102 protein-coding genes, 2 rRNA genes and 2 pseudogenes (2 of these 106 cut by a window edge) are annotated in these 115343 nt (G+C 68.5%); 39 read left to right on the top strand and 67 right to left on the bottom strand.

The features are described from left to right. The 8 genes from OG709_RS21060 to OG709_RS21025 form a co-directional block, all read right to left on the bottom strand. A protein-coding gene (locus OG709_RS21060) for a TadE/TadG family type IV pilus assembly protein (protein WP_250299057.1) crosses the window boundary here: on the bottom strand, window positions 1-251 show its 5' portion. It extends 214 nt beyond the left edge of the window; only the first 251 of its 465 coding nucleotides appear in the window; its start codon is at window positions 249-251; its stop codon lies beyond the left edge, outside the window. Between the two features lie 126 nt (window positions 252-377). Further along, window positions 378-749, bottom strand: coding sequence for a TadE family protein (locus tag OG709_RS21055; RefSeq protein WP_374211236.1), 372 nt, complete (start codon window positions 747-749; stop codon window positions 378-380). A gap of 125 nt (window positions 750-874) precedes the next feature. Continuing rightward, window positions 875-1120 carry a hypothetical protein gene (locus OG709_RS21050; protein WP_250299054.1) on the bottom strand — a complete coding sequence of 82 codons (246 nt, stop codon included), beginning with the start codon at window positions 1118-1120 and terminating at the stop codon, window positions 875-877. Between the two features lie 35 nt (window positions 1121-1155). Then, entirely contained in the window at window positions 1156-2088 is a 933-nt protein-coding gene (locus OG709_RS21045) for a type II secretion system F family protein (protein WP_374211223.1), read from the bottom strand. Next, the gene (locus tag OG709_RS21040) at window positions 2085-3107 is read right to left on the bottom strand and encodes a type II secretion system F family protein (RefSeq protein WP_266641442.1); all 1023 of its coding nucleotides are present in this window, start codon (window positions 3105-3107) and stop codon (window positions 2085-2087) included. The genes OG709_RS21045 and OG709_RS21040 overlap by 4 nt, the downstream gene beginning before the upstream one ends. Window positions 3108-3117: 10 nt before the next feature. Continuing rightward, complete coding sequence (locus tag OG709_RS21035) at window positions 3118-4428, bottom strand: CpaF family protein (protein WP_250299050.1); 1311 nt, start codon at window positions 4426-4428, stop codon at window positions 3118-3120. Beyond that, window positions 4425-5252, bottom strand: coding sequence for a hypothetical protein (locus OG709_RS21030; protein ID WP_250299049.1), 828 nt, complete (start codon window positions 5250-5252; stop codon window positions 4425-4427). The genes OG709_RS21035 and OG709_RS21030 overlap by 4 nt, the downstream gene beginning before the upstream one ends. 50 nt (window positions 5253-5302) lie before the next feature. Further along, window positions 5303-6037 carry a hypothetical protein gene (locus OG709_RS21025; RefSeq protein ID WP_250299048.1) on the bottom strand — a complete coding sequence of 245 codons (735 nt, stop codon included), beginning with the start codon at window positions 6035-6037 and terminating at the stop codon, window positions 5303-5305. Window positions 6038-6680: 643 nt separating this feature from the next. On the opposite strand from OG709_RS21025, the gene OG709_RS21020 reads away from it, so the two are divergent. From OG709_RS21020 to OG709_RS21005, 4 genes are all read left to right on the top strand, one after another. Further along, the gene (locus OG709_RS21020) at window positions 6681-7337 is read left to right on the top strand and encodes a hypothetical protein (protein WP_250299047.1); all 657 of its coding nucleotides are present in this window, start codon (window positions 6681-6683) and stop codon (window positions 7335-7337) included. Window positions 7338-7369: 32 nt separating this feature from the next. Then, entirely contained in the window at window positions 7370-8389 is a 1020-nt protein-coding gene (locus OG709_RS21015) for a hypothetical protein (protein WP_329167420.1), read from the top strand. Between the two features lie 155 nt (window positions 8390-8544). Beyond that, window positions 8545-9102, top strand: a complete 558-nt coding sequence (locus tag OG709_RS21010; RefSeq protein WP_329167418.1) for a hypothetical protein — start codon at window positions 8545-8547, stop codon at window positions 9100-9102. Between the two features lie 361 nt (window positions 9103-9463). Further along, window positions 9464-9823: a hypothetical protein gene (locus OG709_RS21005; protein WP_405688516.1), complete on the top strand. Its 360-nt coding sequence runs from the start codon at window positions 9464-9466 to the stop codon at window positions 9821-9823. Window positions 9824-10175: 352 nt separating this feature from the next. Here the strand turns inward: OG709_RS21005 and OG709_RS21000 are convergent. Next, window positions 10176-10978, bottom strand: a pseudogene (locus OG709_RS21000) (MOSC domain-containing protein); the annotation flags it as partial. A gap of 163 nt (window positions 10979-11141) precedes the next feature. Then, a complete protein-coding gene (locus OG709_RS20995) occupies window positions 11142-11585 on the bottom strand; it encodes a cupin domain-containing protein (protein WP_266641447.1) in 444 nt (147 codons plus the stop codon). Between the two features lie 530 nt (window positions 11586-12115). Between OG709_RS20995 and OG709_RS20990 the strand changes: the two genes are divergently transcribed. Further along, on the top strand, window positions 12116-13228 hold the full coding sequence (locus tag OG709_RS20990) for a MarR family transcriptional regulator (RefSeq protein WP_329167414.1): 1113 nt from the start codon (window positions 12116-12118) through the stop codon (window positions 13226-13228). A gap of 21 nt (window positions 13229-13249) precedes the next feature. Here OG709_RS20990 and OG709_RS20985 read toward each other — a convergent pair whose 3' ends face one another. The 6 genes from OG709_RS20985 to OG709_RS20960 all read right to left on the bottom strand — a co-directional run bounded on the left by OG709_RS20985 (window position 13250) and on the right by OG709_RS20960 (window position 20587). Then, window positions 13250-13534, bottom strand: a complete 285-nt coding sequence (locus OG709_RS20985) for a hypothetical protein (protein ID WP_266641449.1) — start codon at window positions 13532-13534, stop codon at window positions 13250-13252. Window positions 13535-13593: 59 nt separating this feature from the next. After that, window positions 13594-14607: a hypothetical protein gene (locus OG709_RS20980; protein ID WP_329167411.1), complete on the bottom strand. Its 1014-nt coding sequence runs from the start codon at window positions 14605-14607 to the stop codon at window positions 13594-13596. Window positions 14608-14940: 333 nt separating this feature from the next. Continuing rightward, window positions 14941-15954, bottom strand: a complete 1014-nt coding sequence (locus OG709_RS20975) for a hypothetical protein (protein WP_329167409.1) — start codon at window positions 15952-15954, stop codon at window positions 14941-14943. 92 nt (window positions 15955-16046) lie between these two features. Then, entirely contained in the window at window positions 16047-18083 is a 2037-nt protein-coding gene (locus OG709_RS20970) for a hypothetical protein (protein WP_329167407.1), read from the bottom strand. A 110-nt stretch (window positions 18084-18193) separates the two neighbouring features. Next, window positions 18194-19125 (bottom strand): IS5 family transposase gene (locus OG709_RS20965; protein ID WP_405683680.1). Its coding sequence is split into 2 segments (ribosomal slippage): window positions 18194-18775 and window positions 18778-19125, totalling 930 coding nucleotides; the frame shifts between segments, so codons are not numbered across the junction. A 235-nt stretch (window positions 19126-19360) separates the two neighbouring features. After that, a complete protein-coding gene (locus OG709_RS20960; protein ID WP_443068526.1) occupies window positions 19361-20587 on the bottom strand; it encodes an IS701 family transposase in 1227 nt (408 codons plus the stop codon). A gap of 263 nt (window positions 20588-20850) precedes the next feature. On the opposite strand from OG709_RS20960, the gene OG709_RS20955 reads away from it, so the two are divergent. The 4 genes from OG709_RS20955 to OG709_RS20940 all read left to right on the top strand — a co-directional run bounded on the left by OG709_RS20955 (window position 20851) and on the right by OG709_RS20940 (window position 27627). Then, the gene (locus OG709_RS20955) at window positions 20851-23211 is read left to right on the top strand and encodes a hypothetical protein (RefSeq protein ID WP_329167405.1); all 2361 of its coding nucleotides are present in this window, start codon (window positions 20851-20853) and stop codon (window positions 23209-23211) included. After that, complete coding sequence (locus tag OG709_RS20950) at window positions 23201-24499, top strand: hypothetical protein (protein ID WP_329167404.1); 1299 nt, start codon at window positions 23201-23203, stop codon at window positions 24497-24499. The genes OG709_RS20955 and OG709_RS20950 overlap by 11 nt, the downstream gene beginning before the upstream one ends. A gap of 152 nt (window positions 24500-24651) precedes the next feature. Beyond that, window positions 24652-25179 (top strand): hypothetical protein, encoded by a 528-nt coding sequence (locus tag OG709_RS20945; protein WP_329167402.1) that lies wholly within the window; start codon window positions 24652-24654, stop codon window positions 25177-25179. Window positions 25180-26172: 993 nt separating this feature from the next. After that, window positions 26173-27627: a PE-PGRS family protein gene (locus OG709_RS20940; protein ID WP_266641459.1), complete on the top strand. Its 1455-nt coding sequence runs from the start codon at window positions 26173-26175 to the stop codon at window positions 27625-27627. 196 nt (window positions 27628-27823) lie between these two features. Here the strand turns inward: OG709_RS20940 and OG709_RS20935 are convergent, their stop codons facing one another. The 3 genes from OG709_RS20935 to OG709_RS20925 form a co-directional block, all read right to left on the bottom strand. Next, on the bottom strand, window positions 27824-28468 hold the full coding sequence (locus tag OG709_RS20935) for a hypothetical protein (RefSeq protein WP_266641460.1): 645 nt from the start codon (window positions 28466-28468) through the stop codon (window positions 27824-27826). 314 nt (window positions 28469-28782) lie between these two features. Then, window positions 28783-29616 carry a hypothetical protein gene (locus tag OG709_RS20930; protein ID WP_266641462.1) on the bottom strand — a complete coding sequence of 278 codons (834 nt, stop codon included), beginning with the start codon at window positions 29614-29616 and terminating at the stop codon, window positions 28783-28785. 37 nt (window positions 29617-29653) lie between these two features. Beyond that, window positions 29654-29914 (bottom strand): hypothetical protein, encoded by a 261-nt coding sequence (locus tag OG709_RS20925; protein WP_266641463.1) that lies wholly within the window; start codon window positions 29912-29914, stop codon window positions 29654-29656. A 295-nt stretch (window positions 29915-30209) separates the two neighbouring features. Here OG709_RS20925 and OG709_RS20920 point away from each other — a divergent pair, with 295 nt between their 5' ends. Next, a complete protein-coding gene (locus tag OG709_RS20920; protein WP_266641464.1) occupies window positions 30210-30434 on the top strand; it encodes a WXG100 family type VII secretion target in 225 nt (74 codons plus the stop codon). Between the two features lie 99 nt (window positions 30435-30533). Here the strand turns inward: OG709_RS20920 and OG709_RS20915 are convergent, their stop codons facing one another. The 3 genes from OG709_RS20915 to OG709_RS20905 form a co-directional block, all read right to left on the bottom strand. Continuing rightward, the gene (locus OG709_RS20915) at window positions 30534-35012 is read right to left on the bottom strand and encodes an FtsK/SpoIIIE domain-containing protein (protein ID WP_266641465.1); all 4479 of its coding nucleotides are present in this window, start codon (window positions 35010-35012) and stop codon (window positions 30534-30536) included. A 99-nt stretch (window positions 35013-35111) separates the two neighbouring features. After that, window positions 35112-37283, bottom strand: a complete 2172-nt coding sequence (locus tag OG709_RS20910; RefSeq protein WP_329167396.1) for a serine/threonine-protein kinase — start codon at window positions 37281-37283, stop codon at window positions 35112-35114. Window positions 37284-37640: 357 nt separating this feature from the next. Further along, on the bottom strand, window positions 37641-38453 hold the full coding sequence (locus tag OG709_RS20905) for a menaquinone biosynthetic enzyme MqnA/MqnD family protein (protein WP_250299561.1): 813 nt from the start codon (window positions 38451-38453) through the stop codon (window positions 37641-37643). Between the two features lie 365 nt (window positions 38454-38818). On the opposite strand from OG709_RS20905, the gene OG709_RS20900 reads away from it, so the two are divergent. Next, window positions 38819-39022: a cold-shock protein gene (locus tag OG709_RS20900; protein ID WP_015610594.1), complete on the top strand. Its 204-nt coding sequence runs from the start codon at window positions 38819-38821 to the stop codon at window positions 39020-39022. A 290-nt stretch (window positions 39023-39312) separates the two neighbouring features. On the opposite strand, the gene OG709_RS20895 is transcribed toward OG709_RS20900, so the two are convergent. Then, window positions 39313-41214, bottom strand: coding sequence for an AMP-dependent synthetase/ligase (locus OG709_RS20895; protein ID WP_250299028.1), 1902 nt, complete (start codon window positions 41212-41214; stop codon window positions 39313-39315). Between the two features lie 130 nt (window positions 41215-41344). Continuing rightward, a complete protein-coding gene (locus tag OG709_RS20890) occupies window positions 41345-42769 on the bottom strand; it encodes an acetyl-CoA C-acyltransferase (RefSeq protein WP_329167393.1) in 1425 nt (474 codons plus the stop codon). Window positions 42770-42840: 71 nt separating this feature from the next. On the opposite strand from OG709_RS20890, the gene OG709_RS20885 reads away from it, so the two are divergent. Next, complete coding sequence (locus OG709_RS20885; protein ID WP_329167391.1) at window positions 42841-44193, top strand: 3-oxoacyl-ACP reductase; 1353 nt, start codon at window positions 42841-42843, stop codon at window positions 44191-44193. Window positions 44194-44280: 87 nt separating this feature from the next. Here the strand turns inward: OG709_RS20885 and OG709_RS20880 are convergent, their stop codons facing one another. Genes OG709_RS20880 through OG709_RS20870 form a run of 3 tightly spaced genes read right to left on the bottom strand, consistent with a single transcriptional unit; the run spans window position 44281 to window position 46891 of the window. Then, window positions 44281-45039 (bottom strand): hypothetical protein, encoded by a 759-nt coding sequence (locus OG709_RS20880; protein WP_329167389.1) that lies wholly within the window; start codon window positions 45037-45039, stop codon window positions 44281-44283. After that, the gene (locus OG709_RS20875) at window positions 45036-46556 is read right to left on the bottom strand and encodes a C2 family cysteine protease (RefSeq protein ID WP_329167388.1); all 1521 of its coding nucleotides are present in this window, start codon (window positions 46554-46556) and stop codon (window positions 45036-45038) included. The genes OG709_RS20880 and OG709_RS20875 overlap by 4 nt, the downstream gene beginning before the upstream one ends. Further along, window positions 46553-46891 (bottom strand): hypothetical protein, encoded by a 339-nt coding sequence (locus OG709_RS20870; RefSeq protein ID WP_250299016.1) that lies wholly within the window; start codon window positions 46889-46891, stop codon window positions 46553-46555. Before OG709_RS20870 ends, OG709_RS20875 begins: the two co-directional genes overlap by 4 nt. A 237-nt stretch (window positions 46892-47128) precedes the next feature. Here OG709_RS20870 and OG709_RS20865 point away from each other — a divergent pair, with 237 nt between their 5' ends. Then, the gene (locus OG709_RS20865; protein ID WP_329167385.1) at window positions 47129-48097 is read left to right on the top strand and encodes a MaoC family dehydratase; all 969 of its coding nucleotides are present in this window, start codon (window positions 47129-47131) and stop codon (window positions 48095-48097) included. On the opposite strand, the gene OG709_RS20860 is transcribed toward OG709_RS20865, so the two are convergent. Further along, window positions 48057-48680 carry a TetR/AcrR family transcriptional regulator gene (locus tag OG709_RS20860; protein ID WP_250299560.1) on the bottom strand — a complete coding sequence of 208 codons (624 nt, stop codon included), beginning with the start codon at window positions 48678-48680 and terminating at the stop codon, window positions 48057-48059. The genes OG709_RS20865 and OG709_RS20860 overlap by 41 nt on opposite strands. Window positions 48681-48812: 132 nt before the next feature. Continuing rightward, the gene (locus tag OG709_RS20855) at window positions 48813-48989 is read right to left on the bottom strand and encodes a hypothetical protein (RefSeq protein WP_401276494.1); all 177 of its coding nucleotides are present in this window, start codon (window positions 48987-48989) and stop codon (window positions 48813-48815) included. A 34-nt stretch (window positions 48990-49023) separates the two neighbouring features. Between OG709_RS20855 and OG709_RS20850 the strand changes: the two genes are divergently transcribed. Then, entirely contained in the window at window positions 49024-50502 is a 1479-nt protein-coding gene (locus tag OG709_RS20850; protein ID WP_329167384.1) for a recombinase family protein, read from the top strand. 184 nt (window positions 50503-50686) lie between these two features. Here OG709_RS20850 and OG709_RS20845 read toward each other — a convergent pair whose 3' ends face one another. The 6 genes from OG709_RS20845 to OG709_RS20820 all read right to left on the bottom strand — a co-directional run bounded on the left by OG709_RS20845 (window position 50687) and on the right by OG709_RS20820 (window position 56178). Further along, entirely contained in the window at window positions 50687-52036 is a 1350-nt protein-coding gene (locus OG709_RS20845; protein ID WP_266641475.1) for a dicarboxylate/amino acid:cation symporter, read from the bottom strand. Window positions 52037-52522: 486 nt separating this feature from the next. Beyond that, window positions 52523-52777, bottom strand: a complete 255-nt coding sequence (locus OG709_RS20840; RefSeq protein WP_250299559.1) for a DUF4229 domain-containing protein — start codon at window positions 52775-52777, stop codon at window positions 52523-52525. A 200-nt stretch (window positions 52778-52977) separates the two neighbouring features. Further along, complete coding sequence (locus OG709_RS20835; RefSeq protein ID WP_250299011.1) at window positions 52978-53502, bottom strand: GNAT family N-acetyltransferase; 525 nt, start codon at window positions 53500-53502, stop codon at window positions 52978-52980. A 105-nt stretch (window positions 53503-53607) separates the two neighbouring features. Next, on the bottom strand, window positions 53608-54786 hold the full coding sequence (gene mqnE, locus OG709_RS20830) for an aminofutalosine synthase MqnE (protein ID WP_374211222.1): 1179 nt from the start codon (window positions 54784-54786) through the stop codon (window positions 53608-53610). A gap of 115 nt (window positions 54787-54901) precedes the next feature. Then, entirely contained in the window at window positions 54902-55357 is a 456-nt protein-coding gene (locus OG709_RS20825) for an Lrp/AsnC family transcriptional regulator (RefSeq protein ID WP_250299558.1), read from the bottom strand. Window positions 55358-55464: 107 nt separating this feature from the next. After that, a complete protein-coding gene (locus OG709_RS20820; RefSeq protein WP_250299557.1) occupies window positions 55465-56178 on the bottom strand; it encodes a UbiX family flavin prenyltransferase in 714 nt (237 codons plus the stop codon). A 165-nt stretch (window positions 56179-56343) separates the two neighbouring features. On the opposite strand from OG709_RS20820, the gene OG709_RS20815 reads away from it, so the two are divergent. Continuing rightward, entirely contained in the window at window positions 56344-56961 is a 618-nt protein-coding gene (locus OG709_RS20815; RefSeq protein WP_326694273.1) for a rhomboid family intramembrane serine protease, read from the top strand. A gap of 108 nt (window positions 56962-57069) precedes the next feature. Here the strand turns inward: OG709_RS20815 and mqnP are convergent, their stop codons facing one another. Both mqnP and OG709_RS20805 read right to left on the bottom strand, forming a co-directional pair. After that, window positions 57070-57993, bottom strand: a complete 924-nt coding sequence (mqnP, locus tag OG709_RS20810) for a menaquinone biosynthesis prenyltransferase MqnP (RefSeq protein WP_266641477.1) — start codon at window positions 57991-57993, stop codon at window positions 57070-57072. Then, entirely contained in the window at window positions 57990-59450 is a 1461-nt protein-coding gene (locus OG709_RS20805; protein ID WP_250299005.1) for a menaquinone biosynthesis decarboxylase, read from the bottom strand. Before OG709_RS20805 ends, mqnP begins: the two co-directional genes overlap by 4 nt. A 143-nt stretch (window positions 59451-59593) precedes the next feature. Here OG709_RS20805 and OG709_RS20800 point away from each other — a divergent pair, with 143 nt between their 5' ends. The 4 genes and pseudogenes from OG709_RS20800 to OG709_RS20785 all read left to right on the top strand — a co-directional run bounded on the left by OG709_RS20800 (window position 59594) and on the right by OG709_RS20785 (window position 64424). After that, the gene (locus OG709_RS20800) at window positions 59594-59983 is read left to right on the top strand and encodes a PLD nuclease N-terminal domain-containing protein (protein ID WP_250299003.1); all 390 of its coding nucleotides are present in this window, start codon (window positions 59594-59596) and stop codon (window positions 59981-59983) included. 88 nt (window positions 59984-60071) lie between these two features. Next, window positions 60072-60518 (top strand): annotated as a pseudogene (locus OG709_RS20795) (nucleoside deaminase); the annotation flags it as partial. Window positions 60519-60768: 250 nt separating this feature from the next. Beyond that, window positions 60769-62862 (top strand): hypothetical protein, encoded by a 2094-nt coding sequence (locus OG709_RS20790; RefSeq protein WP_329167379.1) that lies wholly within the window; start codon window positions 60769-60771, stop codon window positions 62860-62862. Next, window positions 62859-64424: a hypothetical protein gene (locus OG709_RS20785; protein ID WP_250299000.1), complete on the top strand. Its 1566-nt coding sequence runs from the start codon at window positions 62859-62861 to the stop codon at window positions 64422-64424. The genes OG709_RS20790 and OG709_RS20785 overlap by 4 nt, the downstream gene beginning before the upstream one ends. Here the strand turns inward: OG709_RS20785 and OG709_RS20780 are convergent. The 8 genes from OG709_RS20780 to hemL all read right to left on the bottom strand — a co-directional run bounded on the left by OG709_RS20780 (window position 64397) and on the right by hemL (window position 72677). Further along, window positions 64397-64903, bottom strand: a complete 507-nt coding sequence (locus OG709_RS20780; RefSeq protein WP_250298998.1) for an SRPBCC domain-containing protein — start codon at window positions 64901-64903, stop codon at window positions 64397-64399. The two genes, OG709_RS20785 and OG709_RS20780, sit on opposite strands and share 28 nt — an antisense overlap. A 104-nt stretch (window positions 64904-65007) precedes the next feature. Next, a complete protein-coding gene (gene ccsB, locus OG709_RS20775; protein WP_250298995.1) occupies window positions 65008-66084 on the bottom strand; it encodes a c-type cytochrome biogenesis protein CcsB in 1077 nt (358 codons plus the stop codon). Next, window positions 66081-67787 (bottom strand): cytochrome c biogenesis protein ResB, encoded by a 1707-nt coding sequence (resB, locus tag OG709_RS20770; RefSeq protein WP_250298992.1) that lies wholly within the window; start codon window positions 67785-67787, stop codon window positions 66081-66083. Before resB ends, ccsB begins: the two co-directional genes overlap by 4 nt. A gap of 5 nt (window positions 67788-67792) precedes the next feature. After that, on the bottom strand, window positions 67793-68566 hold the full coding sequence (locus OG709_RS20765) for a cytochrome c biogenesis CcdA family protein (protein WP_374211221.1): 774 nt from the start codon (window positions 68564-68566) through the stop codon (window positions 67793-67795). A 4-nt stretch (window positions 68567-68570) separates the two neighbouring features. Then, window positions 68571-69191: a TlpA family protein disulfide reductase gene (locus OG709_RS20760; protein ID WP_250298991.1), complete on the bottom strand. Its 621-nt coding sequence runs from the start codon at window positions 69189-69191 to the stop codon at window positions 68571-68573. A gap of 67 nt (window positions 69192-69258) precedes the next feature. Then, the gene (locus OG709_RS20755) at window positions 69259-70515 is read right to left on the bottom strand and encodes a hypothetical protein (protein ID WP_250298989.1); all 1257 of its coding nucleotides are present in this window, start codon (window positions 70513-70515) and stop codon (window positions 69259-69261) included. Between the two features lie 105 nt (window positions 70516-70620). Continuing rightward, window positions 70621-71358 carry a histidine phosphatase family protein gene (locus OG709_RS20750; RefSeq protein ID WP_250298988.1) on the bottom strand — a complete coding sequence of 246 codons (738 nt, stop codon included), beginning with the start codon at window positions 71356-71358 and terminating at the stop codon, window positions 70621-70623. Further along, window positions 71355-72677, bottom strand: a complete 1323-nt coding sequence (gene hemL, locus OG709_RS20745; protein WP_250298986.1) for a glutamate-1-semialdehyde 2,1-aminomutase — start codon at window positions 72675-72677, stop codon at window positions 71355-71357. Before hemL ends, OG709_RS20750 begins: the two co-directional genes overlap by 4 nt. A 116-nt stretch (window positions 72678-72793) precedes the next feature. On the opposite strand from hemL, the gene OG709_RS20740 reads away from it, so the two are divergent. Next, window positions 72794-73363, top strand: a complete 570-nt coding sequence (locus tag OG709_RS20740) for a hypothetical protein (protein WP_250298985.1) — start codon at window positions 72794-72796, stop codon at window positions 73361-73363. Between the two features lie 262 nt (window positions 73364-73625). Here the strand turns inward: OG709_RS20740 and OG709_RS20735 are convergent, their stop codons facing one another. Then, window positions 73626-73883 carry a hypothetical protein gene (locus OG709_RS20735; protein WP_250298945.1) on the bottom strand — a complete coding sequence of 86 codons (258 nt, stop codon included), beginning with the start codon at window positions 73881-73883 and terminating at the stop codon, window positions 73626-73628. A gap of 185 nt (window positions 73884-74068) precedes the next feature. Here OG709_RS20735 and OG709_RS20730 point away from each other — a divergent pair, with 185 nt between their 5' ends. The 5 genes from OG709_RS20730 to OG709_RS20705 all read left to right on the top strand — a co-directional run bounded on the left by OG709_RS20730 (window position 74069) and on the right by OG709_RS20705 (window position 77253). Next, the gene (locus tag OG709_RS20730) at window positions 74069-74809 is read left to right on the top strand and encodes a metallophosphoesterase (RefSeq protein ID WP_329167371.1); all 741 of its coding nucleotides are present in this window, start codon (window positions 74069-74071) and stop codon (window positions 74807-74809) included. 62 nt (window positions 74810-74871) lie between these two features. Further along, window positions 74872-75009 (top strand): hypothetical protein, encoded by a 138-nt coding sequence (locus tag OG709_RS20725; RefSeq protein WP_329167369.1) that lies wholly within the window; start codon window positions 74872-74874, stop codon window positions 75007-75009. 115 nt (window positions 75010-75124) lie between these two features. Next, the gene (locus tag OG709_RS20720) at window positions 75125-75871 is read left to right on the top strand and encodes a Mut7-C ubiquitin/RNAse domain-containing protein (RefSeq protein ID WP_250298942.1); all 747 of its coding nucleotides are present in this window, start codon (window positions 75125-75127) and stop codon (window positions 75869-75871) included. Between the two features lie 162 nt (window positions 75872-76033). Then, the gene (locus tag OG709_RS20710) at window positions 76034-76369 is read left to right on the top strand and encodes a YnfA family protein (protein ID WP_250298941.1); all 336 of its coding nucleotides are present in this window, start codon (window positions 76034-76036) and stop codon (window positions 76367-76369) included. A 110-nt stretch (window positions 76370-76479) separates the two neighbouring features. Further along, a complete protein-coding gene (locus OG709_RS20705; protein ID WP_250298939.1) occupies window positions 76480-77253 on the top strand; it encodes an SDR family NAD(P)-dependent oxidoreductase in 774 nt (257 codons plus the stop codon). Between the two features lie 40 nt (window positions 77254-77293). Here OG709_RS20705 and OG709_RS20700 read toward each other — a convergent pair whose 3' ends face one another. Continuing rightward, on the bottom strand, window positions 77294-78487 hold the full coding sequence (locus OG709_RS20700; RefSeq protein ID WP_250298932.1) for an RtcB family protein: 1194 nt from the start codon (window positions 78485-78487) through the stop codon (window positions 77294-77296). Window positions 78488-78657: 170 nt separating this feature from the next. Here OG709_RS20700 and OG709_RS20695 point away from each other — a divergent pair, with 170 nt between their 5' ends. The 3 genes from OG709_RS20695 to OG709_RS20685 all read left to right on the top strand — a co-directional run bounded on the left by OG709_RS20695 (window position 78658) and on the right by OG709_RS20685 (window position 81903). Further along, on the top strand, window positions 78658-79410 hold the full coding sequence (locus tag OG709_RS20695) for a DUF3558 domain-containing protein (protein WP_329167364.1): 753 nt from the start codon (window positions 78658-78660) through the stop codon (window positions 79408-79410). 75 nt (window positions 79411-79485) lie between these two features. Further along, entirely contained in the window at window positions 79486-80199 is a 714-nt protein-coding gene (locus OG709_RS20690; protein WP_250298928.1) for a DUF3558 domain-containing protein, read from the top strand. Window positions 80200-80394: 195 nt separating this feature from the next. Next, a complete protein-coding gene (locus OG709_RS20685; protein ID WP_250298927.1) occupies window positions 80395-81903 on the top strand; it encodes a DUF2637 domain-containing protein in 1509 nt (502 codons plus the stop codon). A gap of 112 nt (window positions 81904-82015) precedes the next feature. Here the strand turns inward: OG709_RS20685 and lysS are convergent, their stop codons facing one another. Further along, window positions 82016-83815 (bottom strand): lysine--tRNA ligase, encoded by a 1800-nt coding sequence (gene lysS / locus OG709_RS20680; protein WP_250298926.1) that lies wholly within the window; start codon window positions 83813-83815, stop codon window positions 82016-82018. 144 nt (window positions 83816-83959) lie between these two features. On the opposite strand from lysS, the gene argS reads away from it, so the two are divergent. Then, entirely contained in the window at window positions 83960-85738 is a 1779-nt protein-coding gene (gene argS, locus OG709_RS20675) for an arginine--tRNA ligase (protein WP_250298924.1), read from the top strand. Between the two features lie 100 nt (window positions 85739-85838). Here argS and OG709_RS20670 read toward each other — a convergent pair whose 3' ends face one another. Next, entirely contained in the window at window positions 85839-87296 is a 1458-nt protein-coding gene (locus OG709_RS20670; RefSeq protein ID WP_329167360.1) for a helix-turn-helix domain-containing protein, read from the bottom strand. Window positions 87297-87458: 162 nt separating this feature from the next. Here OG709_RS20670 and OG709_RS20665 point away from each other — a divergent pair, with 162 nt between their 5' ends. The 5 genes from OG709_RS20665 to OG709_RS20645 all read left to right on the top strand — a co-directional run bounded on the left by OG709_RS20665 (window position 87459) and on the right by OG709_RS20645 (window position 90925). Further along, window positions 87459-87590 carry a hypothetical protein gene (locus OG709_RS20665; protein WP_266641494.1) on the top strand — a complete coding sequence of 44 codons (132 nt, stop codon included), beginning with the start codon at window positions 87459-87461 and terminating at the stop codon, window positions 87588-87590. A gap of 129 nt (window positions 87591-87719) precedes the next feature. Beyond that, window positions 87720-88268, top strand: a complete 549-nt coding sequence (locus OG709_RS20660) for a DUF4232 domain-containing protein (protein WP_250298920.1) — start codon at window positions 87720-87722, stop codon at window positions 88266-88268. A 63-nt stretch (window positions 88269-88331) separates the two neighbouring features. Next, the gene (locus OG709_RS20655; protein WP_250298919.1) at window positions 88332-89078 is read left to right on the top strand and encodes a DUF4232 domain-containing protein; all 747 of its coding nucleotides are present in this window, start codon (window positions 88332-88334) and stop codon (window positions 89076-89078) included. A gap of 117 nt (window positions 89079-89195) precedes the next feature. Continuing rightward, the gene (locus tag OG709_RS20650; RefSeq protein WP_266641497.1) at window positions 89196-89972 is read left to right on the top strand and encodes a DUF4253 domain-containing protein; all 777 of its coding nucleotides are present in this window, start codon (window positions 89196-89198) and stop codon (window positions 89970-89972) included. Between the two features lie 116 nt (window positions 89973-90088). After that, window positions 90089-90925, top strand: coding sequence for a hypothetical protein (locus OG709_RS20645; RefSeq protein WP_329167354.1), 837 nt, complete (start codon window positions 90089-90091; stop codon window positions 90923-90925). Between the two features lie 178 nt (window positions 90926-91103). Here OG709_RS20645 and OG709_RS20640 read toward each other — a convergent pair whose 3' ends face one another. Then, entirely contained in the window at window positions 91104-91610 is a 507-nt protein-coding gene (locus OG709_RS20640) for a MarR family winged helix-turn-helix transcriptional regulator (RefSeq protein ID WP_266641499.1), read from the bottom strand. Window positions 91611-91700: 90 nt separating this feature from the next. On the opposite strand from OG709_RS20640, the gene OG709_RS20635 reads away from it, so the two are divergent. Next, window positions 91701-92234, top strand: a complete 534-nt coding sequence (locus OG709_RS20635; protein ID WP_250298912.1) for a carboxymuconolactone decarboxylase family protein — start codon at window positions 91701-91703, stop codon at window positions 92232-92234. Between the two features lie 354 nt (window positions 92235-92588). Further along, window positions 92589-94571 carry an Ig-like domain repeat protein gene (locus OG709_RS20630; RefSeq protein ID WP_329167351.1) on the top strand — a complete coding sequence of 661 codons (1983 nt, stop codon included), beginning with the start codon at window positions 92589-92591 and terminating at the stop codon, window positions 94569-94571. Window positions 94572-94716: 145 nt separating this feature from the next. Here the strand turns inward: OG709_RS20630 and OG709_RS20625 are convergent, their stop codons facing one another. From OG709_RS20625 to OG709_RS20595, 7 genes are all read right to left on the bottom strand, one after another. Further along, window positions 94717-95172, bottom strand: a complete 456-nt coding sequence (locus OG709_RS20625; protein WP_250298909.1) for a BP74-related protein — start codon at window positions 95170-95172, stop codon at window positions 94717-94719. A gap of 294 nt (window positions 95173-95466) precedes the next feature. Next, window positions 95467-96456, bottom strand: coding sequence for a porphobilinogen synthase (gene hemB / locus OG709_RS20620; protein ID WP_250298907.1), 990 nt, complete (start codon window positions 96454-96456; stop codon window positions 95467-95469). Window positions 96457-96545: 89 nt separating this feature from the next. Continuing rightward, window positions 96546-98204 carry a uroporphyrinogen-III synthase gene (locus OG709_RS20615; RefSeq protein ID WP_250298905.1) on the bottom strand — a complete coding sequence of 553 codons (1659 nt, stop codon included), beginning with the start codon at window positions 98202-98204 and terminating at the stop codon, window positions 96546-96548. Next, window positions 98201-99157 carry a hydroxymethylbilane synthase gene (gene hemC, locus OG709_RS20610; protein WP_250298902.1) on the bottom strand — a complete coding sequence of 319 codons (957 nt, stop codon included), beginning with the start codon at window positions 99155-99157 and terminating at the stop codon, window positions 98201-98203. Before hemC ends, OG709_RS20615 begins: the two co-directional genes overlap by 4 nt. Then, on the bottom strand, window positions 99154-100677 hold the full coding sequence (locus OG709_RS20605; RefSeq protein WP_329167348.1) for a glutamyl-tRNA reductase: 1524 nt from the start codon (window positions 100675-100677) through the stop codon (window positions 99154-99156). Before OG709_RS20605 ends, hemC begins: the two co-directional genes overlap by 4 nt. After that, the gene (locus OG709_RS20600) at window positions 100674-101453 is read right to left on the bottom strand and encodes a redox-sensing transcriptional repressor Rex (protein ID WP_250298894.1); all 780 of its coding nucleotides are present in this window, start codon (window positions 101451-101453) and stop codon (window positions 100674-100676) included. Before OG709_RS20600 ends, OG709_RS20605 begins: the two co-directional genes overlap by 4 nt. A 334-nt stretch (window positions 101454-101787) precedes the next feature. After that, entirely contained in the window at window positions 101788-102069 is a 282-nt protein-coding gene (locus OG709_RS20595; protein WP_250298892.1) for a glutaredoxin family protein, read from the bottom strand. Window positions 102070-102261: 192 nt separating this feature from the next. On the opposite strand from OG709_RS20595, the gene OG709_RS20590 reads away from it, so the two are divergent. The 3 genes from OG709_RS20590 (at window position 102262) to OG709_RS20580 (ending at window position 105785) form a co-directional block, all read left to right on the top strand. After that, window positions 102262-103203 carry an HAD family hydrolase gene (locus OG709_RS20590; protein WP_329167345.1) on the top strand — a complete coding sequence of 314 codons (942 nt, stop codon included), beginning with the start codon at window positions 102262-102264 and terminating at the stop codon, window positions 103201-103203. 385 nt (window positions 103204-103588) lie between these two features. After that, window positions 103589-104362, top strand: coding sequence for an ECF subfamily RNA polymerase sigma factor, BldN family (locus tag OG709_RS20585; protein ID WP_250298889.1), 774 nt, complete (start codon window positions 103589-103591; stop codon window positions 104360-104362). A gap of 226 nt (window positions 104363-104588) precedes the next feature. Beyond that, window positions 104589-105785, top strand: coding sequence for a DUF5667 domain-containing protein (locus tag OG709_RS20580; RefSeq protein ID WP_329167342.1), 1197 nt, complete (start codon window positions 104589-104591; stop codon window positions 105783-105785). 159 nt (window positions 105786-105944) lie between these two features. Here the strand turns inward: OG709_RS20580 and OG709_RS20575 are convergent, their stop codons facing one another. The 10 genes from OG709_RS20575 to OG709_RS20530 form a co-directional block, all read right to left on the bottom strand. After that, entirely contained in the window at window positions 105945-106976 is a 1032-nt protein-coding gene (locus OG709_RS20575; RefSeq protein WP_250298885.1) for a lysophospholipid acyltransferase family protein, read from the bottom strand. 1 nt (window position 106977) lies between these two features. Continuing rightward, window positions 106978-108024, bottom strand: coding sequence for an NAD-dependent epimerase/dehydratase family protein (locus tag OG709_RS20570; protein ID WP_250298883.1), 1047 nt, complete (start codon window positions 108022-108024; stop codon window positions 106978-106980). Window positions 108025-108222: 198 nt separating this feature from the next. Then, a complete protein-coding gene (locus OG709_RS20565) occupies window positions 108223-108321 on the bottom strand; it encodes a 30S ribosomal protein bS22 (protein WP_003948845.1) in 99 nt (32 codons plus the stop codon). A 133-nt stretch (window positions 108322-108454) separates the two neighbouring features. Continuing rightward, window positions 108455-108664: a helix-turn-helix domain-containing protein gene (locus tag OG709_RS20560; RefSeq protein ID WP_250298879.1), complete on the bottom strand. Its 210-nt coding sequence runs from the start codon at window positions 108662-108664 to the stop codon at window positions 108455-108457. Window positions 108665-108793: 129 nt separating this feature from the next. Next, window positions 108794-109609 carry a phosphatase gene (locus tag OG709_RS20555; RefSeq protein WP_250298878.1) on the bottom strand — a complete coding sequence of 272 codons (816 nt, stop codon included), beginning with the start codon at window positions 109607-109609 and terminating at the stop codon, window positions 108794-108796. Window positions 109610-109709: 100 nt separating this feature from the next. Then, window positions 109710-110885: an acetoin utilization protein AcuC gene (locus OG709_RS20550; protein WP_329167337.1), complete on the bottom strand. Its 1176-nt coding sequence runs from the start codon at window positions 110883-110885 to the stop codon at window positions 109710-109712. Beyond that, window positions 110836-112077 (bottom strand): MFS transporter, encoded by a 1242-nt coding sequence (locus OG709_RS20545; protein WP_250298876.1) that lies wholly within the window; start codon window positions 112075-112077, stop codon window positions 110836-110838. Before OG709_RS20545 ends, OG709_RS20550 begins: the two co-directional genes overlap by 50 nt. 41 nt (window positions 112078-112118) lie before the next feature. Continuing rightward, entirely contained in the window at window positions 112119-112763 is a 645-nt protein-coding gene (locus OG709_RS20540) for an HAD family hydrolase (RefSeq protein ID WP_250298875.1), read from the bottom strand. A 68-nt stretch (window positions 112764-112831) separates the two neighbouring features. Further along, window positions 112832-112948: ribosomal RNA gene (gene rrf, locus OG709_RS20535) — 5S ribosomal RNA — on the bottom strand. A 96-nt stretch (window positions 112949-113044) separates the two neighbouring features. Continuing rightward, a 23S ribosomal RNA gene (locus OG709_RS20530) occupies window positions 113045-115343 on the bottom strand (it continues 826 nt past the right edge of the window).

The following is a 115343-nucleotide window of genomic DNA, read 5'->3' as shown; positions in this document are numbered from 1 at the left end:
GCGACTCCCCCGTCCTTCTGGATGGAGCCCGCGCGGGCCGCGTCGCGGGCCGCGCTGTCGACGGCGCCCCGGCCTTCGACGAGCTGACCGAATCCGACCAGGACCAGAATGAAGAGGATCATGACGGGGGCGAGAATGACCACTTCGATGGTGGACAGCCCGCGATCGGCGAACGCCGCGCCGGGCCCCTCAGCATCCCCGGAACCATCCCCGGAACCCTCGCCGCCCCCGGCCGCCGTACCTGCCGGCATACCGGTCACCGCGTGGCCGCACCGCGTACCCACGTATCCCCCCAAGCTCCGCAGCCCCCGCACCCGTTGGTCTCCCATCAGTCCCGCCCAGTCCCGCTCAGTCCTGCCCAGCCCGCCCAGTCCCGCTCAGTCCCGTACGAACCGCTCGACCGGCCCCCGCGACTGCGCGTGCACCGTCAGGTCCAGCCCCGGGAAGACGCTCGGGACCCGGGCGGAGATCTCCACCCCGACCGTGTTCCGGTCCGGCTGGACCATGGTCACCCGGGGGCCGAGCACCAGCTTCGAGCCGAGCTGCTGGATATAGCTCTGCACGACATCGCCCGCGTCCCCGCGCCAGCCGCCGGGGTTCTCGTCGGCCTCGGCGCGGGCCTTGCGCGTGCCCGCCTGGGCGGCGGCCTGCGCCACGTGGTCGGCGAAGAAATACAGCGCGAACTGCACCGTCGCGAAGATCAGGAAGAACAGCACCGGAGTCAGGAACACGAACTCGATCGCGGTCATGCCGGAGTCACCGCGGGTGGAGGCTGCCTCCACCCTGCGGCGTACGAACGCTCTGATCCTCTGACGCACCAGCACCACCATCGGTACCTGCACCCGCCCCGTGTCCCGGACTCGGGATTCCGTACTCAGCAGGTGCCGCTCGCGGTGGCGCCCTTGATGCAGTCGCCGACCTTGTTGGCACCGGAGCTCAGTGCCGAGTTGATGATCGCGGCGACCACGCCGACGATCGCCACAACGACCGCGGAGATGATGACCCACTCCACGGCGGATGCGCCGCGGTCGGTGTCCTCGGAGCGGGCACGCTCGACGCGCGCCTGCAGGAACGTGATCAGGAAGTCGACAGTCGGGTGACTGAAGCGGCGTCCGAACATGGATGGAATCCTCTCAAGAGAAGTGGGTTGCGGGTTCAGACCTGGAAGACGCGCATCGCGGCCGGATAGATGAGGAAGACCAGGAATCCGGCGCAGAGGAGCAGCTGCGCGACAAGCATCGACTGCGACTTCTCACCCGCCGCTCCCTCGATCTCGGCCATTTCGCGGTGCCGCATCGTTTCGGCCCTGGAGGCCAGCGACTCACGCACTTTCGCCCCGTCGTCGGCGACGAGCGCCAGCGACGACGACAAGTCCTTCAGCTCTTCGATACCCAGCTCCTCGCCGAGTCTGCCCAGAGCGAGCCACTGGCTGGTGCCGGTGATCCGGGCGTCGGCGAGGGTGTTACGGATGCGGCGCAGCGCCCAGCCGTCGCTGACCTCGGCCGCGGCCATCAGCGCCTCGGGGAGCCCGCGGCCACCGGCCAGGTTCATCGACACGAGGTCCAGATACGCGCCGATGACCCGCCGCAGATCCTTGCGCTTGTCGGCCGCGTCCCTGCGTACTTCCAGATCAGGCAGGAAGAAGAAGAGCGCGGCGCAGGCGAGCGCCAGCCAGACCGGGATGATCGGGCCGCTGCCGAAGCCGATGGCCCAGGCGATGGCGAAGAGCATCGGCCCGAAGATCAGGCCGGACACACCGAGCAGGACCTTGGTCGCCAGGAACCGTTCCCAGCTGCGGTCGAGGACCGCCAGGTCGGAGCGGAGCGAGCGCTGCTCCCAGCCCTGCTGCATGTAGAGGTCGGCGATCCGCACCCCCACCTTGGCGCGCAGCGAGCCGAGCCGTCCGTCGTCCTCGGCGGACTGGCTGCCCGGCCGCTCGTACCCGGAACCGGCGGCCCGCAGCGCGTCGATGCGCCGCACCTGTGAGACGGCGGAACGCTTCGAGGGCGACAGGGCCCGTACGAGGACGTAGATACCGAGGCCGAGCACGGCACCGATCAGTACCGGTGCGGTGAGAATGTCCATCATCGCTGCGCCCCCTGGCCCTGGTTGAACGGCGATGCCTGCGGGGCGGGGTGCTGGCCGTACGGGCCGTGCTGACCCGGCTGGCCCGGCTGGCCGCCGGACGGCGCCGAGTCCGGTCGTACGAACCGGACCTCCGGCTCGTCACGGACCAGGAAGCGCTCCGGCGTCTCGATCACCGACAGCTTCCGCAGCCACCAGAAGCCGAGCGCGAACAGACCGCACACACCGGCCAGCACCAGCTGGCCCATCGGCGAACCGTACGGTGACACGAAGTCCCGGTTGAACACGGCGAGTCCGAGCACGAACGCCACCGAGACGACCACCACGATCTGCACACTGCGCCGGGTCGACGAGCGCTGCGCCATCACGCGGTGGCGCATGTCGATCTCCTCGCGCGCGCTCTTCGAGAGCGCGCCGAGCACCTGGCGCAGGCCGGGGCCGCGCAGCTTGGCGTTGAGGATGAGCGCGGCCACGATGATGTCGGCGGACGCGTCGTCGATCTCGTCGGCAAGGTACTGCAGGGCCTCGGGCAGCGGCATACGGGCGCGGAGCCGGTCGACCAGGGCGTCCAGGTGCGGGCGGAGCGCGGGGGCCGCGGCGCGTGCGGACGCCGGGATGGCCTGCTCCAGACCGACGGCGCCGGCGATGGTGTCACGCAGCGACTCGGTCCAGCCCGCGAGCGCCTCGACCCGGCGCATCGCGACCTTCTCCTGTGCGGCGCCGCCGAAGAGGCGGTCCCAGAAGAAGACCAGCAGTCCGGCGCCGATTCCGGCGACGGTCCAGCGCGTCAGCAGCAGGACGATCAGTCCGACACCGACGGCGATGGAGCCGCGCCGGCCGATGAACTGGACGAGTTCCCTGGTGCGCTCACCGCGTGCGGCCTTCACATGACCGGGCTTGGGCTCGATGCCACGGATGGCGAGGATCAGCAGCGCGAGGCCACCGCCCGCGGCGATGCCGCAGCCCAGTGCGTACAGCAGCTGCGGATCGAAGAACCCGCCCAACGAGGAGATGCCATTCATACGGTCTCCTTCACCCCCAGGCCCCGGAAGGGCGATAGCCGTGTACGGCAAGGTCGTCGAGGCACGCCACCGGGGCGTGCGGCAGGACACGCCCGTCGGGCGTCTCCGCGAAGACCTCACTGGAGAGCACGCGTCCGTCCACGCCGTTCACCTCACGGACCGAGGTGACGGCACGTTGCAGCCGGCCGCCGCTCTCGAAGTTGTTGCGGCGCTGGACGAAGACGACGAAGTTGACGGCTCCGGCGATGAGCATCTGGCTGGCCTCGATGGGCAGCCGCTCGGTGGCCTGGAGCGCGTAGGTGGAAATGCGGTTGAACACCTCGCTGGAGCTGTTCGCGTGGATCGTGGAGAGCGAGCCGTCGTTACCCTGCGACATCGCGTTCAACATGGTGACGATCTCGTCGCCGAGCACCTCACCGACGATGACGCGGGAGGGGTTCATACGGAGCGACCGGCGCACCAGCTCGCCCATCGAGATCTGCCCGAGCCCCTCGGAGTTCGGCAGCCGCTCCTCGAACGCCACCACGTTGGGGTGCAGTTCGGGAAACTGGTCGAGCCCGAGCTCCAGTGCCCGTTCGACCGTGACCAGACGTTCCACCGGTGGGATCTCGTTGGCGAGGGCCCGCAGCAGCGTGGTCTTCCCGGCGTTGGTGGCACCGGCGATCATGATGTTCTTACGGGCCCGGACCGCGCAGGCGAGGAAGTGGGCCAGCTCCGGGGTCAGGGTGCCGTTGCCGACGAGGTCTGCCATGAAGACCTTGCCCATGCGGGCGCGACGGATGGAGAGCGCGGGCCTGCGGGCCACTTCCATGACGGCGGAGAGACGCGAACCGTCCGGGAGCCGCAGGTCGAGCTGCGGGTTCGCGGAGTCGAAGGGCCGGGAGGAGAGACCCGAGTAGGCGCCGAGCACCTGGATCAGCTCGACGAGTTCCTCATCGGTCTCGGCGACCGGGTCGACCCGGGCCTCACGCCCGTCGGCGTACCCGACGAAGACCTGGTCACAGCCGTTGATGTCGATGTTCTCGACGTCCGGGTCGTCGAGCAGCGGCTGGAGCCGCCCGACTCCGAAGAGCGCGGCGTGCACGGCTGCCGCGTACTGCTCCTCGGTCTCCGCGTCGAAGGGGGTACGCCCGGCGTTGATCTCCGCGCGCGCGTACTCCTCGAGTATCTGGGCGATGACGGCGCGGGCGTACTGCCGCTCGTCCTCCCCGGACATCGGCGGTGTGTTGCTGACCTGGTCGATACGGCGCTGTTCCGCGATACGGTCCCCGGCGTCCTGCCGGAACCGCTTGACCAGCGAGTGGTCGACGACGCTGCTCATCGACCTGCCCCGGCACCCGGCTGCGACCAGGCGGCGCCGAACTGCTGGTAGACGTCGGCGGCGACCTTGCGGGCACTGCGGATCAGCAACGACTTGTCGAGCCGGCCCCGGCCGCGCCCGGACAGCAGCCCGGCACCCGAGGTGTCGTACGCGAGCGTGCCGATGACCCGGGCACCGGTCTGCGCGGCGACGAGCATGTCGTTGACCTGGTGGGCGAGCTTGGTGGACGTGTTCGAATCGGCGACGAGGAGCACCCCGATGAGAGGCGTCGCGAGCTGCGACATGCCCCGCTGTCCGCCGTGCAGTTGCGCGTGGAGGGCGGCGGCCCTGTCCCGTACGCGGGCGATGTGCTCCGGCTCCGTACGCGAGACCAGCAGCACCAGGTTGGCGTGCGGCATCAGGTCGATCGCGGGCGAACCCCCGGCGATCCGGCCGCAGTCGGCGATCACATCGGCGGGGGCGTGCGGGGACTCGCCGAGTGTGGCGAAGGCCTGCCCGAGCGTGGGCCACACCCCGGCGAGCCCGGCGGCCTGCTCGGCCGAACCGATCCCGACGAGCAGTTCGAGCCCGCCAGCCATGGGCTGGGCGTGGTCCCAGAGCTGATCGGCGGCGAGCCCGCGGCGGGCCGCGGCGGCGATGGAGAGCAGACCGGTGTTCGGGTTGAGCGGGCCGCCGTTGGCGGCGTTGGTGCGGTAGACGAGGTCCCCGCCCGCCGGGTCGGCCTCGGCGAGCAGGGCCCGCCGGGGCCAGACAGCGGCGAGGGCAAGGGCGGCCGTGGTGACTCCGGGCGAACCCTTGTCTGCGGCGAGGGCGATGAGCGCCATGTCTTCTGCGTTCCTCTACGTCTTCTGCGTTCCTCTGCGGGTTCGGAGGGTCAGCCGGTGTGGGCGGCGACGCGCACGAGTGCGACCTGGCCGTTCGCCGCCGCCTGGGCGAGCGCGGGGGCATCAGCGGTATCGACGGTCAGCGTGATGGAACGGTTCCCGCTGCCGATCGAACCGGTCGCCGGGACCACGGACTTGCTGACGATCGCCTGTTCGACGAGGGGGGTGCTGCCGGAACCGCCGGTCTGCGAACCGCCGGTGGTGGAGCTGGAGCTCGAACCGCCGCTCTTGTCGCCGACGCGGTACGCGGTGACGGTGTCACCGGCCGCGATGTCCGGCGGGTACTGGCCGTCCTTGAGGGAGAGACCCACCGAGGCCTTGCCCGCGGGCATTCCGGTCGTGGCGGTGAACATGTCACCGATCAGCAGGGTGCCGCCGACCAGGGTGTTCTTCGCCCGGAGCTTCTCCAGCGAGGCGAGCTGCTTGTACGGGACGTAGTTGATGCTGGCGTCGTCGGCGACCATCACCGAGGACACGTCGTTCGCGGTCAGCTTCTCGCCGGCCTGGATGGTGTGGCCTGCCTTCAGCCGGACGACCTCGACGCGGTTCCCGGCGCGCAGCACGAGCACCGTCGCGCCCAGCGCACCGACAAGAATCAACAGCACGGCAAGTGCGGCGAGTGCGGGCTTGCGCTCACGTGTGACCGTGGGAAGCCGCTCACCGGCCGACTGTCCGGGTGAGGGAACCCGGTGGTTACCTGCGCCCGTGCGCTCCTGGACCTTCACGCCGCTTCTCCCCGAATGTTTCTCTGCGACATAAGCGAGTCGACTTCGCCGCCATTTATCCGGTTCCGATTCCCAGGCCACCGGAGGCTGTCAAGTCATCGCACCGTAGCAGCAGCACATAAGCGCCTCAAGGCGAGATAAGGATCGTGAACACCGCACGGTTCATCAACATCGGTCCAAATCGGTCACAAACGGCGGCACTTGCCGAACACTGAAAGCTTCACGAGATTTCCCCGTTCCTGCTGGACGGGAGGGTGGACTCCCGTTGCATACGCCAAGGCTTCGGCGGCACCACCCCGTAGCCGCCCTACAGCCCCGACCTCTTCGGGGATCTGACGATGCACAAGCAAACCGCAGAGCTGTCAACTGCGCGCAGCCTCGCCACAATCGGAGCGCGGGACGGGGTGCGGATGGGCATGAACCCACGCGGATCGACGGGGTGCGGGCGGGCACCGAACTGGCGGCACGGGTGCGCGTACGGAATGGTCGGGACGGGTACCGATGCCTGACCCGAGGCGCGAGCGATTCGCCTGAAAGGTCCCGACCGTCCGGTTGACGGGATGGATTCGCTCTGGTGAAACCAAGTACGCCCCGGATAGCGTCGGTTCACCCAAGACCACCACCGCCCCACCGGGAGTCGCCCGTGAACCGCCGCACTCTGCCCGCTGCCGCCGCACTCGCGACCGCAGCGGCCCTGCTCCTGACCGCGTGCGGGGGAAGCGACGACGGCAAGTCCAAGAACTCGGGCAAGATCGCGGGCGCCGACGAGGGCGCTACGAAGGCGGCTTCGCCTCGCGCGTCGGCGTCGGCGACACCTGGACGCCCGAAGATCGAACTGCCCGCGGACCTCTCCTACACCTTCGACTGGCCGAAGACCGGCGACAAGGACAAGGACGCTGTTCTGTCCGACGGCGAGCAATTCGTCAAGGCCACCGACCTGGCCGTAGCAAACCAGGATCCGTTGGACAAGGCGTACCGCTTCTACTCGGAAGGGGAAATGTCGTCCGGGACACAGAAATACGTTCAGGGTTACGTCGACAGCAACATGCGGACGACGGGAAAGTATCGATTCTACAACCCGTCCGTCCTGATCAATAAAGACGGAACGGCCGCATTCGCCTACTGCGAGGATCAGGGCAAGGCCTTTGGTCTGCACATCAAGACGAAGAAAATCGACCACACTCCGGTAACCAGCAAGAGCTACGTCTTGTACAACACAGCCTTGCGGAAGAACGAGCTCGGCGTCTGGGTCACCACAAAGATGATCACGTTGAGGGGGAACTCGAAGTGCCAGCCGTGAACCAACAGCGGGGTCTTGTTCTAGCCTGCACCATGGCCACGACACTTCTGCTGCTGAGTGCCCCGTCAGCGCTGGCCGATGACCCCTCTGAGCAGCAGTCTTCCCCGCCACCAGCTCAAACGCACACCTCTGGCAAGACAGACGGCGACGGCACTCTCTCGTCCAGCGCCGGCATCGTGTATGACCGAACCAACAACGGCCATGGCTCGCAGGCTGGCCCGGTTGCCCCTCAGAGCAATTGGTCCCCTCCCCCCTGCTGGTACGCCCCGAAGTACACTCCGGCTCAACTCAAGACCTACCTTGAACCCATTTGGGAAGCCGAGTCGACCGGATACGAATGGGACGCCCAACAGCGCAAGCACTACGAAGATGGAGAATCGAAAGACGGGGACTACAAGGACTTCAACAAGGCCAAAACAGGAAAAGGCTACTGGTGGGACTCCTACGTTGACGACTCACGTATCGGAGAACCAGGTGCCCTGTCTTGCGACAAACCCATCTTCTGGGTGGACAAGGGTGCACCGCCTCCCGCGGACATCCCCCAGGCCATCACCCCTGAGATCCTGTCGCAGCTCGCATACGCGGAAATTCGAGTCCCGGACACCAAGGTCACCCTCGCGCCACATGGCGCGACCAAGGTGAACCTCCCCACCTGGGCCTGGCTCGACAGCACAGATTTCAAACCGGTCTCTGTCACTGCCTCCGTGCCTGTCCTGAACATCCAGGCCACGACCAAAGCCGTCCCCGTCTCCCTGAAACTCGAACCCGGCACTGCAGATGCCGAGACCTACCCGGCATCAGGCGAATGCGCGTTCAACGCCGACGGCTCCATCGGCACCCCGTACGCCAAGGGCGACGCCGACAAGACCCCGCCCTGCGGCCTCACCTACCTCCGCGCCTCCGGCGACAACGGGCCGTACCAGCTCAAGGCCACCATCACCTGGAAGATCTCCTGGACCGGCACCGGCGGTGCCGGCGGCGACCTCCCCGACGGCACCTTCGGCACCACTCAGGACGTAACCGTCCAGGAAATCCAGGCGATCAACCGCTGACCGGCGAACGACGGATTCCAGGACCGCAGCCACCTCACCCGGAGCCTCGCGTGAATCGCCGCACTCTGCCTATCGCTGCTGCACTCGCCACCGCAGCAGCCCTCCTCCTGGCTGCATGCGCGGGGAACGACAACACCATGCCTAAGAATCCGGCTATGGACGCAGGCGTGGGCACAGGAGCAACGAAGCTCGCCGCACCAAGTGCGTCCGCCCCGGACACTGATGCTGCGACCAGACCGAAGATCACGCTGCCCTCGGACGTGAGTGACACCTTCACTCCAGAGAAGGTCGGCGACCCGACACAGGACACGATTCTCAGCGACAACGCCGAATTTGTCCGGGCCTTGGATGCGGCCGTTGTCGTCGGCAAGCCGGATTATCCACCCCTGAGCTTCTACACGGACGGTGAGGGCACGGACGCATCCCAGAGCTGGGTGAAGTCGTTCGTGGACAGCAACCAGACCATCACAGGGGCGACCCAGTATTTCAACCGAAGAGTCACTGTAAAAAGCGAAATCCTCGCATTCATCACCTACTGCGGAGATGAAAGCAAGAGTTTCAGCACGGCCATCAAGACAAGAAAAGCAAACCGGACAAAGGTCACGCCCAAGAGTTACGTCTCCTACCGCGTCCAGGTTAAGAAGAGCGATGCGGGCGTTTGGCAAGTTCTGAAGATTTCATCTCTCCGCGGTGCCGCATCCTGCCAGCCGTGAGCGAACAACACGCACAGCCACCCTGGTGCACCAATACACATCCTGTTGGACATTGGATGGCACGCGTACCGGTGCGCGCCGTCATTTACTCCCGTCGGGTTCAAAGCGAATCAGCAGCACGACTTCCCCCCTGGCACGGCGGTTCACGGAACTGGCCACTCGTCGGCGCCGCCAACCGCTGACCTGACCTGACCTGACCTGACCTGACCGACGCAACCCTCAACTCCCATTCAAGGGGTTGTCTCGTAGCTGATGGTCACGGAGTTGGCCAGGGTGCGGAAACGGCATAGCTGCCGAGGTCCCGATGCCGGTATCGTCCGGTGTCCCGAACGCCGTACCGGCGGCCCCGGTTCAGAGAGCGATGCAGATGACCAGCCAGCAAGCAACGACGACCCTGTGGCGCCCCACTGGCCCCAAGGAGCTGGAACTGGTTCGGGAGTTGAACTGGCGCGCCTGGCCGCCCCGTCTTCCCGAGCAGCCGATCTTCTACCCAGTACTCAACGAGGACTACGCGGTCAGGATCGCGCGGGACTGGAACGTGAAGCACGATGGTGCCGGCTTCGTCACTCGCTTTGAGGTCGAGGCCGAGTTCTTGAGGCGGTATCCCATCCAGCAGGCCGGTGGGCAGACGATCCTCGAGCTCTGGGTTCCAGCCGAAGAGTTGGACGATTTCAACGCCCACATTGTCGGCGCGATCCAGGTGGTCCACGAGTTCCGCTGAGACGGGGCGGCTTGCTGACAGGGCAGGTCGGCCCAACACCTGAAGGAAGCGCACAACAAGTCCCACAAACAGGCCAGCGTCTGAATCGAGCATGCCTTCGCCCGCATGAAGACTTGCAAGATTGCGGTCGCCGGATGGACGAGCGGGCCACGCAAGGTCAGGCACACCGAGGTGGCCCAAAGCGCTTTTTACGGGACAGCTCTCAAAGAGCCGAACCTCTCCAAGTACTCCCCAGATTTCGACTGGCCCAAGACCGCCGACAGGGACAAGGACGCGATCTTGTCGAGCCAATACCCGCATGTGCGAACGACCTGCCAACCGGCAGCGCGACACAGACTCCCTCCGCCTCAGGGACGCTCACCTGGTCGCCCACGGACACCTTCCCGGGCCTGAGCACAGCGAACTTCGTACCGAAGGCGACTCCTCCCCCGGCCGCCCGGCGGTAGTCGGCAAGCGTGCGGAGCGGTTCGGGGCCGGCCTTGGCGCCGGTCCGCTGGTCGACCATCGTGACGACACAGCGGATGGCCAACGTGGCGTAGCTCAACTCCGCCTCGCCCAGGACGACGTGTCGAACCCGGTCCTCGGCGTGGGGCTCACCCCAGCCCTCGATGACGATGTTCGGGCGAAACCGGTCCATGGGCAGCGGCGCGGCTCCCCGTGCGGCCATCCGTTCGTTGAGCAGGTCCAGAGTGGACCGGGAGAGAATGTGTACGGCACAACTGTCGGCGTAGCCGGAGGTGCCGGGCGTCCGGCCATCGGTCACCCGGCCGTGCTCCGGCGGCACCCGTACCAGCCGGGTCGGCGCACCCAGGAACTCCGACAGCCATCCGGCCGCCTCGTCGCCCTGGTCGATGCCCTTGTACGGGGTCCCGAACAGCACCACGTCCCGGCGTGCGCCGGCGGTGTCCGCGTCGATGGCGAGCCGACCGATGCCGGGCCCGTGCAAGGTGAGGCGTCGGCCGTCAGCGCTGATCTCCGGAGAGATCGGCGCGAGTCGCGGAAGGCGCCATCGGCTGCGGAACACACCATCCGCATCGGTGACCATGAACTCCGGTCGTGGGCAATTCCCGCGAACCTCAACATCGCATCGTCCACCACGACTCCGGCGCACCCCTTGATGGGGTAGTACGACAGTGCAGCGATCCTGGCAGCCATGCTCTTCCCTCCCCTCCATCGCTGTGAGGTCGCGACCTGCCGCCTGGGCCCGGCGGCAAGTCGCGACCACGAACCATCTCGTCCCCGGCCCGCTCCACTGGAGCGAACCCGGCGCAAGGGCCCGGCTGCGAACCGAGCCCTTGCGCCTCCTTCCTCTTGCTTCCTACTGCGTCTCTGCCGGCTTGAGCTGGTACAGCTCGGGCACGGACACCTTGATCGGCTCCTGTGTGGTCCGTGCGATCACGACGACCACGGGCTCGTCCGGGTCGGGATTCTCCTCGCGGTGCGGGACGAACGGAGGCACGAGCAGGAAGTCCCCGGGTTCCGCCGCGATCCGTACCTCCTGCGTGCCGTCGTGGTAGACGAACACGGGGTGCCCGCTGACCACGTAGATCCCCGCCTCCGACTCGCCGTGGTGGTGGTCGTCGGTCGCGCTCAGCGGCGGGTTCTCCACCCGGCCCATCCAGAGCTTCTTCGAGCCGACGGTGCCGCCGCTGATCGCGGCGTAGCCGTCCAGCTCATCGGATCGCACATGGTGGACGCGGTTTCCCAGCGGCACGCTGTCGCCCCCGTTCGGTGCCGTACCGACGCCTTCGCGTGTGGTCATCGTGTGGCCCTCCTGATTCTCCTCGGTGGTCTTCGGCCTGGCACCAGACTGTGACCGCGGGGCCTCGGGCGGCAACATTCTTTGCCGGAACAGCAACCGCACGTATACGCGGATGGGCCGGTTCGCCCCAGGCCGGTCAGCCGTCCCACCGGGAGTCGCGCACACATTCCCAAAGCTCGGGGCCCGGGGTTCGAGGCCCGGGGTTCGAGGGCCAAGCACCGACAGCCGGGCGTGAGTGCCGGGCTTCGAGAGCCGGGCTGGGTGCCGGGTTTCGGGAGCCGAGATGCGGGCTTCGAGATCCGAGCTTCTTCCCTCAACCAGCAGGCAGGTATGGGGGGAAGGAGATTTGCTCCTCCCTGCCTCCCACCCCGTAACGGCGTGCAAGTATGACTAATCCGGACCAACTTGCGGCGCGCGGGCGCGGGTGCATACCGTTCCGAAGACACATCCGAAGACACAACTGAACGACCCCGACGCGGTGTTAGAGCACCAGGCCGGGGTCTCACCCCAAGATCGAAAGAAGCGATCCCGTGGCTACCGAGAATTTTAGCGCCGCCCTGTGCGCACCCGCATCTGCATCCGTACCCTCCACCGCCCACCCGATGGCGGCTCCCGGATACGGCAAGCGATCGGCCCCCGACCAGGCTCCCCGCCGTACGGACGACTTCCAACTGCTGCCCGAGCGCGAGCGGTACATCGCCGCCTTCGTGGACCGCCTGCCCGAAGGCGCGGCGATGACGGTCAAGACCCTCGCCCGGCAGCTCCCGCGCTACGGACAGCAAGCTGTCAGCACGGCCCTCACGGCGCTGTCCGTCGCCGGACACCTGCGCCGCATCCGCCGCCTGGCCGGAGACGGCGACCAAGTCCGCTGGGTCTTCCGGACGTTCTGGTCCCGCACCGCACGCGACAACGAGTGGTGGACCACCTTCCTCGCCGCCGAAGACGGTCGCGTCACCACTACCGCCCCGGTGTCCGTGTCCCCGCCGCCCTATGGGGTCCCGGCCCAGACACCGGCAGCCGTCCGACCAGTCGAGGCCGAGACCCCGGACTCGCCACCCATGCACGGGCCCGCGCCCACAGCCCCGGTCGGGGCCCCGGCCACGGTCCTCGCGGTCCCACTCGCGGTCCCGGTCGTGGCACAACAGCCCAAGTCGAGCCCTGACCACCCCTCGCCCGGCTACCTGGCGCTCGCCCAACTCGGTTGCGCTGAACCCCGACTGGCCCTCTCCGCAAACGACTGCAAGCAGTTGGAAGGTCTCGCGCTGGAGTGGCTGGCACGCGGGGTATCACCGGCGTACATCGTCCAGGCCCTGGCAGCTGGACTCCCCGCCGAACCCATCAACTCGCCCCTCGGCTTCGTACGCCGACGCCTCAAGCAGAAGACGCCGCCGCACCAGCCCAGCATTCCCGCGCCAGGAACTGTCGGCTCTCCCGCCCGGCGCCTGCTGGTGGAGTGCACCGAGTGCGGCGCCCCGGGCAGGCCCGAAGCCCTCCCCGACGGCCTCTGTCACGCGTGCCGCCCCGGCGCCCTGCCCACCAGACGGACAACGACCGCCACAGACACTCAGGCGGCGACCGCGCGGACCGCACGTGACGTCCATGCCCGGGTCGAAACCCTCCGCGCTCTGGCACGCACTTCGTGAGAATCCCGCCCAGTCGCAGTGTCAACCCGCCCCATGCGCCTTACTATCCATCTGTGCCTGTTTCTGCTGGGCCTTCTCCACCAGCCGGTTCTCCTCCGCCGGAAATGAGTTGAACAGCGTCTTCAGCCGCTTCATCCGGCCCTCGTGATCAGCACGCCAGTTGTCGGCCTTCTTGCCGATCCAGGTCTTCGGCAGCATGCTGTCGACGCTCTTCATAGCAGTCCGAATATCCGTCACGGCACGTTCGATCGCCGCCATGTCCTGGCGGCAGATGTAATCCAGGCGATCTTCCTGAGGTATCCCCATGACTGGGTTTCTCTCCTATGTGCGGTATGGCGCGAATTACGGGATCAGAGCCGGTCCTGCTATCTCGTTGGGATCTTCAGCACGAACGGGGCATTGCCTGCCATGATGAGACTTCCCGCTGAATACGTCATCGCCTCAGGCATTCTGCAAGACAATTTCATCGCATCAACCAAGTATCCTTCTTTACATCCCGCGCCATAGTCAATACTGGAAACTTGTTTGGCGACGATCTCAGCCTTTCCGGGAGTAACGTGAAGTACATACTCGGCGTCTGCAGAGGGTTCTCGAGCACGTATATACACGCCATTTCCGGCGTCCCCGGCCATCCACGTCAGTACGAGATCTGCCAGATTCCCCTTCACTCCGGTGACCCGTTCGGGAACGTCAAGTTTTTCGACGGAGCCATTCTTGCTGACGGCGACGACGTCACCAAGCCGCCCCCACACGCCGCCTGTTGAGGACCTCAGGTAGACCGTTCCGAATTGATCAATTGCGCTCCCGTGGTCAATGGCCTTGCCTGCCTCGTTCTTCGGCAATTGGTACACACGTGTCAGATGGCCCGACTTGAGCTGCCAGATCACGTCCCCGTCCGAGAACAGAATGGAACCGTCCGGTCGAGTCCCGAAAGGCTCGATCCGCTCCCCGCTCAGGTGGTAATCCTTTGCCACCGCAGTAGCCGGCACCGGCTGCCAAAGCTTCCTGTGCTTTCCAGGCGCCCCGGCCAGGGTTGTCCTCGCCCCATTGGGCTGCATCTTCAGCAGCTGGGAGTGGTTGCCGACCACGAACGAGTTCGGGGACAGAACGACCAGCCCGCCGGCGCCGTGCACTTCACTGTCCAGGATGCCCCTGGCCTCGTGGTCCTCTTCGATCACGGCGAGCGAAGTGCCCAGGCCGTAGACCTTCCCGTCAGGCCCTACCGTGAGGCCATCGGGATCACCGTCAAACGCGAGCCAACCGTCGTCCGGACGCCCGTTGTGTTTGAGGTCGGTACTGAGCAGAGCCTGAGCCTGACCTTTGCCCGGTTCCTTCCACTTCCCCCCCACTGCCCCCTGACAGCCGCCCATGGCGAACATGACGGCTACAGCTACTCCAGCCGCTACCCACCTGTCACTGCCTCGCATCACAGCCGAACCCCCTTGCCCATGCACATGTATCAGCCCATCCCTCGAGCTCCCGAATCCCGGATGTGATCGGCACATTCGCTCAAGCGGCCACTTTTCCGCCCTCTTTGTCTTTCTACCGCATGCATCCAGGGTGAAATTTCAGACCGATCCGCAGGTAGCAATCTAGGCCGTAGGTACCCTTCCAGGGCGTACGCCAACAGCTTCGCTAGGGGGCGAGAGAGACCGCCGCGACGCCGGGCAGAAGTCACCCGGGCTGGCTGCGCCCCCCTCTCCGATTTATTGCTACTTCGTTGCAATCTTCAGAACAACTGGAGAATTGCCTGCCATGAAGAGACTTCCGCGCGAATAGGTCAGGGCCCATGGCATCTGACAAGGCAGCTTCATGACATCGACCAAGTAGCCTTCCTTGCACCCTGAATCAGAGTCCCCGTAAAGGTCCCTGGCAATGAGTTCCGCGTTGCCGGAGGCCACATGGAGGACATAGTCGGCCGAGTGGCTCGAAGCTCTCACATAGACTCCGTTACCACCGTCTCCCGCCATCCATCCAACCTCAAGCGCGGCCAAGTCTCCTTTAACCCCTGCCACCCGCTTCGGAAGGTCGAGCTTCCCGACGGATCCATCCTGACTAATGGTCATGACATCACCTAGATTTGCCGGCACCACTTCTGTTGAGCTTCGCGCATAGACCGTACCCGACTGATCTACCGCGCTCCCGACGTCAATGACCGGGGTCTCAGTCTTGTCAGCTCCATCCTTCCTCGTCGGCACCTGGTACACGCGTTTCAGATTTCCCGCCTTGAGCCGCCAGATCACATCACCATCCACAAACAGGACGGACCCATCGGGCCTGACGCCAAAAGGCTCGGGGAGATAGTTACTCAAGTGGTAAGTCTTCGCCGATACAGTGCCCGAAACCGGCTCTCCGAGCTTTCTGGACTTACCAAGCGTGCCCGCGAGAACAGTCCGCGTGCCATCCGCCCGCATCCTCAGTACCTGCGCACCCTTGCCGACCACAAACGAATTCGAAGACAGAACAACCAAGCCGCCGGCACCGTGTGCCTCACCGTCCAGAATAGTCCCGACTTTGTGATCTCCTTCAATCACAGCCAGTGAAGTTCCAAGGCTGTAGACTTTCCCGTCGGGTCCAACTGTGAGTCCATTAGGGGAGCCGGAAAATCCAAGCGAAGCATCCCTGGTCTTTCCGGCATCTCCTCCAGCAGTATTGAGCAGAACCTCAGCCTCCCCTATGGCTGGTTCTTTCCACTTGGCCTCGCCACCCCCCAGGCAGCCGCCCACGGAAAGCAGTGCGGATACGGCCGCTCCGGCCGCCAGCCATCCCTTACTGCGCCGCATCACCATTGAACTCCGCTCACTCAAAGTGCCACGCATTAGCTGGATCCACGGGTGAAGGCATCCCTCATATCACCCTCAAAGTTATTCAGCTGACCGTCCTGGCCTTTCTTCACACGAAGCCACCAAATGTTGAAGTCCTGCCGATCATCGTCATTGCGGATGACGATGTCACCTTGCGCCCATTCTGGATGATTCCCCGGCGCCTTAATATCACCAGATCGGACGAGACCCTGCATCAGAGGAATCTGCATGGACGTCGCCTCGCCGAACTTCACCCCTGAGTAGTTACGCTCCGCCTGTTCGGCCTCGCCCGAAGGGAACTTGGAACCTCCGTACGGCATCCCCGCCCATATCGACGCCTGAACCCACGTAGACCCCAGGGCGAACTTCGCTGGATTTGCGGGCAAGGGAACCGCCGCCGCGGCGCTGGAGATGATGTTGAACCACAGCAGCTGCTTGGCGTGTTCGGCCTCCCTCAGGTCCGCCTCCTCCATGTGGACATCGTGACCGGCAGCGGATACTTCCCCGCGGAGCTCTGCCAAGTTCCGGAGATACGCACCGTCTTCTCCAGTAATTCCATGCTGAGATACCAAGCTGATCTGTGCATTAATTGCCTGGATAACATTGCCCGCCTCCCCCTTATTCTTCATGGCTGCACTCAGAAATGCCTTGGCAGTATCTCGACCCACAACAATCGTGCCATCACCGGCCGGAGCAGCATTCTTCTGGTTGATGTCCGTCGATGCGGCAAAATCTGGCACATAGGATTGAAATACATTGGACAGCGCCTTTGATATCTCAAGGTTGAACGGATACTGCTCCTTCTCTAGATCGCTCCTCTTCCCGTCCGACTTATACTTCTCCGCGCCCGCGTTGATGACGTTCGCAGCTGCCCCGGCGGACGCCGTAGCGTGGTGTTGACGGTCGTTGGTGGCTACTCGAATCACCGCGCCCGGCCACTTGGCGTCGTTCGTCTGAAGTCCCGGCGTCGCCCAGTGGTCATCGACGAGTTCCCTGGCGTGCCGGGGGCCGTCGGATCCGTTGAGCAAGTCCCGCGATGCTTCGGGGTTCTCGCTGACGCGCTGCATCAAGGCGATCGACGGATCATTGGCATCAATGGCCGCGGTCCGGTCCTGAGCGTCGTAAATGCCCTCGTTGTCAGAACTGTGCGCCAGTCCGATCGAGTTGTACCAGGCGTCGTCCGGGTCTACAAATCCCCCAGGAGCGTATACAGCTCCGGCGACCCGCCCCTTCTTGTAGGTGGGCCTCATCTGATGCTCCTTGCGCCAGTCGAGCATCACGCCGCCGACCGCAGAAAGCGTCTTCGGATCCCAACTGCTGCCCTTAGGGCCATATTTGAAGAGTGCACCGACCGACCACATGTCACCATCTGGCGGATTGGTGAGGGATTTGAGGTAGTCCGGGTTCGGCAGGATCTTGCCTGCCTGCTGGAGAGCGAAGACTTGACTGACGCCTGTGGCGTACTGGCCGATCATCCGCTGTGAGTCTTTGTTGACGACCTCACCGTCGTGCGTTCCGTCTTCCACATGCAAGGCGTGACCGACGCGAGCCGCGTCGGCGATGCCGCCTGCAGCTGCGAAGGCCGTCAGGTAGGCGGGATCGTCCTGGTGATCGGCAAGAGAGCGACCGATGGCCTCGATGTCCTCGCGGGAGCCATCGGCCTTGGGGTCGTCGAGCGCCTTCTTGAGGGTCGCGGCCTCTTGCTTGGCCTCTTTCGCGCTCTCCTTGGAGACGTCCTTCATGTCCCACGGGATGTCGATGATGTTCCCGTCCGGGGTGCAGACGCCGGACGCACCACCGACCTCTTCCAAGTTGTGAGCCAGATCGGCGCGCTTGGACATATCGCGAGCATCGTCGCCAACTGCGCGCGCCTGCTGGGCCAGCAGGGACAGATCGAGGCCGCTGTCCCAGTCCTTGAAGTTCTTGCGAATCAGTGCCCCGTGTTTTACCAGGGCCTGTTCCAAATCCCCGAGCCGGTCGGCGAGCTTGCGCACGCGCACCGGATCGACACCTACGTATTCCCCCATGAACTCAACGCCCCCGTGCACCATCTGTCGACGATCAACCACAGCTCAGCGGTCAGCATTCACCGTAGCAAGGCTGCGTATCCAGTAGTTAGGCCACTTCGAAGTCCTGGGCGGTCTAGGCACTGTTTCTCGGATCATGTTCGGAGCCAGATGACGAGGGCTGCGAGTGTGACGGTGCCGAGGTAGATGTAGGCGCGTTTCTCGTAGCGGGTGGCGACGGCGCGGAAGCCTTTCAGACGGTTGATTGCGCGTTCGACGGTGTTGCGTTTCTTGTATCGCTCGCTGTCGAAACCGGTGGGACGGCCGCCTCGGGAACCGCGATTCTTGCGGTGTCTCTGCTGGTCGAGGCGTTCGGGGATGGTGTGCCGGATTCCGCGTCGTCGCAGGTAACGCCGGGTTTTCCGAGAGGTGTAGGCCTTGTCCGCGAGGACATGGTCGGGCCGGGTCCGGGGCCGGCCGACTCCGGTTCGGGGCACGGAGACCTGCTCCAGTACTCGCTCGAACTGGGGGCCGTCACCGTAGTGTCCGGATGTCAGGACGAGGGCGAGTGGCCGGCATCGCCCATCGGCGGCAAGGTGGATTTTGGTGGTGAATCCGCCGCGGGAACGTCCCAGACACTCGCCGATCTGACCACTTCCTCCAGCCGGACTGCCAGTTTCCTCAACACCGGATCGACCTGGTTCGTCCCCCCAGCGATCCCCCTTTGAGGGACCGCGACCGCCGGCGCCTTCCTCGCGCCAGCGGCGTGCTGGTGGGCCCGCACAACTGTCGAGTCCACCGACACATCCCAGTCGATCCCGCCCACCGCGTCCTCGGCCGACTGGATGCGGGACAGCAGCATCGCCCATGTCCCATCCGCTGACCAGCGGCGATGTCGTTTATAGACCGTCTCCCACGGCCCGAACCGCTCCGGCAGATCCCGCCACTGCACACCGGTCCGCACCCGGTAGAGAACCCCGTTGATCACCCGACGGTGGTCGCTCCACCGACCACCACGCGCACCACCAGGAGGTAAGAACGACTCCAGCCGATCCCACTCCGCATTCGTCAGATCCCCACGGCCCATACAGCCACCCTCGCCCCAACACCCCACCCACGTCAGGAGATCCGAGAAACAGTGCCTAGTACTCCAGCCGGACTTCTTCATTAGCGCTGGTCAGCGGTTCGAGTGTGGGGAGTGTAGCGGGCTGGAACAGGGGTGGGGCGGTCTTGGCCGGGCCGGCCCACGAACGTGTGGCCGCGCCGTGTGTAGTGGCAACGGCGGGCGCGTGCTTGGTGGCGGCGACGCCAGTGGGACCACGTCATCGCGTGGTTGCGGTCCGGAGCACGGTGGCGGGGTCCAGTTGCCAGCAGACGTCGAATCTCGGCGGGTGTGAGGTCCACGAGGTCGGGTGTGTCCCGTTCGATGCCCCCTTTTCTCGTTCCTGGGCGGCCAGGACCGCGAGGAAGGCATGCGCGAGCATGGCGAGGGTGATGTGCCGGTACCAACCCACCCAGCGGCGGACTTCGTACTGGTCCAGGCCGCATTCGTTCTTCGCGCTCTGGAAGCATTCCTCGACCTTCCAGCGGCAGCCGGCGACGTGCACCAGGTCGGCGACGGTGGCGTCCAGGGGTGCACTGGCGAGGTAGTAGGCGAGTTCGTCGGGCTTGGCGATACTGCGGCGGGCCAGCATCCAGCGCTGCCGGGTCGGTTCGTCGCCGTCGAATTCCCACACTGCGGGGAGGCGAGCTGCGGCCCAGTCGTAGAAGCGCTCGCCCTTCGCGCCGCTTCCTGCGGACAGCCGCTGCCAGGCTTCGGGCGGCGCCTGGCCGATGAGGTGGTCGATGCGCGGACCGTGGACCTGCTGGGACTTGGGCACGGCCACGACGTAGGAAAGCTGATGGTCTTCGAGGAAGCGACGGAAGTGGGAGTCCTGGCCGTAGGCGGAGTCCGCGGTGACCCAACCAACGGGCAGGGGCGAGGCGAGGGCCCGCAGGATGGTGGCCCTCGCCAGCTCTCCCTTGGTGGCGAAGGCGCGGTCGTCGGGGACACGGGCGGCCCGACAGCGTTCGCGGTCCTCGGTCCAGGACTTGGGCAGGTAGAGCTCACGGTCGACCAGGGTGTGGCCGCGGGTGGTGGCGTAGGCGGCGAAGACGCCGATCTGGCAGTTCTCGGTGCGGCCTGCGGTACCGGAGTACTGGCGCTGGACGCCGGCTGAGGTGGTGCCCTTCTTCACGAAGCCGGTGTCGTCGATGATCAGCACCCCGTTGTCCGCGCCGAGGTGTTCGGCGACGTAGGCGTGCAGGTCGTTGCGGACCTCGTCGGCCTCCCAGCGGCTCCGGGAGAGCAGGTGCTGCAGCCCGTCGGGGGTGGCGTGCCCGGCGTATTCGGCGAGCTGCCAGCCATTCTTGCGGCCCACCGGGCCAAGAAGCCCACGGACGTAGTCCCGCATCCGACGCCTGGACTCCACGCGGGTAAAACGGCCCCCGATCCGCAAGAGGAGCTCGCCAAGTTCCTCTTCCCACAGGTTTGTTGGTACATCGTCCATGCGGTCGGAATGCCCGAAACACTGCCACTACAAGCAGCGCGGCCACACGTTCGTGGGACGGCCCGGCCAAGACCGCCCCACCCCTGTTCCAGCCCGCTACACTCCCCACACTCGAACCGCTGACCAGCGCTAATGAAGAAGTCCGGCTGGAGTACTAGTGGGGTTTCCATGCGGCCAACAAGCGAAGCCCGCCTCGAATGCCGGTTTCTCGCTGTATTCGACCCTCTTACCACCAGAACACACACCTCGATAGAGTTCGCCGCATGAGGGAACGGAACGCAGACGCCCACGCGGGCACCACGCCGTACACCGCTCGCGGCGGCACTCCGCACGCTGCCGCTCTGCGTACCACGTTCGCGCTGTTGGCGCTGGTGTTCGCCCTGATCGCCCCCGCCGGGCCCGCCGTCGCTCAGGGCGGCGCGCAAGGAACCGCGCCCGCCTCCCAGGCCGCTCACCTCGCCGACCTGCTCCGTGCCGACCCGGTCTACGTCACCGACCAGTTGCCCCGGGAAGTTCCCCGCTCCCTCGCTCCCTCGTTCGTGAAGTACGCGAAGCGGACCGGCGTCCCGACGTATGTCCTGGTCCTTCCCCCGCAGCGCGGCGGTGTGGACTCGCTGCTCGGCGCGGTGCACGACCGGCTCGGGCGGGACGGGCTCTACGTGCTGGTCGACGACATGGGAGTCGCCGCCGCCACGGCCTACGGCGTACGCGCCCCCGCAGACGACGCCTCCACCGTCTCGCTCTACGAACTCCCTTACGATGCAGGTCCCTTGCTCAAGTTCCAGCGCTTCACCGACGTGATCGCCGAGGGGAGCGGCAAGGCCGCGCAGCGTGCGGCGAAGGCACGGAAGATGTACAGCGGCGAGAACGGCAGTTCCCGTGATCCGGGCCCGATGTACATCGGACCCACCGACCGGGACAACCAGTCGTTCCTCACCGGCATTCTGCTGACCGGGATTCCGCTGCTGATCCTGCTGCTGTCGCCGTACGTACGACGTCGGCTCCGCCACCGCGCGCAGCCGCCCAAGGCACACGAGGCACACGAGGCACACGAGCCTCCCAGGCCGCTCAAGACGCCCAAGGCGCCCAAGGCGCCCACGCGTCCCGCCGGGTCTCAGCGGCCCGTCGACCTCGCCAAGCTTCCGAAGCAGCAAACCGGAGCCAATGCCTCCACGACTGAGGCCTCCAAAACTGAGGCCTCCAAAACTGAGGCCTCCACGACTGAAGCCTCCGCGACCGAGACCTCCGCGCGGCCTCCGCGACCACGCCGCCCGCTCGTCCCCCATCTCATCGAGGCGGCGTGCGCGCTGCTGGCTGCCGTCGCCGTCGTCCTCGTCACGCTGCACACCTTCGACCAGAAGTCGTCCAGCGCGGCGCCCCCGCCCACCGCCGCCGACCTGTCGGCCCGCATCGACCGGGTCGCGGCCGGGCTGACGCAGGACCCGCTGTACAGCGATCCGGAGAGCCCGCAGCCTCTCGACGCGGCCAAGCAGTCCGAACTGCGGCACCACATGGCCGCGTTCAAGGCGAGCGCCGGGCCCGTCTACCTCGCGGTCGTACCGCAGCTGTCCGACGACGAGTCGGGCGGCGAGGCCGATGTCTTCAGTTCAGCGCTCCACACGAAGGTGGACAAGGACGGCGTCTACATCGTCGCCGATCCGCTCCGGGGCGATATCGACGTCCAGAACTTCGGACTCCGGCTCGATGACAGCCGGTTGACCTTCGGCCTGCCCGACTCCATCCGCTACGACCACGAGGCCTCCGCGCCTGCCGACCTCCGGCTCGGCGCGCGGCTCGACCAGCTGATGGCGCTGCTCGACAAGACGCCCCGCACGGCCGGATCGGGCGATTCCAGCTCCGGCACCGGCACCGACCGCGCACCGGACCCCGTCGAGGACAACGCGCTGCATCCGCTCTTCTTCCGCAGCGACTTCTGGCCGGGTACCTTCATCGGCCTGCTCGCCGGAGCCGCTGCGTTCGGGATCGCCGTAGCACTGATCAGCATCGGCGGCGCACTGACCGCCCGCCGCAGACGAGCCACCGCCGCTTCCTCCATGCCCGGCGCCTTCCCGGCCCCGGCCGATCCGTCCATGTCGTACGTACGACGCACGGCTCGCAGCGAGATCAGCGCCCTCGGACGGGAGTTCGCGTCCCCGCCGGACGGGATGTCCGAGGCGGTCCGTACCCGGGTCTGGGACTGTCTGGACGCAGCCACCCTCCTGATCGACCGTGACTCCGACGGCCGGGTCGACAGCGGAGCGGCGCCCGCCGAACTGGCAACCGCCGTCGCCCTGGCCCGCCTCGGCCGGGCTGCACTGGCCACCGGTACGACCGCCGACTTCTGCTGCGCTCTCAATCCGCTGCACGGCCCCGCCACCCAGCAGCACGACGTGCGGTACCTGGTACGAGGGCGGCGCAGGCGGCGCCGCATCCCGGTGTGCGAGCCGTGCCGCGCCGCGGCCACCGGAGCGGACGCCGCGCCGGGCTTGCGCCGGCTCACACTTCCGGGCACCGACGGCGGTGAGCGAGTGGCGTACGAGGACGCCACCGGCCCCCTGTCCGCCGCGCAGCAAGGGACCGCCCCACTTCTCGACGCCGTAAGGGAGTACGCCGGTGTCCAGTAACCCCGGGAGCCTCAAGCGCACCCTCACCACCCCGTTCACCACTCCGCTCGCCGCTCTGCTGTCGGCACTGGCCCTGGTCCTGGTGCCGGCGCTTCCGGCCGGTGCACAGCAGCCCAGCCCCGGCACCCGGATCGCGGAGGGGCTGCGTACCTCGCCGGTGTACGTGGACCCCGGGTACGCCGGATCCGTGCCACCCGCCCGCCAGAAGCAGCTCGCCGCGCAGATCGCGAGGACCGGCCTGCCGATCAAGGTGGTGCTGGTGCCGCTGGTCAAGGGCGACAGCTTCAACGGCAAGGCCGACGAGCTCCAGGGAGTCGTACGCGACCATCTGACCCGGCCCGGCCTCATCCTGATCACCACGTCCGAGCAGGCCGGCTATCTGGACGGCCAGGAGTGGCCCGACGACAAGCACCAGACCAGGGACGCCGTGTCGGCGGTCGGCTTCCTGCCCGACATGCGGGACGCGGGCCTGGCCGAGCAGGTGTCCAAGGCGATCGAACTGGTGCAGCAGGGCAACGGCACTCAGGTGTACAAGAACGCCACGGCCCACCTGGGTTCGTCCACGCCGGACACTGCCCACAAGTCGACGGGCAGCGGCGCTCCCTGGCTGGTCGTCACCGTCGCCGCAGTAGCAGCGCTCGGCCTCGCAGGCGGCCTGCTGGTCTTCGTACGCCGCCGCCGGAACGGCCAAGGGGCAGGCGCGGCCTTCACGTTCCCCAAGGCAGTGTTCGCGGCGGCCCGCACCGCCGACGAACGTGCCCTGCGCGAGCACGCGAACGCCGAGGTCATCGCGCTCGGCGAGGCTGCGCAGTCCGCCTCCGACGCCCTTCCCGGCCTGCCGCGCGCCCTGGACGCGTACGCCGCGGCGGGCAAGGTACTGGACGAGGCCCACGGCCTGCCCGACCTGGCCGGTGTCCTGGCCCTGGTCACCGAGGGCCGCGACGCCCTGGCCGGCAATGCCGCGTCCGCGCTCCCGCTCTGCTTCTTCAACCCCCTGCACGGCCGCGCCACCCGCCGCATCGACTGGCGCCCGCTGGGCCGCCGCGACCGACTGAACGTGGCAGCGTGCGAGGCCTGCGACCGCGCGGTCCGCACCCGGCGCGCGCCGGAGGTACTCACCGCACCGGAGCCGCGCGGCGCCCACCGTGTCCCCTACTTCGAGATCCCGGCGGACCGGAGCGTGTGGGCCGCCACGGGGTACGGGTCGCTGGTGCGGTCGGCGGAGGACGGAATGGCGGCGCGGGTGGGGCGCGGGGAGTTCTCGCGGGCGGGCGGGGCGTCCTCTTGAGCGGAGGCGCGCACGTGCACCGGAAATATTCGACGTAGCACCTGAAACCGGTACAGCACTGACTTCACCTGGCGCGCCCCCTCTCCTCTTGGGTAGCGTCGGTTCACTGTCGAGGACTTCTTGCCGTCAACCACTGAGGCGAACCCGGAATCATGTACGCAGAGAAATTGCCCAAGATCTGGTCGGCCGTCTGTATCGGGCTCTATCTGATCGGGATCTCCTACCTGGGCAAGGACACCATCCCCGATGAAATCGGGCTCTGGCTGGGACTTTCCGCGCTTTTCCTGATTGTTCTGGTGCCCTGCCTGGGTGTCCCGATCTCAAAAGCGATCTATCACCGGGTGCGGATCGAGGACGGAATTCTCCGGGTCGGTCGCGAGCGCATCCCCGTCTCCGATGTGGACCCGGCATCCGTGCATGCCGCAATCCAGAGCGCCGAACCCATTCCGGCGCAGCAGTGCGCGTCGTCGATGAGTTCCATCGACGCACCGGCAGCCAGCTTCCGGGCCGTCGAGCGGAAGGCTCCTCGGCTGGTCGGCGGAGGGTGGGCAGTGCCGATGGGTATGGACAGCGTCGCGATCTCCAACCGCCGGGGTGAACCACTACTGATCGCCACCAGGGATCGGGCCGCCTTCCTCACCGCCCTGTCCAATGCCACTGCCGCACCAGGAAGGTTCTGACAACGCAGCGAGTTGGCACCCGGCACCCGACTGCGCGCAGGTCCATCGCACCCACCAGATCAGAGGAACGCCCAGATGCATAGCCGTAATCTGCGGAATGTCTCGCTCGCGCTACTCGTCGTGGTTCTGGCCGCGGGATGTTCCCGCGCAGCGGAGTCGGGCCGGAAGGCCGGATCGAAAAGCTTGGGCCCGACTTACCACCAGGCCATGGACCGGAGGTATCCGGACGCACTGAAGGCGATGAAGTCCACCCTGCCGAAGGAAGAGGCCCAGGAGATTCCGGGCGGAACCATTTAGTGCGGCGAGCTCGACGTCATTGACAACAAGGTAGGTGCAATCCCTCATCTACTGACCAGAGCGGCAGCGCCTGACGTATCTGACGCAGTGTCGAGCCTGTCGGCGATCGCCAACTGACTGCGTGACACGGCACGCGATCTACGCCGACACGCGACCGTACTCAGGACTCCGTGAGAATCCCTCTTCGAATCCCTCTCGGCTTTCGGCCTGCCCACCGTCTTGGCCAAATCGCGGAGACAAAGCATCAAAAGTCGGCTCCGGAATCGCCCACGGCGCCAAAAGCCTCGCCAAAAAAGCCAACCCGATGCACCGGTTCTGAACATGGGGGCGTCGGCAGCCACTGCCGACACCCCCGGAACTCGCCATCCACATCCAGCTCGGCGATTCGATCCTGTACGCACGGGCACAGGTGTACGGTCCCCACGACGGTGCGCTAGTTGTTCCCGCTCGATCCCCTGCCGCGCGAGTCCGCGAAGAGTCCCTCCCTACGGCGCCCATCGGCGAATCCTCGCGTCAGGAAGTGGACCTGCGCGCCCCCACCCGCTCACCCTTGTCGCTCGCTCCGGCTGATCTGGATCAGTTCGCCAACCAGCAGGGCCAGAACCGCGGTACAGGTCTGCCGCGCCAGTATTCTGAGCCACGCGCGCGGCTGAACCGCGTCTGCAAAGGGACGATTCCTGAGGGGGACAGAGAATCATGAGGATGGTCAATCCGGACGATCTGGATCAGCTCGCCAAGCTCATGGACGGCAAGGGTGGAGTTCAGGACAAGGTCGACGAAGCCTTCACCAGAGCGTCACAGCTGGGCGTCACCAGCCATCTCACCTCACTGAAGCCGTTGCGCTCCTGGGTCTCGGACACCGCCCCCGACCTGCGTAAGCGCGCCGGGATCGCCCGACTGGAGAGCGGCGACCCCGAGGCCGGGGCCCGCTGGGCGGGATTCACGCCCAAAGAACTGGACAAATACCTCAAGGACCACAAGGGTCAAGGACTCACACCCGACGAGATCCTCCTCGCCAACTCCATCGCTGCCAGCAAGGATCCCAAGGCCGACACATTCAAACGGCAGTCCAACGAGTCGCTGAACGACTGGATCAGCCGGATCAAAGCGGACGCCCTGAGCCAAATACCCGGGCTTGAGCCCCACGCCGCGACCATCGTCAGCATCATGGACCTCTACGGCGACTGGAAGTCCGTCAAAGGCACCGCGGCCACGGTCACCATGCAAGGCGGAGCACTCACCAAGGTTCTGGTCGGTAACGCGCTCAAGTCCAACGTGCTCGTGCCGTGGAAGAACCGCATCGGCACGGTTCTGGCCGGCCGCAACAACAGTCTGCTGAAGTGGGCCGGCGGCAAGGTCATCGCGTACACCCCGACGATCCGCTCGCTCGGCGCTCCCGGCAGTTGGTTCCCGAGCAAGCTCGGACAGTGGGCGCAGAAGATACCGGGCACACGAGGCCTGGTCGGCGACATGACCGGGGAGGCGTACGACGCGGTGCGTGGGCTGAGTTTCATGGACTCGCCCATCTGGCGGGGTGTCACGGTCAACAAGGCGATCAACTTCCTTGTCGGCTCTGATGAGTTGGCGGCCAAGTACGGGGGTGTCACGCACGCGGGCACTCTGGTCGCCCGGGCAGGCAACGCCGATCTTCTGCGGGTGGCTCGGAGTGCTGCCTACTTCCAGAAGGCGGCCAACGCCCGGCCTGCCGTTATCGCGGCAGGCCGAACAGCTTCGCCGCTACTCAAAGGGCTTGGCGCTGCGGGCAAGACGGCGGGCTTCCTGCGTGGTGCGGGCATCGTCGGCAGTGTCGCGGCAACCGGCTTCAGCGCGGCGAACGTATGGGCCCAGGGCAACCCGATCGACGCATTCAAGCGGAAGGGCGCGGGGTACGTCGCGGATGTCGCCGAGGTCGGCTTCAACGCCTCCATGACCGCTGCCATGATCGCCCCCAACCCCGTCACCATCGGCCTCGCCGTCGGAACCGGGATCATCTACGGCGGCGCAAAAATCGTCGAACACTGGGACGACATCAAGAAGGGCGCAGGCAAAGCCGCCGACTGGGTCGGAGACAAAGCATCAAAAGTCGGCTCCGGAATCGCCCACGGCGCCAAGAGCCTCGCCAAAAAAGCCAACCCGATGCACTGGTTCTGAACATGGGGGCGTCGGCAGCCACTGCCGACACCCCCGGATCTCGTCATCCGGTACGGCGATTCAAGCCCGTGCACGAGGGCGCAGGCCTACGATCTCCGCGGCAGCGCGTCGAAGTCCCGCTCGAACCACGGCGCCGTACGGCACCCACGACTGAAACCCCCGTGTCGGGGAATGGACCTGCTCAGCCCCAGCCCACTCAGTCGTGCCGACGCCGCAACCGCCCGTACAGAACGAACGCTTCCATCCCGGCGAACAGGCTGCCGCAGGTCCACGCGAGACCGGAAGACAACCCGTGGACCGAACTGTCCAGCCTTGGAACGAGCCAACCGGTCGGGTCCTCGACCAGGATTACCCGCTGACCGGTCTTGCTGCTTCCAGAGCAGCCGCTGGAATCGTCCACCGAGTACGTCCTGGGCTTGCCCGTAACAGGATCGATGCGGACCACCTGGCAGGTGTGGCCAGCATCGCCGTGCTTACGGTGATAGCTCGCGACACCGGCCATCAGGCCCTCGTGGTGCACCCCACGCCGGTTCATCACGAAGTCGTTCAGCGCGGGCCCAGCAAAGAGCAGCAGGACGAACCCGAGCGTGGCTGCACAGACGCCCGGCCCGGCACCGCACATGGCCCAGGCGGTACAGAGCACGATCAGCGCAAGGAACACGGCCAGCAGCATCGCCGACGTGCCCTGCCGCTGCGCGAGCCAGGCGCAGCCCAGCAACAGTGGCGCGAGGACAAGGGTGCCAATGGTGCCGGGCCACCGGCGGGGGCGCTCGACGGGAATCGGCGTCGAGGCTGTGTCCTCCACGCCGACGGCATCCGTGCTGTTCACTTCGCTGTCCATTCCCCCATCGCCCAGGGTTCGCGTCTCATTGCCGGACGGTGGGGGAATTACCGGTCATCGATACGACTGTTCCGCCCACGGTGAGGCCTGCCGCGCGGAGGCTCGCTTTCCCCAGGCCTCCCTCGGAGGAGAGAATCCGGTAGTTCGCCACCGGGCAGGCGGACCCGGCTCAGAGTCGTCCCCTCCCGCTGCCTTCCAAGTGGGGCCCGGCAGGCGACAGGGATCCCGGGAAGTCGCGATACTTCCACGTTTGCCCTTTTATTGCCTCTCACTGAAAGGGAGCAAATCAAACTGAAATGAACTCGGCTTTTGCGTCACGCCTCGTCAATCAGATCAACCTTGTCCGGCAGCAGATCCGCGACCTTCTCCCAGATCGCGCCTGCATCCGATCGCACCAGGACCAGCACGCTCTCCGGTGTCACCTGGCCCGGCAGGATCGGCTCCTCCGGCTGTTCGCGGATCCAGTAACCGCGGGGGCCGCAGTCCCAGACCGCGAGGGCGCGAAGCATTGCGGCCCGTTCGCCCTCGTGCTTGCCGTCCCAGGCCGTGGTGATGCGCCAGGTGGCGTTGACGGCCAGGACCAGGTCGGCGAACTGGGCCAGCTCCGGGTCCTTGAGTTTACTGTCGGACGCCACCAGGGCCTTGCGCACCAGTTCGCGCGTCGCGGCCTCGTCCACTCCATCGCCTTCGCCGAGCGCCACGAAGGCCGAGTCCAGAGCGCCCATCGTCGTTTCGACGCGCGGGGTCGTCGGCTCCTCGCTCTCACTGTTTCGGAGGTTGACCTTGCGGGCCAGTTCCCACACCAGGGTGCTGGGCTCCAGCGGGACGTACTCGGACTCCTCCTCGCCGGGCCAACCATCGTGGGAGACGACCGCGTCCTGGCCCACGATGACGCCGTGGTTGACCGGACCGTGTTCGCCCGTGACCTCCACCGTGATCATGACCAAGGGCTCGGAGAGCGCACCGAGCAGATCCCGCATCAGTGGGGCCAGTTCACCTTCCTCACCGACCAGGCCGATCTGCTGGAGCTCTGCCAAGGACGGCCAAAGGTCGTCGGGTGGGGTCTCGCCGTCCAGCAGGTGTGCGAACACGCCGATGTGGCGGTCGGCCAGCCGGAGACGGCCTCGGGAACTGTCGTAAGAAGGCATGTCTCTCTTTCTCCCCAGGGCCTGACGGCCGCGCGGATCACTTCTTCGGGTTCTGCAGATCCTTGGCGTCCTGAGTGGCCTTGTGTGCCTCGTCGCGCAGCGCCTTGGCGACTGTGCCGCACTTCGTGCGCCAACTCTTCAGCTTGCCTCGCACGTCATCCGCATTGGGACCCGCCCAGGTCTTCATCGCTGTCGTGCTCTGAGTGTTGGGCTGATCGACCATCGAATCGATGTAGTCCGCCAGCGAACGCAGAGACGCAGCACGCGTATTAAGTTCCTGAATGTCCGGATTACCCATAGCAGCTCCCCCGCTGTCCTGCGCAGACTGGCGTCAAGCATAGTTTGGACCCCAATCGGCATCAAAGCGTGTGTCAAACCTCGACACCTCCCGGCAGCACGATGTTGTCCCACCGCGGAAATCCTGAGAAGGCACCGATCGTCCAACTTCCGCCAGCCGGAGGGCCGAAGGGGCTTTACGGGAACTGCCTGCGGTGCGGTAGCGTCCACTGTTGCAAACGGATAGTCCGTTTACCTCAGTGACAACGGGGAGGATCGCGATGGATCGCGGTGCAGATCTTGTAAAACTCCGGCATTTGGCTTCGACCTTCAAGGGTAAGTCGGGTGACCTCCACACTCTGATCAAGACCCTGAACTCGGCGTCGTCCGGAAGCGACGGCTACTGGAAGGGCCCGAAGGCCGACCGGTTCCGCCACGACTGGGAGAGCGTCCGTCCCACCTTCGAGAAGTGGGTCGAGACGCTGATGGACGCCAGCAAGTCCGCGTCCACGAGCGCCGACAACATCGAGCGCGCGACCTGATCCAGGTCAGCTGAGCGCACGACGGCGGGGCGGTCACCTGATTCAGGTGACCGCCCCGCCGCCGTAGATCTCGTCGCAGGGCGAGCTGCCATACAGGGCCTAGCCGCGCATCACGCCCTGGATCGGCATCAGCGTGCCGCCCGACACCAGGAGCCCGCTCCCGACCGGGCCCGAGCCGCTGTTCGACGGCAGGCGGACATTGAACAGTTCGCCCTCCTGTGGGGTCTGCGGGGTCAGCAGCAGACCGTTGCGCGACTTGCGGGCCTCGGTGGCAAAGCCCCGGTACTGCGAGGACAGCGAGTCCGTCGTGCCGGCCGCGATCAGGCCGTGGTCACCGTCCGCTCCCTTGCGCACGACGGTCTCCAGCGCCTCATCCAAGCTGGTGTCGTAGAGCAGTTCGGCGTCGTCGACGACCACCACGTACTTACGTCCCTGCGCTTGCTCCAGCAACTCCTCCAGGTCGTCCTCCCGGTGCTCCGCGTTGAGCAGACCGAGTACACCCTCGCGGCCTTCCAGTTCCCGTAGAGGCGAGCGGCGCGGCGTGATGAGAACCAGCGGGGTGCCCTGGCGCAGCAGGGACTCGGCGGCGCACACCAAGGCGTTCGAGCGGCCGGACTTGGGCGGTCCCGCGATGACGAAACCGGGGCCCGATTCCATCAAGTCGATGCCGATCGGCGCCAGTTCGTCGCCACCCACACCGATCAGAGCCCACAGTGGCGACGCGGGGGTCAGCTCCGGCTCCAGAGCCATCGCCTGTTCCGCTGTGATCCGAGCGGGCAGGGCGTCTACCCGCATGGGGCCGCGCCCAGCGGGCCGCCTACCGTATTGGTCCTGTACCGCCTCAGCGATCTCTCGAAGCTTACGCACCTGGGCCTGGCCCGCCGGGTCGGTGTCGAGCAGAGCAATCTGCGTCTCGTCGATGCCGGTGTCCGTGATGCGCAGGGCGCGTCCCGGCGGCATGTTCTTGGGGACCTCGCGCACCTGGAGTCCGGCTGTGCCGTAGTCGTTCGAGTCGGCGAAACGCATGACGAGTCGGTCCGCGAAGGCCGAGGAGACGTGCCCGCTGAGCCCGGAACGGTCGGCGGTCATGACGACCTTGAGTCCGGCCGCCGAGCCCTCCCGGAAGATCCGCTGGACCTGCTCGATCAGCTGGCCGTAGTTGTAGTTCTCGAAGGTGGAGACGAAACCCTCCCAACTGTCGAACAGCAGCACCATCCACGGCAGCCGGTCCTCCGGCGCCGCCGTCGCCCGCTGCTCGGCAGCGCTGGAGGCACCTTCCATGGCAAGCATCTGCTGGCGCCGGGCGATCTCGGCCAGCAGCCGATCGATCAGCCGCCGGACCCGGTCCGGTTCGTCGCGGTTGACCACGGCGCCGACATGCGGCATCCGGACCAACGGCAGCAGCGCGTTGGAGCCGCAGTCGATGGCATACACATGTACGTCGGACGGCGAAGTCTCCCGGGCGATGGCACCGCCGAGGGTGCGCAGTGCCGTGGAGCGGCCGGACCTGGCGCCGCCGACAAGCATCGTGTGTTCACCGTTGACCAGGTCGATGGCCAGCGGCTTACGGGCCTGCTGGGCGGGCAGGTCCGTGAGCCCGTAACCGATCGGCGGCACGTCCTCATGGGCCGCCACCTGGTCCTGGAACTCGGTCAGTTCATCGATGGTGACGTGCTCACCGAGCGGCGGCAGCCAGGGGCTGCGCGGGGCCGGGAAGCCCATCTTCTCCGAGCCCTCGCGGATCGCGTCGACGAGTACGGCGAGGTCGGTGACCATCGTCCCGTCGTCATCCGCCTCGGCCGCCCTGGGCGCGGGGCGGCTGTACATTGGCCAGGTCAGCGGGGCCAGAGTGGCCTTCGGCCCGCTGCCGCCGGTCGCCGGGCGCCGGCCACCGATACGAGCCGACTGCACGCCCACGAGCGACTGCGCTCCGGAACGGACAAAGGCCCGGCCCGGGGTGGACTTGGCGATCGCGCCGGCATCCATCGCCTCGATGACGTCCTGCGACTCGGAGCCGTCCGTCACCCGCAGCGCGATCCGGAGGTTGGTGTTGGCCCGGATGTCCGCGCTCACCACACCGGCGGGACGCTGGGTCGCGAGGACCAGGTGTACCCCGAGCGAACGGCCACGTCGGGCGATGTCGACCAACCCAGCGATGAAGTCGGGCAGTTCGGCGACGAGTGAGGCGAACTCATCGATGACCAGGACGAGTCGGGGCATCGGTTCGAGCTCGGGACGGAGCTTCCGGGTGTCGTTGTAGTCCTCGATGTCCTTCGTGCCGGTGTCGAAGAGGATCTCCTCACGGCGGTGCAGCTCCGCGGCGAGCGAGGCCAGGGCCCGCTCGGTCAGATGGGCGTCGAGGTCACTGACCATGCCCACGGTGTGCGGAAGCCGGGCACAGTCCATGAAGGCACTGCCACCCTTGTAGTCGATGAGTACGTAGTTGAGGGCGTCGGGCCGGTTGGCCACCGCCAGCGAGGCGATGATTGTCTGAAGCAGTTCGGACTTACCGGCACCGGTGGTACCCGCGACGAGCGCGTGCGGTCCGTCGCGCCGGATGTCCAGGATGAAGGGCCCGTCCGCCGCCACCCCGATGGGGGCGGCGGTCGTGGATCCGCCCGCCTTCCAGATCCGTTCGATGTCATTGCCGGTCGGGTCCGGCATGCCGATGAGGTTCAGCAGCCTGGCCGCGGTGGGCAAGGCGCTGTCGGCGTCGTCGCGACTGACGTCCCTCACGGGCGCCAGCGAACGCGCCAACAGCTCGCACCAGTCCCGGGCAACCTGGTCGGCCAGTACCTCGCCGACCGTTTCGAGGCCGGAGCCGCGCAGCCGTACGTGCGCCGCGGAGTCGGGGGTCCAGCACACCACGGCCCGACACTCCTCGGGGAGCAATCGCTCGTCCTCGTCTACGCAGAGCGCGAAGATGCCGAGCTTGGGTCCCTCCTGGAGCAGTTGGGGCACTCCGGCCATCCGACGCAGCAGGCGGGCGCCGTCGAGCACGAGCAGGATGTGCGGGTCGGAGTTGACCGACCCGGCCATCTGCCCCTGGTTCTGGCGGGCGGCCTTGCGCCGGGCCAGTTCGTTGAGTAGTTCGTTGACGCGCCGGGCGACGGCCTCGGAGTCGGAGCCGACCAGGGCCAGGCAGTCCTGGCCCTGCTGGGGTGCGGTGTGCGGGATCCAGTGCGCCCAGTCCCACTCGTCGGCGGCGTCGCGCGCAGAGGACAGGACGACCAGGGCGAGTTCACGCGGGCTGTGCAGCACGGCAGCCTGTACGGCAAGCCAGCGGGCGGTCGAGAGCGTACGGGGGCGATCGCCCGCGATGCCGACCACGCCGAGCTCCGGGAAGGGCAGCGTGACTGGTACATCGGGAAGCCTGGGCGGCTCCGGCGGGTCGTCGTCGTACGATCCGCCGCGCCCCGGGACGAGTTCGATGTCGGCGGGCAGGCTGCCGACGCCGATGCGCAGCCTCAGTACGTCCGGGTCGGTGATCCGGCGCTCCCACAGCCGACGGCGGGGACCGGTGGCGAAGAGCAGGATCTCGGCCGGGTCGGGGCTTCCGGTGCGCAGCCGCGCCTGCTCGTCCTTGCCGACCCTGACCAGGTCGGCTTCGTGGGCGGCGAGATCCTTCTTGTACTGCTTGGCTGTGGTCTTGTTCTTCTTCTTGCCCTCGCGGTTGTCGCTCGCCCACTGGCCGATCATCATCAGGGGGCTCATCAAACAGAACAGCAGCATGTAGATCTGTTTGGTCACCAGGTACATGACGAGGCCGAAGAGGAGCGGAGTGAATGCCGCGATCATCTGGAAACGGGCGCGCTCACCCTTCGAGGGCGGGAGCGGCACAACGAGCCGGGGGCGCGGCCTGAGCGGTGAAAGGCGCGGGGGCCGGTTGTAGGCGAGACCGCCCTCACCGGTGTCGGCGAGGTGGGCATCCGGTGCGCCGACCTCGTCGAGCACGAAGAGTGAGTCACCGATCCGGACGACGCCGCGCAGCGGCCAGCACTGCTCACCGGTGACGGGGACGTCGTCCAGCTGGACGGCCAGGCCGGGCTGCGGGGTGAGGGTCGCATTGCCCTGCACGTCGATGGCCACCTTGGCTGCCAGTGGCGGCAGTTGGTTGTCGGCGACGGTCAGCGTGCAGGTGGCGGCCGAGCCGATCGTCGCGGACCCGGCAGCAAGTCGCACCACGCGCCCGGAGCCCGCCCCGGCGGCGACCCGCACCTCGTACCTACCGACCGGCTCTCCCCTGCGCAGCAGTGGGCCTATCGAATCATCGACCGAGACCCTCATGCCGTCGCGCAGGACGGAACCCACAGGTGTGCGCGGATCGCAGCGGTGGCCGTCGGCCCAGAGCATGGGACCCGCCGGCACTTCGTTCCCGTAGGTGAATCGCGGGTCGAGTGTCGTACCCGGCATCGGGACGACGACGGACGGCGGGGCCGCTTCCCGACCCTGCTGCCGTGCGCCGCGCGTCGCCGCGAGCACCTCCGCCAGATCGCCGGTGGTAGCCGCGTCGTCCGTGTTGACCAGAACATCCTGCGGCTCCTCCCCCTCCCGTACGACTGTCACCAGCACTCGCATGGTCGTCTTCCTCCCTGCCGGCCCTGGGTGGCTCGCTCGTCACATGGGTTCACTGAGGCTAATGGGTGCGAACGCACCGCTACACGTGTGGTTGGCTTCTCAGACAGCTGGGAGGGCGTAGACCTCACCACCGTGCGTGGCCAGCAGTCGCTGCCCGGAGACCTCGATGTGCCACTGCTCGTCGGTGCCTTTGTTGTCGTTGTACGTCCAACGGGACTTACCCGACGTGAGGTCTAGCGCGAAAATGCCTCCGGCATCATCGTACGAGGCTCCGTAGAGGGTCTGGCCGAACCGCACGTACTCGGTCGGAGCCTTTCGCGCACCGGTCTCCTCACAGAGCCAAATCTTCTTGCCGCTCATGGGGTTGACGGCCCAGACGCCCTGGTCGTAGTCGGCCGCGTACAACACACCGTCGACCACCCTCGGCTCCTTGAATCCGCGGCGGCCGTTCGGCGAGAGCTTCCAGCGTTCCGCGCCGTGTTCGACACCGACCGCGCGCATGGTCTCCCCCGGGAGGAAGACGAGTCCGCCGTGGACCTCAGGCGTCCACTCCAACTGGTCGCCGATCTTCTGGGACCAGAGCTGGTTGCCCTTGATCGTCTCCCGCACGGTGAGGTTGTAGTTGGAGTCGGTGTAGACGAGGCGGTTCCCCGCGGCTGTGCCCATGACGTCGTAGTCGTCGGTCCCCGCGTCACGGGTCTGCTTCCAGACGACCCGGCCGGTCCGGTGGCTGACGGCGGCGACAGCTGTCAGCCCGTCACGGATCCTTCCGTCGTCGACGGAAGCGATGACGTACACGTTGTTGTCGTCCACGGCGATCGTGGCCATGGCCGTCATTTCCTTGCCCAGACGGCTTCTCCAGGCTTCCTTACCGGTCTTCAGGTCGAGGCCGACGATGTCGCCGTCATACTCCGTACTGAGCAGGAAGAGCTTTCCGGCGGAGACGAGCAGCGGCGAACCTGCCGGTGTGATTCCTGCACGGGACCAGAGGTGCTTGCCGGTCGTCACGTCGTACGACACCAGCGGGTCACCACTGATCAGGAGCGCTCCGTCGCGGACCAGAAGACGCTGATCCGTACTGAGGGTGTCCACCGACACCGATTTGTGCCAGAGCACCTGAGGCGCCGTACCGGGAGGCGGGGTCGTAAAGGTCTCGGGCCGGGTGCGCTTCTTCTTCGACTTCGCGTCGGATGCCGACGTGGACGTGCCGTTGTCCCGCGTGATCAGCCACGCCGCGCCGCCCCCCACCACCGCCACGCCCGCCGCGCCGCCCGCGATGCCCAGGAAGCGGCGGCGGGACGGGGTCGCGGGTACAGGTACGGGTACGGCAGTTGCTCCCGGGGTGTTCAGGGTGGTGGGGGCCGGGCCGAACCCCTGGGAGACCGGGGCTGCCGGGGCCGGGACGGTCACCGGGGTGTTGCCGGATGCCGGGGTCTCCAGGTCCAGGATGCGCGAGGCGTGCGTCGCGATCGTGGAGGAGACCGAGGAGGGGAGCCAGTCCGCCAGGACCGCGCCGGTGCCGTCGGGGGCCAGCGACTGGAGGATCTCCGCGGGGCTCGGGCGCTGCGCCGGGTCCTTGGCCAGGCAGGCGCGGATCAGGCCGGTCAGCATCTGGGGGGTGCCGGTCAGGTCCGGTGCCTCGTGGACCACCTGGTAGAGCAGGGCCGCCGGGGCGGCAGAGTCGCCGAAGACGTTACGGCCGGTGGCGGCGAAGGCGAGGACGGCGCCGAGGGAGAAGACGTCCCCCGACCCGTCGACGGGTCGGCCGAGCGCCTGCTCGGGGGGCATGTAGCCGGGCGAGCCGACCACAACTCCCGTCTGGGTCAGCCGACTTCCGTCCACCGCACGGGCGATGCCGAAGTCGATGACCCGCGGGCCGTCCGCGGCGAGCAGCACGTTCGACGGCTTGAGGTCACGGTGTATCAGCCCGGCGGCGTGTATCTCCTGCAGTGCGGCGGCCAGCCCGGCCCCGAGCGCACGCACCGTGTGTTCGGGGAGGGCGCCGTGGGCGGCGACGACATCGGTGAGGTCCGGGCCGAGGACGTACGCCGTGGCCAGCCAGGGCAACGGCGCGTCCGGGTCGGCGTCGACCACGGGTGCGGTGTACCGGCCCGAGACCGCCCTGGCGATGTCGACCTCGTGGCGGAAGCGCTGCCGGAACGCCTGGTCGGCGGCGAGGTCCTGGCGTACGACCTTCACCGCGACGGTACGGCCACCGGGCGAGCGGGCCAGATAGACACGACCCATGCCGCCGACCCCGAGCTGGCCCAACAGCCGGTAGTTTCCCAGCGTTTGCGGATCATCCGGCTGTAAAGGTTCCATAACAGGTATTCCCCCACTGATGTCTGCTGTTACGTGCGTGTCCTCCCGGACACAGTAGAGAACCGGTCCCGGCACTCCGCCCGGCCCTCGGTGACCGTCGCACGGAGACGGAGTACGTCGTCGCCGGGAACGCCCGCGCTGAACACCGCCGTCAGCCGACCCGCCGACGCCCCGTCGTCCTGGGCGAGTTGCCCCTGCCGACTGCCGATGACGGCCGCATGCGCCCTCCCCCTGCCGCCCCGCGCGGAGCGCCGCGCTTCCGCAGCCCGACCAGTCGAAGCGGTGGGCGCGCGCACCCAACCGGCCTCAGCTGCCGAGCAGTTCGACCTTCACGTCCGAGGGGAAGCCCGTCGTGGAGCCGACCCGTCCGGCGAATTCCCTGACCCCTTCGAGCTGGGCCGCGCCGAAGCGGAAGTCCAGGGTGGTGAAGTACCGCTCCAGCAGTTCCGCGTCGAAGACCTCCCAGTGCGAGGCCTGCTCGGCAACCTTGGCTACCTCTTCCAGCGACACGTCGCGCGACTCCAGGAACGCCCGGTGGACCTCTTCGACCAGCTCCGGCTCGCGGGCCGCGTAGTCCTTCCGCGCCGCCCAGACCGCGAAGACGAACGGCAGCCCCGTCCACTCCTTCCACATCTGCCCCAGGTCGTGGACCTGCAGGCCGAGCTTCGGGGCGTCGTGCAGCGACGCCCGGAGCGCCGCGTCCCCGATCAGGACGGCCGCGTCCGCCTCCTGCATCATCACGCCGAGGTCGGGCGGGCACCGGTAGTAGTCGGGCGTGACCTCGTACCGCTCGGCGAGCAGGAGCTGCGCCAGCCGTACGGACGTACGCGAGGTCGAACCGAGCGCCACCCGCGCCCCGTCGAGCTGCTCCAGCGGCTTCTTGGACACGATCACGCAGGACATCACGGGGCCGTCGCAGCCGACCGCGAGGTCGGGGAAGGCGATCAGGTCGTCGGCGTTCTTGAGGAACTCGACCAGAGTGATCGGGCCGATGTCGAGGTCGCCCCGGACCAGCTGTTCGCTGAGCTTCTCCGGGGTGTCCTTGGTGAGCTCGAGATCGATGAGCGTGCCGGTGCGGGCCAGCCCCCAGTAGAGCGGGAGACAGTTCAGGAACTGGATGTGCCCGACGCGCGGCCGGCTGCGACGGTGATCGGCTCCGGCGGCGTCCGGGGAGGTGTTCCCGGTGGCGGATGCGGCGGCGTTTTCGGCGTATGAATTGTCCACATCGTGAGGCTAGACCCGCGTTGTACGGTGCAGTACGCAGGGTGGTCCGTCAGCCTGACGCGCCGCTTCCAAACGTCCGGGTGAAGTGATCTTCGCCTCTATCGCGGGCGCGTGGGCGCATGCTAGGCTCGATCGCAAGTTGCAGTTTGGTTTCCCTTGCAGTACAGAGCCTGCGGAGCATGTAACCCGCAGGCTTTTGTAGTTTTCAGACTTCTTAGCAGGTTCTGGAGCAGGGCAACCCTTTGGCCCAAGGAGGGCTTATGGCTACCGGAACCGTCAAGTGGTTCAACGCTGAAAAGGGCTTCGGCTTCATCGCCCAGGACGGCGGCGGCCCGGATGTCTTCGTCCACTATTCCGCGATCAACGCGTCTGGTTTCCGCTCGCTCGAGGAGAACCAGCAAGTGACCTTCGACGTCACGCAGGGCCCCAAGGGTCCGCAGGCGGAGAACGTCATCCCGGCCTAGTTGCCCGGGCCGATCGATCGCGGTCGGGATAGCACCACCCAAGGAGCCCCGTTCCACAAGGAACGGGGCTCCTGCCTTTCCGGGCCTGCCTTCTCCGGCCTGCCTTTCCGAACCTGGCTTGTCCGGCCTGCTTTCCGCCCGCCTGCCTTTCCGGGCCGGTCCTGCTGGTTCGGTCTTGCTGGTTCGGTCTTGCTGGTTCGGGCCTGCTTGTTCGGGCCTGCTTGTTCGGGCCTGCTTGTTCAGTCTTGCTTGTTCGGGCCTACTGGTTCGGGATCCGGCCTTTCGCCTTCTCAGCTGTAGAGCCCTTCGATCTCCCGCTCGAAATCCTTCGCTATCGCCGCCCGTTTCACCTTGAGCGAAGGCGTCAGATGGCCGTTCTCCTCCGTGAAGTCCACCGGCAGGACGGCGAACCGCCGGATGGACTCGGCCCGGGACACCAGCCGGTTCGCCTCGTCCACCGCCCGCTGCAACGTGTCCCGCAGTTCCTCGTCCTGGACGAGTTCCCGTATCGGCAGTTCGGTCTTCTTCCGCATCCGGCGCCAGTGGGCGAGCCCGTCCGGCTCCAGGGTGATCAGCGCGGTCACGTACGGCCGGTTGTCGCCCACGACCATGCACTGACCCACCAGCGGATGCGCCCGCAGCCAGTCCTCCAACGGCGCCGGGGCCACGTTCTTGCCGCCCGACGTGATGATGATGTCCTTCTTGCGGCCGGTGATCGTGAGGTAGCCGTCCTCGTCGAGCGCGCCCACGTCGCCCGTCGCGAACCACTGGCCCCGCGCGACCCCCGGCCCGTTCCCGTTCCCCGCCCTCTGCTGCTCCGCGTTCCAGTAGCCGCTGAAGACCTGGCCGCCGCTGAGCAGCACTTCGCCGTCGTCCGCGATCCGTACCGCCGTGCCCGGCAGCGGCCAGCCGACCGTTCCCAGGCGGGGCCTCAGCGGGGGTGTGACCGTCGCGGCGGCTGTCGTCTCCGTCAGGCCGTACCCCTCGAAGATCTCGATGCCCGCGCCCGCGTAGAACGCGGCGAGTCGGTGGCCGAGCGGGGAGCCGCCGCAGATCGCGTACTTCACCCTGCCGCCGAGTGCCGCCCGGATCCGCCGGTAGACCAGCGGGTCGTACACGGCGTGCGCCATCCGCAGGCCGAGGCCGGGGCCGGATCCGGTGCCGTGTTCGACGGCCTCCAGCGCTTCCCCGTACCGCTGGGCGATCCGCGCCGCGCGGTCGAAGGACGAGGCCCGGCCCATCTGCTCGGCGGTGGCCCGGCCCGTGTTGTAGACCTTCTCCAGGACGTACGGGATCGCCAGCAGGAACGTCGGCCGGAAGCCCGCCAGGTCGGTGAGGAGGTCCTCCGTACGGATGCTGGGGGCGTGGCCGAGGCGGACCCGCGCCCGCATGCAGCCGATCGCCACCATCCGGCCGAAGACGTGCGACAGCGGCAGGAAGAGCAGCGTCGACGCCGGGTCCGTGCTCACGGACTTGAAGACCGGGTGCAGCAGTTCGATCGCGTTGTCCACCTCGGCGAAGAAGTTCCCGTGCGTGAGGACGCAGCCCTTGGGACGGCCCGTGGTGCCCGAGGTGTAGATCAGTGTGGCGACCGAGGACGGCGAGCGGGTGGCCCGACGGTCGGCGACGGCCTGGTCGGGTATGTCCCGGCCCGCCCGCTTCAGCAGTGCCACCGCGCCCGTGTCGAACTCCCACAGGTGTACCAGGCCCGGCAGTTGGCGGCGCTCGGCACTGATCAGCCTGGCCTGCTCCTTGTCCTCCACGGCGCAGGCGACCGCGCCCGAGTCCTGGAGTATCCAGCGGGCCTGGAAGGCGGACGACGTCGGGTAGACGGGGACGGTGACCAGGCCGGCGGCCCAGGCCGCGAAGTCGAGGAGCGTCCACTCGTAGGTGGTCCGGGCCATGATCGCGATCCGGTCCCCGGCCCGCAGCCCCTCGGCGATCAGGCCCTTCGCCACGGCCTGCACCTCGTAGGCGAAGTCCAGGGCCGAGACATCGGCCCAACTGCCGTCCGGCTGCTTCCTGCTGAGGACAGCCTCTTCGGGCGCCTGGTGCGCGTTGTCGAAGGGGATGTCCGCGAGCGAACCCTGCTCGACGGGGTGGACGAGCGGCGGTACGGAGACTTCCCGCACCCTCCCGTCCACGCGTCGCTTGTGCGGTTCCCACTGCTGTACGGACACGGTCACAGGCACGTGCGGCTCCTCATGTCGTGGTACGTCGGGTGCCGGGGCGGGCGGAGAACGGTGCGGAGGAACGGTGTGCGGAGGAAGGGACGGCGCGGGCGGAGTGGTGGAGGGGCCGAGATACCGGAGGGGCCGGGCGTCAGGGCCTTTCCAGCACCGCGGTGACGCCCTGTCCGCCCGCCGCGCAGATGGAGATCAGCCCCCGCCCCGGAGCGTCCCGCTCCGAGAGCAGCTTGGCGAGTGTCGCGACGATACGGGCGCCGGTCGCCGCGAAGGGATGCCCGGTGGCGAGCGAGGAGCCCGCGACGTTGAGCTTCGCGCGGTCGACCGGGGCCAGTCCCTGCTCCTCCCAGGCGGCCAGCGTGGCCAGCACCTGGGAGGCGAAGGCCTCGTGGACCTCGAAGAGGTCGAAGTCGGCGATGGTCAGCCCGGAACGTTCCAGCATGCGCGGGACGGCGTGGGCGGGGGCCATCAGCAGGCCGTCCGTCCGGTTCCGGTCGGCGTCGGCTGCGGACCCGGAACCTGGCCGAGAGCCAGTTACGGATCCGGCCTCGGCTCCCACTCCGGCTCCCGCTCCCGCTCCCGCTCCCGCTCCCGCTCCCGCTCCCGCTCCCGCTCTCGCTTCCGCTCCCACTCCGGCTCCGGCTCCCACTCCGGCTCCCACTCCGGTGAAATCGACCGCCGCGGTCTCGTACAGCGTCAGATACGCCAGCGGCACCAGCCCGCGCTCCCGCGCCCACTCCTCGCTCGCGAGCAGCACGGTCGCCGCGCCGTCCGTGAGCGGGGTCGAGTTGCCCGCCGTCATCGTGGCGCCCGGCTCCCCGGTGCCGAACACCGGCTTCAGCGTGGCGAGTTCGCCGACGGTGGAGCCCGGACGCAGATTCTGGTCGCGTGCCAGCCCCCGGAAGGGCACCACCAGGTCCTGGAGGAAGCCGCGTTCGTAGGCGGCGGCGAGCCGCTGGTGGCTGGCCGCCGCCAGCACGTCCTGGTCCTCGCGACTGACGCCCCAGGCTCGGGCGGTGAGCGCCGCGTGCTCACCCATCGAGAGCCCGGTGCGGGGTTCGGAGTTGCGCGGGATGTCCGGGACGAGGTGCCGGGGGCGCACCCGTGCGAGCGCCTTGAGCCGCGCGCCGGCCGACTTCGCCCGCCGCGCCTCCAGCAGGATCTTCCTGAGCTGGTCGTTGACCCCGAGGGGCGCGTCGCTCGCCGTGTCCGCCCCACCGGCTATCGCACAGTCGACGGCGCCGAGCGCGATCTTGTTGGCAGCGGCGATGACAGCCTGCAGGCCGGTGCCGCAGGCCTGTTGGATGTCGTACGCCGGGGTGCGCGGGTCGAGCCGTGAGCCGAGCACCGTCTCGCGGGCCAGGTTGAAGTCGCGGCTGTGCTTGAGCACCGCGCCCGCCACGAACTCGCCGACCCGCTCGCCCTCCAGGCCGAACCGCTCGACCAGACCGTCCAGCGCGGCCGCCAGCATGTCCTGGTTGGACGCGGTCGCGTATGGGCCGTCGGCGCGCGCGAAGGGGATGCGGCTGCCTCCGATCACGGCGACCTTGAGGGGCTTCATCTCGACCAACTCCTGACCCTTGAGTAACCTTACTCAGGAGTAAATCTACGACGACGCAAGGAGTCCGGACAATGGCCGATCGCTATCTGCACTTCTCCAGCACAGCACCCGGCCGATTCCTGACACGCAGGCTCGGCCTTCCGCAACCGGCCGTGCTGCGCAGGTGGTCCGCCGAACGTCCGTCCCTCGAAGGGCCGTTGCTGCATCTGACCACCCCCGGAACCCCGCTCCCCGGGCTGGCCGAGGTGCTCGCCCGCACCGGCCTGGAGGTCGGCGCGGAGGCCGAACGCCCCGTGGGTGTGGTGCTGGACGCAACGGGGGTCGCCACGGTGACCGGTCTCGCGGAGGTGCACGGCACGCTGCATCCCGTCGTACGGTCGGTCGCGCCGGGCGGCCGGGTGGTGGTGCTGGGCGCGCCGCTCTCCGGCTCCGACCACCACCAGGCCGCGGCGCAGCAGGCACTCGAAGGCTTCGTACGGTCGCTGGGCAAGGAGATCGGACAGGGCCGCACCGTACAGCTGGTCAGGACCGTGTCCGCGACGGCCGCCGAGTCGACCCTGCGCTTCCTGCTGTCGCCGAGGTCCGCGTACGTCAGCGGCCAGGTCATCGAGATCGGCGGCGCCGCGGACGCCGGACCGGTCGCGGACGCCGGACCGGTCGCGGACACCGGACCGGTCACGCCCGCCGACGGGGACCTGCCGCTCGCCGGGCGTACGGCGCTGGTCACCGGCTCGGCGCGCGGCATCGGCGCCTCGGTGGCCGCGACCCTGGCCCGGGACGGGGCGAAGGTCGTCTGCCTCGATGTCCCGGAGTCACGGGCCGAGTTGACCCGTACGGCCGACTCGCTCGGCGGAACGGCCCTGCCCCTGGACATCACCGCCCCCGACGCGGCCGACCGGATCACCGCCGCGCTCCCCGACGGCCTGGACATCCTGGTCCACAACGCGGGCATCACCCGCGACCGCCGCCTTGCCAACATGCCCGCCGAACGGTGGTCGAGCGTGCTCGACGTGAACCTGGACAGCGTGCTGCGGACGACGGACGCCCTACTGAAGTCCGGCACGCTGCGGCCGGGCGGGCGGATCGTGGCGACGGCGTCGATCGCCGGGATCGGCGGGAACACCGGCCAGACCAACTACGCGGCGAGCAAGGCCGGGATCATCGGCCTGGTCCGGTCACTGGCGCCCCGGCTCGCGGAACAGGGCCTCACCCTCAACGCCGTGGCCCCCGGCTTCATCGAGACGAAGATGACGGCCACCCTCCCGCTCTTCATCCGCGAGGCGGGCCGCCGGCTGAACTCCCTGGGCCAGGGCGGCCTTCCGGTCGATGTGGCCGAGACGACGGCCTGGTTCGCGCACCCCGCGTCGGGCGCCGTCAACGGCCAGGTCGTACGGGTCTGCGGGCAGAGCCTGTTGGGGGCCTGAGGCGGCGCCCGGTCGCCGAGGGACGCGAGGTGCCCCCCTCCCGGCCACTGGGGGGGGACCTCATGGCCGGCCGCCGGGTGCGGCAGATCAGCCCCCGGCCGGTCCGATCAGCTGGAGGTCCACGTACCCGGAGTGCGGGTTGCTCCCGGCCGGGCTCCCGTCACCGGCCTCGATGGCCGACACCTTCCACAGCCGGCCGGCGAATTCGAGGGTGTCGCCCACGCGGGCGTCCGGGTAGGAGGCGTCCCCGCCGTCCCGGCTCGCGATCCCGATGTCCGCCCGCGGGCCGGGGTTGATCTCCGTCACGACCGCGCTGTACTGCCCGCTGTACTCATTGTTCGGAATGTGCCACCTGAGACGGAAGCGCCCGTCGGTCAGGGACGGCCAAGTGGCCTCGGAGCTGGGTGGGGGTGACGAGGTCACGTTCTTCTGACCCTTCGGAGTGAGGACGACGCGGTAGGTGCAGATCTGCGCGACCGTGAACGAGGCCCGGCCGACAGTGAGGGCCTGGCCCGGCTTCACGGTCCAGTCCCGGGTCCCGGCCGCTGCCGCACCGGGGCCCGTCCCGTTGGTCAGGACCGCGGTACGGGCCGAACCGTCCGACCGCGCCTCCCGGTACGAGACCGATCCGGCGCCACCGGGCAGCTGGACGGAACCGCCACGCAGCACATGGATCCCCTTCGCCCCACGGTCACCAGCACACACCGGCCCCTTGTCGACGGCCGGCGCGGGGCGCGTCGCGGACGTCCGGGAGGACGACGGGGACGCCGCCTGCTTGCCGGACGGGCCGCAGCCCACCGCGAGAAGCACACAGCCGGTGGCCGCGGCGAATCGGACAGCCTTCATGACGTGGGTACCTCCAGAGCCTGCGGATTCCCGAAGAACTCCTTGTACTGATCGGGGCTCGCCACAATGTCCTTGTAAGGCGGGCCCCACGGGTTGCCAAGCACGATGTTGCCGTTCTGGAACCCCTTGACAAAGTAGACGTGGCGGGTCGAGAAAGACGTTCCCCAGTTCTGCTGGCCCTTCTTGTTCACATCGTCGCCACTGCCCGTGCTGACGATGACCGGGTGCCCGGACTCGAAGCTTTTCTGCACGGAGTCGACACTGTTGTCAATTCCTTTGGAGTTGTGGCCGGTGACGTAGGGAGGGGCTTTCTCGTTGAAGTCCCATTCGATCGCACCGTATGTCCCGTGCTCCGTACGGTCGTAGCGCTTGTCGCCCAGATGGTCGTCCGGAGCACCGCCCTTGTCGCCCCCGTAGACCAGAGCGAACGCCTTCTCGTAATAGGCAGGCCACATGGCTCCCTTGGCACGAGCAGACAGCGGATTGCCGTCCTTGTCCAGCGGCACGTCCGGGGTCACGGTGACCCACCGCTGGTTGCCGTCCTTGTCCCAGATGCGAACGTTGACGGTGCCATTGGGATTCTGCTTGATCCCGTCACGGATGAACTGGGGATTCACCTGTGCTGTCGAAGTGAGCGACGCGATGTACCAGCAGTCACCGAAGCGCCCCTGGTTGATGTCCGCAGCCGTGATGTCCTGCCCGTCGGAGCCCGGGGCGAAGAGGGGATCGGACGGGATACCCCAGTGCATGCCCTTCGCATCCGCCCCGGACTGCGAGTTCTTGCCATCCAGGTATGCGTCCGTGGTGTCGAATCCCGGTTGCGTCCCCGGAAAGGCAGCCTGCGCCTTGGCCCAGTGCTCGGGGCCGAGTTTCGCGAGGATCCCGCTGAGGTGATCGCGGCGCTCACCCTCGGGCAGGCCGTTCTCGTCCCACCATTTCCAGCCGCTGTCACTCGTGTTGCCGATCAGGTCGTTGTAACGCTTCAGGTCTGCCTCGGGAACACGGTCGAAGAAGGCATCCAGTTCGGCAGCGGTCATTCCATCCAGCATCCTCTCGACCTTCCTCAGGTCGTCACGGTTGCCGTTGGTGCCGAAGTCCTTACCGTCGAGTTCCTTGATCTGTTCCAGGGCGTCGTTGATGTGCTGCTCGTCGGCAGCGGCCTCGTCCGCGAAGAGGAGGGCCGGGTCGATCGAGTAGCCGTGCTCGATCAGGACCTTGCATTCTTCGAGCTGCTTGCTGCGGCGATCCATCGAACCGGCCATGTCCCCGAGCTCGCCGTCGAGCACCCCGGGCATGTGGGCGGGCCCGCCGAAGAACGAAGGCAGGACAAAGACCTGGCCGACAAGAGGCTCCAGGAGCGGGTCGGTCGTGGCCGGCTTTCCGTTCATGAGCTGGGACGCCTCGGTGAGGACGAGAGCCAGGTCCCGGTGCAGCCCCCTTGCGTCGCCGCCCAACTTTCGCAGGCTGGAAGCGAGTGCGCCGATCTCGGCGGTGTCGAAGCCACGGAATCCGGTCAATGGCCCGGTCCAGTCTTCTGCTTGGCCAAGGCCGCCTTCATCTGATCGTCGAGTCGGTCCGCCTCGACGTCCCAACGGCCGGCATCGTGCATGAGCGCGGATGCCATCTGACCCAACGTGCGGCTGCGGTTCACGATCTGCCTCGTCGAGTCGGTGGCAAACGGCCCCTGCCATATCGGAGGATCGGACTGCTGGGCCTTCTTCGCAGCACCGTCCAGATGGGGCCCGAGTCTGTTGGCGAGCGCGCGGGCCTTTCGGGCACAGGCCCGCAGATCCTCCGCCCGTTTCTTCAACTGTTCCGGCGTCTCCCCTGCCGGGTCCTCCGGTCGTCCCACTGTCCATCCCCCTTGCCAACCGACCGCCCAGATCGACTGGCCAGGCTAACAGTTGGCGCTCCAGCGGGCAGGGGGTTCAACTCGACCCTCATGGGGCCCACACCGCCCGATCACGCGGCGCACAAGCAATCAGCCCCCGGCCGGTGCGGCGCCGATCGGCGGCGACATCGACCAGCACCTGACCCCCAGGTAATCTTACCCTGGAGTAAATACCGTACGGATCAGGGAGCCTGGACCATGAGCGACCGTCCCCCGCACCCCGCCGGCCTGCTGACCACCATGGTGCGTGGCGCGCTGACCTCGCCCTTCAAGCCTGCCGTGTCGGCCGATGCGCCGTTGCCCGCAGGCAGGTTGACGCTTCCCGGAGCGCGGATCCACCCCGGGCGTCTCGCCGCGTACGCCCAGATCTGCGGCTTCGACCGGACCGGCCCGCTCCCCCTCACGTATCCGCATGTTCTCGGCTTCCCGGCGGCCATGCGGCTGATGACCGCGCGGGCCTTCCCGCTGCCGGTCCTCGGTCTCGTGCACACCGGCATCGAGATCACCCGGCACCGCGCCCTGCCGGCGGACCACGCGCCCGAACTGAGCGTGTACGCGGACGGGTTGAGGCCGCACCGGCGCGGCACCGAGGTCGTCATGGTGACGGAGGCGCGGCTCGCGGGCGAGCTGGTCTGGGAGTCGCGGAGTAGGTATCTGGCCCGGCACCGGACGTCCGAGGCGCACCCGGAGGTCCGTACGGACGACGCGCAATCACAGCGTACGGACGACGCTCAGCCCCACCGTACGGACGACGACGCCACCGTCGACACGGCCGCAACCACCGGGACCGCCACCGGAACCTCCATCGGGACCGCCACCGCGACAGCCACCTGGGAGCTGCCCGCCGGTCTGGGCCGCCGCTACGGCGCCGCGTCCGGGGACCGCAACCCGATCCACCTCTCCCCGCTGACCGCGAGGCTCTTCGGCTTCCCCCGCGCCATCGCGCACGGCATGTGGACGGCCGCCCGCTGTCTGGCGGAGGCCGGGACCCCGGACGCCGTACGGGTACGGATCGGGTTCAGGGCGCCGGTCCTGCTGCCGGGAACGGTGACGTACACCGCCGACCCCGGGGCGGGCACCTTCCGTCTCCTCAGCCGGGGCCGGGAAGGGGCGGAGCGGATCCACCTCACGGGCGAGGTGACGGCACCCAGCGCTCCCCGTTCATGAGGTTCTCCAGGCCCGCCCACGCGAAGTTCATCAGCGTCGAAGCGGCTTCCTTCGCCGAGACGCCGGGGGTCTCGTTCGCCCACCCGGCCAGCGACTCCGCGGCGCCGACCAGCGCCTGTGCCAGACCGGCCACATCACGGTCGGGAAGGGCCGGGTCGCGGTGTGCCTCGCGGTGCGCCGCGCCGATCAGGCCGGTCACGAACTTCGTGATCTCGTCCCGCATGGCGCCGACTTCGGCGGCGAACGGCTCACCGTGCGTGCGGGCCTGGCGGTGCAGGATGTTCCAGCCGTCCGGGTGCCCCGCGGTGTGCTCGAAGAAGGCGCCCAGCCCGTGCCACAGTTGCCGGTCGGCCGGGTCGTCGGGGTCGACCCCGGTCTGCACCGCGTCGACGAGCGACTTCGCCTCGCGCCGTATGCAGGCGGTGAAGAGCTCTTCCTTGGAATTCAGATACAGATAGACCAGGGGCTTGGACACGCCTGCCAGTTCGGCGATCTCGTCCATCGAGGCGGCCCGGTACCCGCGCTGTCCGAAGGTCCGTACGGCAGCGTCCATCATCTGCTGCTCGCGTACGGCCCGGGGCATCCGCTTGCCCTTGGCTGCCTTGACTGCACCCACCTGAGAGTCCCTTCAGCCGGTCGGTCGTACCCCGGCAAGAGTACGGCTCCGGCCCCTCCCCGTCGTACGGAGGAGGGGCCGGAGCCGTGCGGTGAAGGGTCAAGCGGCGACCGGGAGGGTGGCCTCCTGCCCGGCCTCGCGCGCTGCGTGGTCGTCCACCGGGGAAGCGGACGCCGACCGGAACGCGCCGGGATCGAGGGTCTTCTCCCGGGCCGAGACGACGACCGGGACGAGTACCTGACCGGCCGCGTTCGTAACCGCGCGGCATGTATGCACGTTGTAGAGCGCGGTATGACAGTCGGAGGGTCCCATGTCCAAGCCGCAACGTGTGGCGATCTACGTCCGGATCAGCAAGGACCGCAAGGGTCAGGAACTCGGCATCCAGCGCCAGGAGAAGGCGTGCCGGGAGTTGTGCTCACGTCTCGGGTGGACCGTCTACAAGGTCTACCCCGAGAACGACGCGTCCGCTTCCACCACCAGCAAGCGCAAGCGCCCCGCGTACACGGAGATGCTGCGTGACGCTCGTGACGGGGTAGTGGACGCGATCGTCGTCTATTCGATCGACCGCCTGACCCGCCGCATCGCCGAACTGACCAGCTTCTTGGAGGAGCAGAAAGCACAGGGTTTCGCGTTCGCCACGACGGAGGGCGAGGACACCGCCACGGCCAACGGTCGCATGGTCCTGACGATCAAGGGAGCGGTGGCCCAGCAGGAGACCGAGTGCATGTCGGAGCGGGTGAACAGGTCACTGCTCCAGCGTCGTGAGAAGGGCAAGCCGCACGCAGGCGGTCCCCGCGTCTTCGGATTCGATCCGGACTCGAACTTTCAGCGCACCGTGCCCGAGGAAGTGAAACTGATCCAGCGCGGATACGAGATGCTCATGAGCTTCCCGGCAAAGACGCCCGGAGACGTGGCGCGCCTTTGGAACGAGGCGGGAGCGCGATCCCCCGGCGGAACGGCTTGGACGATTCAGAAGGTCAAGCGTGTGTACCGGTCCGAGCGGGTCGGCGGGATCATCACGTACAAGGGCCAGGACATCGGGGACAGCGTCTACCCCCACCCGCTCACCCGCTCCGAGTGGGACAACGTACAAACTGTTCTGGACTCCCGGGCGACCCCTGCCGCTCAGGGCTCCGGCAAGCGCAAGCACCTGTACTCGGGGTTCCTCAAGTGCGGATACTGCCGGTCGGTCATGCGGGTCCAGTGGGCGACCATCCAAGGCAGGACGTTCCGACGAACGCTCTGCCACTCGGGTCAGTCGGGGCGCGGCGGCGAGTTGGGCTGCGGGAAGGTGAGCCGGTCGTACACCTGGATCGAGGAGCGGCTGAACGAGATGGTCGAGGCCGCCCTGGCACTGCGCCAACCGCAGCCGCAGGAGCCCCCTACCGAGGATCTGTCCGGGCAGATTTCGATGCTGGAGGAGCGCATCAGGGTCCTGCGGCAGCGGTGGAAGGACGGCAAGTTGGAGGACGAGGACTACTTCGACTCCCTCGGCCACCTCCGCACCGAATTGCAGGCCCTCCGCGTCCGCGAGTCAGCATCGGTCGTGAGGCAGTCTCGCCGCGTGGTCGACGCGATGGCAGTGTGGGGCGATGAGTCTCCGGAGAACCTTGACCGCCGGAGGGCGATCGTCGCCCAGATGATCGACGAGGTAGAGGTGTTCAGCGTCGGGCGAGGCCGCAGAAAGCCTCCCGAGCCGGACTCGATCCGGGTTACGCCGGTCGGGGATTCGGAGGGGGCGGAGGCGAAAGGGCTCGGTGCCGAGTTCCACCCCACCGATGGTGCATGAACTCCTGATCCCCCGGCTTGCCCGAAGAGTCGCCGCAGCGGTCGAGGCCCGTCGCGACGGCAGCACCCGCTATCTCGAACACGGTGTGGCACCCACTGATCGACCCCGTCCGGCCCAGAACTGAGGAAGCCCCCTACCGATAGGGGGCTTCCTCAGTTCTGCCGAAGGGGGTTCTGGGTCTGCCTTACGCAGAGACCGGCACGCGCTCCTCGGACGTCTCGGACTCCTGCGGCTCGGCCTCGTACTCCTCGATGGGCGAGGCGGTCGCCGAGTTGTACATGTCGCGGTCGAGGATGCCCTCTCGTGCAGCCACAATCAACGGTGCTACAACTTGTCCTGCAACGTTCGTCGCCGTACGCATCATGTCCAGGATCGGGTCGATCGCCATCAGCAGGCCCACACCCTCCAGCGGGAGGCCCAGCGTGGAGAGGGTCAGCGTCAGCATGACCGTCGCGCCGGTCAGGCCCGCGGTGGCGGCCGAGCCGATGACGGACACGAAGGCGATCAGGACGTAGTCGCCGACGCCGAGGTGCACGTCGAAGATCTGGGCGATGAAGATCGCGGCGAGCGCGGGGTAGATCGCGGCGCAGCCGTCCATCTTGGTCGTCGCGCCGAACGGCACGGCGAACGACGCGTACTCCTTCGGCACACCGAGCCGCTCGGCCGACGCCTGGGTGACCGGCATCGTGCCGACGGAGGAGCGGGAGACGAAGGCCAACTGGATCGCGGGCCAGGCGCCCTTGAAGAACTGGAGCGGGCTGACCTTGGCGACGGTGGCGAGCAGGATCGGGTACACCCCGAACATCACCAGGGCGCAGCCGATGTAGACGTCGGCCGTGAAGGTCGCGTACTTGCCGATGAGGTCCCAGCCGTAGTCGGCGATGGCGAAGCCGATGAGGCCGATGGTGCCCAGCGGGGCGAGGCGGATGACCCACCACAGGGCCTTCTGGAGCAGTTCGAGCACGGCCTCGCTGAGGGTGAGGATCGGCTGCGCCTTCTCACCGAGGGAGAGCGCGGCGATACCGGCGACGGCTGCCATGAAGACGATCTGCAGGACGTTGAGCTGGGTGAACGGGTCGATCACGTTCTCCGGGATGATCCCGGTGAGGAAGTCCAGCCAGGAGCCCGCGTGTTCGGGCAGCTTGCCGTCCTTCGGGGTCAGGCCGGTGCCGGCGCCCGGGTTGGTGATCAGACCGATCGCGAGGCCGATGGCGACGGCGATCAGTGACGTGATCATGAACCAGAGCAGGGTGCGGGTGGCCAGCCTGGCGGCGTTGTTGACCTTGCGCAGGTTGGTGATGGACACCAGGATCGCGAAGAAGACGAGCGGGGCCACGGCCAGCTTCAGCAGCTGGACGAAGATGTGGCCGACCTTGTCGAGCGTGGCGTAGAGCCAGTGGATGTCCTGGCTGCGGGTCAGCCAGCCCAGCAGCACACCGATCACCAGACCGGCGACGATCTGGGCCCAGAACGGGATCTTGGGTATTCGGAACTTCGTGGGACTGGGGGCGGGGCTCGCGGAATTCGCGGACACGGGAACACTCCGGTGAGGACGCAGCTGTGTGCTCGGGATGGAGCACGGGGGACGGGGGCGCGGCGCCCAGCACATGGGGGGGCGCCGCCGCATGAGGCCGTTCAGACGCGGCGACAGGCCGCGGACATGGCGCAACAGGCCGCGGACATGCAGCGGCAGAGATCGACATGCAGGCGCTCCACGAGCACGATGCTCGTGAAATGTGGGCGCGCGGCTGTCTTCATGTCGGACACATTAACACTTCAACTTTGAGAGTCTCAAAGCAGGGCTTTGAGGCAGCCGGTCGCCGACGGCAGAGGGCCGCCGCCGGCAAGGAGCGCCAACGACAGGACCCCGGCACCGGAGCGATGAGCTCCGGTGCCGGGGTCCTGTCGAACGGCTTGCGCGCGGCGTACCGCGGAACGGTGTCCTACGTACCGCGACCGGTGTCCTACGGAGGGAACGGCACCCTACCGGCGGACCGGCGTCCCACTGGACGAGGCCGCCCTACTGGACGAGGCCGTCCTCCTGCGTACGGTTGGCCTCCAGCCGGGCCTTGGCCCGGTCGACCCTGTTGATCAGCTGCTCGGACATCTTGTCGCGCTGCCGGCGCAGCAGGACGAAGCTCAGCGGCGCGGAGATGACCAGCGCGAGCAGGATCGTCCAGACGGCGTTGGAGCCGCCGAGTCCCTTCGGCACCACACCGAAGTGGACGAGCAGGGCGCAGAAGACCAGGGATCCCATGAAGATGAGGATTCGCATCGCGGTGTAGCGAATCGTGGCGCCCGGGTTGGCTACAGACACGGCTGAGGCCTCTCTCTTCGTACCTACGGCATCGGATCCTGCCCGACAAGTGAAGCACGCCCCAGTTGTGGCCGTCCCGGCCGGGGTGCGGTCACGCCGTGTCGGCCGGATCAGCCGGTCTGATCAGCCGGTCGGTCCGGATCGGTCACCCGCCCGGATCAGAGCAGCGGCAGATACATCGTGATGTCGTCGCGGTCGTCCCCGGGGGCGACGCGGATCGCGCCGGGCACCCGGCCGACCTCCTTGTAACCACAGGATCCGTAGAAGCGGTCGACGCCGGTGCCGCCCCGGCAGGTGAGCCGGATGCTCTCGACGCCGTCGAAGGTACGGGCGGCTCCGGCCGCCGCTTCCATCAGGTCGCGCCCGTATCCCTTCCCCTGGTGGGAGGGGTGGACCATCACCGTGTACAGCCAGATCCAGTGCCGCATCAGACGGTGGGTGTTGTACGCCAGGAAGGCGGTGGCGGCGACCGTGCCGTCGGCTTCCCTGCCGACCAGCAGCCGGGTGCGGCCCTCGGCCATCGCGGCCAGGTGCTTGACGAGTTCGGGGCGTATGTCGTCGGGGCTGACCGGCGGGACGAATCCGACGGCGCCGCCGGCGTTCGACACGTCCGCCCAGAGCGCGACGACGCCGTCCCGCAGCCCGGTGTCGATCGGCGGGTCCAGCTGAAACGTGAGGCTCATGGGGACCAGCGTAGAAAAGCGCGGAACCCCGGCCGTGGCCGGGGTTCCGTCGTGCAGGGGTCCGCAGCGGAAGGTCCGCGGTGCGGGTGCCGGCGCGTGCCGACGTCAGAAACGCATCGTCTGCGGGGACTCCCGGCGGTCCGCGTCGGGACCGTCGAACTCGCGGACGATCTCGTAGTGGGTGTTGCGCTCGACCGGGCGGAAGCCCGCGTCACGGATCAGTTCGAGCAGGTCCTCACGGCTGAGCTTGTTGGGCGTGCCGTAGTTGTCCGCGTCGTGCGTGATCTTGTACTCGACGACCGAGCCGTCCATGTCGTCGGCGCCGTGCTGGAGCGCGAGTTGCGAGGTCTGCACGCCGTGCATCGGCCAGAAGACCTTGACGTGCGGGACGTTGTCGAAGAGGAGACGCGAGACCGCGAAGGTCTTCAGCGCGTCGACGCCGCTCGCCATCGTCGTACGGGCCTGAAGGCGGTTACGGATCTTGCCGTCCTTCATGTCCTCGAAGTCGTGCTGGTAGCGCAGCGGGATGAAGACCTGGAACCCGCCGGTCTCGTCCTGGAGTTCACGCAGCCGCAGCACGTGGTCCACGCGGTGGCGCGGCTCCTCGATGTGCCCGTACAGCATCGTGCACGGGGTCTTCAGACCCTTCGAGTGCGCGAGGCGGTGGATGCGCGACCAGTCCTCCCAGTGGGTGGCGTGGTCGACGATGTGCTGCCGGACCTCCCAGTCGAAGATCTCGGCGCCGCCGCCGGTCAGCGACTCCAGACCGGCCTCGATCAGCTCGTCGAGGATGTCGGAGGCCGACATCCCGGAGATCGTCTCGAAGTGGTGGATCTCGGTGGCGGTGAACGCCTTGAGCGCGACCTGCGGAAGGGCTTCCTTCAGCGCGCTGAGCGAGCGGGGGTAGTAGCGCCACGGCAGCGTCGGGTGCAGGCCGTTGACGATGTGCAGCTCGGTGAGGTTGTCGCCCTCCATCGCCTTGGCGAGGCGGACGGCCTCCTCGATGCGCATCGTGTACGCGTCCTTCTCGCCCGGCTTGCGCTGGAACGAGCAGTAGGCGCACGAGGCGGTGCACACGTTCGTCATGTTGAGGTGACGGTTCACGTTGAAGTGGACGACGTCGCCGTTCTTGCGCGTACGCACCTCGTGGGCGAGGCCACCGAGCCAGGCCAGGTCGTCCGTCTCGTAGAGCGCGATCCCGTCCTCGCGGGTCAGCCGCTCACCGGCCCGGACCTTCGCCTCCAGCTCGCGCTTGAGGCCGACATCGGTGATCGATGCAGTCATGTAGCGGCCGCCTCCCATATGCGTACGTAAACAACCAGCCAACCGTACTCCCCCGCCTTTCCGGTTTCCGGCGGCGGGACCCGCACGGCAGTCCGGGCCGGCAGGGCCGTCCGGGTCAGCTCTGCTCGGGGAGCTCGCCGACCCGGTTCTCCCACTTGGTGGAGAGCACGATCGTGGTACGCGTCCTGGAGACGCCCCGGGTGCCGCTCAGCCTGCGGATGGTCCGCTCCAGACCGTCCACGTCGTCGACCCGGACCTTGAGCATGTACGAGTCGTCACCGGCGATGAACCAGGCGTCCTCGATCTCGGCGAGGTCCTTCAGGCGGTGCGCGACGTCCTCGTGGTCGGCCGCGTCCGAGAGCGAGATGCCGATCAGGGCGGTCACCCCGAGCCCGAGCGACTTGGCGTCGACGGTGGCGCGGTAACCGGTGATGACTCCGGCGGCCTCAAGACGGTTGATGCGGTCGGTGACGCTGGGGCCGGAGAGTCCGACGAGCCGGCCGAGCTCGGCGTAGGAGGCCCTGCCGTTCTCCCGCAGTGCCTGGATGAGCTGCCTGTCCACCGCGTCCATACCGTTGGAGCCTTCCATTGTTCAGGAATATGGCGAGCTTGCTTCTGAAATCTTAGGCTTGCAGGGAAAATACCCTGCGAATCACGGCCGCGGCTACCGGGGTCCCCTCAGGCGGGGCCCTGTGACGGATCCTGTGTGCGGGAGCCTCCGAGCTCTCCCTCCCAGCGGCGGTACAGCCGGTGCGGCACCCCGGCCGCGTCCAGCACCCGGCCGGCCACGAAGTCCACCAGGTCCTGGATGTGCGTCGCCCCGGCGTAGAACGCGGGTGAGGCGGGCAGCACCACGGCGCCCGCCTCGTCCAGGGCCACCAGGTGCTTCAGCGTCTGACCGTTGAGCGGGGTCTCCCGCACCGCGACGACCAGTCGGCGCCGCTCCTTGAGGGTCACGCTCGCCGCCCGCTGGAGCAGGTCCTTCGAGAGCCCCAGCGCTACCCCGGCCACACAGGCGGTGGACGCGGGGACGACGAGCATCCCCTTGACCGGGTACGAACCGGAGGACGGCCCGGCGGCCAGATCCCCGGCGGCCCAGTGCCGTACCCGCCCGGCGTCCGCCATCCCCACCGCGTCCACCGCGAAGGTGCCCGGCTTGCCGTCGGCGCCCCTGGACAGCCAGGTGCCCAGGTCCTGCTGCCAGTGCGCGTCCCGGAACGCGATCCCCGTCTCGTCGAGCAGCGTCAGCCGGGAGGCGCGGCTGACCACCAGGTCGACGTCCTCACCCGCGTCCAGCAGCCCGCGCAGCACGGCTGCCGCGTACGGCGTACCGGACGCCCCGGAGATTCCGACGACCCAGGGCCGACGCTGCTGCTGACTGTGTACGTTCACCTGCTCCACGGGTCCGAGCCTATCCGGCGGCCCGGATCCGGAACCGGGTGCGGCCCGGGAACCGAACCGAGTGGGGCCCCGAACCGGAACTCAGCAGGGTGCCCCGGACGTTCCCGGCACGGGGACAAGGGATCCCCGCAAGGGAACGAGGAGTGGGGGTCCGCGATGGCCGCGACGCCGGATCGGCTCGCGTGGGGCACCGGCGACCGGGTCAGAGCCGCGGCCAAGCTGATGGCCGGGTGGGTGGCCCTGCTCTGGGTGCTCGAAGTGATCGACGTGTCGACGGGGCACGCGCTGGACACGTTCGGGGTCGAACCGCGTCAGCTCGGTGAGCTGCGCGATGTGGTGCCCTCCGCCTTCATCCACTTCGGGTTCGCCCATGTCGCGTCGAACAGTGTGCCGCTGCTGGTCTTCGGGTTCCTGGCCGCGCTGAGCGGTATCCGCAGATTCGCCGCGGTGGCCGCGCTGATCGTCGTGGTCGACGGGCTCGGTGTCTGGCTGGTCGCGCCCGCGCACACCAACACCGCGGGCGCGTCCGGGCTGGTCTTCGGGCTGTTCGGCTATCTGCTGGTCCGCGGCTTCGTGGACCGCCGGATCCTGGACATCGGCGCCGGGCTGTTGGTCGGCGCGGTCTGGGGTTCCTCGATACTGCTGGGCATCTCCCCGGGGAACACCGGGGTCAGCTGGCAGGGGCATCTGTTCGGGCTGGCCGCGGGGGTGGCGGCGGCGTTCGTGTTCCGCCGCCGGGCCACGGAGCCCGCCCCCGCCCCGCTCCTCCAGTGAAGCCGCGCACCCGGCGTACGCCGCCGCGGACGGCCGGGCCCCCCGGACGGCTGGGCGCCTCGGCCGGTCGGCGCCACGGACGGCTGGGCGCCTCGGCCGGTCGGCACCTCAGACGGTCAGGCCGCGCACCAGCAGGTCCAGCAGCGCGCACACGAACAGTGCGATGCCGATGAATCCGTTGACGCTGAAGAACGCCCGGTTCAGCCGGGACAGGTCGTGCGGCTTGACCACCGTGTGCTCGTAGACGAACGCCACCGCGACGATCGCCAGCCCGATCCAGAAGAACGCCCCGGCGTGCGTCGCCACCGCGAACCAGACCAGCAGGCCCGTCGTCACGACGTGGCAGCCGCGCGCGCCGTACAGCGCGGCCGGGATACCGAAGCGGGCCGGCACCGACTTCACGCCGTGCGCCCGGTCCGCCTGCACGTCCTGGCAGCCGAAGATCAGGTCGAAGCCGCCGATCCACACGCCGACCGCGAGACCGAGGATCACCGCGTCCCAGGACCACTCCCCGGTGATCGCCAGCCAGGCCCCGACCGGGCCGATCGCCTGGGCGAGGCCGAGGATGGCGTGCGGGAAGTTGGTGAACCGCTTGCCGTACGGATAGACCACCATCGGCACGACCGCGAGCGGCGCCAGCGCCAGACAGAGCGGGTTCAGCGCCGCCGCCGCGCCGAGGAAGACGACGACCGCGGCGAGCGCCCCGGTCCAGGCCGACTTCACCGAGACCGCGCCGGTGACCAGTTCACGGGTGGCGGTGCGCGGGTTCCGGGCGTCGATCTCGCGGTCGATGATGCGGTTGCAGGCCATCGCGAACGTCCGCAGCCCGACCATCGCGACCGTGACCAGGACCAGCCGTCCCCAGTGGATGCTGCGGTCGAGCTGGAACATCGCGGTCAGCGCGGCGATGTACGCGAAGGGCAGCGCGAAGACCGAGTGCTCGATCATCACCAGCCTGAGGAAAGCTTTCACCCGGCCCGGCGGCGCGGGCTCGGGCCCGAAGAGGTCCCGGGTTGCTGAATCGGCGCTCACGAAAGCCCGTACTCCTTCCAACGGCGGTCGACCTTCGCCGCCGTCTGCGGGTCCGACTCGACCATCTCGGGCCAGCCGCCGTCCCGCGTGTAGCCCTCCTCGGGCCACTTCCTGGTTGCGTCGATCCCCGCCTTGCCGCCCCAGAACTGCTGGTAGGAGGCGTGGTCGAGGTGGTCGACCGGACCTTCGACGACGGTCAGGTCGCGTGCGTAGTCTGTATTGCCGAGGGCCCGCCAGGACACCTCGTGCAGATCGTGCACATCGCAGTCGGCGTCCACCACGACGATCAGCTTGGTCAGCGACATCATGTGGGCGCCCCAGACCGCGTGCATGACCTTCTGCGCGTGCTTCGGGTACTTCTTGTCGATCGAGACGATCGCGCAGTTGTGGAAGCCGCCCGACTCGGGGAGGTGGTAGTCCACGATGTCCGGAATGATGATCTTGAGCAGCGGCAGGAAGAAGCGCTCGGTGGCGCGGCCCAGCGGCCCGTCCTCGGTCGGCGGGCGGCCGACGACGATCGACTGCAGCAGCGGACGCTTGCGCATCGTGACGCAGTCGATGGTCAGCGCGGGGAACGGTTCCTGCGGGGTGTAGAAGCCGGTGTGGTCGCCGAAGGGACCCTCGGGCAGCATCTCGCCGGGCTCCAGCCACCCCTCGATGACGACCTCGGCGTGCGCCGGGACCTGGAGCGGGACCGTCTTGCAGTCGACCATCTCGATCCGCTTGCCCTGCACGAACCCGGCGAAGAGGTACTCGTCGATGTCCTCGGGCAGCGGGGCCGTGGAGGCGTACGTCACCGCGGGCGGCGCACCGAAGGCGATCGCGACGGGCAGCCGCTCGCCCTTCCTGGCGGCCACCGCGTAGTGGTTGCGGCTGTCCTTGTGGATCTGCCAGTGCATCCCGATGGTGCGCTTGTCGTGGCGCTGGAGCCGGTAGAGGCCGAGGTTGCGGATGCCCGTCTCGGGGTGCTTGGTGTGGGTCAGCCCCAGGTTGAAGAAGGAGCCGCCGTCCTCGGGCCAGGTGAAGAGCGCGGGGAGCTGGTCCAGGTCCACGTCGTCACCGGTCAGGACCACTTCCTGCACGGGGGCGGCCTCGGACTTCACCTTCTTCGGCGGTACGTGGACCATCGAGCCGAGCTTGCCGAAGGCTTCCCGTACGCCGACGAAACCGTGCGGCAGCTCGGGCTTGAGCAGTCCGCCGATCCGGCCGCTGATCTCGTCGTACGACTTCAGGCCGAGCGCCTTGAGCAGGCGGCGGTCGGTACCGAAGACGTTCATCGCCAGGGGCATGGACGCGCCCTTGACGTTCTCGAAGAGCAGCGCGGGACCGCCCGCCTTGTTGACGCGGTCGACGATCTCCCCGACCTCCAGGTAGGGGTCGACCTCGGCCTTGATGCGCTTGAGGTCGCCATCGCGCTCCAGCGCCCTGAGCAGCGAGCGAAGATCGTCATAAGCCATGCGGTCCAGTCTGTCATCCTCCGTGGCGAAGCCTGCCGGGAGCCTTCGACCGGCGCGGCCGAGGGCGCCCGACCGTTACCCTGTGGCCGTCATCGGGATGTACGGAACGTCCCGTCACCATTCCCTGGGGGGAACGTTCGACCATGCTCAGGTATCTGCCGTTCCTGCTGGTCCTGGCGCTGTGGATCTACGCCTTCATCGACTGCCTGAACACGCCGGAGGAAGAGGTCCGCGGCCTGCCGAAGGTCATCTGGGTCATCATCATCCTGCTCTTCGGTGAAGTGCTCGTCGGCCCGATCGCCTGGATCGTCGCGGGCAAGCAGCGGCGTGGCCCCGGCGCGGGTTCGACCCCCGCCGAGTGGCACCGCAACCAGCGGACGACGTGGACGGCCCCCGACGACAATCCCGAGTTCCTGAAGTCCTTGACGGAAGAGAACAAGAAGGACGAGTCGCTGCTCAAGGACTGGGAGGCGGACCTGCGCCGCCGTGAGGACGAACTGCGGCGGCGCGAGAGCGGCGACGAAGCGAGCTGAGTCTCCGCCCTCCTTGAGGCCGCCCGCCTGTTTCCTTGAGGCCGCCCGCCTGAGCCTCCGGCGGGCGGGCCCCTGGGAGGATCGGGGGATGGAACTCACCCAGGCACAGGAGTGGCTGGCCACGGCGGTCGCGGAGGCGCGGGCCGGGCTGGCGGAGGGCGGCATCCCGATCGGCGCCGCGCTGTACGGGGCGGACGGCGAGCTGCTCGGCCACGGGCACAACCGCCGTGTCCAGGACGGCGATCCTTCGATGCACGCGGAGACGAACGCCTTCCGCGCGGCCGGACGGCAGCGGTCGTACCGGGGCACGACCATGGTCACCACGCTCTCCCCGTGCTGGTACTGCAGCGGCCTGGTCCGGCAGTTCGGGATCTCCCGGCTGGTGGTCGGGGAGGCGGTCACCTTCCACGGGGGCCACGACTGGCTGGCCCGGCACGGGGTGGAGGTCGTGGTGCTCGACGACGCCGGGTGCGTGGAGCTGATGCGGGACTTCGTCACCCGGCATCCGGCGCTCTGGAACGAGGACATCGGGGACGAGCCGGACGGCACGAACGACGACGCGAACAGCGACACGAACGGCCCCGCGAACGGCCCCGCGAACGGCCCCGCGAACGACACGGCGACCGGCCGTACGACCGGCGATGCGTGAGGGATGTCCCGGTACGCCCACCCGACGGCCAAAGGTGTCTTTCAGCCGCGGCGTGAAACCTTTACCCCTACCAACCTCCCGTATATAAGCTGATGTTGGCGCAGTGACAGCTGCGCCGACCGGCACGGGAGGTGCTGTGGACAGAGAGCTGTACGGACGGGACGCGCTCCTCCACGGCCTCGCGCCACGCCTCATCGGCCTGCCGCCCGAGGGCTACCAGCAGACACCCACCGAGGCGTTCGCGGGCGGGCGGGACGACCTGCCGGTGGCCGTGCTCACCGGCGGTCGCGGCATGGGCAAGACCGTCGTACTCAAACAGCTCCGCACCAACTACCGCGGCCGTACGCCCGTCGCGCTGATCGACTGCGAGCACCCGGACTTCGCGGCGATCCCGTCCAGCCATCCGCGCGCGCCCTTCTGGTCGCCCGTCACCGAGGCGCTCTCGGTGCTCGGGGAACAGCTCGGGCCCGCCGTGCGCGGCGCCGGAGCAGTCGAATTCCCGCGCCTGGCGGCCGGGTTGATGGCCATCGCGTCCACCGGCTGGGACCCGAACAACCGCCAGCAGGTCCACGACGAGGCGCTGCGGCTCGGCATGCTCGTCGAGTCGGGTTCCCGGCTCAAGAGCCTGAGCCGTGGCTGGCTGGTCAAGATCACGGCGAAGTTCGCCGCGCTGTGGACGGGCGCGCCGCCCGGCCTGGACGTCATCGTCGAGACCACCGTCGAATCGCTGCTCGAGGACCTCTTCGACCGCGGGCAGCGCGCCGCCGCCAACTGGTACGGGCAGTACCCCGGCGCGGGCGGCCAGGCGAAGCGCGGCCTGAACCTGATGGCGCTCCAGTTCCACCGGGAACGCGACAGTGACGCACGGGCGCTCGCCGAGCGCCATCTCGTCGGCGCCCTGCGCGCCGATCTGCGGGCCGCGTACCAGGGCATGGGGCGGCTGCGCCGGGTCGGCAGGCCGCTGGTGCTGCTCGACAACGTCCAGGCACCGCTGGGCCGCCGACTCCTTGAGCCGGTACTGCGCGACCGCGCCGCGGGCCGCCCCGACCAGGTCGTCTTCATCGCGGCGCTGCGCGGGTACGACCATCCGGCGCTGCGCTCCGCCGAGCGCTGCGCCCTCCCCCAGGTCACGCACACCACACCGTGGACCCGGGGCACCGAGGTCGCGTCGGGCGCGCTCGTCGTGGAGCTGACGGCGCTGGGGCCCGAGCACGTACGGCAGATGCTCGGCCGGGAGGACCCGGCGATGCGTACTCCGCCGCTGCTCGCCCGCTCCGTGCACCGGCTGACCGGCGGCCGGCCGCTCGGCGTCGCCCTGCTGACGAAGGCGGCGGGACAGGCGGTCCAGCTGGCGGGTCCGACGGTTCCGGTCGCCGAGGGCCCCGAGCATCTGACCCCCGGTTCACTGCTCTCGCGTCCGGTGCTGCTGCGTGAGGACGAGCCGGGCCGCCCGACCGTGACCGAACTGCTCCAGCAGCTGGTGGATCCCGCGAGGCTCGACCGGCTCGCGGTACTGGCCGCCGCGCACGGCACGGCGGACGCCGAGCAGCTGGCCGCCGCCCGGCTGGACCACGACGGCGGCCGGGCGGGCGTGCTGCCGATGCGCGACCTGCTGACCGGGGAGTACTGGCCCGTCGCACCGGACCACTTCATCGGCGACCCGTTCCTGCGCACCCTGCTGTTGCACCGGCTGCGCCACCCGGACGGCGAGGCGTCCACCACCTCCGAGCGCTGGCGTGAGGTGCAGGAGACGATGCGCGACCTCTGCGCGGAGACAGCGCCGCGCCGTCTCCACCACGAGCTGGCGCTGGGCCGCACCGAGAACGCGGTGACGTATCTGCGCGACACGTTCGGTGTCTCGTCCGCCGCCGACTGGCTCGACGAGCTGCGTTTCATCGCGTCCGCCCCGTACTTCGCGGACCACGACGACCGGCGCGCGGTGGCCCTCGGCCGGACCGACGCGGAGCAGGTGACACCCGACGGCATCGACCGGATCTTCCATCTGCGCATACGCCGACTGCTGTACTGCGTCTGGCAGTTGACGGATCTCCTGGCGCTGCCGGACGAGGGTCTCGCCGAGAAGATGGGGGACGAACTGGGGCAGCTCTCGGGGCTGCACCCCACCGGCAACGAGGTGCTCTGGCACGCCTCCAGGAACTGGCCGACGGCCGTCCGGGAGTGGCGGGGCCTGGACCGTTCAGCAAGCGACCTGGGGGGCAACGCGCTGTGAGCAATCGTTTCCGCGAATTCTTCTGGTTCACCGGCCTGCGGCGCATCCTGACCTCGACGGTCGTCCTGGCGCTGCTCGCCGGGGCGGGCATCGCCGCATACGCGATCTACACCCCTGATCTGCACTGCGCCACGGGCGTCGACCGCCCCGAGAAGGGCGCGGAGTGCATCGGCGTCAACGGCGACGGCTACGACTTCGGGAGACCCGCGCTGCACGACGTGGCACAGGCCATCGCCCGGGAGAACCGGACCCTGAAGAAGGGCGAGTACGCCACGGTCGCCCTGCTGCTGCCGCTCACCTCCACGGACCGGGACATGGCGAACAAGGTGCTGCACGAGACACAGGGCGCCTTCGTCGAGCAGTACCGCGCCAACCACGGCTCCAACGGTCTGGTGCCGAAGATCAGGCTCGTGCTGGCCAACACCGGTGTCGGGAGCGCGCTCTGGCCCGGCGCCGTGAAGAAGCTGGAGGGCATGACCGGCGCCCCCGACCATCTGCGGGCCGTCTCCGGGGTGGCCACCAGCAGTGACGAGACCCGCGCCGCCGTCACCGATCTGACGCAGCATCACATTCCGGTCATCGGCACCACCATCACGGCTGACGACATCGCCAACGGCCCGAAGTCCAGCCACTTCCCAGGGCTCGCCCGGGTCTCGCCGACCAACCAGGACGAGGCCGCCGCGCTGGCCAACTTCGCCGACGTCGACCCCAGGAAGACCCTGATGGTCCGCGACAACCGCCCCGGCGACCACTACACCTCGACGCTGAAGAGCGCCTTCGACGGACTGATGAAGGGCGCCCCGTACGCGGACCGCGAGTACACCTCACCGGCCAACCCGTCCCAGGACGGCTCGACCGCCAACACCTTCGAGCAGGACACCGAGGTGATCTGCTCGACCCAGGTGAACACGATCCTCTTCGCCGGGCGCCACACCCAGCTGCGGCAGTTCGTGAACGAACTGGGCAAGCGGGGCTGCCAGGAGAAGCCGTACACCATCCTCACCGGTGACGAGGGCTCGTACCTCGGCTACGACACCAAGCTCAACCGGAGCGCGCTGCGGCCGAGGAGCAAGGGCGCGGCCAAGGTGACGGTCGAGTACGCGGCGCTCGCCCACCCCGACGCGTGGACGTCCGGGAACCCCTCGACGCCGAAGACCGGCGGCACGGCAGCCGACTACACCGAGTTCTTCCAGTGGGTGGCGACCGCGTCGGGCAAGGAGGTCGGCCCGATCGGCCCGATCGGTGCCAAGTCGCTGGCCGACGGGCAGGCGATCATCGCGTACGACGGCATGACGACCGCGGTGACCGGCATCCGGAAGGCCAGGGCGAGCAGCAGCATCCTGCCGGACATCGACGACGTCGGGCGGGAGTGGTCGAAGCTGCAGGGGCCGCTGCGGGTGGAGGGCGCGAGCGGCTGGATCTGCCTGGACAACTACGGGAACCCGTACGACAAGGCCGTACCGATCGTGGAGCTCGCGGCCGACGGCACCCCGCACTTCAAGGAACTCGCCTGGCCGAAGAAGAACCCCCCGAATCAGGAGTGTGTGCCGCCGCGCTCGTAGGCGGCGCGCAGCAGCTGCCAGCGCTCCCGGTTCCAGGAGGACCAGTCCTTGGGGCTGCCTTCGAGCGCGTCGTACAGGAACTCGAAGTGGATGTGCCACCCGGCCAGCGAGTCCAGCAGCTGCGCCGGGGCGCCGGTGAACTCGTTGCTGAACCGCACCACGGTCGCGTCGGGGCCCACCGATTCCAGATGGAATCTGACCCGGCCGTGCACGGAGAGGGTGTACTCCACGACCCGCTCCGGGTCCCAGGCGGTGATGCTCCCGGTGGCCACCGTCGGCTCGTTGAGCCAGCGCAGCGTCACCCGGCCGTCGAGCCGCGACTCGAAGACGTCGGCCGCGGCGAGCCAGCCGGGGAGCCCCACGGGGGTGGCGACGGCGCCCCACACCCGCGCCGCCGGATGCGGCAGGTACAGGGCGAACCGCAGGACGTGGCTGTTCCCGTGGCTGGTGCTGGTGCCGTGTGCGAGGGCCTCGGTCATGACACCACCCTCGCGCGGCGGGGCCCGTTCCGCACAGAAGAGGGCCGGTTCTCCGACACGTGTCGGGAAACCGGCCCTCTTCGATGGTGGAACAGGCGGCGGGGTCAGACCCCGGCGTAGGAGTGCTTGCCGCTGATGAAGATGTTCACGCCGTAGTAGTTCCAGATCCAGCAGGCGAAGGCGAAGAGCGCCAGATAGGCGGCCTTGCGGCCCTTCCAGCCGGCCGTCGCGCGGGCGTGCAGGTAGCAGGCGTACACGACCCAGGTGATGAACGACCAGGTCTCCTTGGGGTCCCAGCCCCAGTAGCGGCCCCAGGCGTCGCCCGCCCAGATCGCGCCCGCGATGATCGTGAACGTCCAGAGCGGGAAGACCGCGGCGTTGATGCGGTACGAGAACTTGTCGAGCGAGGCCGCCGAGGGCAGCCGGGAGAGCACCGACCGGGCGAAGGCGCTGGGCTCCTGGCCGCGGGCCAGCTTCGCCTCGAAGCTGTCGCGGAAGAGGTAGAGCGCGGTGCCGACGAAACCGATGTAGAACATCGCGCCGCAGATGATCGCCGTCGAGACGTGGATGTACAGCCAGTACGAGTGGAGCGCGGGGACCAGCTGGTCGCTGCTCGTGTAGAGCACCGTGGTGGCGATGCCGAGGTCGAGCAGGACCGTGGTGACCAGGGCCAGGCCCAGCCAGCGGACGTTCTTCTTCAGGACCAGCAGGACCAGGTACGCCGCGACCGCCACCGAGGAGAAGGTGATCGAGAACTCGTACATGTTGCCCCACGGCGCACGCTGCACCGACAGCGCACGGGCCACCACACCGCCCGCCTCGACGAGGAACCCGAGGACGGTCAGCGAGACCGCCACCCGCCCGTACAGGTCACCCTTCTCGGTGCCGCCGGAGGCTCCGGGGCCGTCCGGCACGTCGCGCGAGCCGGCCGCGGACCGGGTGATGATCTTCGGCCGGTCCAGTACGGCGGTGCCTCCGGCCTTCTTGACCTGGACGGCAGGGGCGGCGGCGGACACCGTCGATGTCAGCGCGGCGGCCGTACGGCCCACCTTGCTGCGCGCGCCGAAGGTCCACTCCGCGATGTGCGCGAAGAAGGCCAGGGTGTAGACGGCCATCGACGAATAGACGAGCACATTGCTGATGTGCGCCAGGTTCTCATTGGTTCCGGCGGCGAGATTCACTTCTCGGCCCCTTCGGGAGTCTCTGCGGTTGCAGCGGGATCAGGCGCCGACGGCGCCACTGAATGGAGCGTCGCGGCCAGGTCGGCCAGCTCCTCGGGGAGCTTCGCGGACTCGCTCCGCCCCAGCCCTGCCATCTCGACGACGGTCACGCCGTCCTCTCCTCGTACGGCACGCACCCACACACGGCGGCGCTGGATGAACAGCGATCCGGCGAGCCCCACGATGGCCGACAGCGCGCCGACGAGCGCGAAGTCGGTGCCCGGCTGCTGCGAGATCTGGAAGCTGGCCCACTGCTTGACCCCGACGAACTGGATCGAGCCCTCGCTGCCGGGCAGCTTCATCGTCTCGCCGGGCAGCAGGAGTTTCGCGAGCTTGTTGCCCTTGCTGTCCTTGTACTGCTTCATGTTCTTCGGGTTGAGCTGGTACACGCTCTGCGGCAGTCCCGAGTCGACCCCGAGGTCGCCGTGGAAGCCGGACACCGCCATCACCGGGAAGTCGAGCCCCGGGAAGGTGGAGAACATGGTGCCCTTGCCCTTGCCCGCGTACGTCGGCACGAACATGGTCTGGAAGCCGAGCTGTTCCTTCTTGCCCGCGGCGTTCCGGTACCCGTCCATCACCTTGATGGCACCGGTCGACGTGGCGTTGGAGTCGAGCGGCAGCAGCGGCACGGCGTCGCGGTAGATCTCCTTGCCGTGCCCGTCCTTGACGGAGACGACCGGGGCGTAGCCGTGCGAGATCAGGTAGACCTTCGAGCCGTCGACCTCAAGGGGCTCGTTGACCTTGATGACGCCCTTCTTGTCCTTGCCGGTCGCGCCCTCGGAGTACGTCACCTGGGCTTCGTACCTGCGAGGTGTGCCGCGGTTGGGCCCGTTCTTCTCGTACGTCCCGATGAACTTGTCCAGCGTGAAGCTGAACGGCGCCAGGTCGTCCGGGTTGAAGAGCGTGCCGGGCTTGAAGTCGTCGTACTGCGTGAGCGTGTTGGAGAAGCCGTCGCCCTGGACGATCAGCTTGCCGCCCTCGGACTTCCACAGCTGCCCGGACGCGAAGGACACCAGGAGCACGATCAGCGCGATGTGGAAGAGGAGGTTCCCGGTCTCGCGCAGATAGCCCTTCTCGGAGGAGACCGCATCGCCCGCGATATGCGCGCGGAAGCGGCGCTTCTTCATCATCGCCAGCGCGGCCTCGCGGACCACCTCGGGCTCGGAGTCCGTACGCCAGGTCGTGTAGACGGGCAGCCGGGTCAGCCGCTTGGGCGCGCCCGGCGGGCGGCTGCGCAGCTGGCCGACGAACTGCCAGGTGCGCGGCACGATGCAGCCGATGAGCGAGATGAACAGCAGGATGTAGATCGCGGAGAACCACACCGAGCTGTAGACGTGGAAGAGCCCCAGCTTGTCGTAGAAGGGCGAGATCAGGTCGTGCTTCTTCTTGAAGTCGGCGACCTTCATCTCGTCGATGCTGGTCTGCGGGATCAGCGAGCCGGGGATGGCGCCGAGCGACAGCAGGAGCAGCAGGAGCAGCGCGACGCGCATCGAGGTCAGCTGCCGCCAGAACCAGCGGATCCAGCCCACGACCCCCATGGCGGGGAGGCTGGACGCCGACTCCTCCCGGGGAGCGGTGGACAGCTGCGATCCCGCCGCGCCGAGATCGCTTTCGCTCTCGGCGCGGTCGTTCGCGGGGTCCGTCGTTTCGGTCGTCTTGCTCATGGAACTCAGATCCCCACCGCGTAGCCGTTCGTCCAGACCTGCATCTCCTGGATGATGCGGTCCCAGGCGCCGGTGAGCAGCAGCAGCCCGGTCACGATCATCATGATCCCGCCGATGCGCATCACCCAGACGTAATGCTTCTTCACCCAGCCGAAGGCACCGAGGGCCTTACGGAAGGCCACTGCGGCGAGCACGAACGGCACGCCGAGACCGAGGCAGTACGCGACGGTCAGTATCGCCCCGCGCCCTGCGGTCGCCTGCTCGAAGGCGAGGCCCTGCACGGAGGCGAGGGTCGGCCCCAGGCACGGCGTCCAGCCGATACCGAAGAGCGCGCCCAGCAGCGGGGCACCGACCAGCCCGGTCACCGGCCGCTTGTGGAAGCGGAACTCACGCTGGGTGAACCAGGGCATCATGCCCATGAAGAAGATCCCGAGCAGGATCATCAGTCCGCCCAGGACCTTGCTGATGACGGCCTCGTGCTCCAGGAGCCGGTGCCCGAAGTACCCGAAGAGCGCGCCGCCGGAGACGAAGACGGCCGTGAAGCCGACGACGAACAGCGAGGCGCCCGCGGCCATCCGGCCGCGCCGGGCCTCTGCCAGATCCGTGCCGCTGACCCCGGTGACGTAACTGAGGTAGCCGGGGACCAGCGGCAGGACGCACGGCGAGAAGAACGAGACGAGCCCGGCGAGCACGGCGAGCGGCAGCGCAAGCAGCAACGCCCCGCTGACGATGGTCGGGTTCGGGGCGGTGCCGGCCGCCGCCGCGGCGAGAGCGATCACAGGATCACTTCTCCGCGATCAGCGGGTCGATCATCTTGCGCAGCATGTCCTCGTCGACCCCGCCCGACTTGCGCGCGGCGATCTTCCCCGCGCGGTCGACCACGATCGTGGAGGGAATGGACTGCGGATTGAGACTTCCTGCGGGAAAGCGGAGAAGAAGCTTGCCGGTCGGGTCGTAGAGGCTCGGATACGGAACGTCGAAATCCTTCTCGAACGCCTTCGCCGGACCGGTGGAGGGATCGCGGGTGTTGATCCCCACGAACTGGACGCCCTTGGCCTGGAGGTCCTTGGAGACCTTGGCCAGATGTACCGCCTCGGCACGACAGGGCGGGCACCAGGAGCCCCATACGTTCAGCACGAGGATCTTGCCGTGGTAGGCGCTCGACACATCGAGTGTCTTGCCTTCGACGGTTTTACCGGACAGTTCCGGGGCGGACTCGCGGCTGCTCTTCGACGCGGTGACGATCCCGCTGCTGCTGGTCACGTACCGGGAACCCTGCGAACTGCTCACCTTCGCCCCGGATCCGCACGCCGACAGGGCTAGCGCACCGACCACGACCGCTGCGCCCAACTGGGCGGCGCGGCGGACGGCGGTGGTACGGCGATGGGGGCGCGTAAGAGCCATGTGAAAAGTTTCGCATGGCCGATTCCCGGATCTTGGCCACCCCCCTCACTGCCCGGAAAGCCCGTTGTCAGGCAGTCTTAAAGAAACTGTTCCAGCCGCCGGTCGGGCGCTGTCCGACCTCCAGGGTGCGGAGCTTGTCGAGCACCTTCGGGTCCTGCACATCGAGCCAGTCGCAGAACTGCCGGAAGGAGACCAGCCGTACGTCCGGCCGGCCCGCGATCTTCTTCAGCGCTTCCTCGACGGCGTCCATATAGAGGCCGCCGTTCCACTCCTCGAAGTGATTGCCGATGTACATCGGCGCGCGGTTCGTCTCGTACGCCCGCTTGAACCCCGCGAGATACGAGGCAGCTGCCTGCTTGCGCCAGTACGGATACTGCGACGTCATGCCCTTTGTCGAATTCTTCGACTGGTTGGCCAGCATGTTGTAGTCCATCGAGAGCACCTCGAAGGTGTGCCCCGGGAACGGGATCTGCTGGAGCGGAAGGTCCCACAGTCCGCCGCGCTTGACCGGCCAGGTCTGCATACCGCCGGGCGAGCTGGCGTCGTAGCGCCAGCCGAGTTTCTTCGCCGTCGGGAGCAGATTGTCCTGGCCGAGCAGACAGGGAGTACGGCTGCCGACGAGTTCCTTGCGGTAATCGAAAGGCAGCGGGTCCTCGTCGTGCCAGCCGGTGTTCGTCCGCCATTCGGTGACGAAGGAAACGGCCTGGTCGATCTCGCTCTGCCACTGTTCCGGGGTCCAGTTGCCGACCGAACCCGAAGTGGTGCCACAGAAATGGCCGTTGAAGTGGGTCCCGATCTCATGGCCTTCGAGCCAGGCCTGCCGGGTGTACTTCATCGTCGCCTTGATGTGCTCGTCGGTGAGATATCCGATGGCGGAGGCACCGACGGGGTTGTTCGGCGGGTGGTAGAGGGACTTCTTCGACTCCGGCAGCAGATACAGGCCGGAGAGGAAGAACGTCATCCCCGCCTGGTGTTCTTTGGCGAGTTCCAGGAATCGGGGGAAAAGGCCGTTGCCGACCTCGCCCGCACCGTCCCAGGAGAAGACCACGAACTGCGGCGGGGTCTGACCGGGTTCCAGCGGGACGGGCTTGGCGGGCTGGTTCGGCTGAAGGCCGGTATCGGCCGTCGAGCCGTCGCCGATCAGCCGCTGTGGGGCCATTCGGGGGCTGGCCCCGGACCCGGTGCTGCCCTTCTCCTTACCACCGGGGCCGGTCCTGGCGGTCCCGCCGGACGAACCCGATCCTGAACTGCACCCCGCCAGTCCCGCTGCCGCCGCGGCCCCGGCCCCCAGTCCCAGCAGGCCCCTTCGGCTCATGTTGCGCATCGCGCCACCTATCCAATCCGTTGCCTTGCGGCCCATACAAGCGGGCAACGGGTTAGATGCCAGGACGAACACGGAGGTTCCCGCTAATACATATGTTTTTTCACTCTAAGCACCATATGCTTTTGCTTTTCCTTTGACGGGCTTTGCGCCCGACAGGAGGTGGGACGGCACCAGGTCCCTTGCCGGTTCCGTGTATCCGACAGAGATAATCCGGTCCCCCTGGTACGTGAACGTCGTCAGCGAGGCGAGCGTGCACTGCCGCTTGCGCGGGTCGTGCCAGAGCCGCCGCCGCTCCACGAAGCTCCGTACGGTCCAGATGGGCAGCTGGTGGCTGACACACACCGCCTCGTGGCCACGGGCCGCGTCGCGCGCGGCGTTCAGGGCGCCCATCATCCGTACGACCTGGTCGACGTACGGCTCGCCCCAGGAGGGACGGAACGGGTTGGTGAGGTGCTTCCAGTTGGCGGGCCTGCTCAGGGCGCCGTCACCGACGCCGAACGTCTTGCCCTCGAAGATGTTCGCTGCCTCGATGAGCCGCACATCGCTGGCCAGTTCCAGGCCGTGGGACTTGGCGACCGGGGTCGCGGTCTCCTGCGCGCGCTCCAGCGGGGACGCGACGACATGGGTGATGTCACGGCTCGCGAGGTGCTCGGCGACCCGGTCGGCCATCTGCCGGCCCAGCTCGGAGAGGTGGTAGCCGGGGCGGCGCCCGTAGAGCACGCCGTCCGGGTTGTGCACCTCGCCGTGGCGCATCAGATGGACCACGGTGATCTCGTCGCTCGTGTTGTTGACGCTCACGGCGTCACCGATGCCTCTGGGGCTGCTGGTACTGCTGTCACTCATGCGGACACCTCGGCGGCGGCTCGGGCGGCGGCGGGAAGTGCGGCGGCGATGCGCTCGACCGCCCGCTCGTCGTGCGTGGTCGAAACGAACCAGGACTCGAAGGCCGACGGCGGCAGATAGACGCCCTGCGCCAGCATCGAGTGGAAGAAGGGGGTGAAACGGAAAGCTTCCTGCGCCTTGGCGTCCTCGTAGTCACGGACGTCGCTGTCGCTGAAGAACACGGAGAACATGTTGCTCGCCGACTGGATCCGGTGCGCGACCCCCTCCTTGGTGAGGGCGGCGGAGACGAGGCCCTGGATCTCCCGGGAGACCGCGTCGACCTTCGCGTACGCGGCGTCGTCGAGCAGCCGCAGCTGCGCGAGCCCGGCGGCGGTCGCGACCGGGTTACCGGAGAGGGTGCCCGCCTGGTAGACGGGTCCGACGGGCGCCAGGTACGCCATGACGTCGGCGCGGCCACCGAACGCCGCGGCCGGGAAGCCGCCGCCCATGACCTTGCCGAAGGTCATCAGGTCGGGACGGACACCGTCGACGCCGTACCAGCCGGCCTTCGAGGTACGGAATCCGGTCATGACCTCGTCGGAGATGTACAGCGCGCCGTTGCCGGAGCAGAGCTCCTTGAGTCCGGCGTTGAAGCCCTCGACCGGCGGGACCACACCCATGTTCCCGGGCGAGGCCTCGGTGATGACGCAGGCGATCTCACCGGGGTGCGCGGCGAACGCCTGCCGCACCGCGTCCAGGTCGTTGTACGGCAGGACGATCGTGTCGCCGGTCTGCGCACCCGTCACGCCCGGCGTGTCCGGGAGCCCGAAGGTCGCGACACCGGACCCGGCCGCGGCCAGCAGCGCGTCCACGTGCCCGTGGTAGCAGCCGGCGAACTTCACCACCTTGGCGCGGCCGGTGAAACCGCGGGCGAGACGGATCGCCGACATGGTCGCCTCGGTGCCGGACGACACCAGACGCACCTGCTCGACCGGCTCGACCCGGGCGACGATCTCCTCGGCCAGCGCGACCTCGCCCTCACCCGGCGTACCGAAGGAGGTGCCACGCGCGACCGCCGCCTGCACGGCGGCGACGACCTCGGGGTGGGAGTGCCCGAGGATCATCGGGCCCCACGAACACACGAGGTCGACGTACTCGCGTCCGTCGGCGTCGGTCAGGTAGGGGCCCGTACCGGACACCATGAACCGGGGCGTACCGCCCACGGCACGGAAGGCGCGAACAGGCGAGTTCACCCCGCCGGGTGTCACATGGGACGCGCGGTCGAAGAGCGTCTGCGAAACTGGGGCTTCGTATTCGTACGGATAGCTCACACAAGCCATGGTGTCAGAGGCGCAGACAGTATTGCGGACAGGTGTTTCACAGCACATCCGTGGGGGAGGTCTCTGACACGATGATCGGGTTGCGCGGCGGGGGCTGCGAGTGGTCGGGTGGAGATATGCATCGCGGTGGCGGACTGGGCGAGGGGACCGACGACCTGGGTCCCGAGCCTGCCCGGAGGGGTAAGCACCGGCGAGAGGCAGAGGCGCGCGCACAGGCAGGAAGAACGGGTAGCAGAAGTGGTGGGCTTGTGGGGGTGACCTACAAGTACTTCGGCGCGCCCGACGGGGCCACGGCCGCCCGGGTGCCCGTCACCATGCGCCCGGAGGAGCTGGGCGGTGACGAGCTCGGCATGGGCGGCATGTTCACGAAGATAAAGCCGGAGACGATGGCCGCGATGGTCCTCACCGGCATCCAGGGCATACCGCTGGGCAAGGTGCCTCCGCTGGAACTGGTCGTGCTGCACCCCGACTACGCGGTGGTGAAGCTCCCGATGACGGTCGTGGACCCGCTGCGGGGGGTCGGCGAGGAATCGGTGGGCGCCGCCGCCTTCATCTGGTCGACGGTCCCGGACCGCGGCGGGCCGCGGGACGCGTACAACGCGTACCGACTGCTGCACGAATGGCAGGACTTCTCACACCGGCTGCACGACGCGGGGCACCAGGCGTACTGCCTGGTGTGGCCCTGAGCTCGGTGCGGGACCTGCCCTACCGGTAGCGGGCACGGCCGACCCCGGCGGCGACGGTCAGCGGCACCGTCAGCACTGCGGCGAGCAGGAAGAGCCCCCGGTACGCGGCGCACCGTCCAGCACGGTCCGATCAACGTCGTGCCGCTCGGTACGCGTCGGGCCGAGCCGTGCCGGAACGGGCTCGGGGCGGACCAGGTAGGTCCGCCCCGAGGCGTTCGTCGTGCGCGGCACGGAGGTCCGTGCGCGCTCTGCTGAGGGTGTGTCAGCCGAGGAGTTCGTTCCCGGCCTTCAGGGCGTCGCCCCCGGCCTGCACCGCTCCCTTCACGGCGTGCACCTTCTTGCCGACGTTGTCCCCGACGACGCCCTCGGCGACCGGCTTGGCCTGTTCGCCGATGGCTGCTGTGGTCTGCGCCGTACTGCTGAGCGTGCCGCCGAGGTCGGCGGCCTGAGCGGCGGGGGCGAAGGCCGCGAGCAGGGCGGATCCGGCGGCGGCAGTGGTGAGAATTCGACGTACGTTCATGGTCGGTGTAACGCACGGAAGCGCCCGAGGGCACGCACCCGTCGGCGGATCGCGCCCAAGTAGCCGCAGCCGCAGGAGCGGACGCCGAGGCCACTGCGCCCTTGCCCACCACTGCTGCTAATGGTTTTAATGACATCAACCGTTAGGGCCGTCGGGGCTCGGCGCACACCACGGAGGGGACCTCCATGCTTCTCGCCCAGATCAGCGATCTCCATCTCGACGGGACCGGCCCGACGGCGGAACGCTCGGCCAGGGTCGTGGAGTATCTGCGCTCCCTGACGACGCAGCCCGACGCCGTCCTGGTCACCGGCGACATCGCGGACCACGGAGCGCCCGACGAGTACGCCGAGGCCGCCGCGCTCCTCGCCACGCTCACTCCCCCGGTCTTCACCTGCCCGGGGAACCACGACGAGCGCACGGCCTACCGCAAGGTGCTGCTGGGCGAGGAGGACGCGCCCGGAGCCGTCAACCGCCTGCACCACGCGGCCGGTTACGCCTTCCTGATGCTCGACTCGACGATTCCCGGCGAGGACGCGGGCCTGCTCGACGACGAGACCCTCGACTGGCTGACCCGTACGCTCGACGGGCTCGGTGGCACCCCGGCCGTACCGGTCCTCCATCACCCGCCCACCCCGCTCCACCACCCGTACATCGACACGATCCGGCTGCGGAACGCCGGGCGGCTGGCCGACGTGCTGGCGGGGCGCAGCAACATCCCGGCCGTCCTGACCGGGCACGCCCACACCCCGGCGGCGACGGCGTTCGCGGGCCGCCCGCTGCTCGTCGCGCCCGGCGTGACATCGACGCTCCGACTGCCCTGGGAGAAGGGCGAGACCCTGACCAGTCGTACGCCACCGCCCGGGGTCGCCTTCCATGTGCTGGACGAGGACGGCGGGATCACCACGCACTTCCGCGCCGTGGCCTGACGGACCCCGCGCCCGCGCCCGCGGACAGCCCGATCGCCGAGCCCCGGCTGCGCGGCGAATCAGTGAGCGCGTACCTGCCCGCCCCGGTCGACCGCACCGTCGAGGAGCTGACCGGCCACCCGGCACGCACCTTCGCCGCCTGGGCGACGGAGAACGCGGCGGCCGTCCCCGGTACGGCGGACCGGCCGGGCGCCGCCTGACATGCCGGGCGGCACACCCGACCTGCCGGGGGCGCCCGACCCACCGGGCGGCGCGTCGCCTGGCTCACTGCGGAAATCCCTGGCCCGGCCACCGTCCCGGTGACATCCTGACGGCGTGAACGGACCCGAGATCCACCTCGAATTCGCCCCGGAACTGCACCTCTTCGTCCCGTCGGAGCGACGCCAGGGGCGGACCGCCGTGATCACCGACGGCAAGTCGACGCTCGGGCACGTCGTCGAGTCGATGGGCGTCCCGCTCACCGAGGCGGGCCGCCTGGCCGTGGACGGCCGGACCGTACCGGTCTCACACATCCCGCGCGCGGGCGAGACCGTCGAGGTGTACGCGGTGGAGCGCCCCCAGCAGGTGCCCGGCGCCCCGCTCCGCTTCCTGCTGGATGTCCATCTCGGCACCCTGGCAAGGCGGTTGCGGCTGCTCGGGGTGGACACGGAGTACTTCAGCGAGGACATCGGCGACCCGGCGCTCGCCACCTGTTCGGCACGGCACCAGCGCGTCCTGCTGTCGCGGGACCGGGGGCTGCTGCGCCGCCGGGAGCTGTGGGCCGGGGCGTACGTCTACAGCGACCAGCCCGACGAACAGCTCCGTGACGTGCTCGGCAGGTTCGCCCCCGTACTCGCGCCGTGGACCCGCTGCAGCGCGTGCAACGGAGACCTCGTACCGGCCACGAAGGAGAGCGTGCGCGGCCGTATCGAAGGCGGTACGGAGCGCTCGCACGACGTCTTCGCGCAGTGCACGGCGTGCGAGCGGGTGTACTGGCGGGGCGCGCACCACCACCGGCTGGAGACGATCGTGGCGGAGGCGCTGCGCGACTTCAGTCCGGTTCCCCACTCCGCAGACGGCTGATCTGCGCGGCGCCCAGCTCCACCGTCCGCCGCATGTGTGCGGTCAGCAGGGCGATGTCCCGGTCGACGAGCCGGGTCGCGGACCCCGTGGTGAGCCCGGTCAGCTCGGCGATCCGTCCGGTGGGCCACGTCCCGCGCAGCCGTCCGTGTCACGCTGTCGCCCATGCTGATCGCCCGCTCCGCCGCCCTCTTCGTCCTCGCCGCGCTCTTCGAGATCGGCGGCGCCTGGCTCGTCTGGCAGGGCGTACGGGAGCACCGGGGCTGGATCTGGATCGGCGGCGGCATCATCGCGCTCGGCATCTACGGCTTCGTCGCGACGCTCCAGCCCGACGGCGAGTTCGGCCGGGTCCTCGCCGCCTACGGAGGGGTCTTCGTGGCCGGTTCCATCGTCTGGGGCGTGGTCGCCGACGGCTACCGCCCCGACCGCTGGGACATCACGGGCGCACTGATCTGCCTGGCCGGGATGGCCGTGATCGTGTACGGACCGCGCGGGCGCTGATCCCGCCCCGGACGGCCCGCGCGTGCCGCATATCCTGACCCCGGAGATCCCGAAGCCCCGAAGCCCCGAAGTCCGATGTGAGCCGACCGCACGCCCGAGGAGCACCCGCCATGACCGCCGCGCCCGCAGCCACCAACCGCATCGCCGTCGTCACCGGAGCGAGCAGCGGCATCGGTGCCGCCACCGCACGGCACCTGGCAGCCGCCGGATACCGGGTCGTGCTCACCGCGCGCCGCAAGGACCGCATCGAAGCGCTGGCGGCCGAGATCAACGCCGCGGGGCACCAGGCCACCGCGTACCCCCTGGACGTCACGGACCGCCCGGCCGTCGAGGCCTTCGCCACCGCGTTCCCCACGATCGGCGTCCTGGTGAACAACGCCGGCGGCGCGCTCGGAGCCGACCCGGTCGCCACCGGTGACCCCGCGGACTGGCGTCAGATGTACGAGACGAACGTCATCGGCACCCTCAATCTCACCCAGACGCTGCTCCCCGCCCTGGTCGCGAGCGGGGACGGCACCGTGGTCGTCGTCTCCTCCACCGCGGGCCACGGGGCCTACGAGGGCGGCGCGGGCTACGTGGCCGCGAAGAACGGCGCCCGCGTCCTCGCCGAGACCCTCCGGCTGGAGATCGTCGGGCAGCCGGTACGGGTGATCGAGATCGCCCCCGGGATGGTCAGGACCGAGGAGTTCGCCACGACCCGCTTCGGCGGCGACAAGGAGAAGGCCGCCAAGGTCTACGCGGGCGTGGCCGAGCCGCTGACCGCCGACGACGTGGCGGAGTCCATCACCTGGACCGTCACCCGCCCGAGCCATGTCAACATCGACCTCCTGGTGGTCCGCCCCCGCGCCCAGGCCTCCAACACCAAGGTCCACCGGGAGCTGTGACCCGGTCCGGGCGCACCCCGGGCCGACGGCCGCGGCGCCGTCAGCCCTTCACGCACACCACCTGCTTGATCCTGGCCACGACCTCGACCAGGTCCCGCTGCTGCTCCATGACCTGCTCGATCGGCTTGTACGCCGCCGGGATCTCGTCCAGCACGCCGGAGTCCTTGCGGCACTCCACGCCCCGGGTCTGGTCCGCCAGGTCCTGCGTGGTGAAGCGGCGCTTGGCGGCGCCCCGGCTCATCCGCCGACCGGCGCCGTGCGAAGCGGAGTTGAACGCCTTCGCGTTGCCCAGGCCCTTCACGATGTACGAACTGGTGCCCATCGAGCCGGGGATGATCCCGTACTCACCGGAGCCCGCCCGGATCGCGCCCTTGCGGGTGACGAGCAGGTCCGCCCCCTCGTACCGCTCCTCCGCCACGTAGTTGTGGTGGCAGCTGATCTCCTGGTCGAAGGTGACCCGGGCCTTCTTGAACTCCTTGCGGATCACGTCCTTGAGGAGCCCCATCATGATGGCGCGGTTGTACTTGGCGTACTCCTGGGCCCAGTACAGGTCGTTCCGGTAGTCGGCCATCTGCGGGGTGTCCGAGACGAAGACCGCCAGGTCCCGGTCGACCAGGCCCTGGTTGTGCGGCAGTTTCTGGGCGATCCCGATGTGGTGCTCGGCCAGTTCCTTGCCGATGTTCCGGGACCCGGAGTGCAGCATCAGCCACACGGCACCGTCGTCGTCCAGGCAGACCTCGATCATGTGGTTGCCGGAACCGAGCGACCCCATCTGCTTCGTGGCCCTGCCCTGACGGAACTTGACCGCCTCCGCCACCCCGTCGAACCGCGCCCAGAAGTCGTCCCAGCCCGCTGTCGGGAACCCGTGCATCCGGCCGGGGTCCACCGGGTCGTCGTGCATCCCGCGGCCCACCGGAATCGCCTGCTCGATCTTGGTGCGCAGCCGCGACAGATCCCCCGGGAGGTCGTTCGCCGTCAGTGAGGTCTTCACCGCCGACATCCCGCAGCCGATGTCCACCCCGACCGCGGCCGGGCAGACCGCCCCCTGCATCGCGATCACCGAGCCGACCGTCGCGCCCTTGCCGTAGTGCACGTCCGGCATCACGGCGAGGCCCTTGATCCAGGGCAGTGTGGCGACGTTCCGCAACTGCTGCAGCGCGCCCTCCTCGACCGAGGCCGGGTCGGCCCACATCCGGATGGGAACCTTCGCACCAGGAATCTCTACGTACGACATAACTCCTCTTTCCCCCGAAAATGCAGAAATCTCTGCAAGTGAAAAAACCGCACCAAGGTCCGCGAAAGCGACAGCGGACCGGCATGTACACCAGTGCGTGCGATAGACATTGTGTCCGGCCACCGCCATCGGGCGGTATCCGTTTTCCGTTCCGAAGGGAGCCTCGGACAGTGCAGCGAAGGGCTTACGTACCCGGCTTGGTGCTGCTCGCAGCGCTGGTCACGGGCTGCACGAGTGGTTCCGGGGCCGACGGCTCCACCGCCGACTCGAAGCCCGGCGAGACCATTCCCGCCGCAGCCCCCGGCAAGTACCTCACCCTGCGTGAGCCGTGCCGGACGGCCGACCAGGGCGTGCTGAAGACCATGTTCCCGGAGATCGCCGATCTGCCGAAAGAACAGCAGGAGAAGGCGTACGCCGGCACACCGGAACCCACCTTCGACACCGACCGGCGCGTCGGCTGCCGTTGGAAGGGCGACTCGCCCACCGAGGCGCACCGGCTGCGGATCTCGATGGAACGCGTCGTCAGCTACGACACAGCGGTCAGCGACGACGACCGCGCCAAGGCACTGTTCGAGCAGCGGCAGACCGCCGCGTCGGTCTCCGTACAGGCCACGCCCAACTCGACGCCCCCGGACGGCGCGCAGGGCGGCGACGGCGACGGCGACGGCGGTACCCCCGCGGACCTCCGGCCCAGGACGCTCGACGGGCTCGGCAGCGCCGCCTTCCTCGACGACATCCCGGCCAAGCCGGACGCGGGCACCCCGCAGCACACCGTCCGGGTCGTCTTCCGCGCGTCGAACGTCCTCGTCACCGTCGAGTACAGCGAAACGCCCACCGACCGGGCCGCGCTCCCCGACATCCAGGGCCTCCAGGAGATGACCCGGTCCATGGCCCACAAACTCGCCGAGCAGATCAGCGAATAGTCCGCCGTCCGGTGGCCCCCGCGTACCGTGGCGCCCCGGACCGTACGACCCGTACGACACATGAGCGAAGGAACCATGCACCGATCAGCCACGCGACTCACCCGCCTTCTCGCCTGTGCAGCCGTCCCGGTGATGCTCGTCGTCGCCGGCTGCTCCTCGGACTCCGGTTCCGGCAGCAAGAAGAGCTCCAGCTCCACTTCTCCCTCGCCCAGCGCCCCGGCCTCCCCGACCGTCGCGAAGGCGGCGTACGCGAAGCTCCCGGACGCCTGCAAGTCGCTCTCGTCGAAGACCGTCTCCGACCTGGTGCCCAAGGCGAAGGACAAGGCCGGCACCGAGGTGAAGTCCAGCGACCTGGCCGCCCGCGCCGGCTGTTCCTGGAACGGCCTGGAGAGCAAGGGCACGAAGGGCTCGCAGTACCGCTGGCTCTCCGTCTCGTATCTGCGGTACGACTCCGACACCGTCCTCGGCAGCGGCGCCGACCGCGCCGGGGAGCAGTACACCAAGGCGGTCGCCGACGCCAAGGCGACGGACGGCGCGAAGAACGTCAAGACCGTGACCACCTCCGGCATCGGCCAGGAGGCCACCACGGTCACCTACGGCCAGCGCAAGACGGACGCGGACTTCGTGTACGCCGTCGTCATCACCCGTTCGGAGAACGTCGTCACCACCGTGAACCACAACGGCGCCGGTTTCGAGGGCGCCAAGTCCCCGTCCGCCGACGACATGACGAAGGGCGCGCAGACCGCGGCCAAGGAGGCCGTGGCGTCGGTCGCCACCGCCAACAAGTAGCGCGCAGCGGCAGCGAACAGCGGTCACGGACAACGGCGGATCAGCAGTCACCACACTGCGAACAGCCCGTCACACGGAGCCCGGTCCTCCCTCGGAGGCCGGGCTCCGGGCGTACCCACGCAACGCCGTCCGCACACATGTGCCAGGCTGTGCCCGCCAGATACCGACATCGGGAGGGGACCGCGGGTGGCCGCGATGCAGTTGACACGCACGCACCGGATACTGATCGCGGTGGTGGTCGCGGGCGCGGTGATCATCGCGGGGATCGGTTTCACGGGTTCCTACGCGGCCGTGCGCGAACTCGCCGAGAAGAAGGGCTTCGGCAGCTTCTCGACCGTCTTCCCGATCGGCATCGACGCCGGAATCTGTGTGCTGCTCGCGCTGGACCTGCTGCTGACCTGGATCCGCATCCCGTTCCCGCTGCTGCGCCAGGCGGCCTGGCTGCTGACGGCCGCGACGATCGCCTTCAACGGCGCCGCGGCCTGGCCCGACCCGCTCGGCACCGGCATGCACGCGGTGATCCCGATCCTGTTCGTGGTCTGCGTCGAGGCGGCCCGCCACGCGGTGGGCCGGATCGCCGACATCACCGCCGACAAGCACATGGAGGGCGTACGCCTCACCCGCTGGCTGCTGTCGCCGATCCCCACGTTCCGGCTCTGGCGCCGGATGAAGCTGTGGGAGCTGCGCCGGTACGACGAGGTCATCAGGCTCGAACAGGACCGGCTGATCTACCAGGCCCGTCTCCAGGCCCGGTTCGGCCGGGGCTGGCGGCGCAAGGCCCCGATCGAGTCCCTGATGCCGCTCCGGCTGGCGAAGTACGGGGTCCCGCTCTCGGAGACGGCCCCGTCCGGCCTCGCGGCGGCGGGCATCGAGCCCGTGCTGCTGCCCCCGGCCCCCGCGCTGGAGGCCGCGCCCGCGACGGTCGGGGCCGTTGCCGCGGTCGCTCCGGCTCCGGCCGCCCTTGCCACCGGCCCGGCCGCGCCGCCCCAGGAACAGACACAGGGCCAGGAGCAGGAGCAGGCCCAGCAGTACGAGCAGCACGAGCAGCAACAGCCGCAGGACCAGGACCAGACGGAGCATGCCGAGCAGCAGGCCCCGCACGAGAACCCCTGGTTCGCGCCGCAGATCTCGCAGGAGGCGTACGCGGGCAGCTACGACCCGACGTACGAACCGACCTACGAGCAGCAGTACGAGCGGGAGCAGCAGTACGCGCAGGAGCTGTACGCCCAGGAGCAGTACGAGCAGGGCCGGTACGAGCAGGACCGGTACGCCGAGCAGCACGACCCGCAGTACCCCGCCGATCCGCAGGACGGCCCCCACCCGGACGAGGCCGCCCAGGACCACGAGGCCGCCGACGGTCCGGCGCCCGTGGAACGCCCCGTCCGCTCCCGCCCCCTCGGCGGCACGCTCCCCGGACCGCGCCCGGAGCAGCAGCCGGAGGCGCTGTCCGACGCGGTGGGACCGGAGACCGCCGGTCTGCCGGAGGACGTGTCCCGCGAGGACGCGTACTTCACGGCCTTCCGCAAGTACATAAGCGAGAACAACGAGTCGCCGACCCCGCGTCAGTTCGGCCGCTACCTCAAGGACCTGTACGGCGTCACGGGCCGCAACGGCGACACGCTCAGCGACAGTTCGATGCGCGCCTACATCAACCGCTTCCAGATCCGGTACAACAACGAGCTGGACGCGGAACACATCGCGTGACCCGCGACCGGCCGTCGGACCGGCCGGTCGGGAACGCCGGAGGGCCGCCGCCCGGAACACCTCCCGGGCGGCGGCCCTCCGCCGTGAATCCGTAATCCGTATCCGCGATCCGTCAGGCCCCGAGCAGCTTCCGCACCCGGTCCGCACCGACCGCGAGCAGCAGCGTGGGCAGCCGCGGTCCGGTGTCACGCCCCACCAGCAGCTGGTACAGCAGCGCGAAGAACGTCCGCTGGGCGACCTTCATCTCCGGCGTCGGCTTGGCGTCCACGTCGAAGCCCGCCTGGATCTTCGGTACGCCGTAGACCAGCGCCGTCAGCCCGTCCAGCGACCAGTGCGAGTCCAGCCCGTCCAGGAGCAGCCGCAGCGACTCCCGGTCCTGGTCGGAGAGTCCGGCCAGCGTCCCGGTGTCCGGCTCGTCCCGCACCAGCGTGCGCTGCTCGGCCGGGACCTGGGTGGTGATCCAGTTCTCGGCGCGGTCCAGCCGGGGCCGTACCTCGTCGAGCGAGGTGATCGGGTTCGCCGGGTCCAGCTCGCTGAGGATGCGCAGCGTCTGCTCCTGCGCCCCGGCCGTGATGTCGGCCACCGAGGCGAGCGTCCGGTACGACAACGGCCGTGCTGTACGCGGCAGTTCACCGGCGGCCGTGCGGGTCGCCCGGGAGTGCGCCGCCGCGTCGGCGGGCAGCACCGTACCGTCGGCGACCTTCTTCTCCAGCGAGTCCCACTCGTCGTAGAGGCGCTGGATCTCCTGGTCGAAGGCGATCTTGAACGACTGGTTGGGCCTGCGCCGCGCGTACAGCCAGCGCAGCAGCGGCGCCTCCATGATCTTCAGCGCGTCGGCCGGGGTCGGCACCCCGCCCTTCGACGACGACATCTTCGCCATGCCGCTGATGCCGACGAACGCGTACATCGGGCCGATCGGCTGCACACCGCCGAAGACCTCGCGCACGATCTGCCCGCCGACGACGAACGACGACCCGGGCGAGGAGTGGTCGACCCCGCTCGGCTCGAAGACGACACCCTCGAAGGCCCAGCGCATCGGCCAGTCGACCTTCCAGACCAGCTTGCCGCGGTTGAACTCGCTCAGCAGCACGGTCTCGGAGTGCCCGCAGTTGTTGCAGGTGTACGAGAGCGAGGTGGTCTCGTCGTCGTACGCCGTGACCGTCGTCAGGTCCTTCTCGCAGGAGCCGCAGTACGGCTTGTACGGGTAGTACGCCGTCCCCGCGCCGCTGCCGTCGTCCTCGGCCGCCGCGCCGGACCCGGCGGCGGCTTCCAGCTCGGCCTCGTCGACCGGCTTCTGGCTCTGCTTCTGGCCCTGCTTCTTGCCGCCGCCCGTGCCCTCCGCGGCGGGGTCCTTCTTCGTGCGGTATCTGTCGAGGATCGCGTCGATGTCGGCGCGGTGCTTCATCGCGTGCAGGATCTGCTCGCGGTAGGTGCCCGCCAGGTACTGCTCGGTCTGGCTGATCGGGTCGAACTCCACCCCCAGCTCGGCCAGCGCGGCGACCATGGCGGCCTTGAAGTGCTCGGCCCAGTTCGGGTACGCGGACCCGGCCGGGGCGGGCACCGAGGTGAGCGGCTTGCCGATGTGCTCGGCCCAGGACTCGTCGATGCCGGGGACGCCGTTCGGCACCTTGCGGTACCGGTCGTAGTCGTCCCACGAGATCAGGTGCCGCACCTCGTACCCGCGCCGCCGGATCTCGTCCGCGACCAGGTGCGGGGTCATGACCTCGCGCAGATTGCCCAGGTGGATCGGGCCGGAAGGAGAGAGTCCGGACGCGACGACGATCGCCGGGGTGCCGGAGTCGGCAGCGCCAGAGAGTTTCGCGCCCTCGGCACGGCGCTCCGATTCGGCGATGACATCGTCCGCGAAACGGGAGACCCAGTCGGTCTCGGTGCTCTGAGCCACGATCGGCACGTCCTTCTTCCTCGTACGCCTTCATGTTCATGCAGGGGCGAAAGCCATTGTCCCAGGTCCCCGCAGCAGAGCGAAAACGGCTTTACGGGCCGTGGGATACTTGCGGTGATCCCTTGTACCCCTACGGAAACGGCAGCCGGCCCCATGCCTGAGCCAGTCTCGGTCAATTCCCTCGCTTCGACGCTCCAGCAGCACCTCGCGGACGCCCTGACGGCAGCGCTGCCGGATGCCGGTTCCGCGGACCCGCTGCTGCGCCGAAGTGACCGGGCCGACTTCCAGGCCAACGGGATCCTGGCCCTGGCGAAGAAGCTCAAGGGCAACCCGCGCGAGCTGGCGGCCACCGTCACCGCCGCGATCCCGGCCAATGACCTGATCAAGGACATCGAGGTCTCGGGCCCCGGCTTCCTCAACATCACGCTGACCGACCGGGCGATCACCGAGACCCTGGCCGCCCGCGCCGCCGACGCCCGCCTCGGTGTGCCGTACGCCGCGCACCCGGGCACCACCGTCATCGACTACGCCCAGCCGAACGTGGCCAAGGAGATGCACGTCGGGCACCTGCGGTCCGCCGTGATCGGCGACGCAATGGCCAAGATCATGGAGTTCGAGGGCGAGACCGTGGTCCGCCGTCACCACATCGGGGACTGGGGCACCCAGTACGGGATGCTCATCCAGTACCTGATCGAGCACCCGGACGAGCTGGGCCGCGAGGGCGAGGACATCGACGGCGAGGCCGCGATGGCCGCCCTCAACCGGATCTACAAGGCCTCGCGGGCGCTCTTCGACTCCGACGAGCAGTTCAAGGACCGCGCGCGGAACCGGGTCGTCGACCTGCAGTCCGGGGACCCCGAGACGCGCGCCCTGTGGCAGCGGTTCGTCGACCAGTCGAAGATCTACTTCTACTCGGTCTTCAACAAGCTGGACATGGAGATCGACGACCCGGACATCGTCGGCGAGTCCGGCTACAACGACATGCTCGAAGAGACCTGCCGCCTCCTGGAGGAGTCCGGCGTCGCGGTCCGCTCCGAGGGTGCGCTGTGCGTCTTCTTCGACGACGTGAAGGGCCCGGACGGCAACCCGGTCCCGCTGATCGTCAAGAAGACGAACGGCGGCTTCGGCTACGCGGCCACCGACCTCTCCGCGATCCGCAACCGCGTCCACGACCTCAAGGCCGACACCCTGCTGTACGTGGTGGATGTCCGGCAGGCCCTGCACTTCAAGATGGTCTTCGAGACGGCCCGCCGGGCGGGCTGGCTGACCACCGCCGACGGCAGCGAGGTCAAGGCCCTCCAGCTGGCCTTCGGCACGGTCCTCGGCAAGGACGGCAAGCCGTTCAAGACCCGTGAGGGCGAGACGGTGCGGCTGGAGGACCTCCTCGACGAGGCGACCGAGCGCGCGTCGGCGGTCGTGCGCGAGAAGGCGCTCGACCTCACCGAGGAGGAGATCGCCGAGCGCGGCGCCCAGGTCGGCATCGGCGCGGTGAAGTACGCGGACCTGTCCACGTCCGCGAGCCGCGACTACAAGTTCGACCTGGACCAGATGGTGTCGCTGAACGGCGACACCAGCGTGTACCTCCAGTACGCGTACGCCCGTATCCAGTCGATCCTGCGCAAGGCAGGGGACGTGCACCCGACCGCCCGTCCCGAGCTGGAACTGGCTCCGGCCGAGCGGGCGCTGGGGCTGCACCTGGACCGGTTCGCGGAGACCCTGTCCGAGGTCGCGTCCGAGTACGCGCCGCACAAGCTGGCCGCGTACCTCTACCAACTGGCCTCGCAGTACACGACGTTCTACGCCGAGTGCCCGGTCCTCAAGGCCGAGACCCCGGCGCACGTCGAGAACCGCCTCTTCCTCTGCGCGCTCACCGCCCGCACGCTCCACCAGGGCATGAACCTGCTGGGCATCCGGACGCCCGAGCGCCTGTAGGCATCCGGCGCCCGTAGGCATCCGGCCTCTTCAGGCATCTGATGCCTGTGGGCGCCCGGCTCCGGATTCAGGGACCCCTGGGGACCGGCCACCCGCGTGGTTACTGCGGTGCGGCCGGTTGCCAGGCGTCGCTGCCCGGCGGGTAGATGTACTGCGGCTGACCCGGCGCACCGCTGGCGCGGAACGGCTTGCCGTTGTCGTCGATCCGGACCGTCCCGTGCCGGTTGCCGCTGCTCCACTGGAGTTCCAGGTACCAGCTGACGTCATGAGCCGTGGTGTGGGCGTTGATCTCCAGCACCTGGGGGTCGGTCGACGACACCCTGTACGGGAAGTCGGTGGCCGGGATCTTCTGGTCGCCCTGCACTCCGGCGACCGCCCTGCTGACCGGCGTCCCCGCGTCGAGGTTCACGTCGAACGCGGCCGGGGTCATCTCGCCGCCGCAGCCGTTGCCCATCGCGTACGAGGCCCAGCCGAGCGGCGCGTGACGGCCCACCATCCGTACGTGCAGGGCCTGCAGCACCACCGCGTCCGTCGATTTCCCCTGCACGGACAGCTCGATCCGCGCGCCCCCGGCGGACACCGCGCCCAGCACGTTCGCCCAGCCCTTGGCGTCCTGTTCGGCCGGGGGCGGCGGAACCTTCGAGGCCGACCGGTCGATCAGATACGACTGGCTGCACGGGTTGTCCCAGATGTACGGCCGCACGTTCACGCTCAGCGGTACCGCGGGGATGCTGTCGCCGTCCGCGCCCAGGTCACCCGTGGTACTGGAGGGACGGGCAGCCGTGCCGCCGGACGACACGGAACGGGAAGGGGAGGGGGAAGGGGACAGCGAGCCGGACGGCCGCGGCGACGGGCTCACGGACGGGGACTCACCAGACGGGGCCGCCGGAAGTGCCACCGTGTCGGAGCCGGTGCCGGACGTTCCGTCGGGGCGCAGCGCCAGCGCGACGGGTACCGCCACGGCGACGACAGCGACCACGGCGGCACCGATCAGCCAGAGACGGGTGTTCCTGCGCCCCGGGCGCCGCCCCCGGTCCGGCCCGGAGGCGGGAAGTCCTGACGCGATGACGTCCGACGCCTGAATGTCCGATGCCAGAACGTCCGACGGCAGGACGTCCGACGGCAGGACGCCCGATGCCAGGACGTTCGCTGCCTGGACATCCGACTCCAGGGCGTCCGGAACGACCGCCTCCGGAACCATCGCGTCCGCGAGCACCGCTTCCCGGACGGCCGCGTCGAGGACCACGGTCTCCGGCACCGCTGCTTCCGGAGCCGCTGCCTGCGGCACCGCCGTGTCCTTGGGCCGCCGCCTCGCCGCGTCGGCCAGCAGCCACCGCCGGTGCAGATCCATCAGCTCGTCCGGGGTCGCCGAACACAGCCGCGCGAACCGCTCGACCGGCGCGTACTCGGCCGGGACGGCGTCGCCGTTGCAGTACCGGTGCACCGTGGACGTACTCATGTGGAGTTTCCCCGCGAGGACTCCGTAGCTGCGTCCGGAGCGTTCCTTCAGCTTCCGGAGCAGCGCGGCAAATTCCTCGGTCTCCGAGCCCACAGCCACCGTTCCCCCCTCGTCCCGCGTCCCGCGTCCCGGACTGGCGTTCCAGGCAAGCGTTCCAGGGGCGTTCCATCCCCCCAGGTCACAGTACGCGTTGGCGTTCCAGCGTCCCCAATGGGCCGGGAACGATTGCGGCCGGAACAAGCCGCCCGACAAGCTGAGTTCGTGTTCAACCGCTTCCGGCACGGATGCCACGGACTCAGCAACCGCTGGGGGCTGGACCTCGTGGACGGGCTGGCCCTCGGCGTAGTGGCCGCGTCCGTCACCACGGTCGTCGCCCTCATCACGCACCTCTGACCACACAGACACACCTGCACAGACGCACACCTGCACGGACGCACAGACGCACAGACGCACCTGCACAGACGCACCTGCACAGACCCGCCCGCACCCACAGACGCATCACCTACGGGGAGAACAGTCACCATGAACATGAACACCCGCCGCACCCGCATCACCACCGCAGCCGCCGCCGGCCTGGTCGCCGTACTCGCCCTCACCGGCCTGTCGACCAGCGCCGCCGCTGCCACACCGGCCAAGGCGAAGGCCGCCAAGACCGTGACCTGCACCCCTGCCAACACCAAGACCACGCTCTCGACGGTCAGCCGCCCCATCAACCACGTGCTGATCAAGACCACCAACAAGGGCAAGACCCCCTGCTACGCCTACGGCACCCCGCTCATCGGCTTCGACCACCCGCAGGCGGCCGTCTGGACCCTGGACGAGAGCCGGCCGCAGGCCGTCGTCACGCTGAAGCCCGGCCAGTCGGCGTACGCCGGTGTCCGCACCTCCGCGGGTGACGGGGCAGAAGGCGGCCACTGGGCCAAGGAGATGTCCCTGAACTTCCAGGGCCGCGACATGGCCGGTTCGGTCGGTTCCACGGCCTTCCCCGCGGTGCCCAAGAAGACCTGGGTCGACGACTCCGCCGCCGTCACCTGGTGGCAGGCCACCGCGGCCGACGCACTCGTCTGGTAACCGTCCGGCGCACTGCCGTACCGACCGTTGGCCTTGAGCACCGAATCCAGTTAGGGATCTTCCATGCGTATCCGCCGTACCCGCCGCGCCCTCACCTTCCTCGCCGTCGCCGGAGCGACCGTGCTCGCCACCGCGGCCTGCGGTCCGACCGGAAACGACGCCGCCGACTCCCCGAGCACGAGCACGAGTGCCGACTCCTCGTCGTCCGACTCGTCGGCCTCGTCCTCGTCGTCGTCGGGCAAGGAGAGCGACACGTCCGCGTCCACGGGCGGCAAGTCCGGTTCCTCCGCGCAGGGCTCGGGCTCCTCCGGCACCTCGGGGACGTCCGGGAACACCGGCGGTACGTCCGGATCGTCCTCGGGCAAGGGCGGTACGTCCGGATCGTCCTCGGGCAAGGGCGACGCCACCTGCACCACCGACGACACCAAGATCGCACTGGTCGAGACGGGCGGCACCCTGCCGGTCATCCTCATCAAGGCCGTCAACGCCTCCGGTGGCCGTTGCGACATCTACGGCTTCCCGACCGTGGGCTACCCCGGAGCGCAGGCGGCCATCGGAGCCAACGAGGACAGCAAGCCCCAGGCGGTGGTCACCCTCGCGCCGGGCCAGTCCGCGTACGCCGCCATCGCCCTCCCGAGTGGCGCCCACACGCACCGCGAGAAGACCCTCACCATCAGCCTGCACGGCAGGGACATGGGCCCGATAGACGGCCAGACCACGGTGACGGCGCCCGGCGCCGCCGGACTCGCCCTCAGCGACAGCTCGATGGTCACCTACTGGCAGTCGAGCGAGGAGTCCGCTCTCCAGTAATCAACCTCTGTCATCGGGCGAACAGCGGTCGGCCAACGATGCAGTCGGCCGACCGCTGTTCGCCCGATGACCGGGCAACGCTGCTGCGTTGTCAGTGGCCCCACGTACTGTCACTTCATGGCCACGCTTCCTAATCAACTCCCGTCCCTGGTACGCGCGCTCCCGCCCGGCACACTGGTCGACACCACGGCCGACGGCTCATGGCACGAGCCCCTGCTCTGGTACGCCGACGGCGCCGCGACCGCCGACACCTGGCGGCAGCTCCTGCCCCACCGGATGAGTTCCGGGCTCCAGCCGCTGCTGATAGGCGGCGGCCACCGGGACGAGCTGCCGGAGGACTGGGAGCTGGACCCGGACCACACGACCTACCCCGGCGACCACGACGCCGAGGAAGTCCTCGCGGGCCTCTGGGAGCCCGACCCCACCGAGCCCCAGCTGCTCGCCCCGTTCGGCGCCGAATGGCCGGGACTCGCCCCCGCACCCGCCTCCGTGCCGGGAGTCGACCCCGACGAGCGGGCCGCCGAAACCGCCGCGCAGCTGGCCGGGGTGATGAGCGTCCGCGCCGCCCTCGTACCGGCCCGCCGCAGCGCGGACATACCGGCCGCCATCGGCTGGTCGGGGCCCGTCAACCACGAGCACGACGTGGCGGCGATCAGTTCGGTGCTTCGCTCCTGGGAGGACCGGTTCGGGATACGGGTCGTGGGCCTCACCTTCGACGAACTGTTCGTCTCGGTGGCATCCCCGCCGACCACACAGGAAGAGGCCGAGGCGGTCGCCGCCGAGCACTTCGCGTTCTGCCCGGACAACCTCACCCAGAGCGCCCACAGGTCGATCCAGGCCTACGCGGAGAAGGTCGTGCTCGGACAGCCCGCGTGGTCGTTCTGGTGGGACTGACGGCACGGCGGAATTCCGTGGTGGTGTCCGGTCAAGTCCCTTTGTAAGCTCGCCACTTGGGGTGGCCCGGCAGGACCGGGGCAGCTCGGGGCACCACCGAGGCTGGGGGATTCGTCATGCGGTTGAGCTCGTTCACCTCGTTGGCGCTCGCATGCGCGCTGACCGCGGTTGTCGCCGGTACGGCCACCGGGTGCCGGAAGGCGCCCACGTCCGCCGCCTCCGACGGCGCCACGACCAGCACGCCCGCCCCCTTCTCCGCGTCGCCCCCGGCCTCGCCCTCCCCTTCGCCCTCGGAATCCCCGTCCATCGACGCGTCACGCGTCCTCTCCCTGCCGCACAAGGCGAGCGTGCACATCGCCGAGCAGGACGGACTGGAGTACGGGATCACCCTCCGCACGGCCGCGCTGCGGCCGGCCCGCGCCGGGCTGCTGTCGGGACCGGTCACCACCGACACCGTCGGGGCCATCAACACGTCGGAAGTCGCGGTCCTGGGATCCGCCTGCACCAAGATCGACCCGAAGCGCGACACGGTGCTTCCCCTGACCGTCACCCTGACCGGCCTGGGCGCGCACATCCTTCCCGAGATCTCGCTCCAACTCGAATCCAGCCGCGACCGGACGCTCAAGACCGCCGAGGCGCAGCTCGAATGGACCGACGGCACCACGCCCAGGTGCTCCGCCTTCGACAGCGGAATCGACGGCGGCGCCTTCCCCGCGACGATATCCACGTCCCCGGACCACGACCCCGTCCTACCGGGATTTCTCGTCCTCAAGAACTACCGCACCGACCGGGCCGCGTTCAGCGACGCCCACCTGTCGTTCCACCCCAACTGGGGCCTGCGCTCGAAGCGCCCCCCGGCGTTCACCCACTTCACCGGGAAGATGGCGCCCGACCAGTACACGAGCGTCCTCCTGCGGACGATCACGGACGGCGCCAAGATACCGATCGCCTGACGCCACAAGTCGCTTCGACATCAACCACGTTCAGCGGGTGATCGTCCGCGTCCACGAGGAGCGAGGGTAGAGGCGAGTCGACCCCCGGGCGGGCGGATTTCGCCGCCCGGACCGTATCGCCGACGGCCCCGGCTCCGTGGACCGCAGGTCAACGGCTCCCGGGCCACCAAGCGCCCTCCTACCCGCCGAACCACCCGGCCACATCCACCCGGAAGCCGCCCCCGGACGCGGAGCCGGGGACCACGGCCCGCAGGTCCGCCTCCATCCCGGCGAGCCGTTCCGCGCCCAGCACCTGGGCCCACTGCGCGTACAGCTCGTCGAAGATCTGCCCCGACCGCACCAGCACCTCCACCCCGCGCGGCGTGAGCAGCACCAGCTTGCGGCGGCCGTCGGCGGGGTCGGCGGCGCGCTCGGCGTAGCCCAGCGCCTCCAGCCGTTCCACGGTCTTGCCCGCCGCCTGCTTGGAGACGCCGAGCCGCCGCCCCACCTCGCTGGCCGTCGCGCCGCGCAGCCCGATCGCCTGCATCGCGAAGCCGTACGCGGGCCGTACGTCCGGGTGCCCCTCGTCGGCCAGCCGCGCATGCAGGGCGTCGATCATCGAGCGGAACCCGGCGAACAGCAGCATCGGCAGCTCGAACCCGCGCCCGTCGGCCCCAGCGCTGGCCCCCGCCCCGGCCTCAGACATTGCAAAACTCGACAACCTGGTTTACGTTTTCGTCCATCGCATTTTCGTCAATCACGTTGTCGAGTTTAGCCCGACCCCGAAAGGCCCGCCATGTTCCCGCACCACACCATCGAGTCCGCCCCCGCCGCCTCCCGCCGCGCCCTGCAGGCGACCACCGACCGGCTCGGCTTCCTCCCGTCACCCGTGGCCCTGCTGGCCACCTCGCCCCAAGCCCTCGAAGGCTTCCTCAAGCTCAGCGCCCTCTTCGAGTCGACCACGCTCGACCAGCTGGACCGCGAGACCCTGATCCTCACCATCGCCGCCCGCAACGCGTGCGAGTTCTGCGTGGCCATGCACACCCAGAAGCTCACGGCGATGCAGGCCGACCCCGCCCTCATCGCGGCCCTGCGCGCCCAGCAGTCGCTGCCCGATGCGAAGTTGGAGGAACTTCGCCTCTTCACCCTGGAGGTGCTCGCCACCGCCGGAGGCGTCGCCGACGCGCGCGTCCAGCAGTTCCTCGACCACGGCTACACGGCCCGGAACGCCCTGGAGATCGTCCTCGGTATCAGCACGTACACCCTCTCCACCTTCGCCAACCGGCTGACCGGCGCCCCGCTGAACGACCAGCTCAAGGCGTTCGCATAGGACCGACCGACACAGCCGGGACCGACTTCGGCTCAGTCGGGACGAACCCTTTGACAGTGCACGCCCCCGAAGGCCTCACGGAACGACCGTATCGGTGAGGTCCGACACCACGCCCCACGAGGCGCGGCAAAAGCTGAACGACCGGCCCGCAGCACGGACGGCCGGTCGAGAGCTGCCGCCGCCGTCGGTCGCCCGAGATCGAGGGGCGGTTCGAACCGCCACAGTTGGCTCGACTCGGCATCCACGACGAAGTGGGGGCGCCCCGAAACTGTGTGCCCCCTGTCAGTCGCATGCCCTAATCTGCGATCACCGCCCCCACTCGACGGGGCGGCTCTCAAGTGGGGGGCCACTATCGTGCGTACGCGCACTCTTCCGGCCGCGACAGCGCTCGCGGTCCTGTTCAGTTCCGTCGCGCTCATCACGGGCGCGGCAGGGTCGGCCGCAGCCGATTCCAGCAAGCTCCTGCCGGTGAAGTCCGTCGGCGACGTGCTGGTGGATGGGGTCCACCAGCACGTCTTCATCAGTGACCCGACGAGCGGCAAGATCGTCGTCACCGATTACGCGGGCACGGTCGTCACGACCCTCGCCGGGCTGCCCGGGGTGACCGGGCTGGAGCTGTCCGCCGACTCCGGCCAGGTGTACGCGGCCGTGGCGGACCAGGACGCCATCGTCTCCGTGAACACCGAGAAGCCCACGGAGACCCGGAGTTACGCACTGCCCGGGGCGGACAATCCCCGCCATCTGGCGCGCACCGGCAGCACGCTCTGGTTCGGCTACCAGGCCGACTACTCGGGTCACATCGGCTCGCTGGACCTCTCCGGGGACGAGCCGGTCGTCACGCTCGCGCAGGACGACGGCCAGTCCTGGTACTACTCACCGCTGCTGGCCTCGGCACCGGGAGCGCCCGACGTACTGGCCGTCGGGGAGCCGGGCATGAGTCCGGCGACGCTGGCCGTGTACTCGGTGGCCGACGGCAAGACCACTCTGCGCAAGGCGAGTTGGAACCCGAGCGACAGCGAGAACCTGTCCGACCTGGCACTCACCCCGGACGGCGGCCAACTCGTCACGGCGAGCGGCTCCCCGTACTACCACCCGGTCTTCTCCACCACGGACCTCTCCAAGGTCGGCCAGTACACCACCACCTCGTACCCGAACGCCGTGGCCATCGCGCCCAACGGCACGGTCGCCGCGGGCACCGACTCCTCGTACGAGCCGGACGTCCACATCTTCAGCCCCGGCGCGGGCAAGCCGGTCCGGGAGTACGACTTCCCCAACACCGGGACGAGCAGCGGCTCGGACCTCCTGGTGAAGGGTGGCCTGGCCTGGGCGCCGGACAGCAGCCGACTGTTCGCGGTCTCCGAGAACAGTGCGAACGCCTTCTCCCTGCGCGTACTGGCCGAGCCGGGCAAGTCGGCGCCGAAGGTGACCGTCACCGCCCCCGCCAAGGCCACCCGCGCCAGGTCCCTCACGGTCAAGGGCACCGTTCCGCTCCCGTCCGGGACTCCGGTGACCGTCACCCGGACCGATGTCGACTCACCGGGCGGCAAGTCGCTCGGTACGAAGAAGCTCGGCGCGGGCGGCGCGTTCTCCTTCGCCGACACCCCGCCCGCGGGCGGCAAGGTCACCTACAAGGTGTCGTACGCGGGCGACGCCACGCACACGGCGGCCTCGGGCTCGGCCTCGGTCGCCGTCTCGCGGGCCACGCCCACGCTGACCCTGAACCGCAACGGCAAGCTCTACGCGTACAACACCAAGGTCTCCTTCACCGCCCACCTCGGCTCCACGTACAAGAACCGGACGGTCCAGCTCTGGTCGGACCCGTTCGGCGCGGACAAGCCGAAGAAGCTGGTGAAGACGGGCAAGGTCAACGCGAAGGGCGACCTGTCGGTCACCGTCGCGATGACCCGCGACACCGCGGTCAGCGCCGTGTTCACGGGCGACGCCCGGTACGCGTCGAAGACCGTCAAGTCGACGGCGTACGCCCAGGTGAAGATCTCCACCTCGGTGTCCCGCCAGTACCGGACGGCCAGGATCGGCTCGACGTCGTACGCGTACTTCCACAAGAAGACGAACCCGCTCTTCACGACCACCATGACCGCGTACAAGAACCGCGCGCAGAAGCTCACCCTGGAGGTCTACGCCCAGGGCAAGTGGCGCTCCGGGGGCTCGCAGTACTTCAAGCTCGCCTCCAACGGGAAGTCCGCGGTGCAGCTGGCCGGGACGCACACGACCGGGTACAAGATGCGCATGCGGTCGTCGTACGTGAACAGTTCGTCGGGCGACACGGTCAACTCGACGACCAACGGCGCCTGGAAGTACTTCTACTTCACCAACTGACCACGGCCACAGGCCCGCACACAGCACGGAGCGCCGCAGCCGGCGGGGGAACATCGGCTGTGGCGCTCAGTGCTGTGGGTGCGTGGTCCCGTGGTCAGTTGGTCCCGTAGTCCTGTGGTCCCGTGATCCCGTGGTCCCGGCGTGACTACCGTCCGGCAACCTCTTCGGTCAGGCGTCCCGTCCAGGGGCACCAGTACAGACCGGGCAGGAAGGGGCCGCCGCCCGCCTGGTCGAGGTGCCCCTCGGTGAAGCTGATCGTGGAGTCGCACACCTCCATCGCCGCATCGGCGAAGGTGACCGAGTCGGGGTTGTAGTGGTAGGACCACTGCGCGTTGTAGTCCGCACGGCTCTTCACGATCCGGCCGATGACGATCTTGCGGCTTCCGCTCCGGACGATCTCCCGGGCGTCCGCGATCCTGACGGGGTCCGTGAGCTTGATGACGAAGCTGTCGTGGCGGATGTCCTGCATCTTGAAGTACGCCGGGGCCACCTCGACATGGGTCGCGTTGCCCTGGTCGTCGGCGCGGGCGGCCGAGGTGGTCGTGAAGGCGAGCAGCGCGACCGCCGCGAGGGCGCTGAGCTTGCTGGTGATACGTCGCATGAGGGCAACTCCGTGCCGTCAGGGGCCGTGATCGTCCCGGCCGTTCGTCACGCACTGTATTCCAGCGACAACGCAGTGTGGTGAGAGGTGGCGGTGCGCCACTCCGGCAGAGCGGTGCGCCGTACCGACGGGAACGGGCCCGCACGCCCCGCCCTCGGTGAGGCGGACGACGTGCGGGCCCGTTGACGTTTCCGGGGCTGTTCCGGGGCTGTTCCGGAGCGGTACCAGAGCACTTCCGAGACTGTCCCGGAGCGATCCGGGAGCACGTCCCGAACGATCCGGGACGCCCGCGGCTCAGAGCCGGCCCGCGACCTCCGTCGCCCAGTACGTCAGGATCATGTTCGCGCCCGCGCGCTTGATACCGGTCAGGGTCTCCAGGATCGCCGCGTCCCGGTCGATCCAGCCCTTCTCCGCGGCGGCCTCGACCATCGAGTACTCACCACTGATCTGGTACGCGGCCACCGGCACGTCCACCGACTCCGCGACCTTCGCCAGGATGTCCAGGTACGGTCCCGCAGGCTTGACCATCACCATGTCGGCGCCCTCGGCGAGGTCCAGCTCCAGCTCGCGCATCGACTCGCGTGCGTTCGCCGGGTCCTGCTGGTACGTCTTGCGGTCCCCCTGCAGCGAGGAACCGACGGCCTCACGGAACGGGCCGAAGAAGGCGGACGAGTACTTCACGGTGTAGGCGAGGATCGACACGTCCTCCTTGTCGATCGTGTCCAGCGCATCGCGGATCACACCGACCTGACCGTCCATCATGCCGCTGGGGCCCACCACATGGGCGCCCGCGTCGGCCTGGACCTGGGCCATCTCCGCGTACCGCTCCAGCGTCGCGTCGTTGTCGACCCGGCCCGCATCGTCCAGCACCCCGCAGTGGCCGTGGTCGGTGTACTCGTCCAGGCACAGGTCCGACATGATCACGAGGTCGTCGCCGACCTCGGCGCGCACGTCGCGCAGGGCGAGCTGCAGGATGCCCTCGGGGTCCGTCCCCGCCGTCCCTATGGCGTCCTTCTTGCTGTCCTCGGGGACGCCGAAGAGCATGATCCCGGCCACGCCCGCGGAGACGGCGTCGACGGCCGCCTTCCGCAGGGTGTCACGGGTGTGCTGGACGACGCCCGGCATCGCGGTGATCGGCACCGGCTCGCTGATGCCCTCCCGTACGAACGCGGGAAGGATCAGGTCGGAGGGGTGCACCCGCGTCTCGGCGACCATGCGCCGCATCGCGGGGGTGGTGCGCAGCCGCCGCGGACGGGCGCCGGGGAAAGATCCGTACACAGTCATCCTCAGTTACCTCTTCGAAACGCCTCGAATACCCCCGGACGCCTCGCCTGCCAGCCACGCGGCGCCCGCTTCGTCGGCCCGAAAGCCCCTCAGGTGGTACGCCGTCTGCGACCACCGGGACGGCGCTCGCTGGGACGGGTGACCGTCTCACCCGCCTCCCTGGCCGCCTCCCGGCGCTGCGCGCCGAACTCGGCGAGCGCCTCGGCGAGCCGGTGCACCGACGGCTCCGGCGAGAGCACGTCCACCCGCAGCCCGTGTTCCTCGGCCGTCTTCGCCGTGGCGGGACCGATACAGGCGATGACCGTCACGTTGTGCGGCTTGCCCGCGATGCCCACCAGGTTGCGGACGGTGCTCGACGAGGTGAAGAGGACCGCGTCGAAACCGCCGCCCTTGATCGCCTCACGGGTGTCGGCCGGCGGCGGCGAGGCGCGCACCGTCCGGTAGGCGGTGACGTCGTCGACCTCCCAGCCCAGCTCGATGAGCCCGGCCACCAGCGTCTCGGTGGCGATGTCGGCGCGCGGCAGGAAGACACGGTCGATCGGGTCGAAGACCGGGTCGTACGGCGGCCAGTCCTCCAGGAGGCCCGCCGCGGACTGCTCGCCGCTCGGTACGAGATCGGGCTTGACACCGAACTCGACCAGCGAGGCGGCGGTCTGTTCGCCGACCGCGGCGACCTTGATCCCCGCGAAGGCGCGGGCGTCGAGCCCGTACTCCTCGAACTTCTCACGGACGGCCTTGACCGCGTTGACGCTGGTGAAGGCGATCCACTCGTAACGGCCGGTGACCAGGCCCTTGACCGCGCGTTCCATCTGCTGCGGGGTACGCGGCGGCTCGACGGCGATGGTGGGGACCTCGTGCGGCACGGCGCCGTAGGACCGCAGCTGGTCGGAGAGCGAGGCCGCCTGCTCCTTCGTACGCGGAACGAGCACCCGCCACCCGAAGAGCGGCTTCGACTCGAACCACGACAACTGGTCGCGCTGGGCGGCCGAGCTGCGCTCGCCGACCACGGCTATGACCGGCTGGTGGCCCTCGGGCGAGGGCAGCACCTTGGCCTGCTTGAGCACCTGGGCGACCGTGCCGAGCGTTGCGGACCAGGTGCGCTGACGGGTGGTGGTCCCGGCGACCGTGACGGACATCGGGGTGTCGGGCTTACGGCCCGCCGCGACCAGTTCACCGGCAGCGACCGCGACCGTGTCGAGCGTCGTGGAGACCACTGCGGTCACATCGCTCGCGCCGATCTCGCTCCAGCAGCGGTCCGTCGCGGTACGGGCGTCGACGAAACGCACGTCCGTGCCCTGAGCGTCCCGCAGCGGTACACCGGCGTACGCGGAGACGCCCACCGCCGTCGAGACACCCGGGACGACCTCGAACGGGATGCCCGCGGCAGCGCAGGCAAGCATCTCCTCACCGGAGTTGCCGTCGAGTCCCGGATCCCCGGTGACAGCACGGACGACCCGCCTGCCACCCCGTGCGGCCTCCATGACAAGATTGCCCGCATCGCGGATTGCCGGGATTCCGGCGGCTGTTGACGCTTCGTCAACAACCGTCAGCTGAGGCGTGCTTACGGTCGCCCGCGCATGGGTGCGTACGACGTCGAGCACATGCGGCTCGGCAATCAGTACGTCCGCACTCGCGAGCGCTTCGACAGCGCGCAGTGTGAGCAGCCCCGGATCCCCGGGACCGGCACCGAGGAAGGTGACGTGCCCGTGGGCGGGAAGGGCTGGCAGGTTCGAGGTGGTGGGGCTCATCGTGCTCGCTCCCCCATAAGACCGGCCGCACCCTTGGCCAGCATCTCGGACGCGAGTTCGCGTCCGAGCGCCTCGTTGCCTTCGTGCGACGTGGGTACGGGACCGGTGGTGGACAACTGCACCAGCGTGGAACCGTCGGTCGAGCCGACGACACCGCGCAGGCGCATCTCGGTGACAGCCTGCCCGTCGACCAGGACGTCGGCCAGTGCACCAACAGGCGCACTGCAACCGGCCTCCAAGGCGGCGAGCAGGGATCGCTCGGCGGTCACGGCGGCCCGGGTGTACGGGTCGTCGAGCTCGGCGAGCTGGGCGAGGAGGTCGGCATTGGCTGCCGCGCACTCGATCGCCAGGGCCCCCTGGCCGGGGGCGGGCAAGATGATGTCGACCGGCAGGTACTCGGTCACTTCGGCGGCCCTGCCGACACGGTGGAGCCCCGCCGCGGCGAGAACCACCGCGTCCAGCTCCCCGTCGCGGACGAATCCGATGCGGGTGTCGATGTTGCCGCGGATCGGCACGGTCTCGATGCGCATGCCGCGGTTACGGGCGTGCGCGTTGAGCTGCGCCATCCGGCGCGGCGAACCGGTACCCACCCGGGCCCCGTCCGGCAGCTGCTCGAACGTCAGCCCGTCGCGCGCGACCAGCACGTCCCGCGGGTCCTCACGGACCGGGATCGCGGCCAGCACCAGATCGTCCGGCTCCGCGGTCGGCAGATCCTTCAGCGAGTGCACGGCGAAGTCGACCTCACCGCTCACCAGCGCGTCCCGCAGGGCGGTGACGAACACACCGGTCCCGCCGATCTGCGCCAGGTGCTCACGGGAGGTGTCCCCGTACGTGGTGATCTCGACGAGTTCCACGGGGCGTCCCGTGATCTGCCGAACAGCCTCGGCAATTTGTCCTGACTGCGCCATGGCGAGCTTGCTGCGCCTGGTTCCCAGCCTCAAGGCATCGGTCATGCCCGCCCTCGGTTCTTGACGTCTGTGTTGCTCAGGTCGGTCAGATCGGCCCTGCTGACGGCCGCGACCGTCAACGGGTCGAGGTCGAAAAGTTCCCGCAGCGCGTCCGCGTACCCGGCGCCGCCGGGCTCGCTGGCGAGCTGCTTGACCCGCACGGTGGGCGCGTGCAGGAGCTTGTCGACGACACGGCGCACCGTCTGGGTGATCTCGGCGCGCTGCTTGTCGTCCAGGTCGGGAAGGCGTCCGTCGAGCCGCGCGATCTCACCGGCGACGACCCCGGCGGCCATGGTGCGCAGGGCGACCACGGTCGGCGTGATGTGCGCGGCCCGCTGCGCGGCGCCGAACGCGGCGACCTCGTCGGACACGATGGTGCGTACGGCGTCGACATCGGCGGCCATCGGCGCGTCCGCGGAGGCGTCGGCCAGCGACTCGATGTCGACCAGCCGGGCGCCGCTGATGCGGTGCACGGCCGCGTCGATGTCCCGCGGCATCGCGAGGTCGAGCAGGGCGAGCCGCAGCGGCGCGCCGTCTTCGACGACGGGACGGCGGGTACGGGCGAGCGCGGCGGCCTCGGCCCAGGTCCCGTGCTGCTCCAGCACATCGGCCGCGACGGCTTCCGAAGGACTTCCGGCAGACGGTTCCGCGGGCGCCTCGGCAGATGCCCCGGCGGGTGCTTCGGCGGGCGTGTACTCCTCGCCCAGGGCCGTGGCCACGGCCTCCGCGGTCAGGACGAGACCGGTCGCGCCGGTGCAGGAGACGACCAGGTCGGCGCGGGCCAGCTCACCGTGGACAGCGTCCATGGGGACGGCCGTCGCGGTCACACCGGAGCCGCCGAGGATCTCCGCGAGCCGCTCGGCACGCGCCTGCGTCCGGTTGGCCACGACGATCTCGCCGACCCCGGCGCGGGCCAGCGTGGCGGCGGCGAGCGAGGACATCGAGCCCGCGCCGATCACCAGCGCGCGCTTCCCGCCCGCCCAGGCGGACACGTCCGCGTCACCGGCGAGCTGTTCCAGCCCGAAGGTGACGAGCGACTGCCCGGCCCGGTCGATGCCGGTCTCGCTGTGCGCCCGCTTGCCGACGCGCAGCGCCTGCTGGAACAGGTCGTTCAACAGCCGTCCCGCGGTGTGCAGTTCCTGGCCGAGCGCGAGGGCGTCCTTGATCTGCCCGAGGATCTGCCCCTCCCCGACGACCATCGAGTCGAGCCCGCAGGCCACCGAGAAGAGGTGGTGGACGGCCCGGTCCTCGTAGTGCACGTAGAGATAAGGAGTGAGTTCTTCGAGCCCGACACCGCTGTGCTGGGCGAGCAGCGTGGACAGCTCGGCGACGCCCGCGTGGAACTTGTCCACGTCGGCGTACAGCTCGATGCGGTTGCAGGTGGCGAGCGCGGCGGCCTCGGCGGCGGGCTCGGCGGCCAGCGTGTCCTGCAACAGCTTGGCCTGCGTATCAGCGGAGAGCGAGGCCCGCTCCAGCACGCTGACGGGCGCGCTGCGGTGGCTCAGTCCGACGACCAGGAGACTCATGCCGGCATCACGGCGGGCATGTCCCCGTCGGGTCCCTTCCGGTCGGCGTGGTGGGCGGCGTGGGCCGCGCCCCGTACGGGAGGCGCGTCGGCGTCGGGCGCGGGCGCGGCGCCCTCACCGGCCTTGCGCTGCTCGTGGAAGGCGAGGATCTGGAGCTCGATGGAGAGGTCGACCTTGCGTACGTCGACGCCCTCGGGCACCGAGAGCACGGTGGGCGCGAAGTTCAGGATCGACGTGACACCGGCGGCGACGAGCCGGTCGCAGACCGGCTGGGCCGCTCCGGCGGGCGTCGCGATGACCCCGATGGAGACCCCGTTGTCCGAGATGATCTTTTCGAGGTCGTCGCTGTGCTGGACGGGCATACCGGCGACCGGCTTGCCCGCCATGGCGGGATCGGCGTCGATCAGCGCGGCGACCCGGAATCCGCGCGAGGCGAACCCGCCGTAATTGGCGAGCGCGGCGCCGAGGTTACCGATACCGACGATGACGACCGGCCAGTCCTGGGTGAGACCCAGCTCACGCGAGATCTGATATACGAGATATTCGACGTCGTAGCCGACGCCCCTGGTCCCGTACGAACCCAGGTAGGAGAAGTCCTTGCGCAGCTTCGCCGAGTTGACCCCGGCCGCAGCGGCGAGCTCCTCGGATGAAACCGTGGGCACGGAACGCTCCGACAGCCCGGTGAGGGCACGGAGGTACAACGGAAGTCGGGCGACGGTGGCCTCGGGGATTCCTCGGCTACGGGTCGCCGGTCGGTGAGTTCGGCCAGTTGCCACGGTGCTCCTGCGGGATGAGCGAGGCTGCAGGCGGCCATATGCAGCAGGACCGCCCCGTCGAATGCAGGCTATGTCTTTGTGAACGCGTGCACAAAGATGGTGTCCGTTTTGTCCGTGCAAAGTGACCGGGGTCACGCGCATCGACGGCGTATTGACGGAACCAGAGGCCGATCCGCTGCGTTGGGATCCCAAAGGGGGCATAACCGCACACACTCCTCACGCCTACGCCCCCGAGACTGCTCAAATCGCCCACGATGGTAACTGCCTTTTGCCATCGGGCCCGCAGCGCGTGACGCGACCCCCGCAGCACCGGTGGAATTCCAGCGGTGCTGCGTCAGGCCCGCAGCGCCTGACGCAGCCGGCCGGCGTCCACCCGCCAGAAGGTGTGCTGCTCCCCGTCGACGAGCACCACCGGAATCTGCTCCCAGTAGGCGTCGTTGAGCTCCGCGTCCTGCGTGATGTCCTTCTCCTCCCAGGACGCGCCGAGCTCACCGCAGACCTCGGCGACGACCGCGCGGGCGTCGTCACAGAGGTGACAGCCGGGCTTCCCGACCAGGGTGACCACCCGGTCGGCGGGCTTTCCTTTACCGGCACGGCGCCGCAACAGGGGACTCATGAGGCCATTGTCCGCCCGGAGAACACCCGCGTGACACACGGAAGCACGCAGAGACATACGGAGACACACGGAGGCGCGGAGGAGCGCGGGGAGTTGCGGGAAGGCGCGGGAAAACAGCTCCGCAACCCGCAGTTCACCCCGCCGCATCCCGCAGGACCCGGAACCACCAACCGGACTGGCTATGCTCACAACATGGCCGCACTGGGATGGCTCACCCCTCGTAGGCGCTCGGCAACAGCACGCAGCGTGCTGGCAGGCGAGGCCGCAGCCGAGGCAGCCCGCAAGTCCTCGCAAGAGCTGACACGGGCGGAGCCGGAACCGGAGGACAGCAAGGACCCGGAGCCCGAGTTCCCGGTCGCCGGGGACGATCTGGCCGCCGCCTTCTTCGACCTCGACAACACCGTCATGCAGGGCGCCGCGATCTTCCACTTCGGCCGCGGCCTGTACAAGCGGAAGTTCTTCCAGCGCCGCGAACTGGCCAGGTTCGCCTGGCAGCAGGCCTGGTTCCGGCTGGCGGGCGTCGAGGACCCCGAACACATGCAGGACGCCCGCGACAGCGCCCTGTCCATCGTCAAGGGCCACCGCGTCTCCGAGCTGATGTCCATCGGCGAGGAGATCTACGACGAGTACATGGCCGACCGCATCTGGCCCGGCACCCGCGCCCTCGCCCAGGCCCACCTGGACGCGGGCCAGAAGGTGTGGCTGGTCACCGCCGCCCCGGTGGAGACCGCGACGATCATCGCCCGCCGCCTCGGACTGACCGGCGCGCTCGGCACGGTCGCCGAGTCGATGGACGGGGTCTACACCGGCCGTCTCGTCGGCGAACCGCTGCACGGCCCGGCGAAGGCGGAGGCCGTACGGGCCCTCGCCGCGGCCGAAGGGCTCGACCTGGACCGCTGCGCCGCGTACAGCGACTCGCACAACGACATCCCGATGCTCTCCCTCGTCGGCCACCCGTACGCGATCAACCCCGACGCCAAGCTGGCCCGTTACGCCCGCGAGCGCGAGTGGCGGCTGCGCGACTACCGCACCGGCCGCAAGGCGGCCAAGGTCGGCATCCCGGCCGCGGCCGGGGTCGGGGCCCTCGCCGGAGGCACCGCCGCCGCGGTCGCGCTGCACCGCCGCCGCCGCTGACCCGGCGCACGGCCCTGCCCCCGGCCCCGTACGCGGCGCGAGCCGCTGTGCCCGCCCCACCGCGCCGACCCGCGCCTGCTCGCACAGTGTTCGAACTTCTCACCCCGTGCGACCGCCGCCGGTCCCGCCGTCTCCTCACAGGCACAACTGATCCCGCAATCAAGCCGATCGTGAGCCAATCCGATCAATAAGCGGTCACGAAGTGCCACTTGATTGGCCTCGTAGTCGTCACAGAAACGACGTAATCGATGATTTGAGCAACTGGGTGTAGCACTGCCTGTACGAAGCGTTATTCTCCTCAGACGCATACCGGACCCCACTCGCCATCACGTCGGGTGAAAGGTCCAGCACTGCACGTGATGGAAGCTCTGCCTCTGGGAGTCCCGTGTACCCACACGTCGGGGTTGACGCCTCGGGCCTGGCTACGCTGCGCGCAACGGTCCTTGACCAGCTGCGCGGCTTCGTCCCCACCGCGTACGCCGTCCCCGCATTTGCCACACCCGTGCCTGCCGGCCCCTGCTATGCCCTCGCCGAGGGCGGTGCGGCGGTCGGCAGACGCAGCCGTGGCGGCACCGGCACGTCCACCGCCCGTCGGCCTGCGGCCGACAGCGACAGCGCACGCATGATGGACCTCGTCGAACGCGCTCAGGCCGGCGAGGCCGACGCCTTCGGGCGCCTCTACGACCAGTACAGCGACACCGTCTACCGCTACATCTACTACCGAGTCGGCGGGAAGGCGACGGCGGAGGATCTCACCAGCGAGACCTTCCTGCGCGCCCTGCGCCGCATCTCCACCTTCACCTGGCAGGGGCGCGACTTCGGCGCCTGGCTGGTCACGATCGCCCGGAATCTGGTCGCCGACCACTTCAAGTCGAGCCGTTTCCGACTCGAAGTGACCACGGGCGAAATGCTCGACGCCAACGAGGTCGAGCGCAGTCCCGAGGACTCCGTCCTGGAGTCCCTCTCCAACGCCGCGCTCCTCGAAGCCGTGCGGAAACTCAACCCGCAGCAGCAGGAGTGCGTGACCCTGCGCTTCCTGCAAGGGCTCTCCGTCGCCGAAACGGCACGTGCGATGGGCAAGAACGAGGGCGCCATCAAGACCCTCCAGTACCGGGCCGTGCGCACTCTCGCGCGACTCCTCCCGGATGACGCGCGCTGATCACAACTCACCATCCGTGACAGGACGATGACAGCGCGACAACACCACGGTCGGCTCCTCTTCCGTCCGTAACCCAAGTGCTGTGCGGCTCGTTGAGTGGGATGCAGGCTCCCTGTGGTCACGTCACACCCGCAGGCGCTCACCCGATCGTGTGGAAGCGCTCAAGGCGTGCAACCTTCCGGACCCCGAGGGGAGTCGATCGTCATGACGAGAGGAGGTGCCGCCAGTGATCGGACAAGTTTCGGCACACCGGCGGGCGAACGCCTTCGCCCAGGCCCTGGAGGAGCAGACGCTCCAGGGCACGGCGGCCGACCAGCCCGAAGCTCCTACGAGACCGACCGCATCAGGGCAGTTGCTTGCCCTGGCGACCGGTCTCGGAGAGCTACCGAAACCGCAGCTGGACCCCGAGGTCAAAGTGGTGCAACGAGCCCAGCTCGTGGCCGCCATGGAGACGATGCTCGCGGAGGGAGGTGTGTCCGAGGGCCCTCAGGTGCCCGAACAGCGGACCGGCCGCGGCGCCCACCGGGCGTCCCCGCTCCGGAAATTGCGCCCCCGCTCCCGCTGGTCGAAGGGCCTCGCTGCGGGCGGTCTCACCGTAGGGGTGGCAGCAGGAGCCTTCAGCGGCGTCGCCGCTGCCAGCTCCGACGCCCTCCCCGGTGATTCGCTGTACGGGCTGAAGCGCGGCATGGAAGACCTCAAGCTCGGGATGGCGAACGACGATGCCGCCCGCGGTGAGATCTACCTCGACCAGGCTTCGACCCGTCTCCAGGAGGCACGCCGCCTCATGGAACGCGACCGGGCAGGTCAGCTCGACCACGAGCAACTGGGCGAAGTCAGGCGCGCGCTGAACGGCATGAACCACGACGCCGGCGAAGGCCACCGGCTGCTGCACGAGGCGTACGCGAGGAACGGCACACTCGGCCCGATCCAGACACTCTCCTCGTTCTCCCGCTCGCACCGGGAGACCTGGAGCAATCTCCGGGGACGGCTGCCGGTCCAGCTCCACGACGTGGGCAATCAGGTCAACTCGGTGTTCGACGCCATAGACCAGGAGGTCGCCCCGCTGCGGTCACAGCTGCCGCGCACCCCGGACGCCACCCGGACCCCGCAGCACCCGGGCACCTCCCGGCCGGGCAGCTCCGGGACCGACCGCCCCGGGCCCACCGCGTCCGTCCCGAACCAGCACGGTCCGGCGAGCGGCAGGCCGAAGCCGTCCAGCTCCGGCAGCGAGGCGGACCAGGGGCTGATCGGCGGAAACACCGGCGGACTGCTCGACCCGCCGAAATCCGGCAGCAGCTCGTCGGCGTCGGAGAGCTCCGGCCCGGCCGGCAGGACCGACCGGCCCGCCCCGGACGTCACCCTCCCGCCGCTGCTCCCCGGTCTCCTTCCGGGCCTCGGCATCGACGGCGAGAACGCACCGTAGGCAGGACGTACACGTACGTGAGAGTGCCGGGCCCGCTCCTCGCAGGCCCGGCACTCCCGCGTACACAGCACCGGAACGCGCACGCGGCGCCACCATCACCGGCCGGACCAACCGCCGGGACCAACAGCCCGGACCAACCGCCCGGGCCAGCAACCGGAATCAGAAGAAGACCGACCGCCGCTGCACCAGCAGCTTGTACAGGGTGTGCTGGATCTGCTCCCGCACCTGGTCCGTCAGGTTGAACATCAGCATCGGGTCCTCCGCGGCCTCGGCCGGGAACCCGTCCGTCGGAATCGGCTCGCCGAACTGGATCGTCCACTTCGTCGGAAGCGGCACCATCCCCAGCGGGCCCAGCCACGGAAACGTCGGCGTGATCGGGAAGTACGGGAAACCCAGCAGCCGCGCCGCCGTCTTCGCGTTGCCGAGCATCGGGTAGATCTCCTCGGCACCGACGATCGAGCACGGCACGATCGGCACCCCCGCCCGCAGCGCGGTCGACACGAAGCCGCCCCGCCCGAACCGCTGGAGCTTGTACCGGTCGGCGAACGGCTTGCCGATGCCCTTGAACCCCTCGGGCATCACCCCGACGACCTCACCGCGCTGCAACAGCCGCTCCGCGTCCTCCGCGCACGCCAGCGTGTGCCCGGCCTTCCTGGCCAGCTCGTTGACCACCGGCAGCATGAAGACCAGGTCGGCGGCGAGCAGCCGCAGATGGCGCTCCGCCGGGTGGTGGTCGTGCACCGCGACCTGGAGCATCAGCCCGTCGAGCGGCAGCGTCCCCGAATGGTTGGCGACGACGAGCGCCCCACCGTCCGACGGGATGTTCTCGATGCCCTTCACTTCGACTCGGAAGTACTTCTCGTACAACGGCCGGACCATCGACATCAGGACCTGGTCGGTGAGTTCCTTGTCGTAGCCGAACTCGTCGACCTCGTACTCGCCGGTGATCCGCCGCCGCAGGAACGCCAGCCCGCCCGCGATCCGCCGGTCCCAGGCGCCGGTCTCCACGTCGGTCCCGGGCTCCCGCCCAGGTGTCCCCGAGGACGGCTCAGGCCCCGTCTGCTGCTCCGGTACGGGTGCGAGCGACCCCACGGGCCTGTTCCGCGTCCCGGGCCGTTTGACTGCCTTGGCGCTCCTGGCCCGCCTCGCCCTCGGCTCGTCTCCGAAGGGGATGACCTTGGCATCGGCCATGTCAGATGCGCTCCTTGCTGACGGAGTTGGCGAACGAAGAGACCCTGTCGACCGCCTGCGCCAGCGCCCGGGGCGGCAGCAGGCCCTCCCCGCGGCTGACCGCGAAGTCCTCGAAGGTCTCGGCTGTCGAGTACCTCGGCGCGAACCCGAGCGTCTCGCGCATCTGCGCCGTGCTGACGACCCTGCCGTGGGTGAGCAGCCGGATCTGCTCCGGCGAGAAGTCGGTGACGCCGACGGCCCGCAGCGCGGAGCCGACCCAGTTCACCGCGGGCAGCAGCACCGGCACCGTCGGCCGGCCGAGCCGCCGCGAACACTGCGAGAGCGTCAGCACACCGTCGCCCGCGACATTGAAGGTGCCGCTGTTGAGCGTCCCGCGCGGCGGTTCGCCCAGTGCCAGGCGGAGTACGTCGATGACGTCGTCCTCATGGACGAACTGGAGCCGCGGGTCGTAACCGAACACGGTCGGCAGCACCGGCAGGGACAGGTACTCGGCGAGCGGTGAATCCGCGCTCGGCCCGAGGATGTTCGCGAAGCGCAGGACGCAGACGGCGACATCGGGCCTGCGACGGGCGAAGCCCCGTACGTACCCCTCGACCTCGACGGTGTCCTTCGCGAAGCCGCCACTGGGCAGCGACTTCGGGGGTGTCGTCTCGGTGAAGACGGCCGGGTCGCGGGGCGCCGACCCGTACACATTCGTACTGGACTTGACCACCAGGCGCTGTACGGACGGCGACTTCTGGCAGGCGCCGAGCAGCTGCATGGTGCCGATGACGTTGGTCTCCTTGACCGCCGTCCGGCCGCCCGCGCCCAGCGGGGTCCCCGTGACGTCCATGTGCACGACCGTGTCGACGTCGTACTCGGCGAGCAGGCGGGCGATGGCCGGCTGGCGGATGTCCGCCCGTACGAAGACGGCGTCCCCCAGCGCGTGCTCGGGCTCCACGATGTCCACCGCGATCACCCGGTCCACCTCGGCGTCGCGCTGTATGCGGCGCACCAGGCGGCTTCCGAGCTGCCGGGCCACTCCGGTGACGAGCACGACCTTGCCCAAGATCAGCGCCTTCCCATTCGGACTCCCGTACGGGCCACCGTAGCGGCTCGCTGTTGCGCTGTGATGTCCATGCGCCGCGTGACGTCACCGAAATCTATAGGACCGGCCGTCCACGTCCCGGCAACCATTCCTCCACAACGCGCCGAGGCCCCCTCACCATGTCGGTGAGAGGGCCTCAGAACCACGTACAGCTGCCGCTTACTTCTTGTTGCGACGCTGAACGCGGGTGCGCTTGAGCAGCTTGCGGTGCTTCTTCTTAGCCATCCGCTTGCGCCGCTTCTTGATAACAGAGCCCACGACTACCCTCGCTCACTTCTCTTCACTCGGTGCGGGGCGTCTGGGCCCACACGACCTACGTCGGCCTAGCCTACCTGCCGCCGAGTGAGGGACGTAATCCGAGGGGAAACCCCGGCCCCCCTGACACCTCTCCCTAGGCAGTCCGGACCCCCACGAAGGACTCACGGAGGTACTCGTGCACCGCTTGCTCCGGGACCCGGAAGGACCTGCCCACCCTGATCGCCGGCAGATGACCGCTGTGCACCAGTCGGTACACGGTCATCTTGGACACTCGCATCACCGAGGCGACTTCCGCCACGGTCAGGAACTTGACCTCGTTGAGAGGCCTCTCGCCAGCAGCCATGACCCACCTGAACCTTCCGCACCCGACGCGCCCCGGCTACCCCTTCCGGTGACTCTTCGTCGTTGTGCGCTCACTCACCAGACTAGGTGCGGGTGATACGAGTGGGGAAGAGGAGCAGCAGACGATTACCTACCGGGACAGACACGCCTGATTGAGTACATAGCGAGTGAGCGGCCGGTAGTACTCGGACCGCACCGCGTCGTCGAGCGGAACGGCGACGGACACCCGCCCCTCGGCCTCCCCGACGAACAGCGCGGGGTCGTCCGTGTCCGCCAGGCCGATCGCCTCGATCCCCAGCTGACCTGCCCCGCAGACCCACCCGTGATCTCCGACGACCAGCCCCGGCAGCCCTTCCGGCTCCCCCGCCGCGGCCTCCAGTGCGACCCGGACCGGCAGCGGCGAATGCGTGTGTGCGCCGGGCTCACTCCCCGGGACCCGCACGCCGGGTTCGCGCATCAGCGCGACGCCCCGCACATAGTCGAGACAGTACGTGCGTACGCCGAACCGGGTCGTTATGTCGACACGGCGACCCTGCGCGGGGGTGAGTACAACACATCCCGCCGCCGACAAGGCGTCTGCCAGCGCGGCGTAGAAGCCGAGCAGCCGGTGCGGATGCCCGGTCCCGAACAGCACCGCCGCCCGCCGCTCCACCGCCTCCCCGAGCCGCACGGCGAACGCGTCGAGCGCGGCCAACGTCCGCTCCGGATCGATGACATCGGACCCCGACACATACGCCGGATCGTCCGACACCCCGCACCTGTCGGCCATCAGCCGCAGCAACTCCCGCTCGTTCCAGCCCTGTTCGGGATGGAGACCGAGGGTCACCCGGGGATCCCGCGCGGCGAAGAGCCGGTAACTGCGCAGACTCACCTCGCGCGGGGTGGCCACCGGCCCGGCGAGCCTGGCCGCCAGCAGATGCGCGCGGAGGGCGCCGGTGGTCAACACCCTGCCGATGGTGCCGCACCGGGCCCCGCGTCCGGGCCGGAACCAGGGATATGCGGCACGGTTGGCGTAACCCCGGTGGCCGCCCCAACTGCCGGTCGGTCTAAGCCAGCAGCCCCCGCAGCGGGAACGCCGCACGCCGCGTGGCCAGCACCGCCTGGTCCAGCCGGTCCGCCGGGTCGTATCCCGCGTCCCACGACCGCCAGGTCACCGGCCACCGCCCGTCCGTCATCCGCGCCGGCCCCACCCCCCGGGTCCGCGCGTACACCTCGTCCCGCCAGGACGCCGGGATCACCGAATCCGGATCGACCTCCGCGTGCCCGGCGATCCCCACCAGGTGCGCCCACGATCGCGGTACGACGTCGGCCACCGCGTACCCTCCGCCGCCCAGCGCCAGCCACCGGCCGCCCTCGGCGTACTGGTGTGCCAGCTCGTGACAGGCCACCTGCACCGCCCGCTGCGCGTCCAGCGACACCGCCAGATGGGCCAGCGGATCCTCGAAGTGCGTGTCGGCGCCGTGCTGCGACACCAGCACCTGCGGCCGGAAGTCGGCCAGCAGCTCGGGCACCACCGCGTGGAAGGCCCGCAGCCATCCGGCGTCCCCGGTACCGGCGGGCAGCGCCAGGTTGACGGCCGAGCCCTCCCCCGGCCCCTCACCGGTCTCCGTCGGGAAACCGGTGCCCGGGAACAGCGTCCGGGGATGCTCGTGCAGCGACACGGTCAGTACCCGCGGATCGTCCCAGAAGGCCGCCTGGACCCCGTCTCCGTGGTGCACGTCCACATCCACGTACGCGACCCGCTCGGCGCCCAGTTCGAGCAGCCGGGCGACGGCCAGCGCCGCGTCGTTGTAGATGCAGAATCCGGAGGCCGCGCCGGGCATCGCGTGGTGCAGCCCGCCCGCGAAGTTGACGGCGTGCGCGGCGTCCCCGTGCCACACCGCCTCGGCGGCGCCCACCGACTGACCGGCGATCAGCGCGGAGACCTCGTGCATCCCGGCGAACGCCGGATCGTCGGTGGTGCCGAGCCCGTACGAGGCGTCGGCCCCGTCCGGGTCCGCCGAGGCCGCCCGCACGGCATCCACGTAGTCCGCCCGGTGCACCAGCCGCAGCGTCGACTCCCCGGCCGGTTTCGCGGCCACGACGTCGACCGCCCGGTCGAGGCCGTACGCCCGTACCAGTCCCATGGTCAGTGCGAGCCGCACCGGGTCCATCGGATGACCGGGCCCGAAGTCATACCTCGTTACTGCTTCGTCCCACATCAACAGTCCGCGCCCGCTCATGCCCGACACCGTATCGGGCGTCGCCGTTCCCGAACGAGCGGGCGTACACGAGAGTCGCGAGCACCAGCACCATCGGTACGAGCATCGCCCCGCGGTAGTTCCAGGCGTCCCCGATCGCCCCCACCAGCGGTGACCCCACCAGGAATCCCACGTAGTTGAAGATGTTCAGCCGGGCGACGGCCGCGTCGGAGGCCCCCGGGAACAGCCGCCCCGCCGCCGCGAAGGTCTGCGGCACGATCACACACAGACCGACCCCCAGCACCGTGAACCCGAGCAGACCCACCCACGGCCCGCTCGCCGCCGCCACCACGGCGAAGCCGCAGGCCGCGACGACGGACCCGAACCGCACCACGGCCACCGCCCCGAACCGCCGCACCCCGAAGTCACCGACGGCCCGGCCCAGAAGCGTGGTGACGGTGTAGACGTTGTACGGAAGGGTGGAGAGCTGCTCCGAGCTCCCCAGCACGTCCTGCAGGTACTTCGCACCCCAGTTGGAGACGGTCGAGTCCCCGATATAGGTGAAGGCCATCACCAGGCAGAGCGGCAGCAGCATCTTGAAGACGAGGGGCCCGCCCTGGGCGGCCCCACTGCCCCGGCCCGGCTCGGCGACCGGCGGCTGACCGCCGTCCCGCGCGTCCGCGTACCAGCGGCTCGCGACCAGACACGCGGGCACCAGCACCACGGTCACCGGCCAGTACGAGGTGAACAGCGACAGATGCCAGTGCGCCCCGACCCAGGCGAGCGAGGCTCCGGCGATCCCGCCGAGGCTGTACGTGGCGTGGAAGCCGAGCATGATGCTGCGGCCGTACGCCCGCTGGAGGCTGACCCCCAGCATGTTCATGGAGGCGTCCAGTGCTCCCACACCGAGTCCGAACACCCCGAGCGAGACGGCCGCCTGCCACAACTCGTCGCCGGCCGCGGCCCCGAGGAGGGCCAGCAGCACCACCGGCTGCGCCCACCGCAGCACGACGGACGGCCGCACCCGCTTCACCAGGTGCTCGGTGCCGACGCTGCCGACGCCGGCGAGGACCGGCACGGCGGCGAGGAAGACGGGAAGCAGGCCGTCGGATATCCCGTACCGGTCCTGGATGGCAGGGATCCGCGTCACCAGAAGCGCGAACGCGGCGCCCTGCGCGAAGAAGCTGAGCCCCAGGGAGACCCTGCCGTGCCGCAGGCGAGCATCTGTCGTCATGGCGGCACAGTAGGCCCCTGGCTTACCCGTGGGTAGATGGATCACGCAAGCAGTTGTGGGAGCTCCGACAACTTCGAGAAGAACCCGTTCGCTCCGGCGAGTCGCTCGGCGGGAGTCATCGCCGTAAACCCGTACACATCCATCCCCGCGGCGTGCGCGGCGGCCACACCGAGCGGACTGTCCTCGATGACGACGCACCGCTCGGGTGCGACGCCCATCTGCTGGGCGGCGTACAGGAAGAGGTCCGGCGCCGGCTTGCCCCGGCCGACGTCCTCGGAGCTGAACACCCACTCCTCCTCGAACCACTCGTCGAGCCCGGTCGCCCGGTGCCCCACTCTGATCCGCTCGTGCGTGCCGGAGGAGGCGACGCAGTACGGCACTCCCTCGGCGACCAGCTCGCCGAGCAGATCGGCCGCCCCGGCGACGGGCTTCAGTTCGCGCGCGAAGGCGGCGAAGACACGGGCGTGGAACGTCTCGTCGAAGTCCTCGGGCAGCTGCTGCCCGGTCCGCTCCTGGATGATGTCGTGCACCCGGTGCATGGCGGCACCCATGTAGTCGCGGAGCGACTCGTCGTACGTGGTGGGGTACCCCAGCTCGGTCAGGTACTCGGCGAGGATGGTGTTGGAGATCGGCTCACTGTCCACAAGGACGCCGTCGTTGTCGAAGATGACCAGGTCGTAGCGCATACCCTGACCATAAACGCAAAAATGCCTCAACCCCGAGCCAAATCGGCTCGGGGTTGAGGCTAAAAATTGTTCGGCGGCGTCCTACTCTCCCACAGGGTCCCCCCTGCAGTACCATCGGCGCTGAAAGGCTTAGCTTCCGGGTTCGGAATGTAACCGGGCGTTTCCCTAACGCTATGACCACCGAAACACTATGAAATTAACCAACACCGACTGCGTCTAATTAAAGACAGCAAACACGGCCGTTCGTTATTTCAGAACTAACACAGTGGACGCGAGCAACTGAGGACAAGCCCTCGGCCTATTAGTACCAGTCAGCTCCACCCGTTACCGGGCTTCCACATCTGGCCTATCAACCCAGTCGTCTACTGGGAGCCTTAACCCCTCAAAGGGGGTGGGAATACTCATCTCGAAGCAGGCTTCCCGCTTAGATGCTTTCAGCGGTTATCCTTTCCGAACGTAGCCAACCAGCCATGCCCTTGGCAGGACAACTGGCACACCAGAGGTTCGTCCGTCCCGGTCCTCTCGTACTAGGGACAGCCCTTCTCAATATTCCTACGCGCACAGAGGATAGGGACCGAACTGTCTCACGACGTTCTAAACCCAGCTCGCGTACCGCTTTAATGGGCGAACAGCCCAACCCTTGGGACCGACTCCAGCCCCAGGATGCGACGAGCCGACATCGAGGTGCCAAACCATCCCGTCGATATGGACTCTTGGGGAAGATCAGCCTGTTATCCCCGGGGTACCTTTTATCCGTTGAGCGACAGCGCTTCCACAAGCCACTGCCGGATCACTAGTCCCGACTTTCGTCCCTGCTCGACCCGTCGGTCTCACAGTCAAGCTCCCTTGTGCACTTACACTCAACACCTGATTGCCAACCAGGCTGAGGGAACCTTTGGGCGCCTCCGTTACTCTTTAGGAGGCAACCGCCCCAGTTAAACTACCCATCAGACACTGTCCCTGATCCGGATCACGGACCGAGGTTAGACATCCAGCACGACCAGAGTGGTATTTCAACGACGACTCCACAATCACTGGCGTGACCGCTTCAAAGTCTCCCACCTATCCTACACAAGCCGAACCGAACACCAATATCAAACTATAGTAAAGGTCCCGGGGTCTTTCCGTCCTTCTGCGCGAAACGAGCATCTTTACTCGTAGTGCAATTTCACCGGGCCTATGGTTGAGACAGTCGAGAAGTCGTTACGCCATTCGTGCAGGTCGGAACTTACCCGACAAGGAATTTCGCTACCTTAGGATGGTTATAGTTACCACCGCCGTTTACTGGCGCTTAAGTTCTCAGCTTCGCCACACCGAAATGTGACTAACCGGTCCCCTTAACGTTCCAGCACCGGGCAGGCGTCAGTCCGTATACATCGCCTTACGGCTTCGCACGGACCTGTGTTTTTAGTAAACAGTCGCTTCTCGCTGGTCTCTGCGGCCACCCCCAGCTCACCGAGTAAATCGGATCACCAAGAATGGCCCCCCTTCTCCCGAAGTTACGGGGGCATTTTGCCGAGTTCCTTAACCATAGTTCACCCGAACGCCTCGGTATTCTCTACCTGACCACCTGAGTCGGTTTAGGGTACGGGCCGCCATGAAACTCGCTAGAGGCTTTTCTCGACAGCATAGGATCATCCACTTCACCACAATCGGCTCGGCATCAGGTCTCAGACTATGTGTTACGCGGATTTGCCTACGTAACGTCCTACACCCTTACCCCGGGACAACCACCGCCCGGGCTGGACTACCTTCCTGCGTCACCCCATCGCTTACCTAGTACAGATCTGGTTCGACGGCTCCACCACTCCCCTTCACCCGAAGGATCCAGGACGGCTTCACGGCCTTAGCATCGTCTGATTCAGTATTGGGCGTTTCAAAGCGGGTACCGGAATATCAACCGGTTGTCCATCGACTACGCCTGTCGGCCTCGCCTTAGGTCCCGACTTACCCTGGGCAGATCAGCTTGACCCAGGAACCCTTAGTCAATCGGCGCACACGTTTCTCACGTGTGTATCGCTACTCATGCCTGCATTCTCACTCGTGAACCGTCCACAACTCGCTTCCGCGGCTGCTTCACCCGGCACACGACGCTCCCCTACCCATCCCAGCCCCCGTTGGGGGTATGTGCTGGAATGACACGACTTCGGCGGTACGCTTGAGCCCCGCTACATTGTCGGCGCGGAATCACTTGACCAGTGAGCTATTACGCACTCTTTCAAGGGTGGCTGCTTCTAAGCCAACCTCCTGGTTGTCTCTGCGACTCCACATCCTTTTCCACTTAGCGTACGCTTAGGGGCCTTAGTCGATGCTCTGGGCTGTTTCCCTCTCGACCATGGAGCTTATCCCCCACAGTCTCACTGCCGCGCTCTCACTTACCGGCATTCGGAGTTTGGCTAAGGTCAGTAACCCGGTAGGGCCCATCGCCTATCCAGTGCTCTACCTCCGGCAAGAAACACACGACGCTGCACCTAAATGCATTTCGGGGAGAACCAGCTATCACGGAGTTTGATTGGCCTTTCACCCCTAACCACAGGTCATCCCCCAGGTTTTCAACCCTGGTGGGTTCGGTCCTCCACG

The sequence above is a fragment of the Streptomyces sp. NBC_01267 genome, from assembly GCF_036241575.1.
Classification (GTDB): domain Bacteria; phylum Actinomycetota; class Actinomycetes; order Streptomycetales; family Streptomycetaceae; genus Streptomyces.
Note: the sequence above shows the minus strand (reverse complement) of the source record. Positions and strands in the feature narration are given on the sequence as shown.

Excerpts from the sequence above, each read along its gene's own strand:
- OG709_RS20800 (WP_250299003.1), top strand. The coding sequence starts at position 59,594 with ATGCTCAGGTATCTGCCGTTCCTGCTGGTCCTGGCGCTGTGGATCTAC.
- OG709_RS20780 (WP_250298998.1), bottom strand. The coding sequence starts at position 64,903 with ATGACCGAGGCCCTCGCACACGGCACCAGCACCAGCCACGGGAACAGC.
- OG709_RS20970 (WP_329167407.1), bottom strand. The coding sequence starts at position 18,083 with ATGGTGCACGGGGGCGTTGAGTTCATGGGGGAATACGTAGGTGTCGAT.
- argS (WP_250298924.1), top strand. The coding sequence starts at position 83,960 with ATGCCTGAGCCAGTCTCGGTCAATTCCCTCGCTTCGACGCTCCAGCAG.
- OG709_RS20550 (WP_329167337.1), bottom strand. The coding sequence starts at position 110,885 with ATGAGCGGGCGCGGACTGTTGATGTGGGACGAAGCAGTAACGAGGTAT.
- hemB (WP_250298907.1), bottom strand. The coding sequence starts at position 96,456 with ATGACTGTGTACGGATCTTTCCCCGGCGCCCGTCCGCGGCGGCTGCGC.
- OG709_RS21010 (WP_329167418.1), top strand. The coding sequence starts at position 8,545 with ATGGACGCAGGCGTGGGCACAGGAGCAACGAAGCTCGCCGCACCAAGT.
- OG709_RS20860 (WP_250299560.1), bottom strand. The coding sequence starts at position 48,680 with ATGCCCCGGGCCGTACGCGAGCAGCAGATGATGGACGCTGCCGTACGG.
- OG709_RS20685 (WP_250298927.1), top strand. The coding sequence starts at position 80,395 with ATGCAGTTGACACGCACGCACCGGATACTGATCGCGGTGGTGGTCGCG.
- OG709_RS20815 (WP_326694273.1), top strand. The coding sequence starts at position 56,344 with ATGGCCGCGACGCCGGATCGGCTCGCGTGGGGCACCGGCGACCGGGTC.
- OG709_RS20595 (WP_250298892.1), bottom strand. The coding sequence starts at position 102,069 with ATGAGTCCCCTGTTGCGGCGCCGTGCCGGTAAAGGAAAGCCCGCCGAC.
- OG709_RS20935 (WP_266641460.1), bottom strand. The coding sequence starts at position 28,468 with ATGGACAGCGAAGTGAACAGCACGGATGCCGTCGGCGTGGAGGACACA.
- OG709_RS20995 (WP_266641447.1), bottom strand. The coding sequence starts at position 11,585 with ATGACCACACGCGAAGGCGTCGGTACGGCACCGAACGGGGGCGACAGC.
- OG709_RS20840 (WP_250299559.1), bottom strand. The coding sequence starts at position 52,777 with ATGCGAATCCTCATCTTCATGGGATCCCTGGTCTTCTGCGCCCTGCTC.
- OG709_RS21030 (WP_250299049.1), bottom strand. The coding sequence starts at position 5,252 with ATGGCGCTCATCGCCCTCGCCGCAGACAAGGGTTCGCCCGGAGTCACC.
- OG709_RS20650 (WP_266641497.1), top strand. The coding sequence starts at position 89,196 with ATGGCCACGCTTCCTAATCAACTCCCGTCCCTGGTACGCGCGCTCCCG.
- OG709_RS20865 (WP_329167385.1), top strand. The coding sequence starts at position 47,129 with ATGAGCGACCGTCCCCCGCACCCCGCCGGCCTGCTGACCACCATGGTG.
- OG709_RS20805 (WP_250299005.1), bottom strand. The coding sequence starts at position 59,450 with ATGGCTTATGACGATCTTCGCTCGCTGCTCAGGGCGCTGGAGCGCGAT.
- OG709_RS20735 (WP_250298945.1), bottom strand. The coding sequence starts at position 73,883 with ATGAACGTACGTCGAATTCTCACCACTGCCGCCGCCGGATCCGCCCTG.
- OG709_RS20625 (WP_250298909.1), bottom strand. The coding sequence starts at position 95,172 with ATGCGACGTATCACCAGCAAGCTCAGCGCCCTCGCGGCGGTCGCGCTG.
- OG709_RS20615 (WP_250298905.1), bottom strand. The coding sequence starts at position 98,204 with ATGAGCCCCACCACCTCGAACCTGCCAGCCCTTCCCGCCCACGGGCAC.
- OG709_RS20925 (WP_266641463.1), bottom strand. The coding sequence starts at position 29,914 with ATGGGTAATCCGGACATTCAGGAACTTAATACGCGTGCTGCGTCTCTG.
- OG709_RS21015 (WP_329167420.1), top strand. The coding sequence starts at position 7,370 with ATGGCCACGACACTTCTGCTGCTGAGTGCCCCGTCAGCGCTGGCCGAT.
- OG709_RS20605 (WP_329167348.1), bottom strand. The coding sequence starts at position 100,677 with ATGAGTCTCCTGGTCGTCGGACTGAGCCACCGCAGCGCGCCCGTCAGC.
- OG709_RS20955 (WP_329167405.1), top strand. The coding sequence starts at position 20,851 with ATGAGGGAACGGAACGCAGACGCCCACGCGGGCACCACGCCGTACACC.
- OG709_RS20945 (WP_329167402.1), top strand. The coding sequence starts at position 24,652 with ATGTACGCAGAGAAATTGCCCAAGATCTGGTCGGCCGTCTGTATCGGG.
- OG709_RS20710 (WP_250298941.1), top strand. The coding sequence starts at position 76,034 with ATGCTGATCGCCCGCTCCGCCGCCCTCTTCGTCCTCGCCGCGCTCTTC.
- OG709_RS20540 (WP_250298875.1), bottom strand. The coding sequence starts at position 112,763 with ATGCGCTACGACCTGGTCATCTTCGACAACGACGGCGTCCTTGTGGAC.
- OG709_RS20640 (WP_266641499.1), bottom strand. The coding sequence starts at position 91,610 with ATGTCTGAGGCCGGGGCGGGGGCCAGCGCTGGGGCCGACGGGCGCGGG.
- resB (WP_250298992.1), bottom strand. The coding sequence starts at position 67,787 with ATGAGCAAGACGACCGAAACGACGGACCCCGCGAACGACCGCGCCGAG.
- OG709_RS20740 (WP_250298985.1), top strand. The coding sequence starts at position 72,794 with ATGCATCGCGGTGGCGGACTGGGCGAGGGGACCGACGACCTGGGTCCC.
- OG709_RS21005 (WP_405688516.1), top strand. The coding sequence starts at position 9,464 with ATGCAGATGACCAGCCAGCAAGCAACGACGACCCTGTGGCGCCCCACT.
- OG709_RS21040 (WP_266641442.1), bottom strand. The coding sequence starts at position 3,107 with ATGAATGGCATCTCCTCGTTGGGCGGGTTCTTCGATCCGCAGCTGCTG.
- OG709_RS20960 (WP_443068526.1), bottom strand. The coding sequence starts at position 20,587 with ATGGACGATGTACCAACAAACCTGTGGGAAGAGGAACTTGGCGAGCTC.
- OG709_RS20825 (WP_250299558.1), bottom strand. The coding sequence starts at position 55,357 with ATGGACGCGGTGGACAGGCAGCTCATCCAGGCACTGCGGGAGAACGGC.
- OG709_RS20835 (WP_250299011.1), bottom strand. The coding sequence starts at position 53,502 with ATGAGCCTCACGTTTCAGCTGGACCCGCCGATCGACACCGGGCTGCGG.
- OG709_RS20660 (WP_250298920.1), top strand. The coding sequence starts at position 87,720 with ATGAACATGAACACCCGCCGCACCCGCATCACCACCGCAGCCGCCGCC.
- OG709_RS20980 (WP_329167411.1), bottom strand. The coding sequence starts at position 14,607 with ATGTTCGCCATGGGCGGCTGTCAGGGGGCAGTGGGGGGGAAGTGGAAG.
- OG709_RS20940 (WP_266641459.1), top strand. The coding sequence starts at position 26,173 with ATGAGGATGGTCAATCCGGACGATCTGGATCAGCTCGCCAAGCTCATG.
- OG709_RS21035 (WP_250299050.1), bottom strand. The coding sequence starts at position 4,428 with ATGAGCAGCGTCGTCGACCACTCGCTGGTCAAGCGGTTCCGGCAGGAC.
- OG709_RS20690 (WP_250298928.1), top strand. The coding sequence starts at position 79,486 with ATGCACCGATCAGCCACGCGACTCACCCGCCTTCTCGCCTGTGCAGCC.
- OG709_RS20890 (WP_329167393.1), bottom strand. The coding sequence starts at position 42,769 with ATGAAGCCCCTCAAGGTCGCCGTGATCGGAGGCAGCCGCATCCCCTTC.
- OG709_RS20575 (WP_250298885.1), bottom strand. The coding sequence starts at position 106,976 with ATGGCCGATGCCAAGGTCATCCCCTTCGGAGACGAGCCGAGGGCGAGG.
- OG709_RS20850 (WP_329167384.1), top strand. The coding sequence starts at position 49,024 with ATGTCCAAGCCGCAACGTGTGGCGATCTACGTCCGGATCAGCAAGGAC.
- OG709_RS20985 (WP_266641449.1), bottom strand. The coding sequence starts at position 13,534 with ATGGGGATACCTCAGGAAGATCGCCTGGATTACATCTGCCGCCAGGAC.
- OG709_RS20590 (WP_329167345.1), top strand. The coding sequence starts at position 102,262 with ATGGCCGCACTGGGATGGCTCACCCCTCGTAGGCGCTCGGCAACAGCA.
- hemC (WP_250298902.1), bottom strand. The coding sequence starts at position 99,157 with ATGACCGATGCCTTGAGGCTGGGAACCAGGCGCAGCAAGCTCGCCATG.
- OG709_RS20755 (WP_250298989.1), bottom strand. The coding sequence starts at position 70,515 with ATGCGCAACATGAGCCGAAGGGGCCTGCTGGGACTGGGGGCCGGGGCC.
- OG709_RS20885 (WP_329167391.1), top strand. The coding sequence starts at position 42,841 with ATGGCCGATCGCTATCTGCACTTCTCCAGCACAGCACCCGGCCGATTC.
- OG709_RS20700 (WP_250298932.1), bottom strand. The coding sequence starts at position 78,487 with ATGTCGTACGTAGAGATTCCTGGTGCGAAGGTTCCCATCCGGATGTGG.
- OG709_RS20880 (WP_329167389.1), bottom strand. The coding sequence starts at position 45,039 with ATGAAGGCTGTCCGATTCGCCGCGGCCACCGGCTGTGTGCTTCTCGCG.
- OG709_RS20645 (WP_329167354.1), top strand. The coding sequence starts at position 90,089 with ATGCGGTTGAGCTCGTTCACCTCGTTGGCGCTCGCATGCGCGCTGACC.
- OG709_RS20635 (WP_250298912.1), top strand. The coding sequence starts at position 91,701 with ATGTTCCCGCACCACACCATCGAGTCCGCCCCCGCCGCCTCCCGCCGC.
- OG709_RS20545 (WP_250298876.1), bottom strand. The coding sequence starts at position 112,077 with ATGACGACAGATGCTCGCCTGCGGCACGGCAGGGTCTCCCTGGGGCTC.
- mqnE (WP_374211222.1), bottom strand. The coding sequence starts at position 54,786 with ATGACTGCATCGATCACCGATGTCGGCCTCAAGCGCGAGCTGGAGGCG.
- OG709_RS21055 (WP_374211236.1), bottom strand. The coding sequence starts at position 749 with ATGACCGCGATCGAGTTCGTGTTCCTGACTCCGGTGCTGTTCTTCCTG.
- OG709_RS20705 (WP_250298939.1), top strand. The coding sequence starts at position 76,480 with ATGACCGCCGCGCCCGCAGCCACCAACCGCATCGCCGTCGTCACCGGA.
- OG709_RS20930 (WP_266641462.1), bottom strand. The coding sequence starts at position 29,616 with ATGCCTTCTTACGACAGTTCCCGAGGCCGTCTCCGGCTGGCCGACCGC.
- OG709_RS20760 (WP_250298991.1), bottom strand. The coding sequence starts at position 69,191 with ATGGCTCTTACGCGCCCCCATCGCCGTACCACCGCCGTCCGCCGCGCC.
- OG709_RS21050 (WP_250299054.1), bottom strand. The coding sequence starts at position 1,120 with ATGTTCGGACGCCGCTTCAGTCACCCGACTGTCGACTTCCTGATCACG.
- OG709_RS20730 (WP_329167371.1), top strand. The coding sequence starts at position 74,069 with ATGCTTCTCGCCCAGATCAGCGATCTCCATCTCGACGGGACCGGCCCG.
- OG709_RS20560 (WP_250298879.1), bottom strand. The coding sequence starts at position 108,664 with ATGGCTGCTGGCGAGAGGCCTCTCAACGAGGTCAAGTTCCTGACCGTG.
- OG709_RS20915 (WP_266641465.1), bottom strand. The coding sequence starts at position 35,012 with ATGCGAGTGCTGGTGACAGTCGTACGGGAGGGGGAGGAGCCGCAGGAT.
- OG709_RS20900 (WP_015610594.1), top strand. The coding sequence starts at position 38,819 with ATGGCTACCGGAACCGTCAAGTGGTTCAACGCTGAAAAGGGCTTCGGC.
- hemL (WP_250298986.1), bottom strand. The coding sequence starts at position 72,677 with ATGGCTTGTGTGAGCTATCCGTACGAATACGAAGCCCCAGTTTCGCAG.
- OG709_RS20655 (WP_250298919.1), top strand. The coding sequence starts at position 88,332 with ATGCGTATCCGCCGTACCCGCCGCGCCCTCACCTTCCTCGCCGTCGCC.
- OG709_RS20750 (WP_250298988.1), bottom strand. The coding sequence starts at position 71,358 with ATGAGTGACAGCAGTACCAGCAGCCCCAGAGGCATCGGTGACGCCGTG.
- OG709_RS21045 (WP_374211223.1), bottom strand. The coding sequence starts at position 2,088 with ATGATGGACATTCTCACCGCACCGGTACTGATCGGTGCCGTGCTCGGC.